Raw genomic sequence first — 115343 nt, 5'->3', positions numbered from 1 at the left:
ACGAACGGCAACAGCACCTGGGCATCGATAGTACGACGAGGATGTTCTACGATTCGTTTAGGAGAATGCTAGAGCCAGCGCAGCTACAGGCTAACGAATGCCAAAGCCACATCGATTTCCCTTGGGAGAAGCTTCGAAGTTACAGCGCAAGTAGCCGTAGGGCAGCGCTCGATACGGTTGTTGCCCGTTGCCGATGCGAAAGGGTCGACGACAAGCTGGTACTCACCTCCTCCTTTCCTGCAGGCGTCGATGCCGATGAGCAGCTCTTCTCGATGAGTATTGCCCGCTACAGGCTGACTAACGAAAAGGGAGAGGCCGTTAAGCTTAAGCCCAGCGTTTGCACTACCGGCTTTGGCTACGAGCCTGCCTACCCCTTCAGGGGCGATGAAAGCGGCAGCACGGATGCTAATGGCGCAAGTAGGGTTACCGTAAGCGCTTCGACACTGCTAGAAGGTACTCCGGCAAATGTATCCGGCGCCCTGTCGGTTAGCTGTAAGCTGGCTACCGCATTCGACTACGTGAGGCTTACCCGTCAGCATGTTGGGAAGAATATTCGTTTAGGGAGCACAACGTTGCGGTTGCTATCGATGGATAAGGTAAGCGCCGTTGTAAAGGTGGTGTCGGGCAGGGGCGATTTCGACTACCTTATAACCCGCTCCAACAATTTGCCCTACCGTAACGGTATAACCTCGAGCATTAAGCTTGCGCAGCAGGACTACGACTATCTCGTCTCGGTTAAGGATTTTACGCTCGAGGCTTTTGCCCCTTACTTTCAAAAGAATAGGGAACGGCTTCTTCGCAAGGATTCGGTAAAGGAGCTGACGGTAATAAAGAGCGAGGGCGAAATCGTAAACCTTTACCTCTACAAGGTAAGCACGAGCATCGAGCAGGTTTTTGTGCTGCCGATTAGCGCATAAGCCGCCGCAAAACCTATTCGGGGCAGACTCGATAGGATGTTGCGCTTGGGTTGCTTACCCAGCCCCGCCTGCCAAACCTTAACGCAGGGGAGCAATATCACAAACCACCTGAGCAGCGCAGGTTACGCTGCGGCTAAATGAAATGTAAACAACAACCAATCTATTCTTCTGCTGATAAACGCAATCGCGTTACTCCTTGCGGATGATCTTGCTTCGGCATTCGAGGCAAAAGGTAGACGTTTGTGCTCATCGGGTAGTGACGATGCTTTATTGCTTTTGTGGTTGTCGATAGAGCAGAGGTGGTCAACTAGATTGCTTCAATAGCTGTTAGGTGCGATTCTTTCCTAAGCAGTATACGCTCTACTGAAGGGATTACTCCTGATTCATAGTTTTTGCCAATTCGGCTGTTATATCAAATTATCTCAAGCATTGATAGTGCCAATATTTAGCTATGCCTTTTTTAGGCATGGCTAATTTGGTTGCATAGAAGCATAGACCTTCTATGCTCATCTATTGTTGCGGCTATCGCTGTTGTTTGATGTTATTCTACAAGGGTATTGTCCCAATGGGGTTCTCTTAGCGACCTAAATTAAAATTCAATTAGGGTGTATTCTTTATGGTAAAGCATAGCATTATGCCTTTATGCCGCATCTGCTGTAGGAATTAAGGGGCGTAAGACTATTTGCGGAATTAACAAGGGGTGATTCTGTTTTAATGAAGGTTAAGTATTGTTTTATATTTGCTATATTTAACAAGTTAAACCTGCTGATTCTGACGGATGGTGTGAATAGTTGCTGGATTTTGGCAGCGTAACCAACGGTGGCATCAATATTCTATTTCATAAAAACCTTTTTAGTATGAAAAACATCTTAGCTGTATTTGGACTTTTGCTACTCGCAGCAAGCTGCGGGAATAAAGAGACAATCTACTTCGATAAGCCACAGCCCGAGAATGTTAGCGATCTGGATGGAATACCTTCTTCGTATATCGGTAGATATATCGGCAAAGACTCTTCTGTTTTAAGTATCGATAAAAGGTTAATTGTAAAGCAATCTGTAAAAGTGTGGGCTATTAGCAAGAACGAAATTGATACTTCTGAGGTTGTCTTTCTAAATGGGAATGTTGTTTTAGATAAAAAGAGAAATGAAAAGTATCGTACAAGGGTAACCAAGGATTCTATTTACCTATATGAAAATGTAAGGGACACGCTTTTTTCTTTAGACGATGGAAGTGTCATACGTAAGTATAAAAGGGTTTTAGTTTTGAATGAGAAGCATTCGGATGATCTTTGGAACGTTAAACTGCTAAAGCTTCGAGGAGGAGTTTTAAGAGTAATGGACATCGAGTCGAAGAAGATCTTTAATCGGCTCGCTGCAGAGTTGGATAACGAGGTTGTTAGAGATTCTGCTCAGAAGGATACCTTAAAGATGATACTAAAACCCACAAAGAAGCAGTTTAAGAAGATATTAAAGCTGGAGGATTCGCTGACAAAGAGTGAGTATAGAAAGGTAAGGTAGCGGATTTATCTCAATTATTTCGGATAGATCGTTAAGGTTGTTGATGTATATTTGCAAGCCTTTTTGCTAAACCTGCTGCAGAATAGGAGTAGGGATAAATCTCCTGCGCGAATCAGGTTACGCTGCAACAAAGTAAAATATACACAATAACCAATCTATCTTTCTATTTATGAAAAGAATCGCACTGATCCTTGCCGTTGCTCTTGCCTTGGCATTTGAGGCAAATGCTGGACGTGTTACCTCATCGGAGTGCATAAGTGTTCCATCGTCCGACACCTTAATCCATAAAGCCGATAGCGAGCAAGCAAGCGGCTTGGCCCATATAAGCAACGACACCACCTTCTCCGAAAAGCATCAAGATGCCACCCGTAAAAACGAAGGCTACACGAGCTTGGCCATGACGCGCGAGGCTTTTTCCGTAGGCTTTGGTCTTGGGATGGACTATGGCGGAATCGGAAGCAGCATCTCCTATTATTTTGCCCCCGATATTGCCCTATTCTTTGCAGGTGGATATGCTTTAGCCGACTTTGGCTATAATGTCGGGGCGAAGTTTCGGGTTACGTCAGGAGCCAAACCCGCTAAGGTCGTTCCCTATTTGCTTGGCATGTACGGCTATAATGCCGTGGTGCAGGTGAATAATAAAGCGGAGTATAGCAAGATCTTCTATGGGGTAACCTTTGGTGTAGGCATCGACTTCAAACCTTTTCGCACTGGTAGCGGATATTGGACGTTTGGCCTTTTAGTTCCTATTCGAGACTCGAAAGTTGATAGCTACATCGATGAACTTAAAAACGAGCATGGTGTAACGTTCGACAACGATCTTTTTCCTGTAGGATTCTCAGTTGGATACCGATTTGTTCTGGAGTAAAGCCTGTAGGTGATCTCTATTAGAATGACGGTAGTCTTTGCTTGTATCTAGTTGGATGCGAATAAAAAAAGTTGTTATTTTGATTCTAATATTTTTAAATCGAATAAAACGTTTCGCATGAAATTTACTAGAGCTGTTGGAATTGGTTTAGCATTTGGACTTCTTGCTACTGGTGCAGTTGCCCAGAAAAGGCAAAAGGTCGAGGCTACCGATATTATTCGGGAGATGCTTTATGCTCAGTATAAGGATTTATTTCAATCGGCAGGAACGCCAACCGCAGATACGCAAAAGGATTATGTTTATCCTTGGGCCAATGCGGTTGCGCCAACTGGTGCAGCGCTATCGGAAGCGCTCGATAGCCTTATGGGGAGATTTACCTGTACCAAAGGGGCAGACGAACTTCTGCTGAAGTCGAAGTTTCCTGCCAATGTCGATATCGACAGGGGTTGCTTTTCGATGAGGGTGGCTAATGTGCTGTTGAAAAATGAAAAGGGGCTGGCCGTAAGGGTAGATACAAGCATCAACTTCGTTCAGTTTGGAAGCGAGTTTAGCTCATCGTTTCAAACTGATAGCAGCGGCAATACAACATCTCAAAGCATAAGCAGGATTACCGTTGGACGTTCCATCGGATTAAAGGATAAGCCTAAAAAAATAGGAGGAACCATAACCGTTGCCTGTAGCCTTGCCGCAGGATACGACTACGTTAAGCTTACTTCTATGGATGTAGGTAAGGAAATCCGCTTAGGGGAGGTGACGTTAAGGCTCCTTTCGGTTAATGGTCCAACTGCTGTTGTTAAGGTGATATCGGGCAGCAACGATTTCAGTTACAAGGTGGCTAACTCGAACAACGAGCCCTACATGGGCATGTCCGCGAAGCTAAATTTCGCCCAGCAGGACTACGATTTCCTTTCACAGCCCAACGCATTAGATAAGGCCACCTTCGATGCCTACTACCTAAGCAACAAGGATCGAATGCTAAGCAAGGATGCCGTGCGCGACGTAGTTGTTATTAAGGGAGCCGGTCCCATTGGCAATCTTTACCTCTACAAGCCTGCTAGTAGGGTGACCCGTAGGGCTGAGGTTGTGGTGAACCTTTAATACGCTTCGCCCTAATTAGCGTAGGCGGGGGCAAATTGTGATTTGCTGCTGGTTAAAACGCAAAAAATAGGCTGCTATCGAATTCCGATGGTGGCCTATTGGCGTTTAATAGGCGTACTGCTTACAGCTAATTAGTTGCCAACAGCTTTCACGTGTGCTTATCCTGAGTATCTTTGTGGCTTAATAATTTACGACAACGAATGAAGTTCGAGGATTACCACATATCCGATCAGATAAAGAGAAACCTTAGCGAGCTAGGGTTCAAAAGGCCAACCGATATTCAGCATCGCTCAATTCCCCCCATCCTAAAGGGCGAAGATGTGCTTGCAATAGCCCAAACCGGAACCGGAAAGACGGCAGCCTTTGCCATTCCCGTTATTGATATGCTGCACGAGGATAAATCCTCCACCCGAACCGACGGAATCCGCTGCCTAGTGATGGCTCCTACGCGCGAACTTGCTATTCAGATCTCCATAGTCTTTAAGCAGCTGGCTCAGTTTACCCGCGTCTCAACCTTTTGCGTATTTGGCGGTGTGGAGCAGGATGCGCAGATTGCCCAACTCGAAAAGGGGATCGACATTCTGGTATCTACCCCTGGCCGAATGTTCGACTTGGTAAGCCAAGGCTACATCAAGCTCAACAAGGTAGAGGTACTTATCCTAGATGAGGCCGATCACATGCTCGATTTGGGCTTTGTTCGCGACATTCAGGATGTAATTAAGTTCCTTCCCCGAAAGCATCAAACGCTATTCTTCTCGGCAACCATCAACGAGTATATAAAGACGGTTGCTTACTCGCTAGTTCGTAACCCAATTCGAATTCAGGTTTCGCCTAAGGATCCGGTGGCAAAGAATATCACCCACTCAGTTATCTTTGTCGAGATGGACGATAAGCGATTCTTCCTAGAGCGCGTGGTAACCGAGAATCCCGAAAGCAAGATTCTTGTATTCGTTCGCACAAAGGTACGAGCCGAGCGCGTTTGCAGCGCAATGGATCGGGTAGGCATAAAAGCCACCACCATTCATGGAGATAAGGAGCAGCAGGAACGTAGCGAGGCTATGGCAAGGTTCCGCAGCGGCGAGGTAAAGCTCCTAATTGCTACCGATGTCAGCGCTCGCGGTATCGATATTCCTGATGTCGACTACGTGGTTAACTACGACTTGCCCGATAAGCCCGAGAACTACGTTCACCGTGTCGGTCGTACCGGCCGAGGCAAGCAAAAGGGGCTTGCAGTTTCGTTCTGCAGCACCGAGGAGAGGAATATCCTAAAGGAAATAGAAGCATTCTTGGACAAACCGATTACCGTTAAGGAGGTAACCCGTAAGGATTATGCCGAAACCATCGACTTTTCGAGCGATGGCAGCGACGACTGGCGCGGATTGCTGCGCGAGGCTAACCAAATGGATGCAGGTAAGCCTGCGAAGGCAAAAACTCGCTCAAAAGCAAAGGCTGCTAAGCCCAAAAAGAAGGATAACAATAGGTGGTAAAAAATAGGATCGCCTTCCACAACGGAAGGCGATTTGCTTTTCTATAAATGGGGGTGTCCTCGCTGATTGTTGTGCGGTTCTACTTAATGGTGGCAATGGTTTTCCGAACATCAAGGGTTTCATCTTTCATCCCATTGCTCTTTACGGTGCTGTAGAGCGACTCTAGCGTGCTTCGTAGGTTGTCCGCACTGTACGAGGCCATAGGATTTCCCTTTAACTGCTTCATCTTCCGGTATAGGTCGAGGGCTGGTTGAGCCTCCCCTTTCGATAGAAGGGTTGCCATGTCGCTTAGTAGCCCAAATAGGATATCATCAGATAAGCTGCGGAGCTGGTTCTTGTTGCTGATCTGATCGTATAGGGTTCCATACCAGTCTATCTTCGAAGTGGTGCTTTCCGATTTCGTTAGCCTTTCAAGAAGCTTGCTGCAGAGCTCCTGATAGAAGCTGCTGCATCCGCTGAAGCTGTTTAGCACGCTATCCTTAGCCATTAGCACGTTGAGGGTGTTTAGCACATCGGCGGGCTTGCTGTTTAGGATGGCGTTTGAGCTGTGATCGTTTACTAGCGTATAGTACTTAAGGCGGTTGATGGTTGTTGCCTTCTGTTCAGTAGGGTTTAGCGCTAAGGCATCGTTTGCAAAGGCAAGGTAATATCTGGTTGCATTCGTCGGATTATCGCATTTTGCAAACAGGTACTCAACTAGGTGGTTGTATTCCTTCGGAGAGGTTGAGTACATCGTAAGGAAGTAGAGCAACTTAAAGTTCTCCTCGATGTTGTGCCTATCCGATTGCAGCTCTTCTGTTATGTAGTTCTCAATAAAGTTCGATTTGAGGAGCTTGCTGTCGAGTAGGTCTACCTTTATTAAGGTGTAGAGGGTCTCCATGTCGCTTGTCTTCTCGGGATTCTTGGTTAGTTGGTTGTAGTAGATGAGCCCGGCAATGCTGCGGTAGCTAAAAACGGTGGCCGAGTTGTTCATCACCAGGTATAGACTGTCTAAATTCTGGCTGAGCTCCGATTCGTGAAGGATTTTCGACTGAACTAGCTGCCTAAAGTAAGCCTGCTTTTCGTCATTCGTAACAATGCGTAGAGGATTGCTGTTCGAGAATGGGGGATCGAAGATGCAGAGGTTGCTTCCCCAAGTAAAGCCCATCTCCATGCTATTCCGCTTTTTGTTTACGTAGATGTAGCTCTTGATATCCTTCTCCGCAAGTAGTAGCGAATAGGTAACGGCGGCGGTTATACCGCTAAAACTTTTGCAGTAGGCGGTAAGGGGCATTGTTGAGTAGGGGTCGTAGCTAAGGAGGTAGTCGTTGTGGATGGCTTTAAGAAAAGCGTCCATTAAAGATTTACCTTCCTGCCCATATTTAGACGGAAGCAGCCGTAGCAAGGCGGCAGTTTGCTTTATCGAGCTCATAAACGAAGCCTCGATATCGCCCATGTCGGGAGTTGTTGGGGCAAAGAGCATGCCTAACGGGGTTGCTGTGTTGTTGGCAACCTTAGCGAAGGTCGCTTTTTCGTTTGGACTGTTGTATTTAATATGATTGGCGAGCTCTATTCTGTTTTTCTGACCGTAGGTTAAGCTACAGCAGACGACAGTGCAGAAGAGTAGGGCGGTTAACTTCTTCATCTTTTAGTTGAATCCTAAATTTCTACGAGGAGTTGGCTGTGGCTGCTTGCCTTGTAAGGTTATTGGCTGACGCTACTTCTCAGCGGTGAGCATAAAAAGAATGCCGCTGTTGGTTAAGCCTTTTGCCAAAAACACGAAGTGCTCTCGGGCTTGCCTTTTTATCCTAATGCTGCTTCCTATAATGAGCAGCTTCTTGTTGCCTTTAACCATGTTGTACTGGGCAACGTATGGCTTTGGGGATATGCTAAAATGGTAGGTGCTTGTCGAGTTGGTGTAGTCGTTATCAACCTCTATGTTGAACCGATACCTAATAGGTTTTCCCTCGATGAATTCGGTAAGGCCAACCATGTCGCCATTGTTGTAGGCCTCTTCGGCAACCTTCCTGCCATCAATGTTAAACCTAGTCGTCTTTTTATCATGAACCCCCATTTTATAGGTTCCCTCCTCAAAGAGCCTCCCATTTACAAAGTAGATCCTATATGGGCCATTAGATTTACCGTTTTTGTAGAACCATATCTTCTTTAGGTTGCCGTTGTCGTAGTACTCAACATACTTGCCATTAAGAGTGCTGTCGCTTATTTCCGCTGTCGATTTTAGTATGCCGTTATCGAAGTAGCATTTTGCGATACCCTTACTAAGATCTCCCTCTACCACCTGATACTTTGTTCCATTGACAGAAATGGAGTCGTGAGGGGCGTTGCAGGATAGCAATGCGGATAGGAATAGTAGGTAAAAAGCGCGTTTCATGTTATTTAGGTTAATTCGTATAAAATTAGTGCTTAATAGTTTATTTGTAAAGTGTTTTTGTTTGATGATTGAATTTATGTGAAATATTTTCTGGTTTCCACCTGCTTTTATCCCATCGTAGGCAATATATTGTAACGGAGAACGTAAAGGCTTCCTGCTGCGGGTAATAAAAAGAGGCTGTTCATGCATTTCATACGGCCTCTTTTTCTGTCTTTATTAATCGTATCCCTGTTCGAGAATACATTCATATATTCGATTTCTCCCAAGGCGAACAGCCGATTAGGGCCGCCTCTTTGTTGTTTGTTTCTATTCTTATTAGAGATGCAGCCCAAATTTGAAGGCTGTTTCTTTTGATGTAGAATAGGTGTAATGCCAAGTAGCGAAATGTCGCCGCTATAGGCTTAGTAAAACCGTTCTTCATCTGATATGCTACTTTGCCATTCGTTGTAGGTTGCCCTTGGAGCAGCCTCTTCTTTTAGGTATGCTGCCTATGTTGTATCTTTTTGACTATATGGCATGATATATCGGCATTCGGACAGCTCTCTCTGAATCTTTTTGTAGTTTTATTGCTCCTAACAAAAAAGAATCTTTATAATGAGAGCACGTTTACTAGGATTGGCCCTGCTGTTTCCCTTCTGGGCTAGCTCGCAATCGCTAAAGCCAGCCGACATCTTTGGGTCGGGCATGGTACTTCAGCAAAAGTCGGCAGCTTCGGTTTGGGGAAGGGCGCTTCCTAATGCAAAGGTCGAGGTGGTAGCCTCGTGGGGCGCCAAGGTTTCTTCTATTTCCGATGGACAAGGAGCCTGGAAGGTGGCCATTAAAACACCTAAGGCTGGAGGTCCTTACCAGATAACCATTAAATCGGGAAAGGAGAGCGTCTCCTTAAGCGACGTTCTGGTTGGAGAGGTTTGGGTTTGCTCCGGGCAATCGAACATGGAAATGACTTTAGCCGGATGGCCGCCCGTTGATACCATTCGGAACTCGGCAAAGGAAATTGGTGAGGCAAAATACCCTAACCTTCACTTTTTTACAGTTGGGCGCTGCTTCTCTGGCGATAAGCAGGAGGGGCTTAAGGGTAGCTGGATGGCTTGCTCGCCTCAAACCGCGAAGACTTTGAGCGCAACCGCCTACTTCTTTGGGCGTAAGCTGCAAAAAGAGCTTAAGGTGCCCGTCGGATTAATAGTAACTGCGTGGGGTGGTACCGCAGCCGAGGCTTGGGTTGCCCCTGCCTTCATAAAGCAGCATCCCGACTATGCGAATGTACTGGAAGGCTATCCAAAAGCTATTAAGCAGCAGGAAGAGTACGCCAAGTGGCTTGCCACGCACCCTAAGGTTGTCCTGAGTAGCACTCTACCCGAAGAGGAAAGGTGGAAGAACCTCGACTTTGGTGATGCCCAATACGCCAGTGCTGCCTACAACGATACGCAATGGAAAAGCATGATGCTCCCTCGAAGCTTCGAGTCGGAGACTGGCGATTTCGATGGCGTGGTATGGTTTCGTAGGACGATAAGCATCTCGAAGGAGGACGCCCTGAAGCCTGCGCTGCTTAACCTAGCAAAGATTGACGATATGGATAGGGTTTACGTTAACGGCACGTTGGTAGGCGCCACCGAAACACTTGGCGCTTGGCAGGTGCAGCGTAAGTACGCCATCCCCGAAGGAGTCTTAAAGGAGGGCGATAACGTAATTGCCGTAAGGGTAGTCGATAACTCTGGTGGTGGTGGTATCTGGGGCGATAGCGATATGCTTTCGGTTGGAATAGGAGAAAAGAAGATTGCGCTTGATGGTAGCTGGAAGTATCTTCCTATTGCCCAGCTAAAGGATGGTGCCTTCTATCTGTTCGACGATGCTGAATTTGCCGTACGCCCTAAGCTCGATGTGGCCATTGGGCCTAATAGCCCCGCAATGCTATTCAACGGGATGGTGAATCCGTTAATTCCGTTTACGATAAAAGGAGCCATTTGGTATCAGGGCGAAGCCAATATTGGAAGGGCGGAGCAGTACTGCACGCTGTTTCCTTTAATGGTGGAGAGCTGGCGTAAAAGTTGGGGAATCGGAAGCTTTCCGTTCTACTATACTCAAATAGCGCCTTACGCCTATTCGGGTGTAGCTAACCGCGAGTCTGCCTACATCCGCGAGGCTCAACGACGTGCTCTGGCAACACCTAATACCGGCATGGCCGTTACAATGGATATTGGAAGCGTTAAGACGATCCATCCAAGCAATAAGGTTGATGTTGGCGACAGGTTAGCGCGGCTGGCGTTGGCTGGCAGCTACGGCAAGGGGGTTGCCGCCAATGGTCCCCTGTTTAAGGGAGCAACGTTTGGTAATGGTAAGGCCGTTGTCGAGTTTTCCTATTCCGATGGCCTGAAAATAACAGGTACAGCAACGGATGAGTTCGAGGTTGCGGGTGCCGATGGCCTTTTTGTTCCTGCTGAGGCTAAGGCTGTGGCAGGTAGGGTAGAGGTTTATAGCGCTAAGGTGCCCAATCCTTCCTTGGTGCGATATGGTTTTAGGAACGGTTCGTCGTCGATACTCTCTAACGGTGCGGGATTGCCTGCATCGACATTTACCACCGAAAAGGTTTTAAAGTAGCCTAGATAAAAGAAAAGCCAGACTAAGCAGTCTGGCTTTTCTTTTATGCTTTATTCGTTAGCTGGCGCTGCTACTTCTTTGCCGTAAGCTGGAATGGAATATCGTACTGCGAAATGCCTTTTGCAACGAACACCATTGGACCACTCTGTACCTGATGCGTTGTGAAGGTGTTGCCATCGAGCAGGTAGTTGTCGTTTCCCTTCTTAAGGTAGAACTCGGCGAGCTTAGGGGCTGGCGTAACGCTTAAGTGGTAGGTCGTTTCGGACATGAACTTGTTGCCAGTTACCTTTACCTCGAGGTGGTAGCTTAGAACCTTGCCTCGCTTGTACTCGGTGAGGCTTAGCATGTCTCCGTTTTTGTAGTTGGCCTCTATTGTCTTGCTTCCATCGGGATTAAACTCGGTGAATGGGCCATCAAGGAAGCCCTTTTTGTAGAACGATTGCCTAAATAGGCGTCCGTTGTTGTAGTACATCTTTAGCGGACCATCCGTTTGCCCTTCTTTGTAGTAGCATTCTTTCTTCACCTTGAAGTCTTCGTAGTACTCTAGGTACTTGCCGTTAAGCGTTCCGTTGGCAATCTCGACGGTAGCCTTTACGTTTCCATTATCGTAGAAGCATTTGCCGACGCCCTTTTCGAGGCTGCCATCTACCTTGTACTTTATGCCGTTAATGGTTAGCGTATCGTGCGACTGGCTACAGCCAAACAGGAACAACGATAGCGCAATGGAGATACAGATATTTCTCATAAAAAGTGGAGTGTATTTTTTTGATAAATGTAGCATCTAATGCCAATATTGCAATGTTTTGCGGAGTGATGGGGCAATTATTTTTTTGTTAGGGCTTACCGTATTCGTATTATTTTTCTACTTTTGGGGCGATCAGAATGGTAATATGAAACTGAATACTACTTCAAAGCTGATATTCCGTAACCTGAAGAACAGAGATGCTTTCTGTTCCTAACTTTCTTTTGAGGCTGCCTTTCTAGCGCCTCGTCTACCTTTATCGACTTATTTTCTCAGCTGACGTTGGCCTCGTGCTAGCGCGTTTTGCTGTACACGTTAATCCTAATAAAACATACCTATGGAACTTCCATTTGCAGAATCGTACAAAATTAAGATGGTAGAGCCCATTCGCCGCTCTACCCGCGAAGAGCGTGAGCGCTGGATCAAAGAGGCTCACTACAATCTGTTTGGCATTAAGAGCGAGTACGTGTTTATCGACCTGCTTACCGACTCGGGCACCGGCGCCATGAGCGACAGGCAGTGGAGCGCCATGATGCTGGGCGACGAAAGCTACGCTGGTGCTACCTCGTACTTCAAAATGAAGGAGGCCATCTACAACATCCTTGGCTTTCCTTACTTCCTGCCAACCCATCAGGGGCGCGCTGCCGAGAATGTGCTCTTCTCGGTGCTGGTGAAGGAGGGGAGCTACATCCCTGGTAACTCGCACTTCGATACCACCAAGGGGCATATCGAATTCCGCAAGGCGCATGCCATCGACCTTACCATCGACAAGGCGTCGAATACCCAGCTCGAAATTCCGTTTAAGGGGAATATCGACCTAAATAAGCTGGAGCTCTTCCTAGAGGCGCATCCCGCAAGCGAGGTGCCCTTCATCTGCATGACCATTACCAACAACACCGCAGGCGGGCAGCCCGTATCGATGGAGAACCTTCGCGGTGCTAGCAAACTGGCAAAGAAGCATGGCATTCCTATGCTGTTCGACTCGGCTCGCTTTGCCGAAAATGCCTACTTCATCAAAACTCGCGAGAAGGGGTATGCCGATAAGTCCATCAAGGAGATCGTGAAGGAGATGTACCAGTACGCCGACTACATGACCATGAGCTCGAAGAAGGATGCCATCGTGAACATGGGCGGCTTTATCGGCTTTAAGGACGAGGAGACCTACAAGAAGGCTACCGTATTCAACATCATGTACGAGGGCTACGTAACCTACGGCGGCATGAGCGGCAGGGACATGAATGCCCTTGCGGTTGGCCTCGATGAGGGTACGGAGTTCGATACGCTCGATACCCGCATCCGCCAGGTTGCCTACCTTGGTCAAAAGCTAGATGAGTATGGCATTCCCTACCAGCGTCCTGCCGGTGGTCACGCCATCTTTGTTGATGCCAAAAGGATGCTTCCTAACGTGCCTCGCGAGGAGTTCCCTGCTCAGACCTTGGGCGTGGAGCTGTACCTCGAAGCGGGCATCAGAGGGGTAGAGATCGGCGCCATTCTTGCCGACCGCGATCCTGAAACCCACGAGAACCGCTACCCCGAGCTGGAGCTGCTCCGCCTTGCTATCCCACGCCGTACCTACACCAACAACCACATGGATGTTGTTGCAGCTGCGCTGAAGAACGTGTTCGATAGGCGCGAGAGCATCACCCGCGGGGTGGTAATTACCAAGGAGGCGCCAATCCTTCGCCACTTTACCGTTGAGATGGAAAAAGCGCAGTAGGGCTTAGCCTAGCATAATATTAGAAAAGGGAAGAACCGCATCGGGTTCTTCCCTTTTTTTATGGTTGGCTTACTCCGTGGAATGGTTGTAGCGCCTACCCGGGATGTCGGGTAGAACTAATCGGAACCGAAATCGTCCGCCCGAGATGTCGGGCAGAGCTAATCGGAACCGAAATCGTCCGCCCGAGATGTCGGGTAGAGCCAATCGGAACCGAAATCGTCCGTCCGAGATGTCGGGTAGAGCTAATCGGAACCGAAATCGTCCGCCCGAGATGTCGGGCAGAGCTAATCGGAACCGAAATCGTCCACCCGAGATGTCGGGTAGAGCCAATCGGAACCGAAATCGTCCGTCCGAGATGTCGGGTAGAGCTAATCGGAACCGAAATCGTCTACCCGAGATGTACGGAGGTCTAATCGGAACCCGAAACACCTACCGTACTTGCCCGACGGAGGGTATTCATATACCGCAAAGGGGCTGCCTATAGCTTAGGCAACCCCTTTGGTTTTATCTATCCTGCCGATGAGGGCAGCGTTGGACTACTTGTACTTTACCTTAATCAGGTAGAACGAGCGTCCGTCGAGCGTTAGCGTAAGCTTGCTGCCCGCAACCTTAACGGCTGCTGGCTTGGGCGCAACCTTGGTGGGGGTGTCTAGGGTGTTGTAGTCGGCTAGGTTTTGGGCCTGCATCACCTGGCAGCTGGCCGATTTTGCATTTACCGATACTCCCTTAACCTCTATCTGGGTAGCCTTTGCGCTGGCGCTGGCGTTGGCCACCTTTACGATAAGCTCGTGGCTCTTTTGGTCGATAACCGAGCTGGCGTAGAGGCTGTCCTTACCGGCTACAGCCGCGCCGCCGCACAGGATGGGCACCACGTTAGTCCCCTTGTTGTTGGCGAAGGCCTTCTGCACGTAGTAGCTGGGAGTTCCAAACGAGCGGAGGTTGTCGAACCAAATCAGGTCGGGGTTCCACTGCCACGCCTCGATGTGGGCGAACAGCGGGGCGTACGAGGCCATGTGTACCACGGCTGCATTGCGCTCTAGCCCGGTCATCAGCGCGGCCTCCGAGAGGGCAGCCTCCCAGTTGTTGCGCGATTCGGGGGCGGTTCCTCCCTTGGTGTGCGAGGCGTACTCTCCGGCAAACACCTTTGGCCCCTTGCGGTCGTAGCTGTCGTAGCGGCTGGCGTTTTTGTAGAACCACTCGGGGCTCTGGTAGTAGTGCTCATCGACTAGGTCGCCGTTGAGTGCCTTGAGCTCCTTCCAGAGGTAGTCGAATCGGTCGCCGTCGGGCGATGGGCCCGAGCTAGCCACCAGCTTAATGTTGGGGTACTTCTCCTTTAGGGTCTTGGCAATAACCTTATATCGGTCCACGTACTGCTCGTCCCACTGCTCGTTGCCCACGCCAAGCATCTTTAGGTTGAAGGGGGCAGGATGGCCCATCTGGGCGCGTAGGCTGCCCCACTTGGTGGTTGCATCGCCGTTGGCAAACTCAATTAGATCGAGCATATCCTGCACGTAGGGCTCCAGCTGGTTCATAGGCACTACCTCGCCCGTGTTGTACTGGCAGGCCATTCCGCAGTTGATGATGGGCAGCGGCTCGGCGCCAATATCCTCCGAAAGCAGGAAGTACTCGTAGAAGCCAAGGCCGTACGACTGGAAGTAGTCGGGGGCTGGGCGCCAGCTGAACTCCGTATTCCAGCGGTTGATAATCTGCTTGCGCTCCTCCACCTTGCCTACGGTGGTCTTCCACTGGTAGCGGTTGGCCAAGTCGCGGCCCTCCACGATACATCCCCCAGGGAAGCGGACGAAGCCCGGCTTTAGGTCGTAGAGCAGCTGCACCAGGTCGGCGCGCAGCCCGTTGGGCCTATTCTTCCAGGTGTGATGGGGGAACAGCGACACCATGTCGATGTCTACCGATCCCTTTCCGGTGAAGATGATGTTGAGGCGGGCCTTGGCGTCGGTAGCCTTGCTGGTAAGCGAGGCGGTGTATTGGTTCCAGCCGTCCTTGAAGCCATCGAGGGAGCACTCGCCGATTTTCTTGCCATCGGCGCTAACCAGCTCAACGGTTAGCTTCACGGGGGAGTTTTCGCTGTTGCGGACCAGTATCGAGAAGTTGTACTGCTCGCCCTCCTTCACGCCCATTCCGCGGAAACCCTCGTTGGTAAGGCCGAACCCGCCATTGGCGGCATCAACGGTTACATGCGCAAAGCGGGGGTTGTTGATGTGGGCATCGCCTCTATTCTCAATAAGAACCTTTCCGGAGGCGTTGCCGGTTTTTAGCTCCTTCCAGCCCATCATGGGGGTAAGGAATTCGAACGAGCGGTTCTTTACCAGCTCGGCGTATATTCCGCCATCGGCGGCAAAGTTGATATCCTCGAAGAAGATGCCCCACATGGATGGCTGAATTTCGGCAACGGGCTTGTTGGCCTCTACCGTCAGCTTTACCGGCTGTGCCGATAAGGCCTGGGGCACCCCCAGCGATACCAGCGCAAGGGCGGCTGCATAAATTGATGTTCTTTTCATGTGCGTAGGTTTATTTCTTGTTCTTTACCGTCGATAGCCTGTACAGCCCAACGCCGTGCTTGGGGATCAGCTGCGATAGCTCGTCGCTAACCTTTCCGAGTGGCTTGTTTTGCCACAGCTCCTTAACGGCAACCTGCCCCTTTATACCAAGTTGGCTGAGTTTAACGGTTACCTTTTCGGGCTGTTCGCCATCGCGGGCGTTGAATAGGGCTAGGTACTTATCGCCGTTAGCGGCGTCGGCTGTCCAAACGTAGATGTCGTTATCCTTAAACAGCAGGCGGTTGTTCTTGCTGTGCTGGTTGATGTCGAGAACCTCCTTGTTGGTGATTAGCGATAGGGTAAAGTCGTTGTTGCTGGGTAGGTCGCCGCCAAAGATCAGGGGCGATTTACCCATGGCGAATAGCGACATTAGGGTGTGCTGCTCGTCGACGCTCAGGTGGCAGAAGCGGTTGTCGCCACGCTCGGCGCGGATGCCGATCTTGCCAATGGGGAGCATGTCGCCATCGGGCCAGTGCCCCTTGCCGGCGTAGGGAATCCACTTCTCGAATAGGGCGAAGTGCTCCTTTACCTGCCCCCAGTTATCCCAGAAGTCGTCGATGATGCGCCACATGTTGGCATGGGTTTGCACGTGCTCGGCGCTTGCCAGCGGCGTTTCACCGGGCGAGGTGCTCAGCACAATCTTGCGGCCTGTCTTGTCGATGGCCTTGCGGATAAGCTCAACTTCATCCTGATGGTATGGGCGCGAGAGGTCGTCAATCTTAATAAAGTCGAGCCCCCACGATGCGTAAAGGGCCATCAGCGAGTTGTAGTACTCCTGTGCACCATTCTTGGTGGCATCAACGGTGTACATGTCGCCCAGCCAGGGGCAGAGCAGATTGGTGTTGTAGATGTCGGCAGCATGGGCCGTAGAGCCTAGGATAGGCGTGTTCTTCTTAACGGCAACCTTAGGAATGCCGCGCATGATGTGTATGCCAAACTTCAATCCCTTGCTGTGGATGTAGTCGGCAAGAGGCTTAAAGCCTTTTCCTTTTGCTGATGATGGGAATCGCGCCTCCGATGGAATAAAGCGGCCGTATTCGTCCATGCAGAACACGGGGTCCTTTTCGTTGTACCCATGCGCCTTGTCGTTATCCACATACCAGCGGATGTCCACCACGATATACTCCCATCCAAATTTCTTCAGATTCTTGGACATGTAGTCGGCGTTTACCTTAACCTCGGGTTCGGTAACCGTCGGGCCGTAGCAGTCCCAGCTGTTCCACCCCATAGGAGGCGTTGCTGCCCACTTGTGGAACTCCATCTCCTTAGTCTGCGATGGTTGGGCAATTAGCTGTACCGATGCTGTAAGCGCCGCTAAGAGCAGCGTATGTTTTAGCTTCATAGGTGCGAATTTTATGCGAAATGGGGGAAAAGGGTTTGCTGATGCAAATCCTTTCCCCCGTAATTCCAAGATTAATTTCTATTACTTCTGAGTGTAGAATGCCTGCTCGGTAATTTGTCCGAGCTTTAGGTATTCCTTGTAGATTTCAAGATATGCCTTGTGGTTCTCCTGGTTTGGATGATACTCCAGCGCAAATCCTTGCCCCATGGCTTTCTGGGCCTCCTCGGCAGTCGAGTAAACACCTGCAGCCACAGCGGCAAACATGGCAGCACCAAGGGCACAAGCCTGTTCGCTCTTGGCAACCTTAATTGGCATGCCCAAAACGTCGGCAAGCGTCTGCATAACAAATGGCGATTTTAGCGAGATGCCGCCAATGCCTATTACGCTATCTATCTTGATTCCGTTCTCGAGGAAGCGGTCAACTATAGCCTTCGAACCAAATGCGGTTGCTTCTACTAGCGCCCTAAAGATGAGCGGAGCGGAGCTGCCTAGGGTAAGCCCGGTAATGGTTCCCTCTACCAGCTGGCTGGCATCTGGCGTTCTGCGGCCATTCATCCAGTCGGTAGCCAGGATGGAGCTGCTGCTAACCGGAATCTTAGCTGCTTCTGCCGATAGCGCAGGGATAATCTGGTCGAGCACTTCGTCTATCAGCTTCTGCTTGGTTTCAGCATCAACTAGGGTGGTTTTCGATAGGATGCTTTCAACTGGCCAAGCAACTACGCGCTTAAACCACGCGTATATATCGCCAAAGCCCGATTGACCAGCCTCTAGTCCAACCATTCCTGGGATAACAGAGCCATCAACTTGTCCGCAAATACCTGGTACCAGCTTATTGCCCATCTCCTCGTACGACGATACCATGATGTCGCAGGTTGATGTACCGATAACGCGAACGAAGGTGTTTGGGGTAATCTGGGCACCAACTGCCCCCATGTGGCAGTCGAATGCGCCTACTCCAACGGCTACGCTGGTCGACAATCCTAGGCGTTGAGCCCATTCGGGAGTTAAGCTTCCAACCTTTTCATTGCTGGGGTAGGTATGGGTAAATAGCCTGTCTCGGTATCCTTTTAGGCAAGGATCGAGGGCTACGAAGAAATCCTCAGGTGGTAGTCCACCCCACTGTTCGCTCCAAAGTGCCTTGTGTCCGGCGGCACAGCGGCTACGTTTCACCTCTTCGGGCTTGGTGTTACCGGTAAGAATGGCGGGTAGCCAGTCGCAGTGCTCAATCCAGGAGTAGGCTGTTTTGCGAACATCTGCATCCTCGCGAAGTACGTGCGTCATCTTTGCCCATACCCACTCCGACGAGTAGATGCCACCTTCGTATGCCGTATAGTCAACCTTCCATTCCTTGGCAAGCTTGTTAATCTCGGCAGCCTCCTTAATGGCGGTGTGATCCTTCCAAAGAACGAACATTGCATTAGGATTCTCGGTAAACTCAGGACGTAGCGCTAGTGGTGTACCTTCGCTGTCTATGAGTACAGGTGTACTACCCGTAGTGTCGAAGGAGATGCCTACAACATTTTCGGCTACCTCTGGCTTACACTTGCCTAGCGCTTCCTTTACCGAGGCTTCTAGCGCCTCCACGTAGTCGAGCGGATGCTGCCTGTAGCGATTAGCCAGTGGATCGCAGTACATACCCTTCATCCAGCGGGTGTAGTACTTTACGGAGGATGCGAGCTCCTCGCCGCTGGTGGCATTTACCACCAGCGCACGGCACGAGTCGCTCCCGTAATCTAATCCAATTACGTATTTTGTGTTACCCATCTTTTCTAGTATTCTAAAGAACCCTTCAGCATGTAGTACATTTCGTTAAATCGCAGCTCCTTTTTGAAGTTGGAGATGGTGGTGCTGTTGTCGATGGTTACCATCTCTACACCTGCAATCTCTGCGTAGTCTTCCATGTACTCTTCGGTTAGCACGTACGAGAAGCTGGTGTGGTGGGTGCCACCTGCGTAAATCCATGCTGCTGCACCTACTTCGAGGTTGGGTTGAGGTACCCAAAGAGCACTGGCAACAGGAAGTTTTGGTAGCGCTGCTTCTGGTTCGATAACATCTACCTTGTTTACGATCATACGGAAGCGGTTGCCCATATCAACAACGGTTGCTGCTACGCCTGTTCCTGCTGGCGATGTGAATACCAGACGTGCAGGATCAGCCTTTCCACCAATACCTAGAGGGTGAACCTCGAGCTTAGGCTTGTGAGCAGCAATTGTTGGACATATTTCGAGCATGTGCGCTTGTAGGATGGAACCTTTGCCCTTAAAGTGGTAGGTGTAGTCCTCAAGGAACGAGGTGCCGCCGTTTAAGCCCTGAGCCATCACCTTCATGGTGCGAACAAGAGCGGCAGTTTTCCAGTCGCCTTCTGCTCCAAAGCCATAGCCATCGGCCATTAGGCGTTGCGAGGCAAGCCCAGGAAGCTGGTTGAGCCCGTGAAGCGCATCGAAGTTGGTGGTAAATGCTTTTGCGTCCTTTTGCTCTAGGAAACGACGAAGCGCAATCTCCTCGCGAGCAGCTTCGCGCACCTGCTGGTGTTGGGCTCCACCCTTCTTTGCATTAGGTGCTAGATCGTACTCTTTTTCGTATACAGCTACCAAAGAGTCTACATCTGCTTCCGAAACCTTATCCTGTTCGGCTACTAGATCTCCAACTGGGTAGTAGTCCACATGGTAGCCAAAGCGCAATTCGGCTTCCACCTTATCGCCATCGGTAACGGCAACGTTGTTCATGTTATCGCCAAAGCGAATGATGCGCATGCCTTGTGCATCAGCCCAAGCGGCAGCAACGCGCATCCAAACGGCAATATGTCCCTGAACTGAGTCATCTTCGTAGTGCCCCACTACCACCTTGCGATTCTTGCGCATGCGGCTAACGATATGTCCGAACTCGCGGTCGCCGTGTGCGCTTTGGTTGAGGTTCATGAAGTCCATGTCAATCTCGCTCCATGGAATCTCCTTGTTGTACTGGGTGTGTAGGTGCAGAAGAGGCTTCTTATAGTTCTTTAAGCCTGCAATCCACATTTTGGCAGGCGAGAAGGTGTGCATCCAGGTGATAACACCAACACACTTGTCGTCTACGTTTGCGTCATTGAAGGCGGCAGATATTTCGGGAGCAGAGTTTACGGTTCCTTTGTAAACAACCTTAATTGGAAGCTGCCCTGATTTGTTTAGTGCTTCTACGATTGCATTCGAGTGTGCATCAACGGCAATGATTGCATCGCCACCGTAAAGGAGTTGTGCTCCTGTTACAAACCAAACCTCTAAATTTTTGAAGTCCATGTTCTTTTATTTTAAGTTATTTCTTTTTGTTTTGACCGTAGTAGGCGTTTGGACCATGCTTACGGTAAAAATGCTTCTGAATAAGCAGTGGGTTCATGGTCAGATTAGGATTAATGCTGAAGGCAATATACGCCATTTTAGCAACCTGTTCCATGACAACTGCGTTGTGAACTGCGTCGGAGGCGTTCTTGCCCCACGAAAAAGGTCCGTGGTTTTGCACCAGTACACCTGGTACGTATGTGGGGTTTATCCCATCAAACCTCTCTATGATTACATTCCCAGTTTCTTTCTCATATTCGCCCTTAACCTCTTCTTCGGTCATTTGGCGTGTACATGGAATTTCTTGGGCAAAGTAGTCGGCGTGGGTGGTGCCAATGTTGGGCAGGTCAACGCCAGCCTGAGCCCAAGCAGTTGCATAGGTAGAGTGGGTGTGAACCACTCCACCTATTTCTGGAAATGCTTTGTATAGTTCTAGGTGTGTTGGAGTATCGGATGAAGGCGATAGAGTCCCCTCTACCACCTTTCCGTCTAAATCAACTACAACCATATCTTCGGCTTTCATGGTATCGTATGATACGCCCGAAGGCTTGATTACTACTAGACCTGAAGTTTTGTCGATAGCGCTTACATTGCCCCATGTGAAGATCACGAGACCATGCTTTACCAAGTCGAGGTTTGCTTCAAAAACAGTCTGTTTTAGTGCTTCTAGCATGTCTTAATATAATTAATTTAACTACCAGAAGTAGATGTAGAAGGCAACGCAGGTACACACAACAATTGCAGAGGTAATGATATCTGTGAACGACCAGCTAGCCTTGGTTTCTGCAATCTGCTCGGGAGACTGCGAAAAGTATGTTAGTCCCTTTAGCTGATCTTCGCTTGCCTTAGGTGTGAAGAAGCTGATAAGGAACATTATCGCCATAGTAAAGAAGAATAGGAATAGGCAGAAGTATAGCCAGTTGATGGCAAGCATCTCTCCTAGTAGGCTGTCGGGTGCAATATGGTTGCTGAAGATCATCAGCACTAGACGGAACATACCCACGCCAAAACCAATCAGCAATCCCCATTCGCCAGCCTTTGGGGTAATCTTGCGGTTGAATACGCCAAGAATAAATACGGCCGAAATGGCTGGTGCAATAAGCGACTGTACGTTTTGCAGGTATTCGTAGAGAACGCTACCTAGTCCACGCATAATAGGAATCCAAATGAGGCCTAGTCCAAATACGGTTATTGTAGCAATTCTACCAACCCATACAAGGCGAGCTTCGGTTGCATTGGGGTGGTGTGGCTTGTAGAAGTCGATGGTAAATAGAGTTGCCGAAGAGTTGAAGTGTGCTGCTAGCGATGTCATAAGTGCAGCAATAAAACCAACGGTAACAATACCCTTAATTCCGGCAGGGAGTAGGGTGGTAACCAAAGTACCGTAAGCTTGGTCGTTGGTGTCGAACATGATTTTTCCTTGAGCCTTAAGCGCAGCGGCAATCATACCTGGGATGAGGAACATGAATACAGGAAGAATCTTAAGGAAACCTGCAAGGATGGTACCCTTACGGGCGTTGTTTAGGTCCTTAGCGGCAAGTGCACGTTGCACGATATGCTGGTCGGTACACCAGTACCAGAATCCGATGATGGCTGCTCCAAAGATTACGCCTATACCAGGGAACTTAGCATATAGCGGATCGGAAGGGTCGGCATGAATGAGGTGCTTGTTAGAACCAATATGCTCAAGAACAGTGTTCCATCCATCGAGAATACCTCCGCCACCAACTTCGTACAATCCTAGGAATAGAATGATGAAGGCACCAATAATAAGAATTGGTGTTTGGATGACAGAAAGCATCATAATACCCTTCATACCTCCAAGAACGGTGAAAATACCAGTAAGCAGTACAAGGCCAATTGCCCCATACCAGAAGTTAATGCCTAGTACGCTCTGTAGGAAAATACCTCCAGTGAATGCAGTAACCGATACTTTGGTAAGCACGTAGCTGATGAGGGTAATGATTGATAGCGTAGAACTGGTATTCTTGTTGAAACGCTTGTATAAAAACTCGGGCATGGTAAATACCTTGCTGTGCGCGTAGAAGGGCACAAATACCCAACCAAGAATCAATATCATCCAGCCTTGCATTTCCCAGTGAGCCATTGCCATGCCGCTTTCGGCACCTGCTCCTGCTAAACCTACAAGGTGTTCCGATCCAATGTTTGCTGCAAAGATTGCCGCTCCAACTGCCAGCCATGTTTCGCTACGGCCAGAAAGAAAATAGTCGCTGGTGTTTTTGTGATCTCTTCTGATAACCCAGAGTACAACGCCCACCAGTGCGGCTAAGAATACTCCGATAATTGTCCAATCTAGTGTTGCCATTTAATGTGCTGAATTAGTTAGTCCTTTTTATAAATACCCTTTAGGCCAATTTAATGTGACCTAAAGGGATTTGTGCTCGATTGCAAGTATATAAGATATACTGATGTAATGCTATTTTTCTCCGATCTTTTGTTTGAGGATTTCGAATTCTTTTTCGGTTACTGAGAATACAGTTCCGTGTCGAATTCCTTTTGGAACCGATATCTTATCGGAGATGTCTTTCCAATTCTTAAGGTCGGTAGATTCGATAGCACCATACTTTCCGTCCATGTACTTATCGAAAAAGACAATCCAACGGTCTTTGGTTCTTAGCACGGTTGGACCTTCGGCCCAGTACTTGCCGGTTATTGGGGCTGTAGGCTCGCTGTATTCGCCAGTGAGGTTTTTGCTAAAGGCAATACGTAAGTTCTTTTCGGCAGGGGCATCGTTCTCGTTCTTCAGGAACATGACGAATTGCTTTCCATCCTTAAGTATGGTTGCATCGATTACGCTAAACTTCTTATCGTAAAGTAGCTTTGTCTTACTAAATGTTTTGAAGTCTTTGGTGGTGACGTAGTACATGCGGTGGTTGTACTTGTCCTTAGGGTTTACGCCAAGCATAGGGAAGCGATCGGGGATGGTAGATGCCCAGTAGATCATGTACTCCTTTTTCTTTGCATCGTAGGTGATTTCGGGTGCCCATGCGTTTAGGGTCGTTGACTCGTGCTCCATAACGGGTAGGTACTGCTGTTCGCTCCAGTTAACCAAATCGGTTGATGAGGCGTAGCCAATACCCTTTTCGTTCCAGCTAACTGTCCAAACCATGTGGAACTTTCCATCTCCACCCTTAATGATGCAGGGATCTCGCATTAGCTTGTCGTTGCTGATCTGAGGTGCTAAGAATGATTTGTCGTTGTTGAGCGCTTTCCAGGTGTACATGTCGGTAGAGTAGGCAAGGTGTAGCCCGTCTTGTCCGTTGTCGTTAAAGTACGAGAAGAGCCAAATCTGCTTCTCCGCCTTTTTCTGGGCTAGTGCAGCGCTTGCGGTGAGTATCACTGCAAATGCAACGAGCGCTAGTGCTTTAAAATTAGGCTTATTCATGATGTAATGTTTTGTCTGTTTTAACTAATAACCCTGCCCTTTATAAAAAAAAGGCAGGGAATTATTGAGTGTGTTAGTGCCGTTGCCTACTTAACGGGGGTAATGGTAAACCCGTAGGAGTATTCTTTAGCCTTTAGCAGGTATTGCTCGTGAGGATATGCTCCCCAGCTGTTATCGCCACCTACGCCACGTTGTGCGAGGTCTACGCAAAGCACTACCTCTCTGCGAGGAGTGATGTCGTTGGTGTGGCGATACTTCTTCGATAAACCTGGATCAAAGTCTTCGGGGTAGTTATTCAGCGCGCTTACGCAGATTGGCTGAAGTCCCTTTATTTGGATGCCCTTTCCATCATTGTTGGTAAGGGTTAGCCAGCGAACATCGGTCTTATAGCCATTCTCCTGTGGACGGGTGTATGGCACGTACTGATCTGAAACCTTGCTAGAGTAAATTCCAATGTTAGCAGCGGTGTTGCGATCGGTGTAGTTCTCCCAAGGACCACGTCCGTAGAAGTTGAAGTTGTCGAACTCTTCGCCCAGTGACATAATCATGCCGAATCGGGGCATCTCGGGCAGTACGTTAGCACCTGCCTTGTAGCTTACGTTTACCGATAAAGCACCATCAGCAGCCATAGTGTACACAATCTGATAGTCCGATGCAACATCCTTTAGGTATAGGTTGGCCGTTACGATTGCCTTGCCGCCTTCTTCCTTCACATCGATGCTTTTTACAGAGGTGTTGTTTCCGGCAGTACGCCAAATGTTACACTTTGCCTGCATGCCGTTTCCGAAGTCGTTATCGGTTGGGGCTCTCCAGAAGTTTGGTGCTGGCTTGTTGTTGAAGTACCAGCTGTTGTCGGTTCTGTAGCCGCCAATTAGGCCCGACCACTTGTTGATGATTACATCGACACCACCTGCGCTTAGGGTGATTCTATCCTTATCGGTTGACACCTTTGGTGCAGCACCGCTTGCTGAAGCGCTAGCAAAGAACTTTCCTTCGCCTAACTTAAACTGCTCGCGGGCAACCTCGTGTCCTTGAGGAATCATCTCGGAACCGTTGCGGGTGTATGCGTATACGTTTAGGAAGTATTCGGCACCATCGGTAGCAGGCATTTCGGGCATTGCTAGCTGAACCTCTTTTTGAGAATCGGGTGCTAGAGCTACATCGAAGCTGCCGCTTTTTATTACTTCTCCATTCTTAATCACCTCGTACTTGAATACGTAGTCGGCAAGGTTGGTGTAGTGGAACTCATTTGCTACTGTTACTAAACCTTTTTCGGGTTGTGTAGCCGTAAAGTAGATGTCTTGGTAGTACTTCTTCACCTCTAATAGGCTTGGGTGAGGCGTTCTGTCGGGCCAAACCAGCCCGTTGTGGCAGAAGTTTTCGTCGTTGGTGTAGTTTTGGCTACCCATATCGCCGCCGTACGACCAGTACTTGCGACCGGCCTCGTCGGTAACCTCAAATCCTTGGTCAACCCAGTCCCAGATGAATCCGCCCTGCATATTTTTGCTTCCGCGGATAATATCCCAGTACTCCTTAAAGTTGCCCGAGCTGTTGCCCATAGCGTGCGAGTACTCGCACATGATGAATGGGCGCTTTACGTTTTGGCGTGCAGCATACTCCTTCATATACCTAATTTCGGGGTACATGGGGCACACTACATCGGTGTTCTCGGTTTCGCCTGCTTGCTCGAACTGCACTAGGCGGGTTTTATCGCGCTCCTTAATCCACTTGTAGGTTTCGTGGAAGATGGGGCCATTGCCGCACTCGTTGCCTAACGACCATAGAATTACTGATGCATGGTTCTTGTCGCGCTCTACTAGGCTAACGGTACGGTCCATGTGTGCTGCCTTCCATTCGGGTAGGTAAGCGGGGTGCTTCGACTTGTCGAACCAGCCTTGCAGCTCGGCACCCATGCCGTGAGTTTCGATGTTGGCCTCATCAACCAAGTAGATACCGTACTGGTCGCATAGCTTCACCCAGTCGATGTTGTTGGGGTAGTGGCTGCAGCGAACGGCGTTGATGTTGTTCTGCTTCATGGTGCGGATATCCTTCAGCATGGTCTCCCTGTCCTGGTAGTGACCGGTGACTGGGTTATGCTCGTGGATGTTGACGCCGTGAACGTAGATGCGCTTGCCGTTTACCAGCAGCTGCCCATTCTTGAGTTCTACCTTGCGGAAGCCTACCTTGGATGATACCGTCTCTACGAACTTGCCGTTTTCATCGTAAAGGGTTAGCACCAGCGAGTACAGGTAGGGCGTTTCGTTGCTCCATAGCTTTACCGACGAGAGGCTCTTCGAAAATGTGAGATCCTTCTTTGCATCGGCAGGTGTGCTGGCCTTTTGGGTTTGGGCGAATACCTCCTTGCCTGAGGCATCGAGTAGCGATACCCTAACCTGTGAATTCTTACCTGCCTTGTTGTAGTTACGCAGGGTAACATCAACCGATAGCAGCCCATTCTTGTAACTGGCATCTAGGTCGGGGCGGGCAAAGAAGTCGGCAATGCGGATGTTTTCGGTGCTGTAGAGGTACAGGTTGCGGTCGATACCCGATAGGCGCCAGAAGTCCTGATCTTCGAGGTACGAGCCATCGCTCCAGCGGTAGGCCTCTACGGCTACCAGGTTCTTACCGGGCTTCACGTACTTGGTGATGTCGAATTCGACGGGGCTCTTGGTGTTCTCCGAGTAGCCCACCTTTTGTCCGTTCACCCAGATGTACATGGCCGAGGTGCCCCCTTCGAAGTGGAGGTAAACGCGGCGGCCGTTCCAGCTGGCGGGTAGGTCGAAGTTGCGACGGTACGAGCCAACAGGGTTATCGGAGTGATCGATGTAGGGTGGATTCTTCTTGTAGGGGTAGGTGATGTTGGTGTAGATTGGAATGCCATACCCCTGAAGCTCCCAGTTGGAGGGAACCTTTATCTCCTTCCAGTTGATTACGCTAAAGCTGGGCTTGTAGAAATCAACGGGGCGCTGATCGGGGGTGGGCGACCACTGGAACTTCCAGTTCCCGTTGAGGGAGAGGAACCAGGGCGAGCGAATGTACTCGTCGGCTAATGCCGAACGCTCGTCGGCAAAGGGGAGGAAGGTTGCCCGTGCGGGCTCCCGGTTGATTTGAAATACTTCGGGGTTTTCCCAGTCGTTGACAGTCTTATTTTCCTGTGCAAACGAAGGCGAAAGCAATAGTGCTAGTAAACCCGTTGCTAACCATTTTGTTTTCATGCGATACGTCTGAATTGTTTCGTTGTGTGTGTAAAGTGGGCTCCATTCCTAAATTCTATCATTAACACTTTCGATTACCCAACTTGCTTAGGAATGGAGCCTGAATTATAATAAAGAAACCCAAATGTCGTGTATATGTTTGGCTGGAAGCAGCACTACTCGTAGGCTGGTGCCAGCAGGAAGCCCTGCTTGTCGTAGTGCTGATCGTACTTCTCGTCGAAGGCGGTGGTAAAGAGCTTCTCGTCCGACTTGTTGCGCGAGCGCTCGATGCTCAGCGCCTTGCCGCTCTTCTTGTTTACCAGCTTGCACCAACCATCGCTCTGCTTTACGATCTTCCAAACCTGGCCATCGTCCTTATTCTTGTCCGATAGCGCTGCCTGGTCGTCGAGGTAGCGGCCGCTTGGCACATGCCTTATTCGGGCAAAGTCTTTCCCCGTAGGTTCTACCACCCAGCGTTGATCCTCCTTGGCGTAGTCGAGCCGGTAGTTGCCAATGGCGTTGGCGCCATTTTCAGCTGTGCGCAGCGGGGCTAGGTAGGCTCCGGTCCACTTGCTCTTGATGCGTAGCTGCTTGGGGGTCGTGGCCTTTGCCGATAGCTTGCCCGATTTCATATCTACCGATAGCTTGCTTGCCCACTCCATCACCATGGTGGTGTCGTTGGCGAACGTTAGCGGTAGGAAGATGTATCGGGAGTTGAAGTACTGCGAGGGATCCCAGCGGTCGCCTACGTAGAGGTAGCTGGTGGTTTTAGCGCCCTGTATGGGCAGGATGTAGGTGGGCTGCGTGTCGAACGACATGGGCGAGCCCACGTTCTTCAGCGCCGACCAGGGGCCCCGCATGGAGGTGGCGAAGGCGTACTTGGCCTGGTTGGGGTCCCATCCGGTGCAGAACGAGGTGAGCATGAAGTAGTACCTGCCGCGCTTTACCACGGCGGGCGCCTCGCGCTGCGAGCCGGGCCACAGCGTCAGCACCTTCTCCTTTACATCGAGGTAGTCGGCGGTGAGCTCGTACACGTTCATGTCGCGGTTCTCGCGGGTGGAAGATATGAAGTAGGCCGTGCCGTCGTCGTCCTTAAACAGGTTGCAGTCGCGTGACATGTTGTCGAACGGGCGGAAGCTGCGCAGGTAGGTAAACGGCTTTTCGATATCCGAAGAGGTGGCCACCGCCGCCCTGGCGTAGCTGTAGTCGGTGCGGATCTCGTAGTGCATCCACATCACAAACTGCTTGGTGGCCTCGTTGTAGATTACCTTGGGGCGCTCGATGTTGGCCTTGGCCAGCTCGGGGTTCGACTGGCGGGTGAGCAGGTCGCCCCTCAGCTCCCAGTTTACCAAGTCCTTCGAACGGTAGCACGACACCAGCACGTCGTCGTGTCGGTTTTCGCCAATCCAGTAGTAGTACTCGCCCACCTTCAGGAAGCCGCCCCCGTGGGCGTTAATCAGGTTGCCGGCGATGTCGGTATGTACGGCACCGTTTACGATGGTGGTTTTTGCCTCGGTCTTCTGCGCGGCCACCTCCAGCGAGGGTGCCAGCGTGCAGGCGGCAAGCAGCGCCCAAAGCGGTGCGAGGCGTGTGCGTATAGCAGTACTTTTTGTCATTGTTGGATGTATCTGTGTTAGGGTCGATTATTTCTGTTTTATAACGTTAAAGGCTGTAAAATACCCGACTCCACAGCATACAAATGTATTAGGGTGGGGGAGATGTAGGTGTGACAAAAAAGTCATTAACGGGGAAAAAATAGTTCAGATCGAGGTTTTGTGCCGTCTCCTCGCTGTGGTTGATTGATAGGGCTAACTCTTAAAAGTCAGGCGTGTGCATGGCGATGGAGGGGTGATGCCTGTTGGGGGAAGTGTGAAAATTTGCCATCTGGTTAGACCAAACTAATGTGTTAAAAATTGGGAACTTCTGCGCCCGGTTTGGTGGCGGCTTTTAAGGGCAACAAGCATCCTTAGAGGGGCTGCTTTGCTTAGCCGAATGGCGGCTGCTGTTTTCGAATGCTCCCCAACTGAGCCTGATTGCGTCATGGTCAAGTTCGATTGCAGGTGCGTCAGATCCGTTTGCGGAGCATCCAAGCGCAATTGCGGAGGTGCTAATACCGATTGCGACACAGCTAAGCTCAATTGCGGAGGTGCCAATGCCGATTGCGTTACTGCCAAGCCCGATTGCGGAGGTGCCAATGCCGATTGCGATACAGCCAAGCCCGATTGCGAAGGCGCCACATGTCATTGCGTCATGGTTAAACTCGATTGCAGGTGCGTCAAATTCGTTTGCGGAGCATCCAAGTGCAATTGCGGAGCAGCCAATGCCGATTGCGTTACCGCCAAGCTCGATTGCGAAGGTGTTACATGACATTGCGTCATAGTCAAGCACGATTGCGAAGGCGCCACATGTCATTGCTTTATGGTTAGGCGCGATTACGGTACCGCCAAGGTCGATTGCGCGCTGCTCGGGGAAAAGCTGTTTACGGAGCGGCGCCTACAAGCGCAGGTGGCACATTTGCGGGCGTGGAAGCGTAGGTGGAGCTCTGCTTTGCTAAAGAGAGGGTGGGCTAAAGGGGGAAAATGCGTAGAGGCGCCATCCTCGGGCGCCTCTACCGTATTTTTATCCACCTATGGGGGTGCTGTGCCTACTGCTCGCCGTTTTCCCTGCGGATCTCCTCGTGCTTGTCGCGGTACTCGGTAGGGGTAAGGCCAAACTCGGCCTTAAACGAGCGGCTAAAGTACTTCGAGTCGTTAAAGCCCACGCTGTAGGCCACCTCCGAGATGTTGCCCGCGTTGCACAGCAGCAGCTTGGAGGCGTGCTTCAGGCGGATGTTGCGGATGAACTCGCCGGGCGACATGCCGGTAAGCGACTTGAGCTTGCGGTGCAGGGTCGATTTGGAGGTGCCCATATCGGAGGCAAACCCCTCGAAGTCGAAGGTGATGTCGGCCAGCTTCTCCTCCACCTTGGCCACGGCCTGCTTCAGGAACTCCTCGTCGATGGAGCTGTAGCCCATATCCGAGATGTTCACCTCCATGTTGCTCTGGAAGCTTTGGCCCTTCTGCTCGCGCTTGCTGATGAGGTTCCTTACGCGCGCCTCCAGCATGCGCATCTCAAACGGCTTGGCGATGTAGCCGTCGGCCCCCGCGTTGTAGCAGTCGATGCGGTCCTCGGTCGAGTTCTTGGCCGTGAGCATCAGCACGCCGATGTGGCTGGTCGAAACGTCGTTCTTTATCATCTGGCAGAGCGAGAGCCCGTCGAGCTCGGGCATCATCACGTCGCTAATCAGCAGGTCGATGTCGTTCTCGCGGATCAGGCCGAGCGCCTTCACCCCGTTTTCGGCCGACAGCACGTTGTAGCGGGCGGCAAAGTGGTCGGCAACCATCCTGTTGATCTCGGGGTTGTCCTCGGCAATCAGGATGGTGAAGTCCTTCTTCTCCGATGCATCGGTGGGCTTCCGTTCCTCGCCCTGGTCGGCCGTAGCCTCCTCCTCGGCCGGATACTCGCCAAGGCCTTCCTCGTCCATCTCCTCGTCGCGATAGGCATCCTTGGACACCGGAATCTCGAAGGTGAAGACCGCCCCTTCGCCGGGGGTGCTGTTCACCCGAATGTGGCCCTTGTGGATGGCTACCAGGTCGTGGGTCAGCGATAGCCCTATGCCGTGGCTCTGGCTCTGGTCCGAGGTTTTGCTGATGTAGAATCGGTTGAAGATGTTGGGTAGGTCAACCTCGGCAATGCCGCTGCCCGTGTCGGATACCGAAAGCACCATGATGGTGCTGCCGTATCGGGGCACAAAGCGGAGCTTCACCCGTATTTCGCCCCCCTTGGGGGTATGCTTAAAGGCGTTGGAGAGGAGGTTGTAGAGCACCTTGTCCAGCTTGTCCATGTCGAAGTACGCCTCGTAGCACTCCTGGTCGACATCGAACACGAAGCGGATCTCCTTCTCCTGGATTAGCGGCTGGAAGTTCGACTGGCAGATGTTGTTTACGAACGAGATGACGTCGGTCTTCTGAATCCGGAGCTTCATTTCGCCGCTCTCGGTCTTCTTAAAGGCCAGGATCTGCTGGATGAGCCTGCGGAGCCGGCTTACGTTGGCCAGCATCATGCCCAGCTGCTTGCTATCTTCGGCGTGGCGCTTCTGCAGGTTTTCGATCAGCAGCGAGATGATCGTAAGCGGCGTGAGCAGCTCGTGCGAGATGTTGGTAAAGTAGCGCAGCTTTAGCTGGGCCAGCTCCTCGGTCTTCTCCTTTTCGATGGTCGATATCCTGAGCTCGTTCTTCAGTTTTAACTTGTTGGCCAAATTCTTTGACCCATGATAGATGCCGCCGAAGATGAACACCAGGTAAATCAGGTAGGCCCACCACGACCGGTAGAATGGCGGCTTGATGGTAATGTGCAGCAAGGCCTCCTGGTTGGTCCACTCGCCGTTCTCGTCGCTGGCCTTAACCCTAAAGGTGTAGTGCCCCGAGGGGAGGTTGGCGTAGTTCACCGATCGGCGGTTGTTGCCCACGTAGGTCCAGTCCTCGTCAACGCCGTCCAGCAGGTAGGCGTACTGTATCTTGCTCGACGAGCTGTAGTCGAGCGACGAGAATTCGAGGGCGAAGTTGTTCTCCGAGTTGCGAATGGTAACCGTATTCTCCTCAGGGTCGTAGTGCCTGTCGTCGATTAAATCGAAGATCGATTGGTTCTGAATGAGGATGTCGGTTATCGCAATCTGCTGCCTTTTGGGCTTTGCCGACAGCGAGTAGCTTTGGGGCGAGAAGGCCGAGATGCCGTTGTTGCCCCCGAAGAGAATTTGGCCCGATGCCAGCTTCACAAAGGCATCCTTCGAGAACGAGTTGACAACAATGCCATCCGAAGCCGTAAAGTACGACGAGGCATGCGTCTTGGGGTTGTAGCGAACGATCCGCTTGTTGGTCGAAATCCAGAGCATGCCTAGGTTGTCCTCCACCACGTCGAGCACGGCATCTTCCACTATTCCGTATTCTTTGCTTACATCCGTTAGCCTCTTTTGGCCCTCGTCGTAAACAAAAAGGCTACCCTCCTTGGTACCCAAGCATATCTTGCTATCCCTTCGGCAGCACACTGATTGTATGCTGTTGGAGTTAAGCATGGTGGTATTCTCTACGTCAGGGAAAGAAACCTTTTCCACCTTCTGGCTTTTGCGGAGGTAGCGGAATACGCCCTGCTCGCATACTATCCATATGTTCCCCAATACATCTTCCTTAATGATGGTGGTGTTGGAGAACTTCTGCTTAAGTTTAACGAATCCACCATTGAGCGGCTTGTAGTATACGTTGGATGATGTTGCTATCCATGCCATCCTGTGCGAGTCCTCTATTGCGTTCGAGGTTATCTGTTTGGCATCTTTTTCTATGGTTAGAATGTGGCAATCCCGACCTTGCCGGCTGTCATCGTTTATTGCATATATAAAATTCTTCCCTTGGCCGCAAACCCAAATTTGGTGCGCGCTTTTTATTCTCGATAGCCCGTAAATGCTCTTGTTTGCCAGTATTTCGGGGTTGATGTACCTGGTGGCGCTGCCTGTTTTGGGGTCTACAATGTAGAGGCCAGCGCGGTTTATCGCCGTGTATACCTTGCCATCAGCCGATTCGCACAGCTTGATGATGTTTGGGGTCGATCCTAGCGTCTTTCTAACCTCCATAAGCGGGAAGTTCCTAATGGCAGGTCGGTTGAAGTCGAGCCGGTAAACGCCTTCTCCCTCCGAGCCAATCCATAGGTTGCCCTTTCTGTCGGTAATAATCTCGTGGAATATCTTATTGGCGGCATCCTCAAACAGTCCATCAGTATCGAGAACCTTGCAGGTGTAGCGGTCTTTCTTCTCGAAAAGGTATAGCCCCTCGAAAGATATAGCCCAAATGTATCCGTACTTGCTATCCTGGGTGATGGCGTAAAACACCTGGTCGATAGGCTGAGCCTTGCCGTTGCTCTCGAATTTCATCGGCACAAAAGGGTTTCCTGTGGGCTTTGATGGGTCGAGGGTAAAGATGCCATTCCCCCAGGTGCATACCCATAGCTGGTTGTTCCTATCCTGGAAAACCCTGAAGGGGTTGTTGCGAGAGCCAACTTTGGGGTAGCGGTAGAAGCTGTTCGTTTTGGGCTGGAAGAGGCTTAAGCCCCCTTCCCAAGAGCATATCCAAATGCGATCTTGCCTATCCTGAAAGATCTGGATAACGCAGTTACCACCTATTGAATGAGGGTTGTTGCTTTTGTATCTGTAGTTGGCTACTTCTTTTCCATCCTCCGATACCTTATATATACCTTTTCGGCTAGTGCCAATCCAGATGTTTTTTTCTTTATCAACGAGGATGGTGTTAATCTGTTCGGTTCTCAGCTCCTCTATGGCTAGCGGCTTAATCTGGAATGTTTTCTTGTTAACGATGTTAACGCCTTCGTCGGTGCCAACCCAAATGTTAGAATCATCTTCGGTAATGCATTGGATAACGTTGTTGGTAAGCCTTGCAGGCGTGTTCCAGTTCGATCGAAATATCTTTATCGAGTAGCCGTCGTACCTGCAAAGGCCATCCTTTGTGCCAAACCACATGAAACCCAACTTGTCGTGGTAGAGCCTAGTTACTGAATTGGAGGGTAGCTGGTCGGATATGGGAACCTTTTGAAAGTAGCGTTGAATGCTGTTGCTAATTCCTTGAAGTGGAATTGCAAGTGAAAAGGCAAAAAAAACAAGTAGTTGAAGTCTCTTCATTTGTCCGTCTCTAGGTCTTGTATGGTGATTCTTTTCGTACAGTTAATGGGTGTATTAACTTTTTGCAAAAGACGGTTCAATTTAGGAAAAAGATAGGCACTGGCAATACCTGATATCGTTATAGGATAATGAAACTTCTGTCCGTGGTCTCAAAGGGTGCATTATCAAGTAGATCAATGTACCTAAGCTTTTGATATCTAAATTTAGCATAAACGTTTGAATCAGAATTTATCAGTAGGTGTCATGGAACTTATTAAAATTAGGAACTTGTAGGCGGATCTCCATTTTATGAATTAAGCCATCGTGGTGTGAGGTAACAAGATGTAGAACTTCGAAATTGTTACCTTTTATAAGAGTTGTCTGTTGTCTTCTTTCTTCATAGATGCTTATTGGGCGTTTTTACGATGCGATGAGCAATTCCTTCGCTATCTTTTTTAGATGTGCTCCGAACTTTTGAGTTGTCTTGGAGTTTTATTGAAGTAGTCTTAATGTGGGAGATCGGTAAGGTTTGATAATGTTTGGTTGAAACGAGGGGGGAGTGTTAAGTTTTTTTGTAATCATACTGGTATTGTATTGTGGTGATGTTTAAATTGGATTTGCATTAATATTGTTAATGATATTCTTTGATGATGCTGGTCTTGGTTGGTAATGTATTGTTGTTTAATGTGAAATAGGTTTTGAATTGAGAGAGTGTTTGTAATATGTGTCAATGAGTCTTAACCGAATATTATACCAAATTGAATTTATTTTCTCCTCGATTCTTTACAAACTAGCATATTTTCGCTTGTGGTTCTTAACCGTATTAAGCGTTGTTTTAATAATTTTAAGTCATTAACATCAGGCTGATGAGTAACAAGAAAAGAAAGAGCAACAAACGGAGTCCTTAATAACAAAAGGTACTTCAAATTTCAAATCGCAGATTTTATCTGCACGAATCGAATTTACCTAATCAATCAATCAAGGAACATGGATCTAAGAAAAAAAACGTTGGTTCTTCTGGCCCTTCTAGCATTTTCTAGTCACGCGCTTTGGGCCGGGAATGAAGGAAGCAGTATTGCGAGTTCTGCAGTACAGCAAAAAAAGAGCAGTATCTCGGGTACTGTAAAAAATGAAAAGGGAGAAACTATTGTTGGTGTTAGTGTTTTGGTGAAAGGAACAGCTAACATGGGAACAGTAACAGATATTGATGGTCGTTTTACACTAAGTAACGTTCCTCAAAATGCTACGCTGGTTTTCTCTTTTGTGGGAATGAAAAAGCAGGAAGTTGCCGTTGATGGGAAAACAAACATAGCGGTGGTTCTTGAATCAAACGCTATCAGTATGGACGAACTGGTGGTTGTAGGTTTCGGTACACAGAAAAAGGTTAATCTTACCGGTGCTGTTGGTACTGTAGATAAGAAGGCGCTCGAAACGCGTCCTGTACAAAATGTTGCTCAGGCATTACAAGGCGTAGTTGCTGGTCTTAATATCAGCCAAAATTCGGGCTCTATGGAGTCGCGCCCTTCAATTAACATCCGTGGTATTGCAACAATAGGCTCTGGTTCTAGTGGCTCACCTCTTATTCTGATTGATGGAACAGAGGGAGATATTAATGCCATTAACCCACAAGATATTGAGAATATATCGGTGCTTAAGGATGCTGGTGCTGCTGCCGTATACGGGTCTCGTGCTCCTTTTGGGGTGATTTTGATCACCACTAAAAAAGGGAAAGCAGGTAAGGCTGTTGTAAACTATAACAACTCGTTTAAGAGAACTTCTGCATTGCTTCTGCCTCATATGATGGACTCCTATACTTTTGCTCTATATTTTAACGAGGCCAATAAGAATAGTGGTGCTGGTCCATTTTTTAGTGATGAGTGGCTAACCCGTATAAAAGATTTCCAGACAGGGAAGTTGACCAATCCAAAGAATGGTTTGCCTATGACCACAGTTCCTAATGGAAGCAATTGGGCCGATTATGGTGGAGGTAACGATAATATTGACTGGTATAAGGCGGTATACAAAAACTCCGCTCCATCTCAGGAGCATAGCGTGAGCGTATCAGGTGGTAATGAGACTACCAACTACTATATTTCTGGTAACTTTTTAGATCAAGATGGTCTTGTGCGTTTTGGAGGAGATAAATTCAATCGTTACGCTGCTACTGCTAAGATCAACACCAAAATCTCTGATAAGGTTTCGTTGGGATATAATGGACGATGGATTAGAGAAGACTACGAGCGCCCATCAAGCCTTACCAATAGTTTGAACCAAGATTTGGCTCGTCAAGGTTGGCCTACTCTACCTTTATACGATCCCAATGGCTACCTTTTCTCGTCTCCTTCTCCTGCTCTTGCGCTAAGAGACGGAGGTAGAGATAAAAAGCAAACTGACTGGCTTTATCAGCAGTTACAACTTATTGTTGAGCCTGTAAAAGGATGGAGAATAACTGGAGAACTAAACTACAAGACGATTGACGAATTTAGACATTGGGATTCACAGAAGACATATAACCATAATGTTAATGGTGACCCTTACGTTTACAATTCATATACCAATGTTCATGAAGGTGCTGCCAGAACAAATTTCTTTAACCCTAATATCTTTTCGGAATATTCGAAGTCAATTAATGCCAATAACTTTAAGGTAATGGTTGGTTTCCAGGCTGAACAGTATAAAGACCGTAATGTTTCTGGCGATAGAAATGGTATTATTACCGCAGCACTTCCTACATTAAACACTACTTCTGGAACTGATGCCAATGGTAAAATAGTTTCTCCTAGTGTTTCTGGAGGATACGGTAACTGGTCAACGGCAGGTTTCTTTGGGCGTTTTAATTACGACTATGATGGTCGTTACCTATTGGAGGCAAACTTCAGGTATGATGGTACCTCTCGATTCCTTGCGGATAAAAGGTGGAATGCATTTCCTTCTGTTTCTGTAGGTTGGAATGTTTCAAAGGAGGCGTTTTGGAAACCAATAGAAGAATATGTGAATAGTTTAAAACTAAGGGCTTCGTATGGTTCTTTAGGTAATCAAAATACTAAAAATGATAACGATTATAGATTAGCCTTTTATCCTGCAATTCAGACCATGCCAATAGGAACATCAAATGGTTCTTGGTTGGTAAACGGAGTACAACCAAATACAGCTTCTGCTCCATACCTGGTTTCTTCATCACAAACTTGGGAAAAAATTAGAACTTGGGATGTAGGTGCTGATTTAGGAATGTTTAATAATAAGCTTACTGCAACGTTCGACTACTATATTCGATACACCAATGATATGTTGGCTCCTGGTGTTGAGTTGCCAGTGACCCTTGGAACTGATGTTCCAAAGACTAACAACACAGATTTAAAAACATACGGTTTTGAGTTGTCGCTTAATTGGCAAGACAGGCTAGCTAATGGGCTTGGCTATGGTATAAAAATTTCTGTTGCAGACTCTAGAACTAAAATTACAAAGTATCCTAACCCAACAGGACGCCTAGATCAAACTATTGCTGGTAGAATGTATGGCGAAATCTGGGGATATGATACAAAAGGAATCGCGAAGTCTGACGAAGAGATGAACGCGCATCTTGCAAGTTTACCTAATGGAGGTCAAAATGCTGTTGGTAGTAACTGGAAAGCAGGAGATATCATGTACAATGACTTAAATAATGATGGTAAGATTGATAAAGGAGCTAATACCATATCTGACCATGGAGATTTAAAGGTTGTTGGAAATAGTACACCTCGCTTCCCATTCTCTGTTGATTTGTCTGCTGATTGGAAAGGTTTCGACTTTAGAGCATTTTTCCAAGGTATCATGAAGAGAGATTACTACCAAGATAGCTACTTCTTCTGGGGTGCATGGAAATGGGGTGTTTGGTGGTCGACCGGATTAGATGAGCATAAGGACTACTTCCGTGCTGATGCCAACAATCCTCTTGGACAAAATCTAAACTCTTACTATCCTCGTCCTCTTTTTGGAGATGGCAAGAACATGGAAACACAAACACGCTATATGCAAAATGCGGCATATGTTCGTCTAAAAAATCTTCAACTTGGTTACACTCTACCTGCCGAATTAACCAAAAAGGTTGGTGTTTCGAAATTAAGGGTATTTGTTTCGGGCGAAAACCTTTGGACTTATACAAAGATGGCCAAGATGTTTGACCCTGAAACCATTGATGGTGGATATGGTGGTAATGTTTACCCATTGTTCAAGGTTTATTCTTGCGGTCTTAGCGTAACCCTTTAAAATTAAACAACTATGAGAAGCAAAATAATATTACTACTATTCGCAGGAGCATTGGGTTTTTTAAGTTCTTGTGATGATTATCTTGATGAAACACCAAAGTCTTACTTAACGCCCGAACAGTACTTAACTGACGAATCTCACTTAGCGGCATATTCTATTGCACGTTATGGTGTATTCCCAACCCACGGAAGTTGGTCATTTGGTACTTTTGGTATTGATGCCGGAACCGACAATATGGCTTCTGATGGCTACGATAATAAGTATGTTCCAGGACAGTCTAAAGTAGGTCAGAATGGGGGAGATTGGTCTTTTGGCGATATCTACCAGTGTAACTATTTTTTAAACAAGGTTGTTCCTCGTCTAAAGGCTAATACTATTACGGGTAATATCGATAATATTAAGCATTACATAGGCGAAATGTACATGATTAGAGCTTATGTGTACTTTACGAAACTTCAGGCTCTTGGTGATTTTCCTATTATTAAGACAGCTCTTCCTGATAATCAGGAAATATTGGCTGCAGCTAGTAAGAGAGCACCTAGAAATGAGGTTGCACGATTTATTCTTCAGGATCTCGATTCTGCCATTACATTAATGAAAAATGTTGCTCCAGATGGAAAGAAAAATCGTTTGTCGAAGTATTGCGCATTACTACTTAAATCGCGTGTTGCACTATACGAGGGTACTTGGTTGAAGTATTTCAAGGGAACAGCATTTGTTCCAAATGGATCAAACTGGCCTGGCAAATCGAAGGACTACAATGCAAATTACCAGTTCACTAGTGGAAGTATCGATAAGGAAATTGAATTCTTCTTGGGAGAAGCAGTTGCTTCATCTAAAGAGGTTGCAGATGCTATCCCACTTGTTAATAATAATATGGTACTTCAACAGAGCACATCAGATGCGGTTAACCCTTACTTCTCAATGTTTAGTGATGTTGATATGTCAGGATACAGCGAAGTACTATTATGGCGCAAGTACGACAAGGGATTGGGCGTAACTCACAATGTTCCAGTTTACGCACAATCCGGAAATCATGCGATTGGACTTACTCGTGGTATGGTCGAAGGTTTCTTAATGGCCAACGGTTTACCAATTTATGCTGCTGGCTCAGGATATGCAGGTGATGATCAAATCTCGGATGTTCGTAAAAATAGAGACGGTCGTCTATGGTTATTCTTGAAGGAACCTGGACAAAAGAATGTGCTATATCCAAGTTCAGTTGGAGACCATGCAACTCCAGTAGAACTTACCCCTTTAATCACAATTTCTGATGTTGAAAGAAAGTATACTACAGGTTATGCTATTCGAAAAGGATTAAACTACGATGCGGCTCAGTGTGGTAATGGTCAAGGTTATACTGGTGCTATTGTGTTTAGAGCTGTAGAGGCTTACCTAAACTACATGGAGGCTGACTATGAACTAAATGGAAGGTTGAGTGATATTTCTAAAGGCTATTGGAAAGCGATTAGAAACAGAGCAGGAGTTGATCCTGACTTTGATAAGACTATTGCTGCTACAGATCTTTCTAAGGAGGCTGCTAACGATTGGGGCGTATACTCTGCAGGTCAAATGGTAGATAAGACGTTGTACAATATTCGTCGTGAGCGTCGCTGCGAGTTAATGGCTGAAGGTTTACGCTTTATGGATCTTAAGCGTTGGAGAGCAATGGATCAAATGATTTCAACTCCCTACCATATCGAAGGATTTAAGCTATGGGGTGGTACCATCCAAACTTGGTACAACGCAAGCGATCTTAAGTATGGGATTGGTGATGCTAGTAATGTTTCAGCACCTTCATTAAGTGCATATCTACGTCCTTATGAGAAGACACCTACATCTCTTGCTTATAATGGATATAGATGGGCTATGGCGCATTACTTAAGCCCTATTGCTGCTCAACACTTCTTAATTACCTCTAAGGATGGCAAGGATGCATCAACCTCGCCTATTTACCAAAATCCAGGTTGGTCTACCACTCCTAATACGGCTCCTGTTCAATAGTATTAATTACTGTAGAAAAGATTGTCTGTACAGATAAGTATATACCACCTTGGTTTAATACCAAGGTGGTATTTTTCTATTGATTGATGATGCATCATTTCTAGAAAATGAGCAAATTGTACGGTAAACAATTTGTTTGATTAGGAGCATTGGACTAGTAGCATATTGATGCACGATGCTTGAAATATGGTTGAATTAAATAATAGCGAACAATGAAAAAACTTTTTTTTGTGCTAATGGCTGCATTGGCACTGGGGGCTTGCAGCAAAAATGCAGGTTCAGGTGGTAAGGAGCTTCTTGCTGAAAGTAGCTTCGATACTACCATGAATGGTAAAAAGGTCGCGCTTTATATGCTGACCAATAAGAATGGTATGGCTATTCAGATTACCAACTATGGTGCACGAATTGTAAGCCTGTGGGTGCCTAGCAAAGGTGGCGAGTTTAAGGATGTGGCATGGGGATATAGCTCCATTAAAAGCTATCTTAATGCTACTGATAATTATGCTGGACCTATTGTAGGACGCTATGGCAACAGAATTGCAAAGGGTAAGTTTACCCTCGATGGTAAGGAGTATACCCTTACGCTAAACGATCATGGGAATCACCTACACGGAGGCTCGAATGGATTTTGGAAGCGAGTTTGGGATGTTGATACCGTTGTAAGTAGGGGAGAAAACCAGTACATCACCCTTTCGTACCTATCTGCTGATGGCGAAGAAGGCTATCCTGGTAATTTAAAGATCAAGGTAACCTACACGTTAAGCGAAGGTAATGAACTTAAGATCCAGTATGCAGCAACAACGGATAAGCCTACTGTTGTTAATCCAACGAGTCACGTTTACTTCAACCTTCACGGGACTTCAGCCAAATCGACAAATTCGCATGTGATGCAGCTGCTTGCCGACAGCTACACGCTTACCGATTCGTTGCTTATTCCAACTGGTGAAATATCGTCGGTAGAAAATACCCCACTTGATTTTAGAAAACCGACTGCCATTGGCGATAGAATCAACAACGATTTTGTAGCGCTTAAAAACGGGAAGGGATACGACCACAACTGGGTTCTAGCCAAAAAGGGTAAGGGCGTGGAGCTGGCTGCCGTTGTTTTTGAGCCAGAGACAGGTATAGAGATGTCGGTATCTACCGATCAGCCAGGAATTCAATTCTATAGTGGTAACTTTATGGATGGAGTAGATACAGGCAAGTATGGTCAAAAGCATGGTTACCGTTCGGGAATTGCCTTAGAAACACAAAAGTTCCCTGATGCGCCAAATCATTCGAGCTTTCCATCTACGGTTCTAAAACCAGGGGAGACCTATTCGCAAACGAGTGTTTACAGCTTTAAGGTGAAGTAGCAACGTTTCGTTTGATCAAAAATAGAAGAGGGCTCGTAAGAGTCCTCTTTTTTTGACCTAATCGGAGCTGCCTTATGGAGTTCGGACAACCGCACTTTAAAGTAGCATAACACGGAGGCTCTGATACCCAGCGCTCACAGGGCGTAATCATTTCTAGCGTTGATCCTTTACGATCGGAGAATACAGCGTGAAGCCTGTGGCTGCGAGCGACAAAGGTGCAAGGCACTTTCCCCTTTTGCGCTGTGGCTTTTACCAAAAGTATTTTACGGCTTATCCTGCCTAGAAAACGGGCAAGGTAACGTTGTCATAGCAGCGATTTTTTATCCAGCCTCCAGCTTGCGATGGGCAAATTCTGAAATTGCTCTGTGCTACCCTGTGCCTCTGTATCCCTGTGATTTTAAAGAAAATCTTAAATGCGGTTGCTCTAGGTAAAGCAGCCCTGCAATTTATTGGGTAATTATCAAATAAATAGTTGCATTTACCAACTAAATAACCAATAGAATTAAATCAACAATTTGTAGCAAATTAGCCATTAGCAGTGTACCATTTCTATAACACTACATTGCACTATGTGAATGTAGTTTGCACTCTTTGACACTGTAGCCTTGGTAGAAGTGGTGCTATCTGTCATTTGAGGTAAATATACGTGCTAATGTCTGATTTACATGCTTTGCAAGATTAGGCCTTGAATTAACATTCTGTAAACTTTGCTTCATTTTGTATTTAAAATGCTTCATCTTTGATACAAGATGTTCCATCTTTAATACAAAATGCTTCATCTTTGATTCAATATGCTTCATCTTTAATACAATATACTTCATCTTTAATACAAAATGCTCCATATTTGATTCAAGATGATCCATCTTTAATACAAAATGAAGCATATTTTATGGCAAATAGTTAAATACAGTATTATTTCACATTGTCTTTAATGCAAAATGCTCCATCTTAGACCCGAAAAAAGGCATTTTTAATACAAAATGCTTCATTTTGGATCAAAGATGGAGCATCGGCGATAGCAATTGCTCCGTAATTCCATCTATTTATTTTGGAATTAGCTGCTGCAGATGGCGTAGAAGTATGGCAGGTTGTAAATTTGCAGGGAGTATTTCACATTGCTGATGGCTAATGTTATTCTTACAAAGGCTAAAATGCTTAAGCTCTATGACGGTTTTAGTTGGGTAATGTCCTACATTTAGCTCGCTATTCAATCGTTCCGTGGTTGTGCTTATGCTGGAGGCTGTTTCTCCGCATTGCATGTGCGAAAATTCGAATTCAACCCTCTCAGATTGTAAATCCGCCACCATTATGCGATAATACTCAGCATTAGTATAGAACCTAATCTGTGCTAGCCTGTGTTTTGGTGTTAAAATACGGGTGTCCTAGATTATGGATGTGGTTGTTTGTTTACTGGCATAAAAGTTCGAATTTTACGGTTCATTACAATCGAACCCTGATGAAAGATTTTACCGAAGGAAATGTATCCAAGCTTATATTTAACTTCTCGGTTCCTTTGCTGCTTGGAAATGTATTCCAATCGCTCTATAGCATTATAGACAGCATCATCGTAGGGCGATATCTGGGCCCCCAGGCTCTTGCAGCAGTTGGTGCATCGTATCCGATTATCTTTTTCATCATAGCGTTGGTTATTGGTATTGGTAGTGGGGGATCGATTGTGATTGCGCAGTACTTTGGCGCAAAGCAGTACGATAAGGTTAAGAAGACTGCCGATACCATTAATATTTTCCTACTAGTTGCTGGTTTTGTGGTTGCTGTCTCTGGAATCTTTCTTGCGAAGCCTATCTTGCGATTAATTCTACTTCCAGAGGAGCTGCTTGATGATGCAGCGCTGTTTCTGAAAATATACCTAGGTGGAATGATCGCCTTCTTTGGCTTTAACGGCGTAATCTCAACCTTGCGAGGCGTTGGAGATTCAAAGACTCCGCTGTTCTTCCTTATAATATCGACTATTGCCAATATATTTCTCGATATTCTTTTCATTGGTGTTTTTCATTGGGGAATTGCTGGCGCTGCTTGGGCAACGTTATTGGCTCAGCTGGGGGCATTTGTCTCCGCAGTAATCTACATAAACCGTACGCACAAGATCTTCCGCTTTGCAATAAAGGGGATTAAATTCGATCGTGAGATTTTTCGTCACTGCATGAAGATTGGCTTACCTTCAGGGGTTCAGCAAACCTTTGTGGCGTTGGGGATGACAGCTGTAATGGGGATCGTAAACACCTTTGGGACGAACGTAATTGCGGCCTATAGCACCGCTTCGCGAATTGACTCTCTGGCAATGATGCCTGCCATGAACTTTTCCATAGCGCTATCAACATTTGTTGGGCAAAACGTAGCAAGGGGGAATATGGATCGAATCAGAAAGGGGCTTACCTCAACCCTGGGCATGTCGATGGTGATTACCGTAATTGTTTCGCTGGTTATTATCTTTTTTGGGCATAGCATGATGCGCATGTTTACAACCAGCGATGAAGTTGTCAGAATTGGAGGGGAGTACCTCACGGTTGTTTCTGCTTTTTACTGGATGTTTACCATTATGTTTGTGGTTAACGGGCTGCTGCGTGGTGCCGGCGCAACTATGGTTCCGATGCTCACCACCTTGATTTCGCTATGGGCGGTGCGTGTACCTGCTGCCTACCTTCTTACGAAGGCAATTGGCGAAGATGGCATCTGGTGGTCTATCCCAATAGGGTGGGTCGTTGGTATGATTGGAGCATTTGCCTACTATAAAACGGGAAAATGGAAGGGGAAAACGGTATTCCACCGCTCGGGAATCGGCCAATCGGAAGAGGCAATGAGAGGAGAAGTAGAGATTTAGAGCGCATTGTAGATGAAAAAGAGTTACCTTTATCAAAATTTATATAGAATATGGTAAGATCGATGACCGGCTATGGCAAAGCCGAACAAGAAATACAGGGAAAAAAGATTACCATCGAGCTTCGTTCGCTAAATAGTAAGCAGCTCGATTTAAACGTAAAGCTTCCGATGTCGTACCGCGAGTACGAGTTGGAGCTCCGTGCCGAAGTTGCCAAAAAGCTTGTTAGGGGCAAGTCCGACCTATTTATTTTCGTTGAGACCGTAAAAGAGGAAGCTCCTGCAACTATTAATATGAATGTCTTCGGGAGCTACTACGAGCAGGTAAAGCAGGCTTCGGAGAAGTTTGAAATAAGCCTCATCAACGAGCCTGTGGTACAAACCATACTTCGTATGCCCGATGTGCTTCATGTGCAACGTCAGGAGGTAACAGAAGAGGAGGTTGCCGCTCTTAAGCAAACCGTACAGAGGGCACTTTGCGAGATCGAAAAGTTCCGCGCTCAGGAAGGGGCTGCTCTAATAGCAGATATTCTTCATCGAGTTGAGAAAATAGAGAACCTTGTTACTACCATCGAACCTTTCGAAAAGGGGAGGATAGAGGTAATAAAGACTCGTATCGCCAATAACATTGCCGAATTTGTTCCTCAAGCGAATATCGACCAAAACAGATTTGAGCAGGAGCTCATTTTCTACGTCGAGAAGCTTGATATTACTGAAGAAAAGGTTCGCCTACGCAACCACTGCAAGTACTTCCGCGAGATTTGCGATGTCGAGGAGACGCCTGGTCGTAAGTTGGGCTTTGTTGCTCAGGAAATGGGGCGCGAAATCAACACCCTTGGATCGAAGGCCAACGATGCCGATATCCAGAAGATGGTAGTTCAGATGAAGGACGAACTTGAAAAGATTAAGGAGCAGGTGCTCAACATTCTCTAACTTTCGCATTTCGCGAATCGAAAATCGCACTCAACAGACATGAACGGTAAAATGATTATTTTCTCAGCTCCATCTGGGGCTGGGAAAACTACCATAGTTAAGCATCTACTATCAAAGTTTCCTCAATTCGAATTCTCCATCTCGGCCACATCGCGTAAGATGCGCGAAGGCGAGCAGCACGGTAAGGATTACTTCTTCCTTTCTGCCGAAGATTTTAGGCAACGCATCTCTAATAGCGAATTCGTAGAGTGGGAAGAGGTGTACACCGACAACTTCTACGGAACGCTTAGATCCGAACTCGACAGAATCTGGTCGAAGGGTAACGTTGTTATCTTTGATGTTGATGTTAAAGGTGGAGTAAACCTTAAAAAGATGTTTCCTGATAACTCCCTTTCGCTATTCGTAATGCCCCCATCGGTAGAGGAGCTGCGCAACAGGCTGGTTGGCCGAGGAACCGATAGCGCTGAAGCTATAGAGCGTCGTGTCGCCAAAGCCGAAGAGGAGCTTTCGTATTCCGATAAGTTCGATGTCGTGGTGGTGAACGATAACCTCGAAGAGGCAAAGGACAAGGCTGAGATGGTTATTGCTTCGTTTTTAGAATAGTATTTATAATGAGATATGAGATGCTCAGGTTGACTAATGTAACAATGATTCTTATTTTTTTCTGTTGCGCGTCTCATATCTCACATCACATAAGTAGTATAAATTAAAGAATCTTTATGTTCGTCGGGCTTTACTTTGGTTCGTTTAATCCTGTACATAATGGGCATCTTCAAATTGCTGGAGAGATGCTTCGTCAGGTAGGTTTTGATGAACTCTGGTTTGTGGTAAGCCCGCAAAATCCGCTGAAGGAAATCTCCAATTTAGCCTCTAACGCCCATCGGCTAGCCATGCTTAGGCTTGCGCTTGATGACGTTGCTCTTCCTGTTAAGGTTTCGGATGTAGAATTTGGTCTCCCAATCCCTTCGTACACCTTCAAAACACTGGAGATGCTCTCTCAAGATCATCCTACTTATCGGTTTGCGCTGATTATGGGGAGCGATAACTTGGCTGTTATCGAGAAGTGGAAGGAGTATCAGCATCTTCTCGAAAAGTATCCCGTTTATTTCTATCCCCGCGAAGGCGACAATTCAGAAGCATTAGCAGCTGCCTATGATGCTCAAAAGGTTAATGCGTCGTTGCTTGATATATCATCAACACAGATACGCAATCTGGTGCTAGGGGAGAAGCCCATCGAACATCTGGTGCCATCGAAGGTGGCAGCGTACATTCGCGATAATGGCTTGTACCGATAACTCTAATCCCTTTAACGATATGATACAGGACGAAAGGAAGGTGGCAATAGTCTACGCTACCAAGCATGGGACTACCGAAAAGGTTGCCCAGCATATTGCAACGCTGCTGGGTGGTGATGTTACGCTCATTAGTCTAGAGGAAACTCGGATGCCTGATTTAGCAGCATTCGATTGTATTGTTATTGGAGGTTCGATTTACGCTGGCAAGATAAGAGGAAAGGTCGCCACATTTTGTGCTAGAAACCTTAGCATATTGCTGCAAAAGCGAGTTGCCCTTTACGTATGCGGCATGAACTATAAGGAATACGATGCAGAGCTGCGCAGTGCTTTCCTTGATCAGCTAAGGAAACATGCTGCTTGGTCGGGAGTTGTTGGCGGGGAGTTCTACATTGACAGAATGAACTTCTTTGAACGCTTCCTTATTCGCAAAATCTCAGGGGTTACAGCATCTGTTTCTAAGCTCGACTACGAAAAGATAGAGGAGTTAGTTGCTGCTATTAGGAGCTGCTAGTGTTGTTGTATGCCTAGAGAGGAGCATCCCTCTTCGTGCTCGCAAAATGCTAAATGTACTTGTACACCATAAAAACCGATACGCCAACTAGGAAAACGGCATATACCTTTTTAAAGGTAGCAGCTGGCAGATTGAGCGCCAACTTCGAGCCAAAGAAAACACCCGCCACAATTCCAATAGCCATTAATCCTGCGTATGAAAGGTTTAAATATCCCGATTCTGCGTAAATCATAACGCTGGGGAGCCCTACAGGGAGTTGCAACGCGGCAAGCGAGGTGGCCGTTGCTGCTTTGGGGTTGTACTTATAGAACTTTATCAGCATTGGGACAATTACGAGTCCACCGCCTTTGCCAAACATCCCGGCAATAATTCCGGCTAGGATGCCCACCGCAATGTAGGTCCAAAATGCACGGGAGATCCTTTCCCCATCTTCAGCTGATGCCGTGCCCTTCTTCTTAAAAATAAGTGCAGGAATGTTTAGGTAACCCGCCGCAATGTATAGCAGGAAGGCTGCGTAGAGCTTGGAGAGCAGCGAAACATTAACCGATACTGCCAGCTCGCCTCCGAGGAAAGACCCTGCAAATAGACCCAGCGACAGCCAAAGCGAGTCCTTTAGGTTAATGTACCCTGCCTTGTAGTAGGTGATTACTCCCAAAACTCCAACAGGGAGCAGCATTGCAGCAAGCGATGTGGCGTTGGCGTTAAGCATATCCATTCCGAACAGCGCAATTAGCGTGGGCACCATAATAATTCCACCACCAATGCCAAACAGTCCAGACAGTACGCCAGCAAGGACGCCCAAAGCAAATATCGCCACCAACATGAGCCTACTTTTTTTGTTCGGGTGCAAAACTAGCTCTTTGCCCCCGATATGCCTGAGGCGATGGCGCCGCACCACTTGTTTTTAGCTACGTTTAGACTACTAGGGCAACATATGGATTAGACCTGCCCATCTAGTGTGGCGCTATTGTCCAAAATCTGTATGAACATTATCCGTACCTTTCCTGCTGTTGGGGAAATTAAAAGAGGGGATGCTTCCCGAAATATAAGAATGAGCAATCGAAGATCTATCTGTCGCTATTCCAATGCAGGGAGGCAACTTGGAGAAAGCACTTGCGGTACAATAAGGACCTTGTAATCCATAACTCTATATGAAGTTGAACCACCTGTTTACCTAGCATCCCCGCGAGGTTGGAATGACCTATTTGGAGCATTTGCGATTTGCACTCTACCTTATTTAGGACGCTTGTGGGGTGTAGCGTCGCATCGTTGGTGCATGCCATATTCCCTTTTCTGCTTGTTACCAATACCAGCTCGCACCTAAAGGAGCTTAACGAGATATTTAGGACGAGAATTCCTTCGGATGAGGTGTCGAAAAAGGATGCGGTACAAAACTGTATAAAAGCCTAAAGTTGGTTGATGATCAGCTTGTACACGAAAAGTTATGTCGTTGGGATTAGCTGCGCTGAACTCGCACTTTATGCTCGGTTGAAGTTTCTACTTTGCTAAGTAGCGGTATACAGACCGCAATCTAAAAGTAGCAAAAAAGTAAAGCGCAGCAATTGATGGTGGCTGCGCTTTTATGGTTAGTACAAGTTTGCTGTTTAACTGCGGTCAAAGACCGCTTCTTATGTTCGACGGCATTACAAATGCCGCCGAGCCTCGTGCATTTATACTGCGACGAGCGAGGGCGTTTATTCTTCGACGAGCTAGAGGGAATCAGACATGCGAGCAGAGTAGAAGCCCTCCATTGCCTATAGCCAGTATTAGCAATAGTACTTTTATATTGTTTCTATTATTTCATATGATTCATTTATTAAATCATCATGTAAATTGTCATTTGGCTTTAATAACGCTTTTTCTTTTTCTCCATCTCCAATGCAAATTAAATGTGCATTTTCTTTAAATATTTCCTTTGAATATATTTCTATTTTAGAATCATTATTCTTATCATCAGCTATAGATAATATTGTTTGTGTGTCATTTGGATAATTTGAATTTATAAACTTTAATATGCTTTGTTTATTCCCTCCATCAATATCTTCTTTAAACACACTATCTAGAATAAAAGGTAATCGATGTATCTTTTCTGTCTCTGTTAATAATTTATTAAATGCAAAATGATAACTAAGAACAGCCAAATGAAGTTGAACACCTTGGAATGGGAAACTTGATATTTCATAAACCTTATAAAAGCGTTCCTCCTCTAATGTAGGAAGTCCTAATTGAGCATTATTGTATAAATATATTTGTTTGAAGGAATAATTTTTCTTTTCTCTTTCAATTATGATATCATCTTCTGTTTTATATTCACTTAGTTCTTCTTTTTTTTGAACTAAATCAAGATGTAACGCTCCTAATTGAGTTGTTAAATTTCTATTTAAAATAATGTTTGCTTTATTTTCAAGCCAACTATCTAAAGTAATATTGCTTTGGTTGTATGAAGAATATGATATATATTTATCACTGATCTCATTACGTAAAACCTCAATTTTATTGTTTAATGAATTAATTTTAGATTGGACACATTTAATCTTTTCTTTAATTTGTTTTTGCTCTTTTTCTGTGTCGTTATCTTCTTGAAAATGAACATATATTTGTTCAACACTTAATGGCAATGATTGAGTACAAGTTGGGCATTTGTCTTTTCCCGGAAATTGTTTTGTATGATTTCTTTTAACTTTTGATACAACAGACAGTCTTTGGTTATAAAATGTGAGTTTGTTTGATTCGCTTACTAATTGTTCTTCTAATCTAGAAAGTTCAGCTTTTGAATTAGAGAGCGATTTAACTAACTCATTAGCTTTACCTGTAAGAGAATCATCTATATTTTTTGAAATTTCGAAATCCCTATTTTCTCTTTCAACATTGGTAAAAAAAGCAATTTCTTTTTGTAATCCACTTATTTCATTCTCTATCTCTCGTTTTCTTTTTCTATCGGTTGTATTTTCTATACCTAGATAATAATCCAAAAAATCTTCTTTAAAATTTCTGTAAAAATCTAAATTTCTAAATGATTTACGTAGATACACCCAACCCACATCTTGTGAAACGTAATAAGGTAAAAATATTGTTTCTATTGGAGCTTCCGATATGCCAGATTTGGATTCTAACAACAAATTAAAATCAAAGAGTTCATTGAAGAATTTTTTCAATTTAATGTGTTCAACGGAATTATCACTATTTATACCATTAAAACGAAGAACTTTTTTATTAATGTCTTTAATTAATAGTGTTTCATCTTGACGTATAAGCGTTAATACTTCTGAACTTGTTTCTTTTTGAATTGAGCAATCTAATCTTACAAAAATTCCTTCACTTAAAATCTCTGTTAACTTTATTTTGTTGTCATTAATACCAAAACAGTAAAGAATAAGTTGTATTAACGTACTTTTACCTGCTGTATTTTTCCCATAAATAACATTCAATTTGTCTCCGAAGTCAGAGTAAAAGTACTTGTCATTTTCCTCACTATAGATAAGTATCTTTTTTATGTTTAGTTTTACTTTCATAATGAATTTATTGTTTCAAGATACGCTGCTGATATTGCAGCTTTAAGTTGAATTCCACTTAATGTTGTTGATTTGGTGGTGTTAAAATCAGAATATAAAGCATTAATACATTCTTTATCTGTATAATAACGCTTTAGAATTTCTTTGTTATCTTTTACAAATGTGTTTATTTTACGATGTTCGCTTTCGTTTAAATCTTTGAATTTATCAAAACTACTTATATAATGAAATTCAAATAGGTCTCTATCAAAAATGTTAATCTGCAGAGATTGACATACTTCATCTTTTTTACTTCTCCAAAAATCATACGCAAGTTTTTTACTTGTAAGCGTATCTATAATTTCATTAATTTCAGACGATTCTATCCTTTTTGAGAAATCAGATAAATTAGCAGAATCTCCTTGATTGAAAGTACATTCAATTTCATTTAATCTAAATGTAAGAGTATCTAATGCTGCTATATGGTCAGTAATTCTATTACCAAATACAGTTCTAAACTTGCCTATAAGTTGTTCTCTCTGGGCTTTTGAAGTTCTGCCTATGTCGATAAAGTGAAAGTGAAAATTTTCAAGGTTACTAATATCATTTTTAGTAAAGGTTACGTTTTTGTTTCCCTGTAATATTTTAGTTTTAACAGCATGATCTAAATTTGAAAATGAGACATTTGCATTTTCCTCATTGATAATGGTGTTATATTTTGTATTGTTATTTTGTCCTTTTAGTTCAATAGTATTATTGGTCGTAAAATAGTTTTTTTGATAAAAACTATCAGTTTTAGGATAATTGTCATTTAACACATCTTGACTTGAAAGTGCGATTTTTTTGATGATCTCAATAAGACTATTAAGAGTCCATTTATTTGTTGATTTTTTAGCTTGGATTGTTTCAACAGTTTTAAGGCTATTCTCATCGGATAGGTAGCCGAAAATTATATCATCTTGATGCTCTAATATTATAAAGTACTTTTCATCTTTTATGTCCTCATATCTTTCAAGAAACAAGTAAATAGCACAATTCTTCTGAAAGTTCATACCCGTATTGGCTTGAACTCCAGAATTTACATTGGTAATCATTAATGCTTCGGTCATTTGCTTGGTCTTCTTAGTATTAGTGCCAACTCGTTTACATGCGCAGCTTTTGTTACGCTTATACGACTACCAAAGTAAGCTAATAATTACAAATCATCAAAGGGCACTTTACTTTTTCAAGGCTTGTCACTAAAAGCTGTTCACCAGATAAAATAAAAAGGAGAACTCGTTACGAATCCTCCTTTTACCTGTTTTTTGCAGCGCTACGCCTCAGGGGCTTTCGACTTCCCCTTTTTGGGCTTGCGTTGCTTGCGCTTCACGTCGCTACTGCGTTTGCCACCAACCTTTTCGTACTCCTTGCTATCTTTCCCGTACTTGAGCAGTACCTCCGAAAGCGTTTTAGAGCAGAAGTCGGTTATGACTTTTTCCGCACCTTCCAGCTCGTATAGCCGATCGTCGACAATAGAGAGCGTGGTGTTGTAGGACTGAAGAATTGCCTCCCCGTTGTTGAGCAGCCTGGTGCCTTCTGCTACCGATACGCCATATTCCAGCACGAGCTTCTCGTCGATGGAAAGGAGTCCGGCAAGCCTGACCTTTAGCAGATCAATAGCGGCAGAAGTTCTCTTCTTGCGTGCCATAGGCAGTCCTTTGTTTAATTGTTAATACTTATTTTGTCAATGTTCGACCTTCAATAGCGGGAATGCCCGTCATCCAGCATGTTGTTGGTTGCCCAACCTGCCTGCTGCTGGTCTCTCCATTTGGTATATTAACATAGGTATAGCAAATGTTGTTTAAAAAGCATCATTTTTTTTTACAAAAAGAGTGTTTACTACGCTGGGAGGAAGATTTTTGCTCCATTTTGTCGCTCTCAATAGCTGTAATGAGTGTTATATAAGGCTAGATGCTAAACGTGTAGGAGCAAATGGTGGTTTGATGGAGTGGTAGGAGGCGTAGCTCTGCGGTTTAAGCGATTTTCCTTAAAGGATAAGAGATAATGTTTAAAGGATAAGAGATTTCCTTTAAGCATAAGAGATATTGTTTAAAGGAAATGAGATTTCCTTTAAAGGATAAGAGATATTGTTGAAGGGAAATGAGATTTCCTTTAAGCATAAGAGATAATGTTTAAAGGAAATGAGATTTCCTTTAAAGGATAAGAGATATCGTTAAAGGAAAATGAGATTTCCTTTAAGCAATAACGGTTATCCTCTCGATTTTAAGCATAATTCCCTTCTGTACAAAAAAATCTGTGGTCATTCAATAAGGTTGGCGAAGAGCCAGGGATATCGCTTTTAAAAAAACATCGATCATAATGGAGGTAGATGTAAAGGAATCAGCAAGTCGTAGCACAAAGTGTATCCCCCTTTGGAGGGGGAAGGGGGAGGAAAATAGACGTTAGAGGTAAATACTTGATCCCAATGATTGCTATACACTTCTAAAAAAATCCACCCCCTAACCCCCGCCGGCGGGGGATATCCTTCGAAATAGAGTAGTGTAAATCTTAAAGGCGAAATCCTTGGCCGAAGTGCTAAGCCGTTATGAGTTTTCAGCATTTCGCCCAATTGACCTTAGTCTTTCATTCCTCCTATTGCCCTAAGTTTTTAGGAGGGGTGGGTACTTTTATTGCTGTGAGACATAATATAAAGGAGGCATTGCTGTGGGGGAATGCGCTGGCGCATAAGCCTAAGTCAATGCCTCCTTGGCGTTTGGCACTGAGGCCAAACTATTTACAGATAGCAGCTTGTTTCTATTGTTCAGCCAACGAGGGTTGGCTGGCAAGCATGGTGAGCGTGGTGCTCTGCAGCTTGCGGAAGGTATACTCCCGAATGTCCTTAAAGGTGCTTCGAATGGGGCAGCTGGCCTCGTCCTTGCAGTGCTCGCAGGGCTGGTAGCTTTTCTCGGAGGTGCAGGCGAGCATGGCGATGCTGCCCTCGAATAGCTGGATGATCTCCAGCAGGCTAATCTCATCAGGATGCTTGAGCAGGAAGTAGCCGCCGCTCTTACCCAGCTTGCTGGCCAGGTATCCGTTCTTCTTCAGGTCTAGGAGGATCGACTCCAGAAATCGTTTGGGGATCAGCTCGCTTTCGGCTATTTGGCTAATGCCCAATGTGCCCTTGCCGTACTCTTTGGCCAGCCGCGTTAGGGCCAGCATGGCGTACCTTGTTTTTTGTGTAAGCATGGGTTATCCTATTTTGCTAATTTGCTTGAGCTTGTCGAGGTCGCATATCCGTAGCTGCTTGCCCGAAAGGTCGATCGTTTGCTCGGCTTGCCACTTCGACAGGGTCATTATCACATTCTCGGGCGAGCAGCAGGCAAACTCGGCCAGCTCCTTGCGGGTGAGCGATAGGGGGAAGTCGCTGGTGCGGTACACATCCTCCGATAGGTAGAGGATGGTATCGGCAATTCGCCCCTCCTTCTGCTTGCTGGCCACGCTCACGAAGTTCAGAATCGACTTCTTGAACATCTCGGCCGCAATTTGGTAGAGGGCAACGGCCAGCTTTCCGTTATTCGAAAGCAGCTCGAGCAGCACCTTCGAGTCCATGAGGATTACGCTGCAATCCTCCACCGCAACAATCGAGAAAAGGTTGTTATCCTTGTAGAACAGGTTGGCCCCACCCAGTATCTTGGGGGCGGCCACAATGGAAAGGATGATGCGCTTGCTGTTCTCGTTCTGGTAGCTGAACTTTACCACTCCCTGCTGCAGGTAGGCCACGTGTGTTGGCTGGTTACCCTGCTTCAGGATAACCTCCCCCTTCTTGTACTCGAGCTTTACCGAGGTCCGCTCAATCTTCTCGAACTCCCTCTCCGTGATAAACTGTAGGGCAATGCGCTTTAACCAGCTGCTATCGCTAAATATGGCTTCCATTGTAGCTGCAATCTGTGTTGAGTTGTACCATAGCTTAAAAGTTCATTAAGCAGTATGGAATATTTAATCTATTTGGGTTTAACCTTCAATACAAATATACAGTAAATCGGTAGATATTTGCAATAATATTGTATGATGTAACTATTATAATGGTATAACGATGGAAATAAAAACGCTAACGGTTATTGGCGGTATTGGTAAGGGTGGAAGCCCGGAGAAGGTCGAGCGATTTGACCTGAAGATGGGCGACATCATCAGCATTGTCGGCCCAACGGGCTGCGGAAAGACTACGCTGATCAACGATATCGAGCTTTTTGCAAATAGGAACACCCCCTCGCAGCGCGCAGTGCTGGTTAACGGGGAGACGATTCCCGAGGATTTCTCCTTCGACCCCTCGAAGCATCCCATTGCGCTCATCTCGCAGCATACCAACTTTTTATCCGACCTGCCCGTGGGCGAATTCTTGGGCATTCATGCCAAGATTAGAGGCTCGAAGGATATTGAGCAGATGGTGAACGAGACGCTGGAGTTTGCCAACCAGCTAACTGGAGAGGCAATTGTTAGGGAGACTTCGATGACCGAGCTATCGGGAGGGCAAACCCGCTCGCTGCTTATTGCCGATGCTGTTATTATCGGCCATTCGCCCATCATCCTGCTCGATGAGATTGAGAATGCGGGCATCGACCGTACCAAGGCGCTGGAGCTGCTTAAGAAGTACGACAAGATCTTCGTTTTTGTAACGCACGACCCCCGTATTGCGCTGCTTTCCGATTTTCGCATCATCATGGAGAGCGGGGCCATGCAGAAGCTCATTGTTACCAGCGACGAAGAGCGTGCCGCAGCGGTTGGCCTAAAGCAGCTCGACGACATCATGCTCGAGTTCCGAAAGTTTATCCGTGCCGGCGAGCAGATCAGCAGCTCGCTCTTTAACCAGCAGCTTACCGAACTGGCCGCAACCTATCAACCATCACTAAAGTAAAGATTAAGCCATGAAGCTAATTGTTATTGCAGGACCTCCAACCTGTGGAAAGACAACCGTAATCCGCCAGGTAATCCGCCGAATCATAGGTAAGGGGCTAAAACCAGCCTATTTGAAGATAGATGTCCTTTTTGCCGACGAGGCCGAGCTAATTAATAAGGAGTTTGGTATTCCCACCAGGCGCATATACTCTGGCGAACTTTGCCCCGACCACTGCAACGTGGTGGTGCTCGACGAGGCGGTGGAGTGGGCCGAAAGCGAACAGGCCGACTTCCTTTTTGTTGAAACTGCCGGCCTTTGCCTGCGCTGCTCGCCCTATGTGGAGAACTCCTTGGGCATTGTGGTGCTCGAGGCAACCAGCGGGATGAACCTGCCCCGAAAAATTGGCCCCATGCTAACCCTAGCCGACATCAGCGTGGTTACCAAAATCGACCTGATATCTCAGGCCGAGCGCGAGGTGTTCCGGTACCGCATTCTCGAAGCCGCCAAGGAGATCATGGTGGTGGAGAGCAACGCCCTGTACGGCATTGGCATCGATCCTATCGTTCGCGAAATCCTCAAGACAAAGGATATCGAGCAGCCAATGTTCCTTAAGGGTAACCCTCCTGTGGGTACGTGTACCATTTGCGTAGGTAAAAAGGAGATCGGAGCGAAGAACCACTTCGGGGTGCTTCGAACCATGGAAAACGATTTGTTCTATGTCGGAGAGTAAGGCCCATTGTATTTATCTCGATAACGCAGCAACGACCCCTCTTGATAAAAGGGTGTTCGACGAGATGGCCAGGTGTTACATGGACGACTTTGGCAATGCCTCCAGCTTGCACTCGTTCGGAACTCAGGCCAAGGCGCTCCTCGAAAGCTGCCGAAGCCGGCTGGCGAAGCTCATAAACGCCAACCCCGACGAGATTGTCTTCACCTCGGGCGGAACAGAGGCAAACAACCTGGCTCTAAAGGGGATTGCCTTTGCCAATCGGCATAGGGGAAACCATATTATTGTATCGCAGATAGAGCACGACTGCGTACTTAATGCCTGTAAGTGGCTCGAAACGCAGGGATTCTTCGTCTCCTACCTTCCTGTCGATGGCGATGGGGTTGTTGATTTGGAGCGCCTGTCGCGCTTAATCAACGCCAAAACAATTCTGGTGTCGGTGATGCACGCCAACAACGAGATTGGAACCATTCAGCCCATCGCCGAGATCGGTAGGATTTGCCGCGAAAGGGGCGTTTTCCTTCATACTGATGCCTGCCAGTCGTTTGGTAAGGTTCCAGTCGACGTGGTTTCGCTTGGCGTTACGCTGATGTCGCTAAATGCCCATAAGATTTACGGGCCGAAAGGTGTTGGATGCCTCTACGTGAAGCGTGGAACGGCCATTACCCCCCTGCTCCATGGAGGAGGCCAGGAGTTTGGCATTCGTTCCACCACCGAAAATCTTCCAGGAGTTGTCGGGTTTGCAAAGGCCGCCGAGCTATGCATCTCCGAGATGGAGGTAGAGGCCAAGCGCTTATCGGCACTTTGTAGCCGCACCATCGACGTGCTTCAGCACCACTTCGATGGCTTTTACGTAAACGGCAGCATGGAAAGCCGCCTGTCGGGTTACCTTAACTTCGCAATAGGCGGCCTCGAGGGCGAAACCATTCGCCTTCTGCTGCTCCTCGACGAGGAGGGCATTGCCGTCTCGGCCGGTTCGGCCTGCTCCAACAACGACTCAACCCACAACGCGTCGCACGTGCTTCAGGCCATAGGCCGCGATCAGTTTCAGGCACGGGGTGCCATACGAATCGGATTCGGACGGTTCAACAGCGAAGAAGATGTGGATGCTTTCATTCGGGTTCTTGTTCAGAAGGTAGAAAAACTCAACTCAATTTTTTCTTTATAAAGATGGAAACAGCAACAAAAAAGCATGAGGAAATACTTGCTTCGCTTCCCAAGTTGGATTGCGGGGCTTGCGGATGTAAAAGCTGCAGCGATTTGGCGGGCTTGGCCGCACAGGATGATGCCGAACTTAAAAAATGCATCCATATCGCCGATAAGCTAGGGAACAAAGAGGATGCAAAAGGGTGCTTTATGTGCGCCAAGGAGGCTTCGGGCCTTGGCGAAAAAATGGAATGGAAGGACAACCTAAAGCGGGACTTCGACTTTATTCTCGATTGCTTTCCAGATGAGCCTGGCCCCAAGGAGACTATTCTTCCCTACAATCCAGCGCTGATAAAAGAGCTGGGCGTTAAGAAGGGGGACGTCATGATTGGGCGTCCAATGGGAATGTCGTGCGGTTGCCCCATCACCCACTGCGGTATTGTTTCTGCCGCCGATGCCCGAAATGGGGTGATTAACTGGAATGTTACCGGCCCATTACGACCTCGTGCGGAGGGTTTCGTTGATATTGGCTACTACGTTTCCCAGGCCTACGAGGGAATCATTAAGGAGAGCAAGGTGGAGATTAAGCAGGGAATGAGGTACTGGTTTTTACCTCGTCGATGCATGCTGCAGTGGAGGCATAGCGGTTTGGTAAACGCCGTTACCAAGCTGAGGGATGGCTCCTATAAGGTTAGGATTGAAGGATTGCTGATAGGGTAGAACATTACCTACAAATAAAAAGAGGGGTCATTCTTTAGAATGACCCCTCTTTCCTATACTTCTTTCTACTTACTTCTTCGAATCATCGATAGAAAGCTTTCTGAACTCCTTAAAAAGCTTAGTCAGCTCTAAAGTAGCTTTTCTTGCGCGAGCAGCTGCAGCTTTACTGTTCTTAGAAGAGTATGCCTCTACGTTCTCGTTGTAAAGTGCAATTTGCTCTTTGATTTGGTTAAGTAGTTCTTGCATTGCAATAAAATAGTTGAATTAGTATTGATGTTAACTTTTGCATCCATCAAAAATACGGTAACGTTTCTGATGTTTACGAAAGCTAATATACAGAAAAAAATAACGTGCAATAGCCTAGAGCCTACATTCTCACTATGTTTTCGATATTTTTGGTCAAATAAATGCGTTTTTTTTGTTAAATCTACACTTTGAGGCGTAAAATCCACAAAAAACTGACACCCTATTTGTTAGAAAATGGCGAATACGCTAGCATGCAGTAACCCTTAAATCGAACGATTCTCTTAGAACTTCGAGCCCTTTAGAGGTGCAGTTCCCCTTCAAATAGTAGTAAAGGAGTTGCACCAGCTGCTGATGGTTGGACAGCGAATTCTTTCTTATAAAAAGGTTCTCGAGTTGAAAGATGTAGAAGTTACTGGTAAGCTCGATGTCTATGTCCGAATCGAAGAGGCCTAAGTGTACACCTTTACAAAAGTGAAAGGTTACGATTTCGAGGATTTCTTCGCGTCTTTCTTTAAAAATGCTTTGAACAATGGGCGAGCTTAAGTAGTCCATAGGGAGTTCAACGATGGCGTTGTACGTTTGAGATATGCTGAAAATGCTTTTTCCAACGTAAACCAATGCGTTGATTGGGTTATTGATCTCGGTAAGCCCCTGCCTTATTTCGTTTAGTTTTCTTTTCGAAATGTAATCGACTACGCTCTCAACCATCTCCTTTTTGCTGTCGAAATAGTTGTAAAGCGTCTTTTTGGTAACCCCTAGCGATAGGGCTAGGTCTTCAACCTTCATCTTCGAGGTTTGCTGCTCGAGGAAAACCTCTGCAATTCTACTAGTATAAAATAGCCTCCTAGACTTCATAGCTAATTGTTTTTGGATACACGGTTGTTTTTTTGTTTTGTGAGTGCTACTTGTAAATACCAAATGCCTGCTGGTATTTGGAGATTACGATCTGGTGGTTGCACATCTTCTCCGATAGCTCGTTCTGGGTTTGCTGAAGCAGAGCCTGAGCCTCGAGTAGGTCGGATATGCCAATAACTCCCGATTTGTAGTTGTCGTTTGATATCTTGAAGTTTTCGGTAGACTGCTGAACCATCTTCTCCGATAGCTGTATCTGGCTAACGCTTTCGGTAACCTCGTTCTGCGACTGGCTCATCTGCAACTCGAGTTTCTCGGCGGTTTCTTCGAGTTTGAGCTGGCTGCGTTGGATCTTAAACTGCTGCTGCTTTATCTTCTTGGAGCCTCCCCACCAATCGCTGATGGGGATGCTTAGTGATACCATTGCAAACGTTTGTTTGGTGCTGCTATTGTTGATGTCGAAGTAGTCCCACTCGGCCGAGAGGGCTAGCTGAGGGAGGTAGTCTCCCATGATCATCTTCTTTTGCAGCTTTTCGGCCTCTACCATTTTGCCTACCAGCTGGTACTCCACCCTGTTGGCTGTTGCCTGCTGCTTGTTGGCGAGCTGTGGCATTGTAGGCTTTTGGTTGAGCGCGCAGTCGAGGGCAATGGGCGTTTCGTTGGGGAGCCCAATTTGCTGGTTGAGCGCCATCTTGCTTAGGTTAATGGCGTTTTGCAGCTTCAGCCTATTCATTTGCAGCTCGTTTTGCTTTATCTGTACCTTAAGCAGGTCGTTGCGCTGGGTAAGGCCTGCCTTGCACATGTTGGCAACATCGCGGGAGAGGGTGTCGAGGAAGCCCTGGTACTTCTCGACGGTCTTCATCTTCTCCTGAAGGGCAATGATGGTCCAGAATAGCTCTTCGGTTTTAACCAGCACTTCGGTGGTGGACATCTCCTTCTGCTTTAGGCTAACCTCTTTTCCTAAAGAGGCTAGCTTATTGCCGTTGACGATTCGACCTCCTGCGTAGATGGGCTGAGTGGCACGGACAATGGCGACGTTGGCCTTGTCGAGCACGTTGAACCCGGGTACGTAGGTGAACTGCGTTGGGGCAGCTAAGTTGGCAGGGTTTCCGTCGTAAACGGGAAGGTTGGTTGCCGGTGTCTTTATCAGGTAATCGGGAGCGCGCATTGCCACAAGAGTTGCATTAACTACAGGAAAGTAGCTGGTAAATGCGCTCTTGCTCTGCTCGATGGATTCCAGCACCTCCTGCTGCGACTGCTTTAGCGTTTTACTATTATTAATAGCAATTGCCTTGCACGAGTCGAGCGTTAGATGGCGTTGGATGGGGGCTGATACTGCAGCTGATTTTGCAGCTTGGGCGTTACCCATTGCAGGAGCGAGCATCATACCTATAATAATAAGCGTGGAGGCAGGAATGGTTGCATTGCTGCTGGGGGTAGACTCCTTGCGGTACACCAACCAGTAAACAACGGGGAGGATAAACAGCGTAAGCACCATCGAAATCATCAAACCAAAGCAGATAACGGTGCCGAGTGGGCCCCATAGCGGCGAGCGGCTGGCAATCATCGATATTACACCTACCGAAGCGGCTGCCGATGTTAGGAAGATTGGGCGCATACGGCGCTTACCGGCTGCAAGGGCGGCCTCGTAGATGGAGTAGCCGTTCTTTTCGGCGAGTTCGTGGGCGTAATCGACTAGGATGATGCCGTTACGGACAACGATACCGCAGAGACTGGTTACACCCATAAAGGCGGTCATCCCGAAGGGGAAGTGCATTACGTAGAGGCCAATTGCAGCACCTGGTAGGCCCAGAAGCATGGTGCTCATGATGAGCAGCGATAGCTTTATCTTCTTAAACTGGAAGAGCAGGATGAAGAAAATCATAACGATGCTCACCAAAAGGGCGATGGCCATTGGGATGTAGGTTTCGAGCTGTGATTCGAGCTCGCCGCCGTATGAGATGGTTGTATTGGGGGTTTTAAGCTTGTCGATTTGAGGCTTTATCTCGGAGAAGACATCGGAAGGGACCACATTGGGCGAAACATCGACCTGAACGGTTAGCGTTCTTATGCCGTTACGGCGGACGATGGTTCCCTCGGTCCATTCGGGAGTAAGCTTGGCGAAGGCGCGAAGCGGAACGCCCGATAGGGTACTTGGCGAGGTTACGTACTCGTCCTGTAGGGTTTTTATGCTTTTGGGCGTGTTGCTATCCTTGTAGAGCTTAACCTGTACGGGGTAGTCGTTCTCCCAGATGGTGGTTAGCGGAAGTCCGTTAAGCGAGGCTAGGAGCGAGGTTGCTACCAGACTTTTTGTGTATCCCATTCGGTTGGCCTTGTCCTTATCCATGTCGACATGGATGTTTTGCTGCTGCTGATCCCAATCGGTACGAACCCAAGCTAGGTTTTTTGTCTTAGCAAGGATGGCGTTAACCTGCTTTTCGGCAGCGCGCAGGTCGGCAATGGAATCACCTGAAATGCGGATCTCGATAGGCGCCTTGGTGGCCAGTAACGAGAGAATTTTAAACTTAACGTGTGCATTGGGGTATGCATCGGCGAGCTTAGAGGCGTACTCGGCGTAGAGCTCCTTGGTAGCATCGTTGGAGGTGGTATTGACGAGCATCTGGCCGTAGTTGTGCGCGGGCATGTTGGGCGCATACACCGTGTGGAAGCGGGGCGAGCCGGTTCCGATAAAGCTGGTAACATTGGTGACGCGGCTATCCTTCTTCAGCGTTTTTTCGACACTGCTAAGTACGGCATCGGTGCTTTCGAGCGACGAGCCGGTAGGGAGGTAAACCTCGATGGCCAGCTGGTTGCGCTCCATGTCGGGGAAAAGCTGCTGCTTAACTTGGCCGAAGAGCACGAAGGAGAGCAGCACAGAGCCTATGCCAATTCCAACGGTTGTCTTCGGATTTCGGAAGGCTGCCTCCAGCGTTTTATCGAAGAAGTCCTGCAGCCTATCGAGCATCGACTTGCCCTTCTTTTCCGAAGCCGCATTCTTTTTATCCGTACCATCGGTTTGATTATCATGTTCGTGATGGAGTAATCCCTTCTTGATGAAGCGGTAGTTGAGGTAGGGAACAATAAGGATCGCTACCAGAATAGATACAAAGAGGGCGATGGCAATGGTGTAAGGGAAGGCAAAGACGAACTCGCCGGATACGCCGGGAAGGAATATGCTTAGCGGAAGGTAGGCCGAGATGATTGCCAGCGTTGCGGCAATGATAGGAACCAGCAGCTCCTTGGCGCTCTTAACGGCAGCCTTCCAGGGGTCCATGCCGTGGTCGAGCTTCTCGACGTGGTTGTCGATTACCACGATGGAGTTGTCGACAATCATACCCAGAACCACGATAAGGGCGGCAAGGCTAACGGTGTCGAGCTCGAAGCCGACGAAGAAGAGGATACCCAAGGTGATGAGCACCGCGATGGGCACGGTGACGCCAGCAACCGACGCAACTCTAATGGGGAGCAGCAGCATGGTAACCAGAATCACGGAGATGATGGCAAGCATAAACTCCTCCAGAAAGTTTGAGATCGACTCGTCGACGTACTTGGGGAGCTCGGAGATCTTTTCGACCTTAACATCCTTAGAGGTGTAGCCCTCGAATGTTTGAATGGCCTTATCGATATCCTTACCAAACTGTACGATGTTGTTGCCGGGCTGCATCTCCAGTGATAGGAGGATGGTATTTCTTCCATTCTGGCGGATGTAGCTGTCGGGATCCTCGTACTTGCGTTCGATGGTGGCGATATCCTTTAGGCGAACGACGTTGCCGTTGGGATCGGAGTAGACGATTTGCTCGTAGAGGTCTTTCTCGGACTCGAAGTTGGTGGGGAAGTGAACGGTGAGGTCGTTCTTGCCATCCTTGAGCACGCCAGCGCTGTTGACCATGCCGTTGGACTGGTAGGCGTTGAGGAGCGAGAGCGATTTGATGTTGTACTCGTTGAGCTTTTCGGGGCGCACCTTAACGTGGATCTGCTCCTTTTGTAGCCCGTAGTGCTTAATCTTGGAGGCGGCCGGAATCTTGCGGCACTCGGCCTCGAGGCGCTTGAGATCCTGCTCCATCTCCTTGTACGACTTGGTGTCGGAGGAGAGGGTGATGAGGAGCGCGGCTGTATCGCCAAAGTCGTTGTTGGCCACTAGGGCAAGCACGCCCGATGGCAGCGAAGCTTTCAGCTCGTTAAGGCCGTGGCGGAGCTTGGACCAGAAGCGGTCGGAGTCTTTAACGTCGTCGTTTAGCTCCACGAAGATGTACATGATGCCATCGCGCGACTGCGAGTAGGTTTTGGCCTTCTTCACCTCCTTGTATCCGAAGATGTAGTTCTCGACCTCCTTGGTTAGCTGCTCCTCGACCTCGGCCGAGGTTGCACCCGGGTAAACACCCACTACAAGACCCTGACGGATGGTAAACTCGGGGAATTCGTTGCGGGGCATCTCCTTTAGCGCCCACACACCTATAATAAGAAGGAGTGCTGCCACCGTAAATACGATGTTCCTATACTTCATGGCGGCCTCTATAAATCCGATTTTTCTTGCGCCCATACTAGTAAACGATTTTGGCGTTGTTGGTAAGCTTTTCTTTTCCTTCGGTTACTACCAAGGAGTTGGCTGATAATCCGGAGAGGATGATAACGCCATTCTGATCGTACTGCCCAGCTGTAACGGTAGTCTTCTTCGCTTTTTTAGCGATGGTGTCGACTTCGAAAACGTAGGTTTTCCCTTGGTCGTCCTTATTAACAGCTTGGTAGGGGGCAACGGTGGCTTTTACCAGCTGGTTCTGGTGCACCTTTACGTCGCAAACCATGCCGGGCTTCATCAGTATTTGAGGGTTGGCGGCTTCGATCTTCACCTCGTAGGTGCGAGATATCTGGTCGGCCACTACGCCTACGTTGGTGATGGTACCTTCGAAGGTTCTATCGTTGAGGGCGGAAATGGTGAAGGTTGCCTTGAGGCCCTTGCGGATCTTACCGATTTCGTTTTCGGGGACGGCCACCTTGACGTAGATGCGCTCGATGCGGACAATTTCGAGGGGGGTGACGGCCGAGGCGCTGTGCTGCCCGGGCTCGACGTTGCGCTTGCCGATGATGCCGGCAACGGGTGCGCGAAGGCTAGACTTGGAGAGGCTAGACTTGGAGAGCTCCATCTGCGACTGCGCCTGTTTGAGGTTGGTCTCCATCTCCACCCACTTGATCTCGGGAAGGCTTCCCTTGTCGTATACCACCTTTAGGCGGTCGTAGGCATCCTTGGCTTGGCGGTACTTGGCAACTGCGGCGTTGTACATCGACTCGTTGTCGCTTTTATCGACGGTAGCCAGCAGCTGACCCTTGCGCACGGCGTCGCCCTCCTGCACGAGCACCTGGGTAATGATCCCAGTTGATTGGAAGGTGAGGGGGATGGATTGCTGTGGCTCTACGGTGCCGCTGTAGTGCAGGTCGGTGTTAACCATAACCTCCTTAACCGTTGCTACGTTTACCTTAATGCCATCCTGCGCGTTGGTGCTGGTGGTGGCTGGGTGGTTGGAACAGGCCGTGATGGCCAGCAAGCCAAAGCTGGCAATAATCGTTGTCTTCATATAAATTGTTTTCTTGAAAATACTAAACGTTTGGTATGTTGTGGGGCAAATTAAAAGCCGTACTCGATACGGCTAATCATTTTTCTTGAGGAGCTTGTAGTACTCGAGGACCTGTTTCTTGAGTATTGAGAATGATTCTTCAACATTTGCGGTACTGGAAACAAGGTTTCCGGCAAGGCCCATATGTAGCGAGGTGAAGGTGTAGGCGGTAACTTCGACATTGATGTCGTCGCGAATTTCTCCTCGTTTGATTGCATTTTTTAGCACAACAATCATTTTTGTCTCCTCGTCTTTTACATGCTTATCGGTGCTATCGAGAAACCCCTTGTAGTGGCGCGAGGCATCGACCAAGAAGGAGATGTAGTTGATGGGGGAGAACTCGGCACTGTACGATAGGCAGCTGTCTATTGTATGACGCATCGACTTAATGTTTTCGTCGATAAACTCCTTTAGGGGGATTGTTTCGATATCAAGCGTGCTTACTGGAAATATGAAGTGCTTATCGACCACCGCCTTGAAAAGTTCTTCCTTGTTGAGGAAGTGGTGGTAGAGCGCGCCCTTGGTCATGTCGATGGCCTTGCTGATGTCGCTGATGGAAACGGCCTCGTAGCTGTGGGTTAGGAACAGCTCGTAGCTCTTGTCGATGATATACTCTTTTGTGTCACTCATGGTAGATAAATACTGAACGATCGGTATGCAAATGTAGGAGGATTTACTATTGCTGATTCACGTTTAAGATAAATTAGTGGAAAAAGAGGCGATGTGGCAATGGGCTCTATGGCGAAAGGGGTGTGTGGTATGGCGGTATTTGGTTGTTTATCAGTAAATACATTCAACCATTTGGAGGGGTGTTTACATCTGGTGGACTAATTCTCCAAACTCCACTCATGACTGTTAAAATTGAAGTCTTTATGGGCTATAGGTCTCCGTAAATGGGGTAGGTTTTATGCTTTGGCTTGATGGATGAATCCTTGGTTGACAACAGAATAAAGTTTTACATTTTTGCTACATTTATTGCGGTTCTCCGACAGCAACATTACAATGACTAAGGTGATGCTGTTGCGCTATGGGGTAATTTTGCTTGGCTTTGGTTTAGAGCCTCATTCAAACTGTTTCGAATAATATTGGTTGGCTGAAAGAAGTGATAAATGAAGATATTTGTTCTAAGGTTGCATGTCTTGTGTTGTAGATTGATGATTGTATGGATGTCAATGCTTTTTAGGTTGACCCATAAACGCAGATACTTTGAAAGAAAAATTAGCGTAGGTATTCTAATTCTATCGCTGATGAACTTACTGGTAAGCTGCAGTGGAGGAACGGAGGAGACTGATGAAGGTTCTAGCGAGGCTGAAGCTGGGGTTCGAAATGCTGCAATTACAAAAGGTGCTGATACGCTAACGAATAAGCGTAAACCGAGTTTTGGAAAAAAAAGAAAACATACAACATCAAAATTTGATGATGATGATGGTGTTATGTGTTATATACCAGCATATCAAGAAGTAAAAGATACCACCTCGGTATTACAGGAAAATATATTTCATGATGATTCTAGATATCCTGAATTCCCAGGAGGCGGTGTTGAGGAGTTAATGCGATATCTAAAACGCATGTTAATCTATCCTCAACAAGCTTTTGATATGGGAATAGAGGGTACTGTCTACATAAGGTTTACTATAAATAGAAGTGGAAAGGTGAAAAATGTGAGTGTACTACGAGGTGTTTCTTCGGAATTGGATAAGGAGGCTATTCGAATTATTAGGTCAATGCCGGCATGGATACCAGGGAGACAAAATGGTCGTAATGTAAGTGTCGATTTTACAATTCCGATAACATTTACGCTTGAGTAACAGTAGGAGATGATTATATAAAATAAAGAAGATATGAAGCGATTGCGGATTAAAATAAGTGTTATGCTGCTTCTAGCTGTTAGCATATCCGGTAAGGCACAGACTTATCAGAAGACCGATTATGGGGTGACGGCAGTGGTAAATGCTGTTAGGGTTGAGCTGCAGCTGTATGGACCCTCTACGGTACGGGTTGTGAAGTATCCCGAAGGTAAAACGTTTGAGAAGCAAAGCCTTTCGGTTATTCAAAAACCACAAAAGGTAGCCTTTAGCGTAAGGCAGTCTGGCGATAAACTGTCGTTGAGAAGCGTCAAGATGGAGGTGCTGCTAAATCTAAAAACGGGTACTGTTGCGTTTGCCAACCAGCAGGTGCCGCTAATGACAGAAAAGGAGGCAGGTGCCACTTTTGCCGATTTTGACGATGCGGGTGTTAAGACGTTTACTGTCGCGCAATCCTTCGTTCTCGGAAAGGATGAGGCCATTTACGGTTTGGGCCAGCAGCAGGAGGGAAAGATGTCGAAGCGTAACCTGAAGCTGAACATGGTGCAGGGGAATACCGACGACTACATCCCATTTTTCCTGTCGTCTAAAGGGTATGGCGTGTTTTGGGATAACTACTCGCCAACTGTTTTTGAGGATAGCCCCGAGCAAACGCTATTTAAGTCGGATGTAGGCGATGGCATTGACTACTACTTTATGCTAGGCGACAATGCCGATGGCGTAGTTGGGTGCATGCGTAATCTTACTGGGCAGGCGCCCATGTTTCCCCTGTGGACATACGGATTTTGGCAGAGCAGGGAGCGCTACAAGAGCCAGGACGAACTAGTAGGCGTGGTAAAGCGCTTTCGTGAGCTGGGCGTTCCGCTCGATGGCATCATCCAAGATTGGCAGTACTGGGGCAACAACTACCTTTGGAATGCCATGGAGTTCCTTAATCCCGGATTTTACGATCCTCGAAAGATGGTAAGCGATGTGCATGGCATGAATGCTCATATGATTATATCCATTTGGAACTCATTTGGACCGATGACAAAGCAGTATAGGGACTTGGATAGGATAGGGGCCTTGTACCGCTTTAAAACCTGGCCCGAATCGGGTTCGGAGAAGTGGCCACCCAATCAGGATTACCCATCGGGGGTTAGGGTGTACGATCCGTACAATCCATCAGCACGCGATATCTACTGGAGCTACCTTAACAAGGGCATCTTTTCGCTGGGAATGGATGGCTGGTGGATGGATTCTTCGGAACCCGATCATCTTGATCCTAAGCCTTCCGACTTTGATACCCAAACCTACTTGGGATCGTTCCGAAAGGTGCGCAATGCCTTTCCGTTAATGACCGTAGGTGGTGTTTCGCAGCATCAGCGCTCGCTAACATCCGAAAAGCGGGTATTTATTCTTACCCGTTCGGCATTTGCCGGTCAGCAGCGCTATGGCGCAAACACGTGGTCGGGCGATGTGGTGGCCTCGTGGGATGCCCTACGAAACCAGATATCGGCTGGCTTGAACTTTTCGCTTTGCGGAATTCCCTATTGGAATAGCGACCTGGGCGGATTCTTTCTGTGGAAGTTTAAGAACCCGCTGGAGAACACCGACTACTGGGAGCTGCATGTCCGTTGGATTCAGCTTGGGACATTCTGCCCGATGATGCGCTCGCATGGCGAGGGGGTGCCCCGCGAGATTTACCAGTTCGGGGAAAAGGGCAATCCAACCTACGATGCGATTGCAAAGTATATTAACATGCGATACCTGCTACTGCCCTACATCTATTCTACCTCGTGGAGCGTAACGGCCAATCACTCGAGCATGATGCGTGCCCTTGTAATGGACTTTGCCGCCGATGGGCAGGCGCTGGACATTAACGATGAGTTTATGTTTGGGAAATCGCTGCTGGTAAGCCCAGTTTCGAAGCCCATGTACTCGAAAAAACAGGTGAAAGGAGCCGATACCCTAACGGTTGAAGACTATAGTACCGTTAAAACAAAGGAGGTTTACCTGCCAAGGGGGGCCGATTGGTACGACTTCTGGACTGGAGCAAAGCTCGGTGGCGGACAAACCGTAAAAAAGGAGGCTCCGCTCGATATCATCCCTTTGTATGTGAGGGCAGGGGCTATCCTACCCATTGGTCCTAAGGTGCAGTATGCCACCGAAAAGAGGTGGGACAACCTTGAGATTCGTGTTTATAGGGGTGCAAATGGCGAATTTACCCTGTACGAGGACGAAAACGACAGCTACAACTACGAGAAAGGGGCATACTCGCTAATTAAGCTCGAGTGGAACGACAAAAGGAGGTGCCTAATAATTGGTGATAGGATAGGAGCGTTCCCCGGTATGATGGAGAGCCGAACATTTAGCATTGTGCTGGTTGATACTGCTAAGGGCACTGGTACTAGCGCTACCGAAAAGTTTGATCCCGTAGTAAGGTATAAAGGAAAGCGTGTCGAAGTGAAGCTGTAGGTGTTGCCAAGTGGCGATATAGTTATAAAACCCGGAGCAATCCGGGTTTTTTTATGGTCCTATAATGAATAGGGTGGGTATTAGTAATGAGCTAGCCCGTTTCTCATAGAGGCTATTTAACCCCTTCGGGGTTGTTTTCATCCTCCGACCTAATTCCCCGAGTTTCACTCGGGGCTATTAAAATTGAAGCCCTTACGGGCTTCAGGTCGTAGTGATGAGAGGCCGCTTCTATGCTAATAGAAGACCAGCGCCAATGGGTTATCGTACATGAAGGGGTTGGGCGCCGATTCGGTTAATCTGGAGTTTAATAGGCCTGGGTTTAAATGCAACCCGGCTACGGCCGATATCAGCGGCAGCGAGACGGTTAAGCTTGTGATTAAGATGAGCAAGAACTAGAATTACTTTTGTTTGTACTATACACTGCTTGGTTATGCGGGGTCTCGCCTTGGCGGGACTCCGCTTTTTTATTAGGATAAGGGGTTAAAATACCTTTGATGTTTTGTGATTATTAGTTTTCTTTGGTAGGCGTATAGGCGTAACAGGAGCTGCGCAGATATACCGAAAATGGGGGGATAGGCGCAGCTTTGTTGCATATATAAACTAGTTGGCGGGCAATTACAAAAAAAATGACACTGCAAAATTTAGAATAACATGAATAAAAATCAATTATGGATGGTTAGGGCAGGTGAAGGAGCCTTTTTAGTAGAAGACTTCTTGACAAAAAATATAGTTTCAATCGGTTGGAATGCAACTGGAGATTTATCGAAAGTTGATAATATTGAAAAACTGAAAGAACTTGTTCGAAAAATCTATCCTGAATATAAAAATAGTCAAGTAATTAGTAGTGCAGGACAGATTTATAGATTTCTGATTGATTTCAAAATTGGTGATTGTGTAATGACCTATAATCCTTCAGAACGGACATATTCAATCGGAGAAATAGCATCTGATTATAAATTTGATGAAAAATTATGTGAATATTACCATACTCGTGAGATTAAATGGATTGGAAAAGTACAACGAGATGACTTGTCAACTTCAACGAAAAATACACTTGGTGCGACTCTGACAATCTTTGATATTCCTAAGCAAGCACGAGAAGATTTGTTTTCTCTATTGGCTGGCAAACCGTCAAAAACGATTGAAGAGGTATCTGAACAAGAATCGTTAGAAATTATCAAAGATGATTTTATAGCCAAATCACATGAGTTTATAAAGGACAAAGCATTATTATTGGATTGGGAGGAAATGCAAGAACTTGTTGCAGGGATACTAAGAGCAATGGGGTATAAAACAAGAGTTAGTCCAAGAGGTTCTGACCGAGGAAAAGATATTGTTGCTTCACCCGATGGATTAGGATTAGAAAACCCAAAGATTGTCATAGAAGTCAAACACAGAAAAGGTTCAATGGGGTCGCAAGAAGTGAGAAGTTTTCTCGGTGGATTAAGGGCAAGTGACAAAGGATTATATGTTTCAACAGGCGGATTTTCTAAAGATGCAAAATATGAAGCAGAAAGAGCAAATATTCCAATAACTTTAGTGGATTCTGATATTTTAGTCGAATTGATTATACAGTATTATGATAGTTTTGACAACGAGACAAAGTCTTTAGTTCCACTTAAAAAGATTTATTGGCCGTTAAAATAAAAATGAAAAAAAACAACAGCCCACAACATGTGGTATAAAAAATTGCCGGAATAGTAGGTTATTCAAAGGTTGTAGTCCGCTTCAACTTTTGTGTAACTTGATAGGAAATCGCCCGCAATTGGCAATTTTTAATACCGATAACAGTTGTAACCCCGCTGGCAAGGTTAGTAGCGGGGGGTAAGTTCTCGCTACGCATTCCACTACGTTTCATACCGCAAAACGTTATGGGAAAGTTTGAAAAAAAAGCAACATGATTGAAACGAATATTGAATTATTAAAATCTCAGATTTCCAAGTTTGACAAACCAGATTTCGACTTAGATGCTTGGAAAGGTTCAACAACTATACTTTTAGAAAGAATATTTGGAGAATCTTATTCTGCGATAAAGACTATAAACCAAATTCGGCACAGAGTATCAGATTTGCGTGCTTTAGGTGGAAATTACAACAATAATATTAATCAATGCAAACTGCAAGGAAAGGAAGTTCTTGAAGCAACGATAACTGAATTAGAAACATTTGGTCTTCCTGAAACAAAAAAGAAAAATAGTTCAGGCATCGAAATAAATCTAACACAGAATCAAACTGTTAATGTTAATCTAATATTATCAGCTATTAAAGACGAGTTGACTAAATCTCAGTGGGTTGAGATTGAAAAACTATTAAAAGCAGATGAAGCAAAATCGACAAAACATAAAAAAATCATTGAGATAATAAGCGGATTTGGGGCAGATGTGGCTTCAAATATTCTAGCAAATATTTTAACTAACCCGAATTTATGGTGATAAATTAAAAAAAGATGATAGCAAATCATATTCAGCTGAGCGTAGGGACGCAATGCTTAGCAGAGAAGCTGATGGAAATTTACATGCAGTTGCTACCTATACTGCTGAATCATAAACTCTACTTAATAATAACATATCATGTGGACAGGACATAAAATAGCAGGTTTCGTACTTCTATTAATTTTGGGAAGTTGTCAGAGTGCGAGAGTTGGTAAACAGGTAAATACCAAATTTACGTTTGATGGATATATAAAGTTTGAAGCGCTTGTAAACGATAGTATTAAAGGCATGTTTATATACGATACAGGAGCATCGGGCTTACTGTTTGATAGTACCTTTGTTTCGGATAAGCAGAAGTTGATTCGCGAGATAGATACGGCAAGAATTGGAGGTGCTGGCAATCGAGGATATCGAAAAATAAAAATGATTCGTAACTCATTAAACATTAGTCTGGGTTTGCACCATGTTTCTTTTGATTCTATTCCTATTTTTAATTTAGAAGCCGTGTTTAATGAAAAGATAGCAGGACTTGTTGGTAATGATTTTATAGGTGGAGGGGTTCTCCATATTAGTAATACGAATTTGACGCTTAGGATTGATACGCTGGCTAATTCAGAAAAATATGATACTTGTATACCATTCGAATTTGAGCGTGAAAGAATTTTTATTCGACCTAAAATTCAGCTTAAAGGAGGACCGATAGTAGAGCCTAGGCTAATGATTGATTTGGGTTGTACGGATATTATTATCTTAAATACGCCTTATTACAACAAAATTAGGGGTCATATATCAGATGTAATAGACTACACAATTTTAGATGCTGGGGTTTCGGGAAATTCGGATGGTGGTGAGTTTAGGGCAAATCAAATTCAATTTGCAAGTTATTTAATACCTCTGCCAGTAGTATCCTTTTCTAAGGATTTGCATGGAGCCCATAGCAATACCTACTATGATGGGCTAATTGGGAACGAGCTGATGAGCAGATTTGATTATGCCATCGACTTTAAGAATGAGAAGCTATATTTAAAGTCAAGAAAAGGTTATCAGAAACCCTTTAAATCAACCGTAAGCGGGATATATGCCATTAAGGATGGCGATTTTGCTATAGTGAAATGTGCATATCGGCAGTTTGCTCCATATATCGGCGGATTAAATATTGGAGATACAATTCTTAGCATTAATAATCAGCCTATTTCTAAGCTCTCGCAAAAAGTATTTGACAGGAAATTTGGAAAGGATAATGAAGAATTACGAATTGAATTTAGAAAGAATGGAATGTCTAGGTTTGTGAAATATAGAAAAGGGCAAAAAATATAGTTGTTGTTGCTAACCTTTGCTTAGTTTGCCGTAGGTGTGCTATGAATCAAGCGGAGGCTCATCTAAGCCAGAGCTACCATCAGCGCACGTTTGGCGGACGGCTTTGCCCGATTGGTAGGCAGAAGGTTGTTAAGCAGTAGCGCCTTTAGTCACCATTAAACGCCAAAGCAGCAGAACCGTATAAAAGCGTAGCCAACATTAAGGCTGCGCTTTACTTTTTTGCTACTTTTGGATTGCAGTCTGTAGACAGTTACTTAACAATGTCGAAGTTACAACTGAGTACAAAGTGCGAGTTCTGCGTAGCTAAACTTCGCCTAGCCTCAAGCGTTGATTTAGGCTATGGAGAGCAGGTTTTGGTGCAATAACAGAAAAACAAACGATGGTTGTAATAGAAACAAAACGACTTTTTATAAAACACATTTCGACATCTGACATTTGTCAATTGCATAGGATTTATAACAAGACTAAAAACATGCAATTTATTTCGACAGGAAGATCCGAATGGACTATAAATGAACTTAACGACAAGTATGCTGCGACTAATATCAACTATGAGTTAGGATTCGGAATATTTGCAATTGAAATTAAAGAGACAAGTGAAGTTATTGGAGAAGCTGGAATATTTAATTCATTTAATAACCTTTCGAAGTTAGAACTTGGATATATAATTGACTCTAAACATTGGCAAAAAGGGTATGGAAAGGAAACTTGTTTAGGTTTAATTGATTACGCATTTACAGTACTGAATGTTGAGACTTTAATCGCAAGAATGTATTCAAAAAACATAAATTCGATAATTCTATCAGAAAAGTGCGGAATGGTTAAAATAGAAACGGGTTTAACTGATAACGGACAGGAATATCTAACTTATGAAATAAAGAGAGGCATGAAAGCCCAACAAACTGTATAGCCAACAAGTGGGCGAAGTGGTAGGTGGAAACTTGCTGCGGCGCAGTAGTTGCAGTGCAGGCTGAGAGAATGGAAACCTGCAAGCGCTTGTTGCCCCTTACTCGCCGTAGAATAAACACACTGGACTCGGCTGCATTTTGTAATGCCGCTGAACATAAGTAGCGGTCTTTGACCGCAGTTATAGGAGAATAAAAAAGAACCTTTTATGGTCCTAAGCGTATTTCTTTACTACGCTTTTTTTTTGCAAGGCTACCAGTCTGTAATTAATGCGGTAGGTGCTTGCCTTAAGCACGATTTAGCCATTGCCTACGCTTAGCTTCGGGCTGCATATTAAGGAGATGTGCGTAAGCGTTGCTTTTATGGAGAATACTAGAAATGCGCTTTGCTGTGTTGCTAACGATTCGCTTACTTTAGCAGCGGTATAAAGGTTGCTAAAGCGGCGCCTATGCTGTTAGTATAGTGTAACCTGCACTACTTAAGAAGGCGAGGCTTTAGGCTTTCAATGCCGAACGGCTGGAGTCCGTACAATTTATGCGAAGGCTGAGATATGGGCATATTGTGTGTACAATACCTAGCATTATACTGTGCCTGTAATGAGCTATTCTTCGAATTGATAATTTAACCGTAACCGAGCAAATGAAAAAGGTAAAACTTGCGGCTATTCTGATAATTCTAATTCTTCCGATTCTAAATGCTAAAGCAGCAGCTGTTAGGATAATAAAGCTGCAAACCGAATATACCCAAACACCTTTGGGAATTGAGGTAGAGCATCCACGATTTAGCTGGCAAATGGAATCCGACAAGCCCGGATGCTTTCAAACAGCTTACCAGCTTATAGTGTTTACCGATGCTAATAGGGAGGTATGGAATTCGGGGAAAGTATTTAGCGGTGAATCGTTGAATATACGATACGAGGGAAGTTCGCTACAAGCTGCTACACGGTATAAATGGCAGCTTGTTGTATGGGATCAGGAAAAGAAGAAGCATCTGGCAGAATCGTGGTTCGAAACAGGCCTGATGGATTGCCATGAGTCTGCATGGAATGGTGCCAAGTGGATAGGCGGTAACCATTTGACCTTTTATTCGCAATATCTTCCGGTATTTAAGATAAATTTCGGGGTACAGCTCGATAAGAAATCGAATAGCACAAAGGCGGGTTTTATATACGGTGCGAATGATGAGCGGCTGATGGATAAGAATAAAAATATATATAAGCTCGAAAATAAGCGTGATAGCTCCTATGTTTTAGTAGAGCTCGATCTTGCATCCTTAAATTCAGGTGGAAAAGCTCGAATGAATATTTATAGGGCAGGTTACGCGTCCAAAGATAAGTGCGATCGACCACTTAAAAGCTTTGATATCTCGTCGTCCCTTATCAACAACCAAAACCGATTTGAGCCGCATACCGTGTACCTGTACTCGGTGCTAGGGCAAACCGAGTTTTATGTTGATGGCGAAACGAAGGAAAACCAAATCGGAACCGCGAACTTGAATCCTAACGGGCAAGGAGGCGACTTTGTAGCCTACCCTGTTGTTGCCAATATTGGATATGCGCTACGCGAAAATCAAAAAGCAACCTTCTCGAATGTACAGGTAAGGAACTTTAGGGCGCCATCGAATGTGCTATTCTCCGATGATTTTAAAGAGGCTGGTAGTACGAGTTCTTTAGGTGTGTTTAAAACAGTAGATCCTTCAAGGAATTCGATGCCAATGCTTAGAACCAGCTTTACTGCTAAAGCAGAGATATCGAAGGCGCGTTTGTACGTTACCTCACGGGGTATCTACGATATGTATATTAATGGTAAAAGGATTAGCGACGATTACTTTAATCCGGGTTCTACCCAGTACAATAAAACGCAGCTGTACCAGACCTTCGATGTAACCAGCTATCTGAAGCAAGGTAAGAACGGCATGGGTGCAATACTTGGCGAAGGTTGGTGGAGTGGTGGTAGCACCTACATGGGGCAATTCTGGAACTTCTTTGGCGACAGGCAGTCGCTGCTGGCTAAGCTGGTTGTTACCTATGCCGATGGAACAACCGATGTAATAGTTTCGGACCCTTCGGTGTGGAAGTATTTCAACAATGGTCCTACTGTATATAGCAGCATGTTTCAGGGCGAGGTGTACGATGCTACCAAAGAGAAGCTGGTTGAAGGCTGGTCGACCGCACTGTATGACGACTCGGCTTGGGTAAAATGTTCAGAGGTTCCGTTGGAAGGAACTGCCTATCCTAATGGAGCATTGACCCAAGATAGCTTTGGCACGTCGAAGCTTACCGGGCAGTATGGTGCTGCGGTGAAGGATATAAAAGAGCTAACAGCACAGTCTGTGGAAGAAATTCGTCCAGGTGTCTTTATCTACGATATGGGCCAAAATATGGCAGGTGTTCCTAAAATCACTCTAAAGAATACTAAACCTGGTCAGGTGATAAAGCTTCGTTTTGCCGAAGTAAAGTATCCTAATCTTCCGGGATATCAAGAAAATACCGGCATGATTATGCTCGAAAATATTCGAGCTGCGATGGTTCAGGATATATATATTGCAAAAGGTACCGAGGCTGTAGTAGAACCACGGTTTACGTACCATGGCTTTAGGTATATTGAAATTACAGGAATTGACAAACCGCTCCCACTAAGCGATGTTAGGGCGCGGGTGTTAAGCTCTATATCCGAGCTGTCGTCGAAGTTCGAAACATCAAATCCGTTGGTAAATAAACTGTGGGAGAATATAACATGGTCGTCTTATGCTAACTTTATGTCTATACCAACCGATTGCCCCCAACGCAACGAGCGATTAGGATGGAGCGGCGACATCTCTGTTTTCTCGCCTACCGCATGCTATTTGGCAACAATACCTCAATTTTTGCGCCGCCATATGTTAACCATGCGCGATGTACAACGCGAGGATGGCCGTTTCCCTGATGTTGCACCATTGGGTGTTGGTTTTGGCGAGATGATGTGGGGAAGTGCTGGCATTACCGTTGCATGGGAGAGCTTTCAGCAATATAATGATAAAGAGTTGTTGAAGGAGCATTACCCTGCAATGTGCAGCTACATTGAATATCTACTACGCGATATAAATCCTCAAACAGGTATCTTCAAAGAGAAGGAGCAGAATACATGGGGCAGCTTGGGCGATTGGCTAAGCTTGGAAGATAGAAACAACGAGAAACTACTTTTCTGGGAGGCCTACTTAATTTACGACTTGGATATCATCAGCAAAGTGGCTCAGATTCTTGATAGGCCAGAAGATGCAGCTAAGTTTAAAAGGCTCTGCGATGAGCGAAAAGCCTTCTTCAATAAAACCTACCTAGATAGAACAAGTGGAAAAACCATATTTAAAGAAAAGGTAATTGATACGCAAGCATCCTACGCGCTTCCATTGGCCTTTGGTATTGTGGATGGTGATATTACCGAAAAGGTTACCGCTAATTTTGCTAACACAATTACTAGAGTGGGTAAAACAGATCAGAACATTGAAACGCCACCCTATTCGTTAATGACCGGTTTTATTGGAACTGCATGGATAAGTAAGGCATTGTCGAACTATGGTAGAACCGATTTAGCATACCATCTTTTACAGCAAACAACCTACCCTTCGTGGCTTTATCCTATCGAGCAAGGTGCCACAACCATTTGGGAAAGGCTTAATTCGTATACCCATATCGATGGCTTTGGAGGTAATAACAACATGAATTCGTTTAACCACTATGCTTTTGGCGCTGTTGGTGCATGGATGTACAGCTACTGTTTGGGTATTGCACGCGATGAGAAATCGCCAGGATTTAAGCATTTTGTTTTAAAACCCGAGCCTGATCCTACAGGTAAGATGAGTTTTGCAAAAGGATATTACGACTCGATGTATGGTAGGATTGAAAGTAGCTGGAAAATAGCAGACACAACCATAGCTTACAGCTTTAAAGTTCCCTCAAATACATCCGCTACACTTATTCTGAGGGCCAAAAGTTTGAAGGATATTACCATAAACAATGCGCCTTTCGAGAAGGTAAAGCAGGTGCGATTTGTTAGAAACGAAGGCGGTACCTTCACCTTTGAGGTACAGCCTGGCGTATATGAGGTTAATGTTCTTAAGTAGAGTTGCTGGTTTATTGAGAACATGTGGTTTGTACGATTAGCATGTTTTATATACAGTACAATGGAACGCTAGCGTTTCCATAGAAACATAGAAGCGGTAAACAGACATATATTAAACAGTAGAAGGTGCAAAAAGAGTAAAGCGTGGCCACCATCAATGGCTACGCTTTACTTTTTTGCTACTTTTGGATTGAGGTCTTTGACCGCTACTTAGCAATGCCGAAGTTGCAACCGTTCGACTGAGGCAGTAGCCCATAGCCGTCAAGTTAGGCTGTAATTTTAAAGAAGAACACTTAATAGCAGCTGGTTATCCTTCCGCTTAGGCGGGAGGTAGGGGTGGTTAAGAACGCGAGTGAAGCGAGTAATGTTGATTTAAACGAACAAACCCACCCCCTTCCCCCTCCAAGGAGGGGATAACCAGCTTCAATCAGGTGCTAGTGCTTAATCTCGATCCTATCTTTTTAAGATCTGCTCTTAGCTTGACAGCTATGGGCAGAAGCCTCAGCCGAACGGAGGACCATTCGGGCAGACGATAGATCTCGTGACAAGCACGGGATGACACTCCGAGGAAATGTTTTTCCTTAACCTAATGACATTGGCTTAAGAGAGGGATATCGGCTGCTTATCGAATACTTAATAAATGTATGGCGATGAAAAGAATTTGTTGCTTGTTGCTTTGCTTTACTGCGATTTCGCAAGGGGCCTATTCGCAGGAAGCTAGGAACGATTACTTCCCTGATGGGACAAAGATTTCGGGCTGGTTTTTAGACACCACAAAAGTAGAGCTGTCGGATTTAGGTAAGGCGTACCTAATTACCGACTATGGGGTTGTTAACGATAACTTGGTTGTTCAAACTAAGGCAATTCAGGAGGTCATTGATGCTGCTGCTCGGCAAGGTGGGGGTGTGGTGGTAGTGCCTAAGGGAGTTTACATGAGCGGTGCCCTATTCTTTAAGCCGGGTACTAGTTTGTATCTCTCCGAGGGGGCAACGCTGAAGGGATCTAGTAGAATTTCCGACTACCCCATGAGGCCATCTCGTATAGAGGGGCAAAGTATCGACTACTATCCTGCCTTAGTAAACGCATACGGGGTTGATGGTTTTACCATTTTGGGTAAAGGAACAATTGATGGCAATGGTCTTGGCTATTGGAATGCCTTTTGGGAGAGGAGAAAGCAGAATCCGAGCTGCACCAACCTCGAAGTATCACGTCCTAGGCTGGTGTTTATATGGAATTGCCGCAATGTTAGGCTACAGGACGTAATGCTGGTAAACTCGGGCTTCTGGACCAGCCACTTCTATAAGTGTAGCAATGTAAAGATGGTTGATCTTCGCATACTATCCCCCGCTGCTCCCGTAAAGGCACCAAGTACCGATGCCATAGATATTGATGCTTGCACCAACTTTTGGGTTAAGCGATGCTACATGTCGGTAAACGACGATGCCATTGCCTTAAAGGGCGGGAAAGGCCCTTGGGCCGACAGGGATACCTGCAATGGGCCAAACGCCAACATCATTATTGAAGATTGTACGTTTGGCTACTGCCATTCGGCGTTAACTTGTGGAAGCGAATCCATACATAGTAAGAATGTACTAATGCGTAATTGTTCGGTTAACGGTTGCGAACGGTTGCTATGGCTAAAGATGCGGCCAGACACTCCACAACGCTACGAGCATATTACGGTTGAAAACATTCAGGGGCACGTTGGCAGCTTTCTATACGCTAAGCCATGGACTCAGTTCTTCGATCTGAATGGGCGTAAGGATGTGCCGTTGTCCTTTTGCGATAGTATTATTTTGCGAAATATCAGGTTGAAATGCAATGTGCTTTTTGATGTTGGAGTTAACAAGAATACCCATCTGTCGAACTTCATATTTCAGCATGTTGATGCTGAGGCCGCAAATGGCAGCATAGATAAGCGCTTGATAAAGGGCATTACCCTAGATGATGTAAAGGTAAATGGTGCGCTGCTGCGCTGATTCCTAGTTTTCTAGGTTTTGTAACGAACAGGGTGGTAGTATAGATGAGTTTACCTGCTTTTCAGAGAATCTATTCAACCCTCTTCGGGGTTGTTTCCATCTTACGTCCTAATTCCCCGAGTTTCACTCGGAGCTATTAAAGTTAAAGCCCTTACGGGCTTCAGGTTGTAGTAATGATAGGTTGTTTTATACTAATGCTGAGTATTATCGCATAATGGTTGTTAATCTACAATCCTGCAAGGATTGAATTGTAATAGCCCCGCTTGCAATGCGGGGAAACAACGTTCAGCATAATCTCAACCGCGGAGCGGTTGAATAGCGAGTCAGTAGCAGGACATACTCATCTAATTATGTTATAGAGTTAGTTCGAACATTGCAGAAGTATTAGGGGCGATAGAAGAAGGTGATTAATATAGGATAGGTGAATACCTAATCCTGAAATGGGAGCAATGTTGTGTGGCAAATGTGTTGTGCATTACAACAAGAGATGCTTCCTTTGCTATTATAAATTTTGTAGTGATGAAAAACTTATTCCTGTTGCTGCTACCATTTGCCTTGCTCTCATTCAGTGCAAAAGGAGACAGCGATAATTTCAGAAAACAGATTTCGCTGAACGGTAAGTGGCAGTTTGCCATGGATACTGCCAATGTTGGAGTACGTCAGAGGTGGTTTGTAAAGAATCTGAGCGAGGTGGTTGATCTGCCAGGTACAATGGATCAGAATAGGAAGGGATTTGTGAATAGGGATACCACCACAATGCACCTTTGCCGGCTTTACAAGTACGAGGGGGCTGCATGGTATAGGAGGAAGATATTTATTCCTAAAGATTTTCAGGGGAAGCATGTTGAGCTACAGCTCGAACGAACAAAGTCCTCGCAGGTATGGGTTGATAGTATTCTGGTTGGAGGATCGAGCCTGCTGCAGTCTGCGCAGCTGCTCGATGTTACCCGCTACATTACTCCCGGCGAGCATTACATTACCATCAGAGTAGATAACAGCTTAAAGCTAACTCCGTACGGGGGCGTGCATATTTATAGCGAAGATACGCAAACAAACTGGAATGGTATTGTAGGTAAGCTGCAGCTGGAGGCAACCGCAAAGACATACATCAGCAAGCTTAGGGCTTATCCGGATATTGACAGTCGGAAGGTGAATGTGAAGGTTGATATCGCTAATGGGTTAAACCTTAGGAATGTTGACCTGGTGCTAATGCTCGAGAAAACCCTTAATGGCAAGTCTGTGCAACTAAAGCCCTTAAAGGTAACAAAGGCCTGCGAGCCTACCATTATTCTAGAGTATACGCTTGGCGACGATTGCAGCCTTTGGGATGAGTACCAGCAACCGCTATATAAGATTACCGCTGTTCTTTCGGGGAAAAAGGTGAAGGATTCGAAGAGCGTAACCTTTGGGATGCGGCGCTTTACCGCAAAGGGTACGCAGTTCGACATTAACGGTCGTACAACCTTCTTGCGTGGTAAGCACGATGGCTGCGTATTCCCGCTTACCGGATATCCCCCAATGGATGTGGAAGGGTGGCTTCGCGTATTTAAAATTGCCAAGCACTACGGGATAAACCACTACCGATTCCATTCGTACTGTCCTCCAGAAGCAGCGTTTGATGCTGCCGATCGCGAAGGTATTTATATCCAAGCCGAGCTGCCATTTTGGGGAGGGTTGGAGTCGGATACCGTAGCTAGCAAGCTAAAGGATGAAGGGATTGCCATGCTCGACTCGTATGCAAATCATCCCTCGTTTGTAATGCTATCGGCTGGAAACGAAATATGGTCGGGGCACGATCGTGTAGAAAAGAATATGGTAGCGCTAAAGAGCTACGATAATCGCGTGCTTTACTCTATGGGATCGAACAATAACATTGGCTTTATGGAGCCTCGTGGTTACTCTGACTTCTTTGTGGGGGCAAGAACGCCCTACGCGCACGACACTATCTTGACGCATACCCGCTTGATGCACGCCTTTGCCGATTCGAAGGAGGGTGGTATCATTAATACGCAGGTGCCTTCGACGATGATTAACTTTGCGTATCCCGTTTCGCAGCTCAAAATGCCGTTAGTTAGCCACGAGATTGGACAGTATCAGGTATATCCCGATTACAGCGAGATTGCAAAGTATACAGGCGTTGTTAGGGCTTGGAACCTTGAGGTGTTTCGCAGTAGGCTAAAAAAGGCAGGGATGCTGAATCAAAATGTAGACTTTCAAAAGGCATCGGGAGCCTGGGCTGCTCTATGCTATAAAGCCGAGATGGAGGCTGCACTTCGCACAAAGGGATTTGCAGGATTCCAGCTGCTCGACTTGCAGGACTATCCTGGACAGGGATCGGCGCTAGTCGGAATTCTCGATGCGTTTATGGATAGCAAGAAGGTGGTAACCGAGCAGGATTGGCGCATGTCCTGTAACGATGTTGTGCTGCTGCTCGAATTCCCAAAGTACTGCTGGACAAATAACGAAATATTTAAGGCAAAGTTTGAGGTGGCCAACTACTCGGATAGGTCCATTGGTAATGGTGTTGAGTGGTTGGTGAAGAGACAGAATGGCGATATCCTTTATAAGGGGAACTTCGATTCTGCATCTATCGAAAATGGAGGTGTAAGGCTGGTAGGGGATGTTGCATTCGACCTATCGGCAATTAAGGGGGCCGAGAAGCTAACGGTAATCGTTTCGGTTAAGGGTAGCTCGGTCGTAAACAGCTATCCAATTTGGGTATACCCACAGCCTGATAGCAATCCTATTAATACAGATGGCATTGTTGTGACTCATAAGCTTACCGACGATGTTCTTGCTCAGCTGCAGCAAGGTGCAAAGGTGCTGCTTTTCCCTCAAACCGAGGATGTGAGTGCATGTAGCGTTCCTGGTTTGTTCCCTCCTGAGTTTTGGAATTATGGGATGTTTAAGGGAATCAGCGAATGGGCTAAGAAGCCTGTATCTCCTGGAACAATGGGGATACTAACCAACCCGAACCATCCGATATTTAATCAGTTTCCTACCGAATCGCACACCAGCTGGCAGTGGTTCTCTATTATAAAGGCAAGCAATTCTTTGATTTTGGATAGTACACCTTCCAGTTACAGACCAATTGTGCAGGTGATTGATAACCTAGAGCGGAACCACAAGATGGGGCTCATCTTCGAGTTTAAGGTGGGTAATGGTAAACTGCTGGTTTGCATGTCGCAGCTCGATAGGCTAACCAAGAACCCTGAGGCGGTACAGCTCTACCGTTCCATTGTAAACTACATGAAGTCGAATGACTTTACGCCTAGCTGTGCTGTGGATAAGGAGATGTTGGGCAAGTTGTTCTTGAAGTAATTAGTAGTGAATGGGGAGTAGTGAATGGGGAGTAGTGAGTAGAGAGTAGAGAGTAGATGAAGAAAATTGTATTACTTGTTGCTGCAGGGATGGCTTTTTGCAGCGCATTCTCGCAGGGTACCTGCAGGAGAATTCAAATTTCGAAGGATATCGAGCTGGTAAAGCTATCCGACAATGTCTACGTGCATGTATCGTATGCCGACATGGGACGCTTTGGGCGTGTTGCCTCTAACGGTATGGTGATTACAAGTGGAAACGAGGCTTTCCTCTTTGACACGCCTACAACCGATGCTGCTACAAAGGTGTTGGTATCGTACCTTAAGGATTCGTTGAAGCTACGTGTGGTTGGATTTGTGCCCAACCACTGGCACTCCGACTGCATGGGTGGTTTGAGGTACTTAACATCTATGGGAATTGAATCGTATGCTTGCGAAAAGACCATAAGCATTGCAAAGGCTAAGCATTTGCCTGTTCCTAAGCATGGCTTTATGGATTCGCTGTTGCTGAAGCTGGGAAGTAAGCCTGTAAAGTGCTACTACTTGGGGGCGGCCCACTCGTTGGATAACATTGTTGTTTGGATGCCATCGGAGAATATACTTTTTGCGGGTTGTATGGTAAAAGGATTAAGCTATACCGATTTGGGTAATACCGAGGATGGCGATGTTAAGGCTTACCCCAAAATGATTAAGAGGGTGATGGATAAGTTCCCTAATGTAAAGCTTGTTGTTCCGGGGCATGGAGCGTGGGGAGGCGTGGAGCTGCTAAAGCATACCTACGAGCTTGCCATTGGTGCTAATTCGAAGAAGCGATGATTTAGCATAACGAGCTTTAAATAGAAGAGCGCTACCCGTAACTAGTGGTATATTCGCTGCTCAAACGAGCAACTATGGAGAGTAAAGCATCATTTAAAAGTATTATACCAATTCAGGTAAGGTTTAGCGATGTTGATATGCTGGGGCATGTGTCGAATACGGTTTACCAGAATTACTACGACGCCGGCAAGCTGCACTACTTCGATGAGGTGCTGCCGGAGATGGACTTCGTTACAATTGGCGTGGTTGGGGCATCAATCAAAATAGACTATTTGAAGCCTATATACATGCGAACAAAGATTCTTGTTGAAACGCATGTAACACATGTCGGTAATAAGAGCCTTACCATGGGGCATCAGCTGGTGGAGGAGGAAACCGGAGAGGTGCTTTCTACCTGCTCGGTTGTTCTAGTGTGCTACAACATTAAGGATAAGGTTAGCATCCCTATCCCCGAAACCTGGAAGCAGAAAATTGCCGCCTACGACCCTGATGTTGCTATTAAGTAAACAACTGGATAATCACCATCCTTTTTAGTAAAATTGCATTCTAATTATAATCTTGTTACGAATGAAAAAAATAAGTCTATTGTTGCTGTTACTGGCAACTGTTCTCTGCTTTTCGTGCAGTAAGGACGACGATAAGGAGACTCCTGCCGACTATTTGGTTCTGGGAATTACCTCTGTTACCATTAATGGACAGCCGCTTAGCGTTACTAGTGGTGTGATGCTGGATGTGAACAATGTTAAGAATATGACAATAAATAGCGTTGAGAATCAGATTACAAAAAAGCATATCTCAATCAACTATGCTATATTGGACAACTCTGTGGTAACTCCAACGGTTAGTTTTACCAGTATCTATCCTGATGTTTCCATCGTTGTAGCTGAAAAAACTGGGGATAAGACTCATTCTTTCACCGTAACGGTAACGCGAAAGGGCTACGAGGAGCAGCTTACCTATACGTTTGTCTTTACGAAAATGTAATCTCTGCTGCTATCCTTAAGGCTACAGGTATTCGCCTCTACCGTCCCCTCTTCCTCTTAAGTGGAGTAGGATAGGAGAGGCTTTCTTAATTTTCAACCATAAAAAAGGAATCGATAATGATACTACGTGGTAGCGTGCTGTCGAATGTGCTGGCCATGGAAACTGGAATTACCGTTGTTACCCCCGGCATGCTAAAGGAGGAGGGAAACTATAAGGTGGTTTACCTTCTTCACGGACTGTTTGGCTGCAACACCGATTGGGCCAACTACTCGATGCTGCCGGTGTATGCCGCCGAGCACGACATCATCTTTGTGATGCCCGAGGTTGCCCGCAGCTTCTACACCGACATGAAGTATGGGCTAGACTACTTTACCTATGTGGCCGAGGAGCTGCCCTTGATATGCAAGAGCTTCTTCAACATATCGGCTAGGCGCGAAGACACCGCCGTTATTGGGGCTTCGATGGGCGGGTATGGTGCGCTGAAGTGCGCTCTGTCGAAACCTGAGCAGTACGGATACTGCGCGGCGATTGCTCCCGCCTGTCTCTTCTTGAAGGAGGGGATGGACTACCAGCGGGCTCATGGCAAAACCGAGGAGTTTAGCAACATGATTGGGGAGCGCCTGATCAATGATTTTGAAGCCGCCTTTGGTCCAGAATTGACATGGAGCCCTAAGTTCGAGATTGTGGAGCTGGCCAAGGAGGCGAGTCGCCAACTTGTTAAGCCGGAGCTCTACGTGGCCTGCGGCACTTCCGATTCGCTGTATGCCGAAAATATCAGATTCCGCAACGAGATGGAAACGCTGGACTTCGGTCTTACCTTCGAGGAGTGGGAGGGGAAGCACGACTGGTACTTCTTTAACGAGGCGTTGAGGCGAGCCATTAACCGCTACTTCTAGCTTACCGCCTTCGGACAAAGAGCAATATTTTACAATTTTTTCCGCTGGTCGAGGTCTACTTTTGTCCGCGTAACCAAAGTAAAAATGATTATGACTGCAAAATGCTTCGACAACGGAAGGCTGTACATTAACGATACCTGCATTGAGGTCGAACAGCTGGAGTGGAACGCGCATCCTACCTACAAGGGTGTATCCCTTAAGCATGTTATTAAGGGGGAAAGTACCGGTAGCAAGGTGAGCTACCATCTAGTAAGGGTGGAGCCCGGCTGCGAGATAGAGCTCCACAACCATCCTGGGAAAACGGAGATTCATGAGGTGCTGGAAGGCTCGGGCTTCTGTATGCTGGACGATAAAACGCTGGACTACCGTGTGGGGAATGTTGGCTTTATTCCTGCAGATGTCTACCACTCCGTTCGCGCTGGAAGCGAGGGGCTCTTCTTACTTGCTAAGTTCTTCCCCGCATTACTTTAAGCTTAAAAGATGATGAAGACCGAGCAGGAAAAGATCGTTCGCTTTGAGGTTGGCTGCGGGAAGGCGCAAGCGGTAACCCATGGCTACAACATTGTAAACGCTTTCCCTGCCCATTTTCACGCCACCTACACCTTGGGCATTGTGGAGGCTGGCGAGTGTGCGTTCCACTACCGGGGTAGTACGGTGAACCTAGCGCCCAGCGACATCTACATGGTTCAACCCTTCGAGCCGCACTCCTGCCGCTCGATAAACGGACAGGGACATAGCTACAAGGTGATATCTTTAGCGATGGATGGCCGCTGCTACTTTCCCAACCTGGTAGTCCATAGCCCTACGCTGCTGGCGATGATTCGGGAGTTTCATACCCTGGCCGAGTACGACCGGCACTCGGTGCGGTTGACGCCTCTTTTAGCGGCTATCGTTGAGGAGGTGCTTAGCCATTCGCTGCAGGATGGCGGCTCCTGCCTAACCGATGAGGCATCGCACAGCATCCAACGGGCAAAGCGCTACATCGAGGATTGCTGCCTACAGGAGCTTTCGCTCGGCCAAATGGCCCAAGCGGCCAACCTAAGTGAGTACCACTTTAACCGCTACTTCCACCGCTGCTACGGCCTGTCGCCCTACGCCTACTACCTGATCTGTAAGGTGAAGAAGTCGCAGGAATTCCTGCTTACTTGCAACTCAGTGCTCGATACCGCCTACGGCATTGGCTTTTTCGACCAAAGCCATTTCACTAAGCTCTTTAAGAAGCACGTTGGCGTTACTCCTGGGCGATACCTGAAGGATAATAGGCAGATCAGGTAGCAGCCCTTGCAGCTTGGTGGGTTTCGCGTCAAACTCGTCGAGTCCAACGTCCAGTTCGGTGAGTTTTGCATCAAACTCGTCGATTCCAGCGTCAAACTCGGTGAGTTTCGCATCAAACTCGTCGAGTCCAACGTCCAGCTCGGTGAGTTTAACATCAAACTCGTCGAGTCCAACATCCAGTTCGGTGAGTTTAACATCAAACTCGTCGAGCCCAACGTCAAACTCGGAGAGTTTCGCATCAAACTCGTTGAGTCCAACATCAAACTTGGGAAGTTTAACGTCAAGTTCGTCGAGTCCAACATCAAACTCATTGAGTCCAACGTTAAGTTCGGCGAATCTAGCGTCAGGCATGGTAGGCGCTACCTCTCCCAGCAGGTTGCGGCTGTTCTTCTTTCGCCTTCCGATTGGCTGTATTACGCTTTGGCGTTGCCCGTACAATTAGTACCTTTGCGCCATTCTGCAAGAATTCCTGCTGTAGGAGACCACTCGCTGGCCCATTCCCCATAAAAGCAGCAGGGCATCCCCCGCAAGTAGGTGCAGCCGTAACCTGCATCGTGCATATCATTCGTATTGCCACTGGGGGATAAGCATACCGATAATTCAACGCGCTAACTTGTTGTACAGGCTATTTGTTGCAGGCTGAAGTTTTGAATTGTACTCTACTTATGATGAAGAATAATATTGCTATCCGAAGCGTAGTTCTGGTAATAGGACTGTTTATTATGGCTTTTGGCGTTGCCCTTTCGGTAAAGGCCAACCTGGGCACGTCGCCCATTTCGTGTATCCCGTACGTGTATAGCCTGGGCTACCCCATTACAATAGGCACGGCATCTATTGTGATGAATCTGCTGCTCATCCTGCTGCAGGTGGTGCTCCTGAGGCGCAGCTACCAGCTGGTGCAGCTGCTGCAGCTACCCGTGGCGCTGTTCTTTGGTGTTTTTATTGATGTTGCCATGCACCTGCTATCGGGCGTTGATGCTACCAGCTACTGGACGCAGTGGCTGCTGTGCCTGCTTAGCTGCGCGATTCTTGCCTTTGGGGTTTTCCTGGAGGTGAAGGCAAAGGTTACCTACCTGGCGGGCGAGGGGCTGTCGCTTGCCATCGCCAAAACATTCCATGTTGAATTTGGAAAGGCTAAGGTAGGGCTCGATTGCTCGCTGGTGGCTATTGGGGTGGTCAGCTCCTTTCTGTTGCTGCACGATTTGCAGGGCATCCGCGAGGGTACCATCGTCGCAGCGCTGCTGGTGGGCACCATTGCCCGGTTCTACGGGAGTAAGCTAGCGGTACTCGATAAGTACATTGGCGTACCAACTCCTGCCGAAGAGGTAGCCGTCGAAGCGGCGGGTGGCGCTGTCGAAACTCGAATGGTTATTACCATAGCGCGCGAGTACGGAAGCGGCGGCCACGAGATCGGTGAACTGGTTGCCCAAAAGCTGGGCATCTCGTTTTACGACACCGCGCTAATCGACCTGTCGGCTGCCGAAGGTGGTTTTACCCCCGAGTACGTGAAGGTGCACGAGCAGAAGCTGGCCAACAGCCTGCTGTTCGACCTCTACGAGCAGAACTACGCCTACGTTAACGAGGAGATGCCGCCGCTCGACTCGCTGTTCATGGTGCAGAGCAAGGTGATCCGCGATATTAGCAAGCGCGAGTCGTGCGTGATTGTTGGGCGCTGTGCCGACTTTGTGCTGAAGGGGCATCCGCATTGCCTCAACGTGTTTGTTCATGCCGACAAGAACTACCGAATTCAACGAATTGTTGAGAACTACGGCGTTGCCCCAGCCCTAGCCGAAAAGGAGATGGAGCAGAAGGATAGGGAGCGAATGAACTACAGCAGGCACTATACCCATAGGGATTGGAACGATACCAAGAGCTACCACCTTACCATCGATAACTCGCTCTTTGGTCCCGAAAAGTCGGCAGCGCTAGTTGTCGATGCGGTGCAGAAGATGATGGAGAGGGAGGGGTAAAAAGATACAAGACGCAAGATGCAGGTATCAAGACTTACGACAGGAGTTGTAGGGGATTTAGGGGTGAATGCAGCGCTTAAGAAACAGTTGCAGCGCAGGAAATCCCTAGTTGATACTCTCCAGTTAAGCTGGTCTCATTTTACTGGAATCGGTAGGCAATACCTGCATTAATGTTGATGGTGGTAATGCGCATGTCTGTCCCTTCGAAATTGGGTTTGGTGGTAAAGTAATCGCCCGTTACTAGCAGGCTCAATCTGTTGGTGAAGTGGTAGCGAAGGGCTGCTCCTACGTCGAAACCAGCACCGTTGGCGGTGGTATTTCCGAAGTTGTCGATATCCAGCTTGGCAGAAACAAAGCCCGCCATCGCTTTTAGGTCGAAGCTAAGCTGGTTGGTTATCGGCATGGTGTAAAGTCCTCCGCCCATTAGACCTCCATAGCTCCAAGTGGCTTCCATTCCGCTTCCGTTGGTTTCTACCTTGTGTGCAGCTCCAAACCAGAGCGCTGTTACCCCTAAGTTGCCTCCAAACGTGTAGCCTAAGTTCAGCAGGCTAATGTTAAGCCCAACGTTGGCGCCCCCTGCATTATCGGAGTACTTGCTCGCAAAATCGCCAACAGGGATAGAAGGGCCTAGCGTCATCCCAATAAAACCTCTTCGAGCCGAGGTTTGGGCGAATAAGGATGCGCTTATGGCTATCGCGAAAAGAGCTAAGATCAACCTTTTCATCGCTATGCGTATTATATCGTCCTACTCGTTTGGCTTTTCGGTTGCGCCCCGTTTGCTATGGTTTCCGGACTCCATTATATTTTCGAGCATCAGGAGGGTATCAGCATCAGCTTATCCCGTACACCTTTCGGTAGTGGTAGCCATAAACCGCAAAGGTCATGGCGTCGGTAAGCATTTGGGGATATCGGGTAAGCGTCCATATCAGGAACTTCCAGAACTCGGCTCGCCCCTTCTTTACAATTCCGATGATGAATATCGACTTTACAAATGCCGCTAGGTTTGCTAGTTCAAACCGCTTTCGTTGCAGCTTTGTTCGTTTGAAGCCCCGCAAATAGTGCCGAACTCTTTGGTAGTAGGGTTTCACCGAGTAGATGCTTGTTACAACTGTTCGGTATCCCTCCACCAGCTCGTCGTAGCTCATCATGGGGATGAAGTTGGTGGTAAAGTCGGTGTTGTTACCCGGGCGCTCGTTGACGAGCCTGTTTTCGGATAGAAGCCGGTTGTAGAGCGTCGTGTTCTTGGGGGCTGTCAGCATGCCCACCATGGCGGAAACGATTCCGCTTCGCTGAATGAAGTCTATCTGGCGCTGAAAGATGGAGGGGGTATCGCTGTCGAATCCAACGATAAATCCGGCGGAGACTTCGAGCCCTGCCTTTTGTATTTTCGCCACGCTCTGAAGCAGATCCCTGTTGTTATTCTGGATCTTGTTGCAATCCTTCAGCGCTTTCTCCTCGGGCGTCTCAATGCCGATGAAGGTGTAGGTGAATCCCGTATCGCGCATGAGCGAGAGCAGCTCGTCGTCGTCGGCAAGGTTGATGGATACCTGAATGCTGAAGGTAAACGGATGGCCATGCTGCTGCATCCACGCTTTCATTGCGGGGAGCAGGTTGTGCTTAACCTCGTGCTTGTTCCCGATGAAGTTGTCGTCAACAATTAGCACGAACCCACGCCAGCTTAGCCGGTACAGCTGGTCGAGCTCGGCGATAACCTGGTGGGTAGGTTTCATCCTCACCCGATGGCCCAGCAGCGAGGTTATCTCGCAGAAGTCGCAGGCAAACGGGCATCCGCGCGATACCTGGAGGCTCATGGTGATGTAGTCCTTCATCGGCAGCAGCGAGTAGTCGGGAATTGGCGTTTCTGCCATGTCGGCAAACTCGCTGGTGCTGTAAACTCTCTGAGGGGGTAAGCCTTCTCGGATGTCTTTTAGGAAGGGAGGGAGCGTTAGCTCCGCCTCGTTAAGGATGAAATGGTCTACTTGGGGGTAGCTGGCGTAGTCCTGGGTAAAGAGCGGCCCTCCTGCCACCACCTTCGTTTGGTGCTTTCGGCACTCGTTGATCACCTTGGCCGCGGAATCCTTTTGCGTGAGCATGGCGCTGATAAAAACGTAGTCGGCCCAGCGGATATCCTCCGAAGCGAGCGGCGTAACGTTCATGTCTACCAGCTTCCGATTCCATTCGGCAGGGAGCATCGCCGATACGGTGAGCAGGCCCAGCGGAGGAAATGCGGCCTTCTTGGAGATAAAGCGGAGTGCATGCTTGAGGCTCCAGTAGGTGTCGGGATATTGCGGGTATACCAGTAGGATGTTCATCATTCTTATGCTGATGGTGGATATGTGCTAAATGTACGACCCTAGCTACTGGCGGATAAAGGCTTTGCGAATTAATCGCTGGTAATAAGTGGTAATTATTGGTAAGCCCTTTGTCGTTGCCTTTATCCTAGGACAAGAATCCTTAAAAACTACGTTGCAGCATTCTATCCTATTGGTGACGCTGCTGCTTATTTATAATTTAGTTGGTAAGTGTATTGATGTACAGAGTCGTATGTGCTGTTTGCTTCTTTTGAAGGCAGTTGCTCTGCGGCTTATTGCGTATGCGCAACGGTCCATTGTAGGTCTGCAACGCTTCATTGTAGGTTTGCAACGGCTCAATGCGTATGCGCAATCCACCCTTGCATGCCGAAAGGTTATGGTAAAAAAAGGGTGCCAAATTTTTGTTTGGCACCCTTGCAAAGCTCGTTAGGCAGCGGTTTGCGCCGCTACTTGGTTTCCTTTAGGATGACGTCGTGCGCACCACCTTCGATGATGCTGGTGGATGATACGAGCGTTATCTTGGCATTATCCTTCAGCTCGGGGAGGGATATCGCTCCGCAGCTGCACATGGTTGATTTTACTTTTCCGAGGGTAAGGTCTAGGTTGTCCTTCAGCTTTCCGGCGTAGGGTACGTAGCTGTCTACGCCCTCTTCGAACTTCAGGTTGCTGCTTCCGCCCATGTCGTACCGCTGCCAGTTGCGGGCGCGGTTCGATCCTTCGCCCCAGTACTCCTTTACGTAGTTGCCGCCAATCATTATCTTCTTGGTGGGGCTCTCGTCGAAGCGGGCAAAGTATCGGCCCATCATGATGAAGTCGGAGCCCATTGCCAGCGCAAGCACCATGTGGTAGTCCTGAACGATACCGCCATCAGAGCAGATTGGGATGTAGGTGCCCGTTTTTTCGTAGTACTCGTCGCGGGCCTGTGCCACCTCGATAACGGAGGTAGCCTGTCCGCGTCCAATACCTTTCTGCTCGCGGGTGATGCAGATGGAGCCGCCTCCGATGCCCACCTTGATAAAGTCGGCACCAGCCTCAGCTAGGTAAAGGAAGGCGTCCTTGTCGACAACGTTGCCGGCGCCGATCTTTACGGAGTCGCCGTACTTTTCGCGAACGAACTCGATTGTTACCTTTTGCCACTCCGAGTAGCCATCCGACGAATCGATGCAAAGCACATCTACGCCTGCATCAACCAGCGCAGGAATGCGCTCCTTGTAGTCTCGGGTGTTGATGCCTGCTCCAACGATCAACCGCTTGTGCGAGTCGAGCAGCTCGTTGGGGTTTTCGTTGTGGTTGTCGTAATCCTTGCGGAAGACGAAGTATCGGAGGCGCTGGTTTTCATCAATAATGGGTAGGGTGTTGAGCTTGTGCTCCCAGATGATGTCGTTGGCTTCGTTTAGCGATATCCCCAGGCTGCCGGTAACCAGCTTGGCGAATGGGGTCATAAAATCCTTTATCTTTTTGTCCACCGGATCTTTGCTTGGGCGGTAGTCTCGGCTGGTTACCAGCCCGAGCAACTTACCGTTCGACGATCCGTCATCGGTGATACCAATCGTAGAGAACCCTTTTTGCTCTTTTAGGTCGAGCACATCCTGTAGGGTATGCTCGGGGGTGAGGTTGGCATCGCTCACCACAAAGCCTGCCTTAAACTTTTTCACCATTCGAACCATCTTCGCCTGCTCCTCGATGGATTGCGACCCAAAGATGAAGGATAGCCCGCCGTTTTGGGCCAGCGCAATGGCCATCTTGCTGTCGGATACCGATTGCATGATGGCGGATACGAAGGGGATGTTCAGCTCAATTTCGGGTGCTTCCCCTCTTTTGAACTTAACTAGCGGCGTTTTTAAGCTTACCCGATCGGGGTTGCACGTTTTTGATGTTAGCCCTGGAATGAGCAGGTACTCATTAAACGTTCTGGAGATGTCGTGAATGATGTGTGCCATGGGGTTTGTCTTAAAGGATCATCGGGATAAAAGATGCACAGGGTGCATTCTTCACTTTTTTGTATTGGCGGTAAAGATAGTGAAAGTTTACGGTTTGTGCTGTGTAAAGTAGGCAGATGTGGGGGATTTCGCGTTTTAGAATACGTCTTTCTCATTGTACTATATCATTGCAAATACGTACGACATGGGGATTTGGAGGTTGGTTTGATCTTGGTATTTCTCGATTCGTTGTATGGTTGCTTCGCCTTGGCCTTTTACCTTTTGGTAGAGTTCCTCGTAATCGGCAAAGGATTGAACGGTATCGTGCTGCTCTACCTTTCTGGGGCTGAAGGTGTCTATGGCATTCCAGCTGGCGGTGGCCTTTTCTCGTTCGTCGACAATGTATGCCCACTCTGAGGTTGGGTAGTGGTCGCTTACTAGTATGTTGGACGAGAGCGTTAGCGCATGGCTAATGGCGGCTCGGGCATCCTTCATCTCGTGAAGGCAAAACTCGAATAGCACGATGTCGGCTGTTTGGGTGATGTCCTCAAATTCAGAATGGATAAGGGTGAACTTATCGGAGAGGTTTGCCTTTTGCAGGTTTTCCTCCAGCTTTGCTAGTGCGTACTTGTCGTTGTCTACGGCGTAGACCTTCTTGGCGCTTCTTCCGTATTCGATGAACTGTCCTCCGCCAGCACCTACGGATACTATGGTTTTATCGGTAAAATCGTAGAACGATAGGAGGTTGGCTACTATTTGTTTGGTGTCTGTTGCCATGGTGAATGATTTTCGGGGGAGGTGGGGGTGAATTAAAGAGACGGGGGGGAGACCCTTTTAATGGAGACGGGTTTGAAATTCTTTTAAAGAGATGGGGTTCAAACAAAAGAGACGGGTTTGAATAAAGGAGACGGGTTTGAAACCCGTCTCTACGGTTACAACGGTTTTATCATCTCGTACTGTTTGCCGAGCTGGGTGATGTTCTTCGATGTTAGGAATGCGGTGATTGGTTCGCAGGGGGCTTCGGTGTTGATGGCTTTAATGGAGCTGTACCTGTTGTGCTTTGTAATCTCGTTTATTAGGGCTGAGGCTATACCTTTTCTTCTATACGCTTTGTCAACGGCAATTTGGGTGATGTCGCCAGAGTTTGGCTCGAATATGCAGTAGCCAATCAGCGCCTGTTGGTCGAATGCTCCTGTTATTGTAAAGTCGGCAAGGCATCTGGATACGGCCTCGAAGCTGTTCTGCCACGATGGGGCGAAGTCGCAGAATTCCATCATCCTCTCCTTGTGCTCGAGCGTAATATTCTGAAGGGTGTAGCCGTTTTGTAGCGGCTTATCGGCAAGGACAACCTCCGAGGCGCTTTGCTTGAAGTAGCAGAACTCCCGGCTAACCTCGAATCCCAGTTTACAGTAAACTGAAACTGCGTTGGTGTTGTGCTGTAGAACCTCTAGCAGGTATTGCGATACTCCTGCTTCCTTTAGATAGGGGATCGAGTAGTTGAAGATCTTTGATGCAATTCCCTTGCCTCTGTATTCCTTAAGCGTACCTGTTCCTGTATCGTATGCGGTTTTGATGCCGCAGAAGTTACCTATCCCGTTAAGGGTAAAGGATACCAGCTTGCCGTTGTCGAATGCGCCAAACGAAAGTTCGGGAAGAAACCCTCGGCGGGTAAGCATAACCTTAAGCTCGTCTTTGGTAACTTGAACTTCGTAGTCGGAGAAGGCTTCGTTGAATGCTTCAAATATGGTGTCGAAGCTGGTGGTTTTGAGCAATTGAATGTTTTCCATAGTTGGTGAGATATTATTTTAGTTGGTGTTGTCCTTTTATAGAATATAGGGTTTCCCCCGTCTCGGTAAACCATGTTTGGAGACGGGGAAAAATCTATTTTCAAGGGGATGGGGATGAACCCTCTTTTGTGAGAGGAGGATTTGAAACCCTTTTTAATGAGACGGGTTTGACCCCCGTCTCTACTCGATGTTCAGGGTTCGTTCTTTGGGGTATTTGACGGTGTACTTTAGGTCGATCTCCTTTTTTGCTGATGGATCGAGCTTAAAGGTCCACTTAACTTCACCCTTATCCTTGTTGAGGTTGCCTCCGGAAAGGTCCTCTGTGTTTACCTCAATCTCATCGTTTGTTGATACAGGTACTTGATCGTAAAGGATCATGCTAATGGGCGCTTTCTTTCCGTTACGTACTGAGATGTGCCATGTGCGGCTATCCTCCTTCTTGCTTGCGAACAGCTTCTTGGTGGTTAGCTCCTTTACCTTATCCCTTTTTACAAGTACGCTTTTATCTCTTCCGAGCGATAGGCTAAGGGTGTCGGAGATGTGGCGTACGTCGAGCACCGATTTGCCCACAAAGGTGTTTTCGAAGAAGATGTTGGCTTCGCCTTCGAGGAGGTTGTACTGCTCCCAATTGGTGATGTTGGCAATCAGGAAGGCATCCTTATCGACCTTGGGAACGCAGTAGTACTCGAAGCCGGCATCAACCGCGTAGCTCTCTATTTCGACGGTGGTGCTCTTGTTGTCGGAGCTGATGGTGTAGGGCGTTTTTATCTCGAACTCTACAGCCGTTTGACTTTCGACCTGCGCTACGGGGATGGCTAGGCTGCTTGTACCTCTGATGCGTAGCGGCTTTGCTACTGCTCCTGTTCCTGTTTCTTTTCTAGTAGGGGCTTCTTCCATTTCAGAATCTCTTCGTATGCCATAGGCGGTAACTACAACCTCATCGAGCCTTTGCTCTAGTGGTTTAAGGTAGACGTTCATGGTTGAGCTGTTGACCCGAAGAACCTGCGACTGGTAGCCTACGAACGATACCTCCACCTCGCAGCTGCTGTTGGGGAGCGATAGCGAGTAGCTGCCGTTTACATCGGATGCGGTTCCTATGGTTGATCCTTTTATGATGATGGTTGCTCCGGGGATTGCCTCATTGCTCGTGGCATCGATAATACGACCCGATACCTGGTTGTTGGTAACGTTGTAGCGGGGTGGGTTGGTGGTGTAGTCGAGGAGGTAGGTTTGCAGCTGTGGCGCTACGTTGCCTTGGCTTGGATTGGTGGACGATAGCTTTAGCCTAACATTTTTCCAATCTTCGAGGGTGTTCTGGTGTATGTTCGCCTTGTAGGTTAGCTCGATGGGGTCTTCGATGCTTTTGGCTCGGATATCGTACGAGGGGAACCATCCTGCATTGTTCACGAAGTAGCTGAGTTCCATTTCGCATCGCATGGGGCTTTGGGCATCTACCTTTACGAGCACTTCGCCTGTTGGCTGCTTCGGAGTCGTGCTAATCTGCTTGATCTGATTATCGACCTGCCTCTTTTCAGTTTGAAGGTTATCGATGTTCTTGTTTATCTCCAGCTCCTTCATCTTTAGGGCGGCTATTCGTTCGCGGTAGAAGTTGGAGGTCTCTTTTAGGTTATTGAGGCTTACCTCCTGATTCTTTCCTCCAATGGTTCGGTTATCCTTGAGGAATTGAAATTCCTCGTTAACGATGTCGAGGCTTGTCTTCTCTACCGTTAGCTTATCCTCTATTGTTTTCTTTTTTGCCAGGAGCTGATCGATGTTCTTGCTTTGCGCAGCGCTGTCGGTATAGTTTAGCTGGTGGTTTACCGATAGCACGGTGATCTGCCCGTTTACCTTTACCTGAACGCTTTTGGCATCGAGGTAGGGGGATAGTCCAACAAACTTTAGTGTCGATTTTCCAGGGGTGATGTCGACCATCTTCTTACGGATTACCTGTGCGCCATTGATGAATACGGTGGCGTCGGTGATATCCGATTTTACGACAATTTCCTTCTTTTCTTGGGCAAATGCTCCGGTGCATAGCACCATTAGAACGAGGGTTAGGATCTTCTTCATCGTCTGAGGAGATTATGTTTGTCTATATTTTAATTTCATAAATATAATTATTGGTATGGGAAAAATGAAATAATGTGGAGACGGGGGCTACCTCGTTCCATCCAAAATATGAGAGAGGGGGGGCGAACTTTTTGGGACGGGATTAAAATCCTTTCTATTGAGACGGGTTTGAAACCCGTCTCTACGGTGGGAATGGGGGGAAATAAAAAATAAAGGACAAAATTATTTGGTAATTACGAAACATTCGTACATTTGCGAATGTTTCGTAATAAATTAATCATCATGGAAAAATTAACGCCACAGGAAGAGGAAGCAATGCTTCTAATTTGGGAAATCGGTAGCTGTACGGTAAAAGATATACTAGAGAAGTATACGCCACCAAAGCCTCCATACACAACGTTGGCTTCGGTAGTTAAAAATCTCGAGCGAAAAGAGTTTGTAACCTCACGCAAGGTTGGTAATACATTCGAGTATACGCCTTGTCTAACGCACGAGGAGTATACCAAAACCTTTATGTCGGGGGTGGTGAAGAGCTACTTCAGCAACTCGTACCAAAATCTGGTGATGTTCTTTGCCCGCGATCAGAAGATATCGTCTGGCGAGCTAAAGGAGATTATCGATATGATCGAAAAGGGAGAGGAGGGTAAGGAATGATAGAGTATCTAATAAAATCGGCAGCATGGATTACCATTTTCTACCTGTTTTACCGCCTGTTCCTTGTTAGGGAGACCTTCTACCGGCTTAATCGAATTTTTCTGCTATTGGGGATGGTTCTTTCGCTTACGCTGCCTGCTGTAAGCTTCACTGGATGGTTTTCGCGACAGAGTGTTGTTAAGGATGTGGTAAAGGTCTACTTTAAGTCGGAGGTTGCTCAAAACGTAGCCACGCCTGCTGTGGCTAGTAATATCCCCGCTGTAGATGCAGCTGTACCTCGACCTTTGCCAGTGGGGGCGGTAAGCTGGTTGTTGGTTGCGTACTTTACCATGCTTGCCTTTATGCTTCTGCTATTTCTGTACAATCTTGGTCGGATACTGCTGGTTAGGCAAAAGGCTTGCTGCTCGCAGATTGGTGGCACAAGGGTATACGAGGTGGAGGCTAATTCGGCTGCTTTTACCTTTTTTAAATGGATCTTCCTTAATCCTTCGATGGTTAACAAGGAGGATGTTGCCCAGATTATTGAGCACGAGCGTATTCATGCCCATAAACTGCATTCTGTGGATCTGATGCTTGCCGAACTGATCCGGGCAGCTCTTTGGTTTAATCCGTTGGCATGGCTCTACAAGCGTCTTGTTGCCCAAAACCTGGAGTTTGATGTGGATAGCACAATTCTTCAAAAGGGATATAACCGTAAGGTGTACCAGTATAGCCTACTAAATGCAAGCGTATCGAAAGGTGGCTTTGCGTTGGTGAGCAGCTTTAACATTAATCATTTAAAAACACGTATTGCTATGATGAACAAGAAAAGATCGACGAAAGTAAGCATGGCTAAGGTACTGCTGATGCTTCCTGTTGCGCTAATGGTTGCGCTGGTTCTCTGCTTTAGCGATGTAAGGGCTCGTATTGCATCGTCGTACCTAAAAATGGAATCGCAGAAGGTGGTAAAGGCTTCCGACAAGCAGAAAGGTAAGGGGGTACAATTTCGATTAGATGGTAGATCGATGATCTCTGACGCAAACGGGAGCAGTGTATTATATGATCAGGTAAAATTCTCTATTGTACCTAATAAGAGCGCGAAAGATGGGAGCAACGATAAGGAGTTCGTTGTTATTGATGGACAAAGAGTAGCGGATGATGTGGCTAATAGAATTAACGGCAACATCTATGAGGTATGTGCTCACTATAAACAGGAAAAGAAAGATGTGCTTGGAATAAACCTTGGCGATAACGCTAAGCGTTCTGGCTTTTTCTTTTTCACGGAGTCTTACTGCCGAAAAAACGGGTTAGGAGATAGCCGGGAATACCTTCTTAATGGCGATGTTCGCTACATTCTTAACGGTGCTGTGACTTCAAAAGAAGGCCTTTCATCGGTGATGTCGAAGAGCGTTGTTTCGTACGATTTTGTGAAACCGCATGCCGATACGCTGGGGGTGACGGTTACTCCGAAAACTTTGCTGTTGATTGTAAAAACGAGATAATTACGAGAGGTAGGTATGGGGGGATTTTTAAGACGGGTACTGCCCACTGCTGTCCGCTAAAATAATTTAAGGTTTGAATTGCTTACAGGTTGAAAGTTCTCCGATAATTCAGCCTTGGCTAGGAACTCTTTTAGGTTCTCCTTTTCAAAAAGCGAAACGCTCAAGATTCGAAGTAATTCAAATGGCGATGACTTTGACTTCAATTCGACACCGACTAGAGCTACCAAGCAGTAGGCGATAATGCCTACATATATTTGGATTTTTACAGAGTTTTCGGAAGTTCCGTAAAATTGCTTTATCCTTAAATGCTGCTTTATCCATTTGAAGTACATCTCAATTTGCCATCTACACTTGTATAGGTATGCGATTTTATGCGCCTCTAAATCGAGGTTATTCGTAAAGAATTCTAGAGTTGCTTTCTTCTCTTCGTTGTAGTAGTAGATTATTCTCAGAGGTTTTTGATACCGAGCTTTCGCCCAACGATTCGACAATCTTATTTTTAAGTCGCGTAAAATGCCTTTTTCATGGACATCGCAGCTACATTCCTCTATAATTTCGAAGTTCATTTTCTCTTTCCTTCGCACTACAAAAAATGCACCTGCTTCATCGATTTTGTTAAGAGATAACAGTTTGACATAGGCTTTGTCGAAAATGTAAAATGCATCCGGTTCGTATTGAAAGTAGTCCATAACGCTTTGATCCCTGACGTCATGGTCGGTGATTACATTGTAAACCGGAATGCTTGTAAGGATGTCAAACATGGTGTGAACCTTAATTCCTCCTTTCCCATTTTGCACCTTGGACCACGAATACGCTTCCCATTTTAAAGTAACTGTTGTTGAATCCAACGCAAGCACACGATGAGGGATTCCCTCCATGAACAGCCCTTCGATGTTACCCCTTTTATCTTGAGCTATCTTAACAACTCGTTCAGCAAATAGCCGAAATATTTCCACATTTCGCTTCTCATTTGCTTCAGACAGCGTTGTGCGGCAAACGCTTTTGCCAAAGCCTAAACGATAAAACTTTGACCGATGCGCATTAAGCGATCCGATGATGTCGCGTAAACTTTCCCGGGCTGTCAGCTGAGCCCACAGCATAACCAAGAAATGGTTCCAGCAGGTAAACGATTTTATGTACTTGTTGCCATCGTACTTATTGACCAAATATTCGAAGTAGTCCTCAGGCAAGAACTGGCATAATTGCTTAAAAATATAGGTTCCACTATTCATTGCTTACAGTTTGTAGCTTGTCGCAAAAGTAAGCATCTGATATGTTCCGACTTTATCGCAACTGAATTAGCAATTAAACATCAATGTGTTAGTAGGTGTTTTAATAATATTTCCCGGACACTAGTGGGTACTGCCCGTCTTTTTTATTGGGGATGGGGTTGAGAATTTTTTTATTGAGACGGGTATTGAAACCTTTTATAGAGAGACGGTTTTGAAACCCGTCTCTACGTGCGGATGAAATTGGGGTGGAGATCATTTTTCCCATTTGGCGGGGTTGTCGTGAATGTATTGGCGGATTTGTTGCAATTCGGGTTCGTCGCGGATGATGCGGTCGTAGAATCGGGTTTGCCAACGTGGGGTGCCGGGGGTATCGTTGATTTTGTTGATTTGACGGGATGAAAATGTTTTGAGGGCGCGAACGAATTCGAAAATGCCATGGGATTTTGTAGAGACAGGTTTCAAACCTGTCTCTTGCATTCCGGGGGAGACGGGTTTGAAACCCGTCTGTACGATGCCATTGCCGCCATCGATGCCATCATTTCCATTATCGCCCCCATCGGAATTGTTGTTAATCATTATAATGCAATGGATATGATCGGGCATGATGACGAATGCATCCAATATCAAATTGGGGTAATGGTTGGGTAAGTCGTGCCAGCATTGTTCGACGATATTGCCGTTGAGGTTGAGGTGCATTTCGCCGTTGGTGATGTGGCCGAATAGGTTTTCGCGGTTGTAGGTGCAGATGGTTATGAAATATGCCCCATAGGTGGTGTAGTCCCAATTTTGCAGGCGGGTGGTCTCGATGCGGTATTGGTTTTTGTATAGGGTCATGGTGGTGGTTTTGTAGATACGGGTTTTAAACCCGTATCTTGTGTTTTTGATTGAGATGTTTTTTGTTGAGAGACGGGTTTGAAACCCGTCTGTACGTACGCCCGTCTGTACGCCAGTATTGTAGGGGGTATCAATTTAGTGAATTTTTTGGGAAATGTGTAGTATCTTGTGTTTTTTGATTGAGATGTTTTTTTGATTGAGAGACGGTTTGAAACCCGTCTGTACAACCCGTCTCGACACCCGCCTATGCTGTGCGAATTATTGATCGATGAATTGTGCGATATCCATATCTAAATAAAAAAGGGCGAAAATAATCTTCGCTCTTTATGGTTTTGCGGATTGGTGCTAGATGATGATGGTGCTTTGCAGGGGGCTCCATGGACCCGAGAGCTCGGGATGCTTGGTGTTGTGCCAGCGAAAGTAGATGTAGAGGAACATTCCCATTTTATGGGCTCCGGTAGGGAGCATAAACGATGCCTTGGTGGAGATTTCCTTATCTAAGCCGTTATCCTCAACCGAAGATGGAGCAGTAGTACCAACCGTGAAGAGATACTGTACGCAGTCGGCAGTATCGAGGATGGATGCTCGCGATCCCTTGCTGTAGCACTTAACCATTACCGAACCGCCACCAATGGGCTTAAGCGTGGCCTCTACCAAGTTGGAAATGGGTGTTTGAGGTATAGAACGGCTCTGCTTTGGTCCAGATCCATTGCGGATGCCAAAGGTTTCGAGATCGGTGATGGTGGCCTTGGGGGATATGGCGATGCGGGCCAAGAAGTGCTGGCTCACGTTAAATGTGTCCGCTTCGTCGATAATGGAACGTAGCTCGTCGTTTATGGCTTGGGTGCGAAGGTTGTATTTATCCGAATACTTGTCGTATGCAATAATCCATTTCTTACCTATTCCACTCCAGGTGGTTAACATTTCGACAGGTATGTCTAATCGTTCGCTGTTTTTTGGTGTTCCCTCTAGCATGTAGCTGTTGGTGTTTCGAATGAACGTGTTGAAGTTACCGTAGGTACGTGGAACGTTTGTGGTAATTGTTGTTGCCATTTTGTAATGTTTTTAAATTTGACATTTGAGTGCATTTGGGCGATGTGGGATGCTTATCGTTTTTATTCCCGATCGCGTTAAGTCAAATTTACGAAGGCATAGTGGGGCAAAACGTAGTCCATTTGGCTCTATTTTTTTATTTACCACAAAGGACACGAAGGATATCACAAAGGGAACAAGTTTTAAATTGAATACTCTGTGTGCTCTGAAATTTTGTGTCTTCGTCCGCTTCGAACAGAACCCACGACGGGGATGGTGTGGCTAAGGCCACGGTGTTTAAGGAGGGAGGTGGATGCTTTACGTGTGATTTGTTTGCCGTTGGGTGGTATGCTTATATAATAGAGTCTGTTGCCTGATAGCAGCACGTTATCCCCTCTTGGGAGGGGTGTAGGGGTGGGTTCTTTCTTTTTTCATTTCGTTGGTTGGTTTTTGTTTTAATGAGACGGGTTTCAATCCCGTCTCTACGGGTGTTGTCTTCCATCTCCTTTCATTTCTTTGTGCCCAAAGAAACGAAACAAAGAAAGGCTATCGTGGCTTAACTCGCAGACTTCGGCGTGGGGTGTTCTTCGTCTATATAGGTTTGCACGCGCATTGGAACTTTACGTCTTATTTGGAATTGTGATCGCTTCGTCCGCTTCGAACAGAACCCACGACGGAGATGGTGTGGCCAAGGCCACGGTGTTTACGGAGGGAGGTGGATGCTTTACGTGTGATTTGTTTGCCGTTGGGTGGTATGCTTATATAATAGAGTCTGTTGCCTGATAGCAGCACGTTATCCCCTCTTGGGAGGGGTGTAGGGGTGGGTTCTTTCTTTTTTCATTTCGTAGGTTGGTTTTTGTTTTAATGAGACGGGTTTGAAACCCGTCTCTACGGGCGTTGTCTTTTACCTCTTTTCATTTCTTTGTGCCCAAAGAAACGAAACAAAGAAAGGCTGTCGTGGCTTAACTCGCAGACTTCGGCGTGGGGCGTTCTTATTATTCTATAAAGGTTTGTACGCGCATTGGACCTTTGCGCCTTACGTGGAATTGTGATCGCTTCGTCCGCTTCGAACAGAACCCACGACGGAGATGGTGTGGCTAAGGCCACGGTGTTTACGTTGGATGCTTTGCTTATATAAAAACGTCTGTTGTAAGATAGCAGCACGTTATCCCCTCTTGGGAGGGGTGTAGGGGTGGGTTCTTTCTTTTTCCATTTCGTAGGTTGGTTTTTGTTTTATTGAAAAGGATCTGAATCCCGTCTCTACGGGTGTTGTCTTCCACCTCTTTTCATTTCTTTGTACCCAAAGAGACGAAACAAAGAAAGGCTGTCGTGGCTTAACTCGCAGACTTCGCCGTGGGGTGCTAACCGTTTCGCAATTCCGACTCACCCCCAATCCCCCTCTCTCCGAATGGCATTAGAATGCCTGCTCATGCCGTAAGCACCTACTTGCCATTCGCAAAGAGGGGGCAGCGGCATGGATATAAGCTGCAGCCTAATCGGAGCGCTGAAGTCCCCTCTTTTAGCCGAGCAGGCGTCGCCTGAGAAAAAGAGGCAGAAGCCGCAACGTTCTTTTATTGGTTAACCAACCATTCGGCTAAGAGAGGGGGTTTAGGGGGGAGTCGAAAATAAGCATGCCATAAGTACTTCCTTTAAGAATGGTATCTCTTAGCTTGATGGCTATGGGTGTATGGGTGGGGTGTAAATTGGGGGTAGGAAAAGGCTCTGTGTTCTCTGCATTTTCGTGCCTCCGTGGCTCTTTGCTTAAGAATTACCTCTGAGGCTCGGGTTTGGTGTATTCGTAGATAATGCTATTTTTGTTTTACTAAGCATTTAGAATCATCTATAACTAATAATACCTATAGCTATGGCAAATAGTATGCTTCTTGTCGAAAGGTTTATTCGGATGTATGGGCTCGATGCCGATCCCTGCAGCAGGTCGGTACAGGAATGGGTACAGGGCGTTAACGAGGTAGCCCGGGAGGCGGCTATGCTGGTAGCAGTTTGCGATCTTACGCAGGAGCGATACTGCTTTCAGGAGTCCTACTTACCCGTGCTGGACTACTTGGCCCATCGCTCCATCTCGCTTAAGGAGCTAAAGATGCTGATACACGAGGGAGAGCACAAGCATTTTACCAATGCCTTACATTTTGGGCTTTCGTTCTTCGTGAAAAATCAGCTGGAGGATGTTGGTCGCTTGGAGCTGAACTTCGAGTGCCGGATGCGCGATAAGAGCTACGGGTACCACAATGTGCATTTTAAGTATAGGGTAATGAGGGGCAAGCTGCCGGGACAGCAGCCTGTGCTGGTGCTTCGGATTGCGGCCATCAGGCGGATGAGGGTATGCATCCCTCCTAAGGCTGTCTACATTGTGGATGTGGTTAGCAAGCTTATCGTAAAGGCTATTGGTCCAAACCGGCTGAAAAACTACGAAATTGAGCATTATCGGCATCTTAAGCTGGGGAATAACCTAAGCGAGGCAGCCGATAAGGCTGGCGTATCGTACAGCTCCATTAAGCGATACCGCCAGAACCTATACTTTAAAACGGAAACCTCATCGGATATGCAGCTGGGGGCGGTGCTCGAATCGATGAATTTAAACTAAGTTGTTATGCTGTTGGCTTAATGTGTATTGGCTATGATTAAGGTTGTGGAATTGCCTTCTTTTATTGCAACTTAAGATAAAATTGAGCCAGAATAGTGCTATTTTGAGGTAGATCTACTTTGTTTCACTCGAACTTTTGGTAATGTTGGGTTAGAATAACGTTCTCTTGCAGTAGAATTGTATTATTTCGCTTCATTTTTAGGTAATACTAGATTAATATGGTGTTCTCTCGCTGTAGAATTATCTTTTTTACTCGAACTTTAGGTAATTCTAGGGTAGAATAGTGTTCTCTTGTCGTAGAATTACCCTCTTTCGGATTAGATTTTCATGTGAGAGTAATTAATTCTTACTGATCACATGTAGTTCACATGGTAGATTTTCATCTACTTTGGTGAATTTGCAGATTTATGCTCGTTTTTTTTGAGGGATCAAAAGAAATAGAAAAATCTTTTAATAAATATGTGGGGATAAAACAGACTGTGGGTATGGCATTGTAAAACCGATACCTAGTAACGATGAAATGTGAAACTTGATTAATATAAAGAATTATATAACCCATTAGTAGTAAATATAATAGTTGCTTTAAATGTGAAAATTGATTTAATGGTGTTAATTGAACAATATTATTATTACTTTAGTGGCTTACACGATATCTGTATTGTTAGAATTATTTTAAACTATGTAAATGATAGTCTTTGAAAGTTGATTAAATGTAATTGTTTGAATTTGAGTATATTATAAATATTGCAGAAAGATGATTGTCTTATTTTATTGAGGATTTGATGTAGAGATAAAAACGAATTTTCAACCATAAAAGTTAAGATCATGAAACTAAAACACATCAAAATTTTAAAAAGTATTTTTCTTTCATCTGTAGCATCATTAGTATCAACGGAATCAAATGCTACAATTTATGACTTGGAAAAAATAGATTTAAACAATGAATGTGAAAGTTCTAGTATTTCAGGGACGAAAAAAACTGAGCTAAGTCCAAAATTAGTTATAACATTCAATAATGATGATACTTATACTACTATGGCACATAGGAGCCATAGTTCACATAGCTCCCATTCATCTCATAGTTCTCATTATTCTAGTTATAATTCTACGGAAAGTACTTCATATCCGACAACAACACCAACAAGTTATACGCCTTCTACTTCCACAAATAGGAATAGTTCCACTCAGAGTGGATCATATCAAACAACATCAAATACAACATATAACACATCAAGTAAAGAATCTCAATTAAAACTTGGCGATAGAGTTTTGAAAAGAGGTATGATTGGTTCTGATGTTGAAGAGTTAATTAATCTGCTGGTTTTGAAAGGGTATTTTGTAAAGGATAATCCTGAGAAGATAATTTACAATGAATTTAATCTTAATGTAGAAATTGCTGTTATTAATTTCCAAAAAAACAAAGGACTTATAGTTGATGGAATTGTAGGATCAGAAATGATTTATTGTCTCAAAAAATAGGATATGATTGAGTTTATTCAAATTGATGATAGAACAGTTCAAGTTAAGATTGATAGTAGTATTTTCAATGAACAAGTAATTACTAAAAGTTTATATTGGCTCAGCGAAAATTATAATATATATCAAATGTTATCAGAAAGGATATTCGTTGTAAAATTTGAAATTAAACATGGATTACTTTTTGAAAATAATGTTGAAGTTTTGAAATCTTGTTTAAGTCAATATTTAATTGATTTTAAAACAAGAGATATAATAAATAAAGAAACAAAGAATATTAGAGAAATACTTTTAATAAAAGCATTTGCGAATAATGATGAATTTGAAGATTATAATTTAATTGATAATGAGCAAAAATAGTGTAAAATGAATTATTATCTATTACCTTTTAGATTTGAAAGATTAGGAGATTATGAAATATTAGTAAATGAAGTAGGTGATTACTTGATATGTTTAGCAGGAACATCTAAGAGAATTGTAGAAAGACAAGTGTCTGAAAATGATGAGTTGTACAAAGACTTGATATCGAATCACTTTATATCTACAAAACCAATTCCTAAATTAGTTGATAATCTTGCAGCTAGATATAGAACAAAAAAGGCTTTTCTAGATAATTTTACGGCTTTACATATTTTTGTAATGACAATTAGATGTAATCAAAATTGTTTATATTGTCAAGCATCTAGTAAAGAATGTAATCAAACTATTTATGATATTAGTTATGAAACATTAGATTATGGAATAAATTTAATGTTTCAATCTCCATCGCCTCATTTAACTATGGAATTTCAGGGAGGAGAACCAACTCTTGTTTTTGATAAAATAGAATATGCAATTGAAAAATGTGAAAAAATAAATGATTCTAAAAATAAGCATATAATATATGTAATATGTACAAATTCTGTTTCTTTAAGCAGTGATATGCTTTCTTTATGTAAGAAATATAACGTTCTTATTTCTACTTCACTTGATGGTCCAGAATTTGTTCATAATCAAAATAGGGGGAAAAAAGATAGTTACGAAAAGGTTTTATGTGGTATTAAAAATGTTAGAAATGAGTTGGGTGATAATAAAGTATCTGCATTAATGACTACTTCTAGATTATCACTGAATTATCCAAAAGAAATAGTTGATTCCTATATTGAAAATGGATTTTCAAATATATTTTTACGATCATTAAATCCATATGGTTTAGTTTATGAAAATGATAATTGGGATGATTATTATAGTCAATTTATTGAATTTTATAAAATATCATTAGACTATATTATTAAAAAAAATAAAGAAGGTATTTATTTTGAAGAAAGTTTTACTACTTTAATTTTAAAGAAAATCCTCACTCCATTTTCTATAGGATTTGTAGATCTACAATCTCCTGCAGGTTTAATAAATTCTGTTGTTGTCTACAATTATGATGGTTATGTTTATGCATCTGATGAATCCAGAATGTTAGCCGAGCACGAAGATTTTACTTTCAGATTAGGAAGTGTAAAAGATCGATATCTTGATTTATTTTATGGAAAGAAAACTTTGGAAATAGCAAATACATGGGCCAATGAATCTTTAGCAGGATGCTCAGACTGTGCCTTTCAAGCATATTGTGGTGCAGATCCTGTACGAAATTATACAACACAGAATGATATGGAAGGATTTCGGCCAACATCATTTTTATGTAAAAAAAATAAATCAATAATTAAGCATATATTTTCTTTAATAATTAATCGAAATGAAGAAGTAATGCCTGTGTTTAAATCATGGTTAAATAATAATTGAATATGCTGAATAAGACAATTAAATGTTTACAACATAATATATCTCACGAAGTGTTGATGATATATTCAAATAATCAATTGCTTAATGGATATTGTTTTGTTGACGGGTTGTCTGACCAATTTGAAATTCAACTTGAGTTTGAACATGATAAATTAAAATTCTGTTGGAGGTATATATTAATTAATAAGAATGATTTTGATTATTTTGTTGATGGTGATATATTGTTATTTCGACCAAACGGTACAATACGAATTGTTTATTGTAATAATTCTAATGATAATGTATTATTCCTTACAGAGCAATGCAATAACCATTGTTTAATGTGTTCTCAACCTCCACAAATGAAAAATGATATTAATTATTACTATTGGCTTAATACTAGATTAATAGAATTAATTCCAGATAATTTATCAAGAATAGGAATAACAGGAGGCGAACCCACACTATTGAAAAATGGATTAATTGACATTCTGAATAATATAAAAAATAAATTTAAAAATATTGATATACAGTTATTGTCAAATGGGAGAAATTTTGAAGATATTAATTATGTTCATAGTATTTATAATATTGAATTGGAAAAATTATTGATTGGAATTCCTCTTCATTCAGATTTTTATAAAGATCATGATTATATTGCGCAATCAGAAGATGCATATAATCAAACTTTAAAAGGATTGTATAACTTAGCTAAATATGATTTTAACATTGAATTGAGAATAGTAATAAATAAAATTAACAAAGACAGATTAAACAATATCTCAAATTTTATTTTTAGAAATCTACCTTTTGTTAAACATGTTTCATTCATGGGTATGGAATATATTGGTTTTGTTCCTAAAAACAAAGAGAAAATATGGATTGATCCTGTTGAATATAAAGAAGAACTTAAGAAATCTGTTTTGAACTTATCTTCATTGGGAATGAATGTTTCAATATTTAATTTGCCTCTTTGTTTATTAGATAAAAGTCTTTATTCATACTCAAAAAAATCCATTTCTGATTGGAAGATTAAGTATTTTGATATTTGTGATGAATGTATCTTAAGACATGATTGTGGAGGTGATTTTGAAACTTCATTGCAATATAGTTGTAATATTAAACCTGTATGTATTTAAAATAAATTTGATATTTATGATTTTATTACGCATAAAATATTGTAAGTGATAGATATTTATTTGTTTGTAATTGTATTTCTAAAGTAAACAACTAGATTAAATCTGTTTATAATGTATTTATATATAGATACAACTTGCCGTAAATGTAAAATTTGATATATAGGGTTTTATACCCTAAAACCTCGCCAACTTTTCCAACCTAATAATACTTTGTTTTACTGGATGGGTAAACTCCAGGTATTCGGCATGGAGGTAAAGGCGGTTAGCCTTGGAGCCGTAGAGTTCGTCGCCAACAATGGGGCAGCATAACCCGTGGGGATGAGCGGCGTGTACCCTTAGCTGGTGGGTACGGCCGGTTAGCGGGTAAAAGGCTACGCGAGTTTGGCCGTTGCGGCGTTCTAGCACCTGGTAATTGGTTGTGGAGGGCTTGCCGTGTTGGTGGCACACCATCTGTCGGGGCCTGTCGAGTGGATTGAGGATAAGGGGGAGATTTACGGTGCCCTCGTTGCTATGTAGCATGCCCTCGAGGATGGCAATGTAGCGCTTCCGTACCCTGCGCTGCTCGAACTGCGACTGCAGCTGCTTGTACACCTCCTTGTTCTTTGCAATAAGCAGCAGGCCGGAGGTGGCCATGTCGAGCCGATGTACCAAAAAGGCTTCGCGCCCCTGTAGCAGCTCGCTTGCGAGCTCCACCGCCGATTTGTCGCCTGTCTTACCTGGGGCTGAGAGCATACCTGCGGGCTTATTGATTACCAGCAGCCAATTGTCCTCGTAGATAACCTCGAGGGATAGGGGAGTGAGGCTTTCGTTTTTCTTTTCGGGATGCTTTACGGCCATACCATGTAGCATGTGGGCCAAGATGGGATCACACTTACCCTTGCAAGGGGGATAGTAGTGGCCGTGGTGGCGGATTTCCGTTTTAGGAGAGCTGCCCCACCAGAACTCGGCCATGGCAATGGGGGTAAGGCTGTTGGCAAATGCGTACTGAAGCAGCTTAGGGCCAGCACACTCTCCAGTTCCTCCGGGAGGAACCCGCTGGGCGGTATTCGCAAAGATCTCTACCAGTCCTTTAGCCTCGCCGCGTATGTTTAGCAACTGAAACTCGTCGAAGAGCCGTTGTTGAAGATCGGCTGATAGCGCCTTTCTCTTTGACCGTAGCCCCTCTATGGGTTGGGCGTAGCGGTTGTACTCGGCTTGCAACTCGGCAATTCGGGCTGCCCATCTTTTCTCTAGCCTCTTTAGCTCGGCCTTCTCGTACTGACTTTGTCGAACCATAGCCGTTAGCTCCTCGTCCGATGGGTTTGTGGTGCGGCGCTCTTCTCTTGCAGCCTTCGAGGCCTTTAGGGCGGCCTTTGCGGCGGCAATCGCTTCGATGGATTGCTGCTTTGCCTGCTCTAGCTGGTTCCTTCGGTTGGTAAACTCAGGGTTTTGCTCCATCTCGGCTATTTGCCGATTTATGGAGGAGATAACCTGCTCGCCCTGCTTAAAGAAGCCGTTGGGGCTTAGCAGATCGGCTACCGGGGGAACAAAGAAGGGATGGTGGTTCTTCCCTGCCAGATTTCCAGAGAAGGCGGCAAGGTAGCCTAGTCGTCCGTTGCTTTCCTTTACCACCAAAACGCCAAACATCTTACCCTGCTGCAGCTCGTCGTGCCACTGGGCTTGCTGTTCGAGGTACGCCTTTACTTCGCCAGCTGCCAACTTGCATATAGGATGCGGTTCGCTGGTAAAGGGCGAAGGGAATTGTACGGGTAGCTCTATATGGCTGGTCTCGGTAGTAAAATGGTTGAGCATGGGGCAAAGGTAGGTTTTTGGAGGGGATTTTGGGGTGATTTTAGACGTTAGACATTAGAGGCTAGATATTAGACGTTAGATATTCGGGGAAGAGGATGATAGAGATGCCTGATGGCTGATTTGCGCTACTGGCAAACAGAATTTGCAGCAAGGTTGATGGAGGCACCTTATTAGACGTTAGACGTTAGACGCTAGACGCTAGACTTTCGGGGAAGAAGATCATAGAAATACCTGAGGACTGGCAAACAAGAATTGCAGCAAGATTGATGGAGGCACCTTATCCCCTCCTTGGGAGGGGTTAGGGGTGGGTTGGGTTTCTATTTGAAAGATTAGCCACCCAATACACCTCTTTTCAACGTGGAATTTAAGCAGTTCGTCAGGACTGCCTTTGCTCTAAACCCACCCCCTGCCCTCTCCCGTGGAGGTGATAACGAGCGCTGATTCAGGTTTCCTCCGATTAACTTCTGCTTATTTCCGTTTAACTACTCTTTTAAATACGGAGATACAGGGTACACTGCGTTTCCAATTTGTAATTTGTTCCCTTTGTGTGATCCATAGAGGCCTTCGTGGTAAATATCTCCTGCCAGTCTGGTATTGCTTTTTCGAGATGCTTGCGGAAGAGGGTGTGTTGATACTACTTTGCTTTATTAATGGGGTGTAGTGTACTGAAAGTAGGGTGGTTGTTGTAATTGTCGATACAAGGGGTGGCTAAGCAAAATAGTAGAAGAGAGAGTTCTGGCGCTTTCTCATTATCTTTTGTACTTGCTATATTTATGCCATAAATTGGGGGCTGAACTTGTGGTGCATTGCAGCTTGCTACCCGAGTGATGCTCGTAGGAATTATCAGAAAACGAAATAACAACAAAAGCACATCCATGAAAAGAATTTGCGTGATGGTATCCTTGCTATTAGGCATAGGTATGGCCGAAGCGGCTCCAAGTAAGGTGGTAGAGGTCGCTAGCCCCAACAAGAGCATTAAGCTGAAGTTTACGGTAGATAAAGGTGGCGTTCCCACCTATTTGGTATTTTGCAACGACTCGTTGGTTGTTAAGGAATCGAAGCTTGGGCTGGTAATGGGCGAGGCCGATTTATCGAAAGGCCTAAGCATAGCAAAGGTAGGTAAGGTGGAGAAGATAACCGACAGCTACACCTTGCTAAACGATAAGCGTAGCCGCTGCACCTATAGCGCTAACCGTTGCGTTGTGGCCTTTGGGGCAAAGCAGAGCATTAAGCCTAGCATCATATTTCAGGTTTCGAATGATGGGGTGGCCTTCCGTTACCTTTTAGAGGGAGCACAGAAAGGGGTAAAGCATATTGTAAAGGAGAATACCTCGTTTTGCTTCCCCACATCGGCCAAAGGATGGTTGCACCCACATGCCGAGGCTCAGACGGGCTGGTCGAATACCCAACCCTCGTACGAGGAGTACTATAAGATGAACATTCCGGTAGGTACTCCTTCCGAGCTAAAGCAGGGATGGTCGTTTCCGGCGCTGTTCCAATCGGCAGGGCACTGGGTGCTGATAACCGAAACCGATATGTCGCGTAGCTATTGCGGTTCGCATCTGGGCAATCCAACGCCCAATGGGGAGTACAGCATTGCTTTTGCACAGGAGAAGGAGCGCACATCGGCAGCAGCACCGTTGTTGCCCGAATCTACGCTGCCATGGACATCGCCTTGGCGCGTGATAGAGGTGGGCAAGAGCCTTTCTACCATCGTAGAGTCGACATTGCCTACCGATTTGAGCAGCCCTGCCAAGAAGATTGACTATTCGTTTGTTCAACCCGGAAAGTCGTCGTGGAGCTGGGTGCTGCTAAACGATGGGGCTACTACCTACGATGTGCAGAAGCAGTTTATCGACTATGCGTCGCAGATGGGGTGGCGCTATTGCCTGGTAGATGCCCTTTGGGATACGCAGATAGGGTACGATAAGATAGCAGAGCTGGCCGCATACGCAAAGGGAAAGAATGTGGGGTTGCTGCTATGGTACAACTCCAACGGTAGCTGGAATAAGGCACCTCAAACTCCCCTCAACCGCATTTACGATGCGGCTACTAGGCGTATGGAATTCGAGCGGATTAGCAAGATGGGGATAAAGGGCGTTAAGATCGATTTCTTTGGCGGCGATGGACAGTCGTTTATGGCCTACTACCAGGATATTCTCGACGATGCTGCAAAGGCAGGGCTGGTGGTCAACTTCCATGGGGCAACCATCCCTCGTGGATGGACTCGAACCTACCCCAACCTTGTTTCCATGGAGTCGGTTAGGGGATTCGAGTACCTAACCTTCGATCAGAACAACACCAACGAGGAGCCAACGCATTGTGCGGTGCTTCCATTTACCCGAAATGCCATTGGCCCGATGGACTTTACCCCGGTATGCTTCTCCGAAATCCCCGGAAAGAAGCGAATCTCCAGCAATGGATTCGAGATTGCGCTGTCGGTCATCTTCCAGTCGGGGGTACAGCACTATGCCGAGATTCCTTCGGGCATGAATAGCCAGCCCTCGTACGTGGTAGACTTTATGCGAAACCTGCCTCTACGCTGGGACGATGTAAAGCTTATTGATGGATTTCCTGGCGAGTATGCCGTAGTTGCTCGCCGTGCCGGCAGCAGCTGGTATGTTGGCGGGATAAACGGAACTTCGGCCGATAAGCACCTGACGCTAGACCTTTCGGTTCTTGGAAATGTAAAGGGGGGAACCGTTATTGCCGATGGCGAATCGGCCCGAGCCTTTACCACCTACGAGCTTAAGGGTTCGAAGCTGGATATCACCGTAAAACCACGAGGCGGCTTTGTGGTTAAGCTGTACTAGGATAATTGCTGAAAACTCTATTAATATATGAGGAAGATATTATACAGCATGCTGCTTCTGCTGCTATGGCAGCCCAGCATCGGCTTGGCAAAGGAGAAAGCCAAGGCGAAAGAGAATGTACGGGAGGTGTGGCTAGCCTATATGGATAAGGTGGCGCGCCCGGTAATCGCCAATCTGGCATCGGATAAGCTAAAGGAGACGATGCCCATTGTTCTGTCGAAGACCATCGATAACCCAGAGCATCGGAAGAAGGTGGCCTACCTCGAGGCGTTTGCCCGAACGCTTTGCGGCATCTCTCCGTGGCTGAACCTAGAGGGCGGATCGGAGAAGGAGGTGGCGCTGCGCAACGAATACCGGCAGATGGCCCTAAGCGCCATCGAGCACGCGGTGGATCCCGGCAGCAAGGATTACCTACAGTGGACAGGGGGTCAGCCTCTTGTCGATGCCTCATTCTTTACCCTAGCGCTCGTTCGCTGCCCCTGGCTGTGGAATCACATGGGGGCCGACCTGCAGAACAAGGTGGTTACGGCAGTACAAGCCTCGCGCTCCACCATTCCCGTGTATAGCAACTGGATTCTCTTTACCGGCATGGTGGAGGCCTTCCTCTGCAAGTACGATAGGCCGTACGACGCTGTGCGGATGGAGTACGGCATTCGCGAGTTCTCGCAGCACTGGTACGTGGGCGATGGCATGTTCTCCGACGGTATGCACTTTGCGATGGACTACTACAACAGCTACGTTATCCAGCCTTTCCTGACGAACATCCTGGATGCGGTTGGGTCGAAGCAGAAAACGTTTAGCTGGTTTGCGCCTAGGATGGAGAAGATAGCAGCCCGCTACGCCATCCTACAGGAGCGCATGATTAATACTGATGGCAGCTTCCCCGTGTACGGTCGATCGATTGTGTACCGTGGTGCCGCCTTCCATCACCTAGCCGATATGGCGCTGCGCCATAAGCTGCCCGCCTCGATTCAGCCGGCACAGGTGCGCTGCGCGCTAACCGCCACCATCAAAAGGACGCTCGATGCTAAGGGAACATTTACCAGCGATGGCTGGCTTACCATTGGGCTTTGCGGGCCGCAGCCCGAGCTGGCCGACTTCTACATCAACACGGGGAGCCTTTACCTGTGCTCCACCATATTCCTTCCGCTGGGGCTACCCGCCGATGATCCGTTCTGGAGCGATCCGGACGCACAGTGGACTGCCCAAAAGGTGTGGAGTGGGGTAGATGTGCCCGCCGACCATAGCTTTAACGATTAGCCTTAATGCCATATCATCTTTTACAATGGAAAAGCAGCAAGCCATAAAGGCCCTTACCGTAATCCCCGGCGTGGGCAAGTCGATTGCCAACGACCTGTGGGGGATAGGCATCTGTAGCGTTTCCGATTTGGTGGGCAAAGATCCCGAGGTGCTCTACGACCTGTCGAATCGGTTGGCGGGTACGGTGCAGGACCGATGCCTGCTGTACGTTTTCCGCTGTGCGGTGTACTACGCCCAAACGCCGAAGGAGATGCAGGAGCCCGAGTTCCTT

The 115343-nt window shown here is 46.3% G+C and carries 82 protein-coding genes (2 of these 82 running past the window's edge); 47 read left to right on the top strand and 35 right to left on the bottom strand.

Annotation, left to right across the window (positions count from 1 at the left end):
• The 5 genes from ACHZA1_RS00965 to ACHZA1_RS00945 all read left to right on the top strand — a co-directional run.
• Positions 1-917, top strand: the 3' portion of a protein-coding gene (locus tag ACHZA1_RS00965; protein WP_320053369.1) for a hypothetical protein. Its footprint begins 64 nt before the window's first position; the window shows 917 of its 981 coding nt (coding positions 65-981); its start codon lies beyond the left edge, outside the window; the stop codon is at positions 915-917.
• Positions 918-1774: 857 nt separating this feature from the next.
• Entirely contained in the window at positions 1775-2434 is a 660-nt protein-coding gene (locus ACHZA1_RS00960) for a hypothetical protein (RefSeq protein WP_320053368.1), read from the top strand.
• A gap of 169 nt (positions 2435-2603) precedes the next feature.
• Positions 2604-3302 carry a hypothetical protein gene (locus tag ACHZA1_RS00955; RefSeq protein WP_320053367.1) on the top strand — a complete coding sequence of 233 codons (699 nt, stop codon included), beginning with the start codon at positions 2604-2606 and terminating at the stop codon, positions 3300-3302.
• A 117-nt stretch (positions 3303-3419) separates the two neighbouring features.
• Positions 3420-4400 (top strand): hypothetical protein, encoded by a 981-nt coding sequence (locus ACHZA1_RS00950; RefSeq protein ID WP_320053366.1) that lies wholly within the window; start codon positions 3420-3422, stop codon positions 4398-4400.
• A 200-nt stretch (positions 4401-4600) separates the two neighbouring features.
• Positions 4601-5887 (top strand): DEAD/DEAH box helicase, encoded by a 1287-nt coding sequence (locus ACHZA1_RS00945; protein ID WP_320053365.1) that lies wholly within the window; start codon positions 4601-4603, stop codon positions 5885-5887.
• Between the two features lie 79 nt (positions 5888-5966).
• On the opposite strand, the gene ACHZA1_RS00940 is transcribed toward ACHZA1_RS00945, so the two are convergent.
• Together ACHZA1_RS00940 and ACHZA1_RS00935 are read right to left on the bottom strand one after the other, a co-directional pair.
• On the bottom strand, positions 5967-7511 hold the full coding sequence (locus ACHZA1_RS00940; RefSeq protein WP_320053364.1) for a hypothetical protein: 1545 nt from the start codon (positions 7509-7511) through the stop codon (positions 5967-5969).
• A gap of 72 nt (positions 7512-7583) precedes the next feature.
• The gene (locus tag ACHZA1_RS00935) at positions 7584-8258 is read right to left on the bottom strand and encodes a hypothetical protein (protein WP_320053363.1); all 675 of its coding nucleotides are present in this window, start codon (positions 8256-8258) and stop codon (positions 7584-7586) included.
• A gap of 594 nt (positions 8259-8852) precedes the next feature.
• Here ACHZA1_RS00935 and ACHZA1_RS00930 point away from each other — a divergent pair.
• Positions 8853-10853 carry a sialate O-acetylesterase gene (locus ACHZA1_RS00930; RefSeq protein ID WP_320053362.1) on the top strand — a complete coding sequence of 667 codons (2001 nt, stop codon included), beginning with the start codon at positions 8853-8855 and terminating at the stop codon, positions 10851-10853.
• Between the two features lie 70 nt (positions 10854-10923).
• Here the strand turns inward: ACHZA1_RS00930 and ACHZA1_RS00925 are convergent, their stop codons facing one another.
• On the bottom strand, positions 10924-11598 hold the full coding sequence (locus ACHZA1_RS00925) for a hypothetical protein (protein ID WP_320053361.1): 675 nt from the start codon (positions 11596-11598) through the stop codon (positions 10924-10926).
• A gap of 334 nt (positions 11599-11932) precedes the next feature.
• Here ACHZA1_RS00925 and ACHZA1_RS00920 point away from each other — a divergent pair, with 334 nt between their 5' ends.
• Positions 11933-13312 (top strand): tryptophanase, encoded by a 1380-nt coding sequence (locus ACHZA1_RS00920; protein ID WP_320053360.1) that lies wholly within the window; start codon positions 11933-11935, stop codon positions 13310-13312.
• A gap of 69 nt (positions 13313-13381) precedes the next feature.
• Here the strand turns inward: ACHZA1_RS00920 and ACHZA1_RS00915 are convergent, their stop codons facing one another.
• The 11 genes from ACHZA1_RS00915 to ACHZA1_RS00865 form a co-directional block, all read right to left on the bottom strand.
• On the bottom strand, positions 13382-13741 hold the full coding sequence (locus tag ACHZA1_RS00915; protein WP_321427036.1) for a hypothetical protein: 360 nt from the start codon (positions 13739-13741) through the stop codon (positions 13382-13384).
• 107 nt (positions 13742-13848) lie between these two features.
• Positions 13849-15831, bottom strand: a complete 1983-nt coding sequence (locus ACHZA1_RS00910; protein ID WP_320053358.1) for an alpha-L-arabinofuranosidase C-terminal domain-containing protein — start codon at positions 15829-15831, stop codon at positions 13849-13851.
• A 10-nt stretch (positions 15832-15841) separates the two neighbouring features.
• Positions 15842-17212 (bottom strand): glycoside hydrolase family 27 protein, encoded by a 1371-nt coding sequence (locus ACHZA1_RS00905; RefSeq protein WP_320053357.1) that lies wholly within the window; start codon positions 17210-17212, stop codon positions 15842-15844.
• A gap of 81 nt (positions 17213-17293) precedes the next feature.
• Positions 17294-18976, bottom strand: coding sequence for a ribulokinase (locus ACHZA1_RS00900; protein WP_320053356.1), 1683 nt, complete (start codon positions 18974-18976; stop codon positions 17294-17296).
• Between the two features lie 5 nt (positions 18977-18981).
• Positions 18982-20487 carry an L-arabinose isomerase gene (araA, locus tag ACHZA1_RS00895; RefSeq protein ID WP_320053355.1) on the bottom strand — a complete coding sequence of 502 codons (1506 nt, stop codon included), beginning with the start codon at positions 20485-20487 and terminating at the stop codon, positions 18982-18984.
• 16 nt (positions 20488-20503) lie between these two features.
• A complete protein-coding gene (locus tag ACHZA1_RS00890) occupies positions 20504-21199 on the bottom strand; it encodes an L-ribulose-5-phosphate 4-epimerase (protein WP_320053354.1) in 696 nt (231 codons plus the stop codon).
• A gap of 21 nt (positions 21200-21220) precedes the next feature.
• A complete protein-coding gene (locus tag ACHZA1_RS00885; protein WP_320053353.1) occupies positions 21221-22852 on the bottom strand; it encodes a sodium:solute symporter in 1632 nt (543 codons plus the stop codon).
• Between the two features lie 111 nt (positions 22853-22963).
• Entirely contained in the window at positions 22964-23932 is a 969-nt protein-coding gene (locus tag ACHZA1_RS00880; RefSeq protein WP_320053352.1) for a glycoside hydrolase family 43 protein, read from the bottom strand.
• Between the two features lie 86 nt (positions 23933-24018).
• Positions 24019-27147, bottom strand: a complete 3129-nt coding sequence (locus ACHZA1_RS00875; protein WP_320053351.1) for a glycoside hydrolase family 2 TIM barrel-domain containing protein — start codon at positions 27145-27147, stop codon at positions 24019-24021.
• A 155-nt stretch (positions 27148-27302) separates the two neighbouring features.
• Positions 27303-28742: a family 43 glycosylhydrolase gene (locus ACHZA1_RS00870; RefSeq protein ID WP_320053350.1), complete on the bottom strand. Its 1440-nt coding sequence runs from the start codon at positions 28740-28742 to the stop codon at positions 27303-27305.
• Positions 28743-29770: 1028 nt separating this feature from the next.
• Positions 29771-33847, bottom strand: coding sequence for a two-component regulator propeller domain-containing protein (locus ACHZA1_RS00865; protein WP_320053349.1), 4077 nt, complete (start codon positions 33845-33847; stop codon positions 29771-29773).
• Positions 33848-34813: 966 nt separating this feature from the next.
• Between ACHZA1_RS00865 and ACHZA1_RS00860 the strand changes: the two genes are divergently transcribed.
• The 8 genes from ACHZA1_RS00860 to ACHZA1_RS00825 all read left to right on the top strand — a co-directional run bounded on the left by ACHZA1_RS00860 (position 34814) and on the right by ACHZA1_RS00825 (position 47004).
• Positions 34814-38071 carry a TonB-dependent receptor gene (locus ACHZA1_RS00860; protein ID WP_320053348.1) on the top strand — a complete coding sequence of 1086 codons (3258 nt, stop codon included), beginning with the start codon at positions 34814-34816 and terminating at the stop codon, positions 38069-38071.
• A 12-nt stretch (positions 38072-38083) separates the two neighbouring features.
• Positions 38084-40075, top strand: coding sequence for a RagB/SusD family nutrient uptake outer membrane protein (locus ACHZA1_RS00855; RefSeq protein WP_320053347.1), 1992 nt, complete (start codon positions 38084-38086; stop codon positions 40073-40075).
• Between the two features lie 212 nt (positions 40076-40287).
• Positions 40288-41430 (top strand): aldose epimerase family protein, encoded by a 1143-nt coding sequence (locus ACHZA1_RS00850; RefSeq protein WP_320053346.1) that lies wholly within the window; start codon positions 40288-40290, stop codon positions 41428-41430.
• Positions 41431-42886: 1456 nt separating this feature from the next.
• The gene (locus tag ACHZA1_RS00845; RefSeq protein WP_320053345.1) at positions 42887-44269 is read left to right on the top strand and encodes an MATE family efflux transporter; all 1383 of its coding nucleotides are present in this window, start codon (positions 42887-42889) and stop codon (positions 44267-44269) included.
• Between the two features lie 50 nt (positions 44270-44319).
• Positions 44320-45198 (top strand): YicC/YloC family endoribonuclease, encoded by an 879-nt coding sequence (locus ACHZA1_RS00840; RefSeq protein ID WP_320053344.1) that lies wholly within the window; start codon positions 44320-44322, stop codon positions 45196-45198.
• 51 nt (positions 45199-45249) lie between these two features.
• The gene (gene gmk, locus ACHZA1_RS00835; protein WP_320053343.1) at positions 45250-45801 is read left to right on the top strand and encodes a guanylate kinase; all 552 of its coding nucleotides are present in this window, start codon (positions 45250-45252) and stop codon (positions 45799-45801) included.
• Between the two features lie 116 nt (positions 45802-45917).
• Complete coding sequence (gene nadD, locus ACHZA1_RS00830) at positions 45918-46493, top strand: nicotinate (nicotinamide) nucleotide adenylyltransferase (RefSeq protein ID WP_320053342.1); 576 nt, start codon at positions 45918-45920, stop codon at positions 46491-46493.
• Between the two features lie 19 nt (positions 46494-46512).
• The gene (locus ACHZA1_RS00825) at positions 46513-47004 is read left to right on the top strand and encodes a flavodoxin domain-containing protein (protein WP_320053341.1); all 492 of its coding nucleotides are present in this window, start codon (positions 46513-46515) and stop codon (positions 47002-47004) included.
• 49 nt (positions 47005-47053) lie between these two features.
• Here the strand turns inward: ACHZA1_RS00825 and ACHZA1_RS00820 are convergent, their stop codons facing one another.
• On the bottom strand, positions 47054-47827 hold the full coding sequence (locus ACHZA1_RS00820) for a sulfite exporter TauE/SafE family protein (RefSeq protein WP_320053340.1): 774 nt from the start codon (positions 47825-47827) through the stop codon (positions 47054-47056).
• A 425-nt stretch (positions 47828-48252) separates the two neighbouring features.
• Between ACHZA1_RS00820 and ACHZA1_RS00815 the strand changes: the two genes are divergently transcribed.
• Positions 48253-48414, top strand: a complete 162-nt coding sequence (locus ACHZA1_RS00815) for a DUF6356 family protein (protein ID WP_394701047.1) — start codon at positions 48253-48255, stop codon at positions 48412-48414.
• A gap of 371 nt (positions 48415-48785) precedes the next feature.
• On the opposite strand, the gene ACHZA1_RS00810 is transcribed toward ACHZA1_RS00815, so the two are convergent.
• The 5 genes from ACHZA1_RS00810 to ACHZA1_RS00790 all read right to left on the bottom strand — a co-directional run bounded on the left by ACHZA1_RS00810 (position 48786) and on the right by ACHZA1_RS00790 (position 54407).
• On the bottom strand, positions 48786-50516 hold the full coding sequence (locus tag ACHZA1_RS00810; protein ID WP_320053339.1) for a hypothetical protein: 1731 nt from the start codon (positions 50514-50516) through the stop codon (positions 48786-48788).
• Positions 50513-51604 carry a dsDNA nuclease domain-containing protein gene (locus ACHZA1_RS00805; RefSeq protein ID WP_320053338.1) on the bottom strand — a complete coding sequence of 364 codons (1092 nt, stop codon included), beginning with the start codon at positions 51602-51604 and terminating at the stop codon, positions 50513-50515. Before ACHZA1_RS00805 ends, ACHZA1_RS00810 begins: the two co-directional genes overlap by 4 nt.
• Positions 51605-51807: 203 nt before the next feature.
• The gene (locus tag ACHZA1_RS00800) at positions 51808-52182 is read right to left on the bottom strand and encodes a hypothetical protein (RefSeq protein WP_320053337.1); all 375 of its coding nucleotides are present in this window, start codon (positions 52180-52182) and stop codon (positions 51808-51810) included.
• 1106 nt (positions 52183-53288) lie between these two features.
• Complete coding sequence (locus tag ACHZA1_RS00795) at positions 53289-53720, bottom strand: Rrf2 family transcriptional regulator (protein WP_320053336.1); 432 nt, start codon at positions 53718-53720, stop codon at positions 53289-53291.
• Positions 53721-53723: 3 nt separating this feature from the next.
• Positions 53724-54407: a Crp/Fnr family transcriptional regulator gene (locus tag ACHZA1_RS00790; RefSeq protein ID WP_320053335.1), complete on the bottom strand. Its 684-nt coding sequence runs from the start codon at positions 54405-54407 to the stop codon at positions 53724-53726.
• A gap of 160 nt (positions 54408-54567) precedes the next feature.
• Here ACHZA1_RS00790 and ACHZA1_RS00785 point away from each other — a divergent pair, with 160 nt between their 5' ends.
• From ACHZA1_RS00785 to ACHZA1_RS00770, 4 genes are read left to right on the top strand one after another with little or no spacing between them, the layout of a single operon-like run.
• Positions 54568-55386, top strand: a complete 819-nt coding sequence (locus tag ACHZA1_RS00785; protein WP_320053334.1) for an ATP-binding cassette domain-containing protein — start codon at positions 54568-54570, stop codon at positions 55384-55386.
• Between the two features lie 10 nt (positions 55387-55396).
• On the top strand, positions 55397-56098 hold the full coding sequence (locus ACHZA1_RS00780) for a GTP-binding protein (protein WP_320053333.1): 702 nt from the start codon (positions 55397-55399) through the stop codon (positions 56096-56098).
• On the top strand, positions 56085-57263 hold the full coding sequence (locus tag ACHZA1_RS00775; protein ID WP_320053332.1) for a cysteine desulfurase family protein: 1179 nt from the start codon (positions 56085-56087) through the stop codon (positions 57261-57263). Before ACHZA1_RS00780 ends, ACHZA1_RS00775 begins: the two co-directional genes overlap by 14 nt.
• Before the next feature lie 2 nt (positions 57264-57265).
• A complete protein-coding gene (locus ACHZA1_RS00770) occupies positions 57266-57961 on the top strand; it encodes a (Fe-S)-binding protein (protein ID WP_320053331.1) in 696 nt (231 codons plus the stop codon).
• 69 nt (positions 57962-58030) lie between these two features.
• Here the strand turns inward: ACHZA1_RS00770 and ACHZA1_RS00765 are convergent, their stop codons facing one another.
• The 5 genes from ACHZA1_RS00765 to ACHZA1_RS00745 all read right to left on the bottom strand — a co-directional run bounded on the left by ACHZA1_RS00765 (position 58031) and on the right by ACHZA1_RS00745 (position 65298).
• Entirely contained in the window at positions 58031-58207 is a 177-nt protein-coding gene (locus ACHZA1_RS00765; RefSeq protein WP_320053330.1) for a histone H1, read from the bottom strand.
• A 246-nt stretch (positions 58208-58453) separates the two neighbouring features.
• Positions 58454-59062, bottom strand: coding sequence for a TetR/AcrR family transcriptional regulator (locus ACHZA1_RS00760; protein WP_320053329.1), 609 nt, complete (start codon positions 59060-59062; stop codon positions 58454-58456).
• Between the two features lie 46 nt (positions 59063-59108).
• Entirely contained in the window at positions 59109-63599 is a 4491-nt protein-coding gene (locus ACHZA1_RS00755; protein ID WP_320053328.1) for an efflux RND transporter permease subunit, read from the bottom strand.
• A 1-nt stretch (position 63600) separates the two neighbouring features.
• Entirely contained in the window at positions 63601-64629 is a 1029-nt protein-coding gene (locus ACHZA1_RS00750) for an efflux RND transporter periplasmic adaptor subunit (RefSeq protein ID WP_320053327.1), read from the bottom strand.
• Between the two features lie 72 nt (positions 64630-64701).
• Positions 64702-65298 (bottom strand): TetR/AcrR family transcriptional regulator, encoded by a 597-nt coding sequence (locus tag ACHZA1_RS00745; RefSeq protein WP_320053326.1) that lies wholly within the window; start codon positions 65296-65298, stop codon positions 64702-64704.
• Positions 65299-65915: 617 nt separating this feature from the next.
• Here ACHZA1_RS00745 and ACHZA1_RS00740 point away from each other — a divergent pair.
• The 17 genes from ACHZA1_RS00740 (at position 65916) to ACHZA1_RS00660 (ending at position 88918) form a co-directional block, all read left to right on the top strand.
• Positions 65916-66476 carry an energy transducer TonB gene (locus ACHZA1_RS00740; protein WP_320053325.1) on the top strand — a complete coding sequence of 187 codons (561 nt, stop codon included), beginning with the start codon at positions 65916-65918 and terminating at the stop codon, positions 66474-66476.
• A gap of 63 nt (positions 66477-66539) precedes the next feature.
• A complete protein-coding gene (locus ACHZA1_RS00735; RefSeq protein ID WP_320053324.1) occupies positions 66540-68930 on the top strand; it encodes a TIM-barrel domain-containing protein in 2391 nt (796 codons plus the stop codon).
• Positions 68931-69197: 267 nt separating this feature from the next.
• Positions 69198-69326, top strand: a complete 129-nt coding sequence (locus tag ACHZA1_RS00730) for a hypothetical protein (RefSeq protein ID WP_320053323.1) — start codon at positions 69198-69200, stop codon at positions 69324-69326.
• 255 nt (positions 69327-69581) lie between these two features.
• Positions 69582-70577: a restriction endonuclease gene (locus tag ACHZA1_RS00725; RefSeq protein WP_320053322.1), complete on the top strand. Its 996-nt coding sequence runs from the start codon at positions 69582-69584 to the stop codon at positions 70575-70577.
• A 250-nt stretch (positions 70578-70827) separates the two neighbouring features.
• Positions 70828-71361 (top strand): hypothetical protein, encoded by a 534-nt coding sequence (locus ACHZA1_RS00720; RefSeq protein WP_320053321.1) that lies wholly within the window; start codon positions 70828-70830, stop codon positions 71359-71361.
• Between the two features lie 138 nt (positions 71362-71499).
• Complete coding sequence (locus tag ACHZA1_RS00715) at positions 71500-72678, top strand: hypothetical protein (RefSeq protein ID WP_320053320.1); 1179 nt, start codon at positions 71500-71502, stop codon at positions 72676-72678.
• 379 nt (positions 72679-73057) lie between these two features.
• Entirely contained in the window at positions 73058-73588 is a 531-nt protein-coding gene (locus ACHZA1_RS00710; RefSeq protein WP_320053319.1) for a GNAT family N-acetyltransferase, read from the top strand.
• A gap of 635 nt (positions 73589-74223) precedes the next feature.
• Positions 74224-77682 carry a family 78 glycoside hydrolase catalytic domain gene (locus tag ACHZA1_RS00705; RefSeq protein WP_320053318.1) on the top strand — a complete coding sequence of 1153 codons (3459 nt, stop codon included), beginning with the start codon at positions 74224-74226 and terminating at the stop codon, positions 77680-77682.
• Positions 77683-78331: 649 nt separating this feature from the next.
• On the top strand, positions 78332-79660 hold the full coding sequence (locus ACHZA1_RS00700; protein WP_320053317.1) for a glycosyl hydrolase family 28 protein: 1329 nt from the start codon (positions 78332-78334) through the stop codon (positions 79658-79660).
• Positions 79661-80179: 519 nt separating this feature from the next.
• Positions 80180-82981, top strand: a complete 2802-nt coding sequence (locus ACHZA1_RS00695; RefSeq protein WP_320053316.1) for a sugar-binding domain-containing protein — start codon at positions 80180-80182, stop codon at positions 82979-82981.
• Between the two features lie 89 nt (positions 82982-83070).
• Complete coding sequence (bla, locus tag ACHZA1_RS00690; protein WP_394701085.1) at positions 83071-83793, top strand: subclass B1 metallo-beta-lactamase; 723 nt, start codon at positions 83071-83073, stop codon at positions 83791-83793.
• Between the two features lie 74 nt (positions 83794-83867).
• On the top strand, positions 83868-84299 hold the full coding sequence (locus ACHZA1_RS00685; RefSeq protein ID WP_320053314.1) for a thioesterase family protein: 432 nt from the start codon (positions 83868-83870) through the stop codon (positions 84297-84299).
• Positions 84300-84360: 61 nt separating this feature from the next.
• Positions 84361-84777, top strand: coding sequence for a hypothetical protein (locus ACHZA1_RS00680; protein ID WP_320053313.1), 417 nt, complete (start codon positions 84361-84363; stop codon positions 84775-84777).
• A gap of 116 nt (positions 84778-84893) precedes the next feature.
• Entirely contained in the window at positions 84894-85673 is a 780-nt protein-coding gene (locus ACHZA1_RS00675; RefSeq protein WP_320053312.1) for an alpha/beta hydrolase family protein, read from the top strand.
• An 84-nt stretch (positions 85674-85757) separates the two neighbouring features.
• Positions 85758-86144: a cupin domain-containing protein gene (locus tag ACHZA1_RS00670; RefSeq protein ID WP_320053311.1), complete on the top strand. Its 387-nt coding sequence runs from the start codon at positions 85758-85760 to the stop codon at positions 86142-86144.
• Between the two features lie 9 nt (positions 86145-86153).
• Positions 86154-86948: an AraC family transcriptional regulator gene (locus ACHZA1_RS00665; RefSeq protein ID WP_320053310.1), complete on the top strand. Its 795-nt coding sequence runs from the start codon at positions 86154-86156 to the stop codon at positions 86946-86948.
• A gap of 665 nt (positions 86949-87613) precedes the next feature.
• The gene (locus ACHZA1_RS00660; protein ID WP_320053309.1) at positions 87614-88918 is read left to right on the top strand and encodes a cytidylate kinase family protein; all 1305 of its coding nucleotides are present in this window, start codon (positions 87614-87616) and stop codon (positions 88916-88918) included.
• A gap of 139 nt (positions 88919-89057) precedes the next feature.
• Here the strand turns inward: ACHZA1_RS00660 and ACHZA1_RS00655 are convergent, their stop codons facing one another.
• The 6 genes from ACHZA1_RS00655 to ACHZA1_RS00630 form a co-directional block, all read right to left on the bottom strand.
• Entirely contained in the window at positions 89058-89642 is a 585-nt protein-coding gene (locus tag ACHZA1_RS00655; protein ID WP_320053308.1) for an outer membrane beta-barrel protein, read from the bottom strand.
• 106 nt (positions 89643-89748) lie between these two features.
• Positions 89749-91233, bottom strand: coding sequence for a DUF4070 domain-containing protein (locus ACHZA1_RS00650; protein WP_320053307.1), 1485 nt, complete (start codon positions 91231-91233; stop codon positions 89749-89751).
• A gap of 443 nt (positions 91234-91676) precedes the next feature.
• Positions 91677-93170, bottom strand: a complete 1494-nt coding sequence (locus tag ACHZA1_RS00645) for an IMP dehydrogenase (RefSeq protein ID WP_320053306.1) — start codon at positions 93168-93170, stop codon at positions 91677-91679.
• Between the two features lie 159 nt (positions 93171-93329).
• Positions 93330-93926 (bottom strand): methyltransferase domain-containing protein, encoded by a 597-nt coding sequence (locus ACHZA1_RS00640; protein ID WP_320053305.1) that lies wholly within the window; start codon positions 93924-93926, stop codon positions 93330-93332.
• Between the two features lie 155 nt (positions 93927-94081).
• Positions 94082-94936, bottom strand: a complete 855-nt coding sequence (locus ACHZA1_RS00635; protein WP_320053304.1) for a GNAT family N-acetyltransferase — start codon at positions 94934-94936, stop codon at positions 94082-94084.
• Between the two features lie 180 nt (positions 94937-95116).
• Entirely contained in the window at positions 95117-97006 is a 1890-nt protein-coding gene (locus ACHZA1_RS00630) for a mucoidy inhibitor MuiA family protein (RefSeq protein ID WP_320053303.1), read from the bottom strand.
• Positions 97007-97288: 282 nt separating this feature from the next.
• Here ACHZA1_RS00630 and ACHZA1_RS00625 point away from each other — a divergent pair, with 282 nt between their 5' ends.
• Positions 97289-97660 (top strand): BlaI/MecI/CopY family transcriptional regulator, encoded by a 372-nt coding sequence (locus ACHZA1_RS00625; RefSeq protein WP_320053302.1) that lies wholly within the window; start codon positions 97289-97291, stop codon positions 97658-97660.
• Positions 97657-99141 carry a M56 family metallopeptidase gene (locus tag ACHZA1_RS00620; RefSeq protein ID WP_320053301.1) on the top strand — a complete coding sequence of 495 codons (1485 nt, stop codon included), beginning with the start codon at positions 97657-97659 and terminating at the stop codon, positions 99139-99141. Before ACHZA1_RS00625 ends, ACHZA1_RS00620 begins: the two co-directional genes overlap by 4 nt.
• Positions 99142-99197: 56 nt before the next feature.
• On the opposite strand, the gene ACHZA1_RS00615 is transcribed toward ACHZA1_RS00620, so the two are convergent.
• The 3 genes from ACHZA1_RS00615 to ACHZA1_RS00605 form a co-directional block, all read right to left on the bottom strand.
• Entirely contained in the window at positions 99198-100373 is a 1176-nt protein-coding gene (locus ACHZA1_RS00615; RefSeq protein WP_320051689.1) for an IS4 family transposase, read from the bottom strand.
• Positions 100374-100625: 252 nt separating this feature from the next.
• Positions 100626-101207 (bottom strand): transposase, encoded by a 582-nt coding sequence (locus ACHZA1_RS00610; protein WP_320053300.1) that lies wholly within the window; start codon positions 101205-101207, stop codon positions 100626-100628.
• Positions 101208-101552: 345 nt separating this feature from the next.
• A complete protein-coding gene (locus ACHZA1_RS00605) occupies positions 101553-102260 on the bottom strand; it encodes a hypothetical protein (protein WP_320053299.1) in 708 nt (235 codons plus the stop codon).
• Between the two features lie 1843 nt (positions 102261-104103).
• Between ACHZA1_RS00605 and ACHZA1_RS00600 the strand changes: the two genes are divergently transcribed.
• The 5 genes from ACHZA1_RS00600 to hxsC all read left to right on the top strand — a co-directional run bounded on the left by ACHZA1_RS00600 (position 104104) and on the right by hxsC (position 109208).
• Positions 104104-104841 (top strand): hypothetical protein, encoded by a 738-nt coding sequence (locus ACHZA1_RS00600; protein WP_320053298.1) that lies wholly within the window; start codon positions 104104-104106, stop codon positions 104839-104841.
• An 825-nt stretch (positions 104842-105666) separates the two neighbouring features.
• On the top strand, positions 105667-106320 hold the full coding sequence (locus ACHZA1_RS00595) for a peptidoglycan-binding domain-containing protein (protein ID WP_320053297.1): 654 nt from the start codon (positions 105667-105669) through the stop codon (positions 106318-106320).
• A 3-nt stretch (positions 106321-106323) separates the two neighbouring features.
• Positions 106324-106677 carry a His-Xaa-Ser system protein HxsD gene (gene hxsD, locus ACHZA1_RS00590; protein ID WP_320053296.1) on the top strand — a complete coding sequence of 118 codons (354 nt, stop codon included), beginning with the start codon at positions 106324-106326 and terminating at the stop codon, positions 106675-106677.
• A gap of 6 nt (positions 106678-106683) precedes the next feature.
• Positions 106684-108090 (top strand): His-Xaa-Ser system radical SAM maturase HxsB, encoded by a 1407-nt coding sequence (gene hxsB, locus ACHZA1_RS00585; protein WP_320053295.1) that lies wholly within the window; start codon positions 106684-106686, stop codon positions 108088-108090.
• A gap of 2 nt (positions 108091-108092) precedes the next feature.
• A complete protein-coding gene (gene hxsC, locus ACHZA1_RS00580; protein WP_320053294.1) occupies positions 108093-109208 on the top strand; it encodes a His-Xaa-Ser system radical SAM maturase HxsC in 1116 nt (371 codons plus the stop codon).
• 174 nt (positions 109209-109382) lie between these two features.
• Here hxsC and ACHZA1_RS00575 read toward each other — a convergent pair whose 3' ends face one another.
• Entirely contained in the window at positions 109383-110999 is a 1617-nt protein-coding gene (locus tag ACHZA1_RS00575; protein ID WP_320053293.1) for a pseudouridine synthase, read from the bottom strand.
• An 875-nt stretch (positions 111000-111874) separates the two neighbouring features.
• On the opposite strand from ACHZA1_RS00575, the gene ACHZA1_RS00570 reads away from it, so the two are divergent.
• The 3 genes in view from ACHZA1_RS00570 to ACHZA1_RS00560 are tightly spaced (at most 27 nt apart) and all read left to right on the top strand, a layout consistent with a single transcriptional unit that may run on beyond the window.
• The gene (locus tag ACHZA1_RS00570) at positions 111875-113812 is read left to right on the top strand and encodes a glycoside hydrolase family 97 catalytic domain-containing protein (protein WP_320053292.1); all 1938 of its coding nucleotides are present in this window, start codon (positions 111875-111877) and stop codon (positions 113810-113812) included.
• Between the two features lie 27 nt (positions 113813-113839).
• Complete coding sequence (locus ACHZA1_RS00565; RefSeq protein WP_320053291.1) at positions 113840-115072, top strand: DUF2264 domain-containing protein; 1233 nt, start codon at positions 113840-113842, stop codon at positions 115070-115072.
• A 25-nt stretch (positions 115073-115097) separates the two neighbouring features.
• Positions 115098-115343, top strand: the 5' portion of a protein-coding gene (locus ACHZA1_RS00560; RefSeq protein WP_320053290.1) for a helix-hairpin-helix domain-containing protein. It continues 33 nt past the right edge of the window; 246 of the gene's 279 nt are visible here — the first part of the coding sequence; the start codon lies at positions 115098-115100; its stop codon lies beyond the right edge, outside the window.

The organism is uncultured Acetobacteroides sp. (assembly GCF_963667355.2).
In the GTDB taxonomy this organism is placed as follows: Bacteria; Bacteroidota; Bacteroidia; order Bacteroidales; family ZOR0009; genus Acetobacteroides.
Note: the sequence above shows the minus strand (reverse complement) of the source record. Positions and strands in the feature narration are given on the sequence as shown.

Coding starts and splice junctions, on each gene's coding strand:
- ACHZA1_RS00960 (WP_320053368.1), top strand. CDS start 1,775: ATGAAAAACATCTTAGCTGTATTTGGACTTTTGCTACTCGCAGCAAGC.
- ACHZA1_RS00955 (WP_320053367.1), top strand. CDS start 2,604: ATGAAAAGAATCGCACTGATCCTTGCCGTTGCTCTTGCCTTGGCATTT.
- ACHZA1_RS00950 (WP_320053366.1), top strand. CDS start 3,420: ATGAAATTTACTAGAGCTGTTGGAATTGGTTTAGCATTTGGACTTCTT.
- ACHZA1_RS00945 (WP_320053365.1), top strand. CDS start 4,601: ATGAAGTTCGAGGATTACCACATATCCGATCAGATAAAGAGAAACCTT.
- ACHZA1_RS00940 (WP_320053364.1), bottom strand. CDS start 7,511: ATGAAGAAGTTAACCGCCCTACTCTTCTGCACTGTCGTCTGCTGTAGC.
- ACHZA1_RS00935 (WP_320053363.1), bottom strand. CDS start 8,258: ATGAAACGCGCTTTTTACCTACTATTCCTATCCGCATTGCTATCCTGC.
- ACHZA1_RS00930 (WP_320053362.1), top strand. CDS start 8,853: ATGAGAGCACGTTTACTAGGATTGGCCCTGCTGTTTCCCTTCTGGGCT.
- ACHZA1_RS00925 (WP_320053361.1), bottom strand. CDS start 11,598: ATGAGAAATATCTGTATCTCCATTGCGCTATCGTTGTTCCTGTTTGGC.
- ACHZA1_RS00920 (WP_320053360.1), top strand. CDS start 11,933: ATGGAACTTCCATTTGCAGAATCGTACAAAATTAAGATGGTAGAGCCC.
- ACHZA1_RS00910 (WP_320053358.1), bottom strand. CDS start 15,831: ATGAAAAGAACATCAATTTATGCAGCCGCCCTTGCGCTGGTATCGCTG.
- ACHZA1_RS00905 (WP_320053357.1), bottom strand. CDS start 17,212: ATGAAGCTAAAACATACGCTGCTCTTAGCGGCGCTTACAGCATCGGTA.
- ACHZA1_RS00900 (WP_320053356.1), bottom strand. CDS start 18,976: ATGGGTAACACAAAATACGTAATTGGATTAGATTACGGGAGCGACTCG.
- araA (WP_320053355.1), bottom strand. CDS start 20,487: ATGGACTTCAAAAATTTAGAGGTTTGGTTTGTAACAGGAGCACAACTC.
- ACHZA1_RS00890 (WP_320053354.1), bottom strand. CDS start 21,199: ATGCTAGAAGCACTAAAACAGACTGTTTTTGAAGCAAACCTCGACTTG.
- ACHZA1_RS00885 (WP_320053353.1), bottom strand. CDS start 22,852: ATGGCAACACTAGATTGGACAATTATCGGAGTATTCTTAGCCGCACTG.
- ACHZA1_RS00880 (WP_320053352.1), bottom strand. CDS start 23,932: ATGAATAAGCCTAATTTTAAAGCACTAGCGCTCGTTGCATTTGCAGTG.
- ACHZA1_RS00875 (WP_320053351.1), bottom strand. CDS start 27,147: ATGAAAACAAAATGGTTAGCAACGGGTTTACTAGCACTATTGCTTTCG.
- ACHZA1_RS00870 (WP_320053350.1), bottom strand. CDS start 28,742: ATGACAAAAAGTACTGCTATACGCACACGCCTCGCACCGCTTTGGGCG.
- ACHZA1_RS00865 (WP_320053349.1), bottom strand. CDS start 33,847: ATGAAGAGACTTCAACTACTTGTTTTTTTTGCCTTTTCACTTGCAATT.
- ACHZA1_RS00860 (WP_320053348.1), top strand. CDS start 34,814: ATGGATCTAAGAAAAAAAACGTTGGTTCTTCTGGCCCTTCTAGCATTT.
- ACHZA1_RS00855 (WP_320053347.1), top strand. CDS start 38,084: ATGAGAAGCAAAATAATATTACTACTATTCGCAGGAGCATTGGGTTTT.
- ACHZA1_RS00850 (WP_320053346.1), top strand. CDS start 40,288: ATGAAAAAACTTTTTTTTGTGCTAATGGCTGCATTGGCACTGGGGGCT.
- ACHZA1_RS00845 (WP_320053345.1), top strand. CDS start 42,887: ATGAAAGATTTTACCGAAGGAAATGTATCCAAGCTTATATTTAACTTC.
- ACHZA1_RS00840 (WP_320053344.1), top strand. CDS start 44,320: ATGGTAAGATCGATGACCGGCTATGGCAAAGCCGAACAAGAAATACAG.
- gmk (WP_320053343.1), top strand. CDS start 45,250: ATGATTATTTTCTCAGCTCCATCTGGGGCTGGGAAAACTACCATAGTT.
- nadD (WP_320053342.1), top strand. CDS start 45,918: ATGTTCGTCGGGCTTTACTTTGGTTCGTTTAATCCTGTACATAATGGG.
- ACHZA1_RS00825 (WP_320053341.1), top strand. CDS start 46,513: ATGATACAGGACGAAAGGAAGGTGGCAATAGTCTACGCTACCAAGCAT.
- ACHZA1_RS00820 (WP_320053340.1), bottom strand. CDS start 47,827: ATGTTGGTGGCGATATTTGCTTTGGGCGTCCTTGCTGGCGTACTGTCT.
- ACHZA1_RS00810 (WP_320053339.1), bottom strand. CDS start 50,516: ATGAAAGTAAAACTAAACATAAAAAAGATACTTATCTATAGTGAGGAA.
- ACHZA1_RS00805 (WP_320053338.1), bottom strand. CDS start 51,604: ATGACCGAAGCATTAATGATTACCAATGTAAATTCTGGAGTTCAAGCC.
- ACHZA1_RS00800 (WP_320053337.1), bottom strand. CDS start 52,182: ATGGCACGCAAGAAGAGAACTTCTGCCGCTATTGATCTGCTAAAGGTC.
- ACHZA1_RS00795 (WP_320053336.1), bottom strand. CDS start 53,720: ATGCTTACACAAAAAACAAGGTACGCCATGCTGGCCCTAACGCGGCTG.
- ACHZA1_RS00790 (WP_320053335.1), bottom strand. CDS start 54,407: ATGGAAGCCATATTTAGCGATAGCAGCTGGTTAAAGCGCATTGCCCTA.
- ACHZA1_RS00785 (WP_320053334.1), top strand. CDS start 54,568: ATGGAAATAAAAACGCTAACGGTTATTGGCGGTATTGGTAAGGGTGGA.
- ACHZA1_RS00780 (WP_320053333.1), top strand. CDS start 55,397: ATGAAGCTAATTGTTATTGCAGGACCTCCAACCTGTGGAAAGACAACC.
- ACHZA1_RS00775 (WP_320053332.1), top strand. CDS start 56,085: ATGTCGGAGAGTAAGGCCCATTGTATTTATCTCGATAACGCAGCAACG.
- ACHZA1_RS00770 (WP_320053331.1), top strand. CDS start 57,266: ATGGAAACAGCAACAAAAAAGCATGAGGAAATACTTGCTTCGCTTCCC.
- ACHZA1_RS00765 (WP_320053330.1), bottom strand. CDS start 58,207: ATGCAAGAACTACTTAACCAAATCAAAGAGCAAATTGCACTTTACAAC.
- ACHZA1_RS00760 (WP_320053329.1), bottom strand. CDS start 59,062: ATGAAGTCTAGGAGGCTATTTTATACTAGTAGAATTGCAGAGGTTTTC.
- ACHZA1_RS00755 (WP_320053328.1), bottom strand. CDS start 63,599: ATGGGCGCAAGAAAAATCGGATTTATAGAGGCCGCCATGAAGTATAGG.
- ACHZA1_RS00750 (WP_320053327.1), bottom strand. CDS start 64,629: ATGAAGACAACGATTATTGCCAGCTTTGGCTTGCTGGCCATCACGGCC.
- ACHZA1_RS00745 (WP_320053326.1), bottom strand. CDS start 65,298: ATGAGTGACACAAAAGAGTATATCATCGACAAGAGCTACGAGCTGTTC.
- ACHZA1_RS00740 (WP_320053325.1), top strand. CDS start 65,916: ATGAACTTACTGGTAAGCTGCAGTGGAGGAACGGAGGAGACTGATGAA.
- ACHZA1_RS00735 (WP_320053324.1), top strand. CDS start 66,540: ATGCTGCTTCTAGCTGTTAGCATATCCGGTAAGGCACAGACTTATCAG.
- ACHZA1_RS00730 (WP_320053323.1), top strand. CDS start 69,198: ATGAAGGGGTTGGGCGCCGATTCGGTTAATCTGGAGTTTAATAGGCCT.
- ACHZA1_RS00725 (WP_320053322.1), top strand. CDS start 69,582: ATGAATAAAAATCAATTATGGATGGTTAGGGCAGGTGAAGGAGCCTTT.
- ACHZA1_RS00720 (WP_320053321.1), top strand. CDS start 70,828: ATGATTGAAACGAATATTGAATTATTAAAATCTCAGATTTCCAAGTTT.
- ACHZA1_RS00715 (WP_320053320.1), top strand. CDS start 71,500: ATGTGGACAGGACATAAAATAGCAGGTTTCGTACTTCTATTAATTTTG.
- ACHZA1_RS00710 (WP_320053319.1), top strand. CDS start 73,058: ATGGTTGTAATAGAAACAAAACGACTTTTTATAAAACACATTTCGACA.
- ACHZA1_RS00705 (WP_320053318.1), top strand. CDS start 74,224: ATGAAAAAGGTAAAACTTGCGGCTATTCTGATAATTCTAATTCTTCCG.
- ACHZA1_RS00700 (WP_320053317.1), top strand. CDS start 78,332: ATGAAAAGAATTTGTTGCTTGTTGCTTTGCTTTACTGCGATTTCGCAA.
- ACHZA1_RS00695 (WP_320053316.1), top strand. CDS start 80,180: ATGAAAAACTTATTCCTGTTGCTGCTACCATTTGCCTTGCTCTCATTC.
- bla (WP_394701085.1), top strand. CDS start 83,071: ATGGCTTTTTGCAGCGCATTCTCGCAGGGTACCTGCAGGAGAATTCAA.
- ACHZA1_RS00685 (WP_320053314.1), top strand. CDS start 83,868: ATGGAGAGTAAAGCATCATTTAAAAGTATTATACCAATTCAGGTAAGG.
- ACHZA1_RS00680 (WP_320053313.1), top strand. CDS start 84,361: ATGAAAAAAATAAGTCTATTGTTGCTGTTACTGGCAACTGTTCTCTGC.
- ACHZA1_RS00675 (WP_320053312.1), top strand. CDS start 84,894: ATGATACTACGTGGTAGCGTGCTGTCGAATGTGCTGGCCATGGAAACT.
- ACHZA1_RS00670 (WP_320053311.1), top strand. CDS start 85,758: ATGATTATGACTGCAAAATGCTTCGACAACGGAAGGCTGTACATTAAC.
- ACHZA1_RS00665 (WP_320053310.1), top strand. CDS start 86,154: ATGATGAAGACCGAGCAGGAAAAGATCGTTCGCTTTGAGGTTGGCTGC.
- ACHZA1_RS00660 (WP_320053309.1), top strand. CDS start 87,614: ATGATGAAGAATAATATTGCTATCCGAAGCGTAGTTCTGGTAATAGGA.
- ACHZA1_RS00655 (WP_320053308.1), bottom strand. CDS start 89,642: ATGAAAAGGTTGATCTTAGCTCTTTTCGCGATAGCCATAAGCGCATCC.
- ACHZA1_RS00650 (WP_320053307.1), bottom strand. CDS start 91,233: ATGATGAACATCCTACTGGTATACCCGCAATATCCCGACACCTACTGG.
- ACHZA1_RS00645 (WP_320053306.1), bottom strand. CDS start 93,170: ATGGCACACATCATTCACGACATCTCCAGAACGTTTAATGAGTACCTG.
- ACHZA1_RS00640 (WP_320053305.1), bottom strand. CDS start 93,926: ATGGCAACAGACACCAAACAAATAGTAGCCAACCTCCTATCGTTCTAC.
- ACHZA1_RS00635 (WP_320053304.1), bottom strand. CDS start 94,936: ATGGAAAACATTCAATTGCTCAAAACCACCAGCTTCGACACCATATTT.
- ACHZA1_RS00630 (WP_320053303.1), bottom strand. CDS start 97,006: ATGAAGAAGATCCTAACCCTCGTTCTAATGGTGCTATGCACCGGAGCA.
- ACHZA1_RS00625 (WP_320053302.1), top strand. CDS start 97,289: ATGGAAAAATTAACGCCACAGGAAGAGGAAGCAATGCTTCTAATTTGG.
- ACHZA1_RS00620 (WP_320053301.1), top strand. CDS start 97,657: ATGATAGAGTATCTAATAAAATCGGCAGCATGGATTACCATTTTCTAC.
- ACHZA1_RS00615 (WP_320051689.1), bottom strand. CDS start 100,373: ATGAATAGTGGAACCTATATTTTTAAGCAATTATGCCAGTTCTTGCCT.
- ACHZA1_RS00610 (WP_320053300.1), bottom strand. CDS start 101,207: ATGACCCTATACAAAAACCAATACCGCATCGAGACCACCCGCCTGCAA.
- ACHZA1_RS00605 (WP_320053299.1), bottom strand. CDS start 102,260: ATGGCAACAACAATTACCACAAACGTTCCACGTACCTACGGTAACTTC.
- ACHZA1_RS00600 (WP_320053298.1), top strand. CDS start 104,104: ATGGCAAATAGTATGCTTCTTGTCGAAAGGTTTATTCGGATGTATGGG.
- ACHZA1_RS00595 (WP_320053297.1), top strand. CDS start 105,667: ATGAAACTAAAACACATCAAAATTTTAAAAAGTATTTTTCTTTCATCT.
- hxsD (WP_320053296.1), top strand. CDS start 106,324: ATGATTGAGTTTATTCAAATTGATGATAGAACAGTTCAAGTTAAGATT.
- hxsB (WP_320053295.1), top strand. CDS start 106,684: ATGAATTATTATCTATTACCTTTTAGATTTGAAAGATTAGGAGATTAT.
- hxsC (WP_320053294.1), top strand. CDS start 108,093: ATGCTGAATAAGACAATTAAATGTTTACAACATAATATATCTCACGAA.
- ACHZA1_RS00575 (WP_320053293.1), bottom strand. CDS start 110,999: ATGCTCAACCATTTTACTACCGAGACCAGCCATATAGAGCTACCCGTA.
- ACHZA1_RS00570 (WP_320053292.1), top strand. CDS start 111,875: ATGAAAAGAATTTGCGTGATGGTATCCTTGCTATTAGGCATAGGTATG.
- ACHZA1_RS00565 (WP_320053291.1), top strand. CDS start 113,840: ATGAGGAAGATATTATACAGCATGCTGCTTCTGCTGCTATGGCAGCCC.